General features: G+C 63.8%; 100 protein-coding genes, 2 tRNA genes, 1 pseudogene and 1 riboswitch. Of the genes and pseudogenes, 43 read left to right on the forward strand and 60 right to left on the reverse strand.

The genetic code is table 11. The features are described 5' to 3' along the window. A partial coding sequence (locus RAC97_RS15665) for a hypothetical protein (RefSeq protein ID WP_375100224.1) occupies positions 1-189 on the reverse strand: 189 nt, incomplete at its 3' end. Positions 190-245: 56 nt separating this feature from the next. Here RAC97_RS15665 and RAC97_RS15670 point away from each other — a divergent pair. Then, positions 246-938: a DUF1266 domain-containing protein gene (locus RAC97_RS15670; protein WP_375100225.1), complete on the forward strand. Its 693-nt coding sequence runs from the start codon at positions 246-248 to the stop codon at positions 936-938. Next, positions 935-3,580 (forward strand): molecular chaperone DnaJ, encoded by a 2,646-nt coding sequence (locus RAC97_RS15675; protein WP_375100226.1) that lies wholly within the window; start codon positions 935-937, stop codon positions 3,578-3,580. Before RAC97_RS15670 ends, RAC97_RS15675 begins: the two co-directional genes overlap by 4 nt. Here the strand turns inward: RAC97_RS15675 and RAC97_RS15680 are convergent. The 3 genes from RAC97_RS15680 to RAC97_RS15690 form a co-directional block, all read right to left on the reverse strand. Continuing rightward, on the reverse strand, positions 3,574-5,280 hold the full coding sequence (locus RAC97_RS15680; protein ID WP_375100227.1) for an Hsp70 family protein: 1,707 nt from the start codon (positions 5,278-5,280) through the stop codon (positions 3,574-3,576). The two genes, RAC97_RS15675 and RAC97_RS15680, sit on opposite strands and share 7 nt — an antisense overlap. 265 nt (positions 5,281-5,545) lie before the next feature. Beyond that, positions 5,546-5,622, reverse strand: a tRNA-Asp gene (locus RAC97_RS15685). A 13-nt stretch (positions 5,623-5,635) separates the two neighbouring features. Further along, positions 5,636-5,711: transfer RNA gene (locus RAC97_RS15690), tRNA-Val, on the reverse strand. Between the two features lie 206 nt (positions 5,712-5,917). On the opposite strand from RAC97_RS15690, the gene rdgC reads away from it, so the two are divergent. After that, positions 5,918-6,838 (forward strand): recombination-associated protein RdgC, encoded by a 921-nt coding sequence (gene rdgC / locus RAC97_RS15695; protein ID WP_375100228.1) that lies wholly within the window; start codon positions 5,918-5,920, stop codon positions 6,836-6,838. 279 nt (positions 6,839-7,117) lie between these two features. After that, the gene (gene sugE / locus RAC97_RS15700) at positions 7,118-7,435 is read left to right on the forward strand and encodes a quaternary ammonium compound efflux SMR transporter SugE (protein ID WP_095155435.1); all 318 of its coding nucleotides are present in this window, start codon (positions 7,118-7,120) and stop codon (positions 7,433-7,435) included. A gap of 16 nt (positions 7,436-7,451) precedes the next feature. Here sugE and RAC97_RS15705 read toward each other — a convergent pair whose 3' ends face one another. Then, entirely contained in the window at positions 7,452-9,326 is a 1,875-nt protein-coding gene (locus RAC97_RS15705; RefSeq protein WP_375100229.1) for an MFS transporter, read from the reverse strand. A gap of 242 nt (positions 9,327-9,568) precedes the next feature. On the opposite strand from RAC97_RS15705, the pseudogene RAC97_RS15710 reads away from it, so the two are divergent. Together RAC97_RS15710 and RAC97_RS15715 are read left to right on the forward strand one after the other, a co-directional pair. Further along, positions 9,569-10,633, forward strand: a pseudogene (locus tag RAC97_RS15710) (methyl-accepting chemotaxis protein); the annotation flags it as partial. Continuing rightward, the gene (locus RAC97_RS15715) at positions 10,625-11,488 is read left to right on the forward strand and encodes a methyl-accepting chemotaxis protein (protein WP_375100320.1); all 864 of its coding nucleotides are present in this window, start codon (positions 10,625-10,627) and stop codon (positions 11,486-11,488) included. The pseudogene RAC97_RS15710 and the gene RAC97_RS15715, both read left to right, overlap by 9 nt. Positions 11,489-11,561: 73 nt before the next feature. On the opposite strand, the gene RAC97_RS15720 is transcribed toward RAC97_RS15715, so the two are convergent. The 4 genes from RAC97_RS15720 to RAC97_RS15735 all read right to left on the reverse strand — a co-directional run bounded on the left by RAC97_RS15720 (position 11,562) and on the right by RAC97_RS15735 (position 16,026). Next, on the reverse strand, positions 11,562-12,863 hold the full coding sequence (locus RAC97_RS15720; RefSeq protein WP_375100230.1) for an SLC13 family permease: 1,302 nt from the start codon (positions 12,861-12,863) through the stop codon (positions 11,562-11,564). A gap of 31 nt (positions 12,864-12,894) precedes the next feature. Further along, complete coding sequence (locus tag RAC97_RS15725) at positions 12,895-13,728, reverse strand: amidohydrolase family protein (protein WP_375100231.1); 834 nt, start codon at positions 13,726-13,728, stop codon at positions 12,895-12,897. A 209-nt stretch (positions 13,729-13,937) separates the two neighbouring features. Further along, positions 13,938-14,669 carry a GntR family transcriptional regulator gene (locus RAC97_RS15730; protein WP_375100232.1) on the reverse strand — a complete coding sequence of 244 codons (732 nt, stop codon included), beginning with the start codon at positions 14,667-14,669 and terminating at the stop codon, positions 13,938-13,940. Positions 14,670-14,889: 220 nt separating this feature from the next. Beyond that, positions 14,890-16,026: a TDT family transporter gene (locus RAC97_RS15735; RefSeq protein ID WP_375100233.1), complete on the reverse strand. Its 1,137-nt coding sequence runs from the start codon at positions 16,024-16,026 to the stop codon at positions 14,890-14,892. A 161-nt stretch (positions 16,027-16,187) separates the two neighbouring features. Here RAC97_RS15735 and RAC97_RS15740 point away from each other — a divergent pair, with 161 nt between their 5' ends. After that, entirely contained in the window at positions 16,188-17,375 is a 1,188-nt protein-coding gene (locus RAC97_RS15740) for an MFS transporter (RefSeq protein WP_375100234.1), read from the forward strand. Positions 17,376-17,602: 227 nt separating this feature from the next. Then, entirely contained in the window at positions 17,603-21,079 is a 3,477-nt protein-coding gene (locus tag RAC97_RS15745) for a NahK/ErcS family hybrid sensor histidine kinase/response regulator (protein ID WP_375100235.1), read from the forward strand. On the opposite strand, the gene rmuC is transcribed toward RAC97_RS15745, so the two are convergent. Beyond that, positions 21,051-22,409, reverse strand: a complete 1,359-nt coding sequence (gene rmuC, locus RAC97_RS15750; RefSeq protein WP_375100321.1) for a DNA recombination protein RmuC — start codon at positions 22,407-22,409, stop codon at positions 21,051-21,053. The two genes, RAC97_RS15745 and rmuC, sit on opposite strands and share 29 nt — an antisense overlap. Positions 22,410-22,559: 150 nt before the next feature. Further along, positions 22,560-22,994: a tetratricopeptide repeat protein gene (locus tag RAC97_RS15755; RefSeq protein ID WP_375100236.1), complete on the reverse strand. Its 435-nt coding sequence runs from the start codon at positions 22,992-22,994 to the stop codon at positions 22,560-22,562. Positions 22,995-23,953: 959 nt separating this feature from the next. Between RAC97_RS15755 and RAC97_RS15760 the strand changes: the two genes are divergently transcribed. From RAC97_RS15760 to RAC97_RS15770, 3 genes are all read left to right on the forward strand, one after another. Next, positions 23,954-24,178 carry a hypothetical protein gene (locus RAC97_RS15760; protein ID WP_375100237.1) on the forward strand — a complete coding sequence of 75 codons (225 nt, stop codon included), beginning with the start codon at positions 23,954-23,956 and terminating at the stop codon, positions 24,176-24,178. A gap of 245 nt (positions 24,179-24,423) precedes the next feature. After that, entirely contained in the window at positions 24,424-24,906 is a 483-nt protein-coding gene (locus RAC97_RS15765; RefSeq protein ID WP_375100238.1) for a hypothetical protein, read from the forward strand. A 145-nt stretch (positions 24,907-25,051) separates the two neighbouring features. Next, positions 25,052-26,314 (forward strand): OmpP1/FadL family transporter, encoded by a 1,263-nt coding sequence (locus RAC97_RS15770; protein ID WP_375100239.1) that lies wholly within the window; start codon positions 25,052-25,054, stop codon positions 26,312-26,314. Between the two features lie 43 nt (positions 26,315-26,357). Here the strand turns inward: RAC97_RS15770 and RAC97_RS15775 are convergent, their stop codons facing one another. After that, positions 26,358-27,290, reverse strand: a complete 933-nt coding sequence (locus RAC97_RS15775) for a LysR family transcriptional regulator (RefSeq protein ID WP_375100240.1) — start codon at positions 27,288-27,290, stop codon at positions 26,358-26,360. Positions 27,291-27,405: 115 nt separating this feature from the next. On the opposite strand from RAC97_RS15775, the gene RAC97_RS15780 reads away from it, so the two are divergent. Continuing rightward, positions 27,406-27,669 carry a DUF2798 domain-containing protein gene (locus RAC97_RS15780; RefSeq protein WP_375100241.1) on the forward strand — a complete coding sequence of 88 codons (264 nt, stop codon included), beginning with the start codon at positions 27,406-27,408 and terminating at the stop codon, positions 27,667-27,669. A 2-nt stretch (positions 27,670-27,671) separates the two neighbouring features. Here RAC97_RS15780 and RAC97_RS15785 read toward each other — a convergent pair whose 3' ends face one another. From RAC97_RS15785 to cobO, 14 genes are all read right to left on the reverse strand, one after another. Further along, positions 27,672-28,223 carry a glutathione peroxidase gene (locus tag RAC97_RS15785; RefSeq protein WP_375100242.1) on the reverse strand — a complete coding sequence of 184 codons (552 nt, stop codon included), beginning with the start codon at positions 28,221-28,223 and terminating at the stop codon, positions 27,672-27,674. Positions 28,224-28,270: 47 nt separating this feature from the next. Further along, positions 28,271-28,393 carry a hypothetical protein gene (locus RAC97_RS15790; RefSeq protein ID WP_375100243.1) on the reverse strand — a complete coding sequence of 41 codons (123 nt, stop codon included), beginning with the start codon at positions 28,391-28,393 and terminating at the stop codon, positions 28,271-28,273. Continuing rightward, a complete protein-coding gene (locus RAC97_RS15795; protein ID WP_377748222.1) occupies positions 28,390-29,592 on the reverse strand; it encodes an MFS transporter in 1,203 nt (400 codons plus the stop codon). The genes RAC97_RS15790 and RAC97_RS15795 overlap by 4 nt, the downstream gene beginning before the upstream one ends. 68 nt (positions 29,593-29,660) lie before the next feature. Next, positions 29,661-30,065, reverse strand: a complete 405-nt coding sequence (locus RAC97_RS15800) for a MarR family winged helix-turn-helix transcriptional regulator (protein ID WP_375100244.1) — start codon at positions 30,063-30,065, stop codon at positions 29,661-29,663. Positions 30,066-30,239: 174 nt separating this feature from the next. Continuing rightward, complete coding sequence (locus RAC97_RS15805) at positions 30,240-30,965, reverse strand: adenosylcobinamide-GDP ribazoletransferase (RefSeq protein WP_375100245.1); 726 nt, start codon at positions 30,963-30,965, stop codon at positions 30,240-30,242. Next, positions 30,965-31,534: an alpha-ribazole phosphatase family protein gene (gene cobC, locus RAC97_RS15810; RefSeq protein ID WP_375100246.1), complete on the reverse strand. Its 570-nt coding sequence runs from the start codon at positions 31,532-31,534 to the stop codon at positions 30,965-30,967. Before cobC ends, RAC97_RS15805 begins: the two co-directional genes overlap by 1 nt. Then, positions 31,531-32,586 carry a nicotinate-nucleotide--dimethylbenzimidazole phosphoribosyltransferase gene (gene cobT, locus RAC97_RS15815; RefSeq protein ID WP_375100247.1) on the reverse strand — a complete coding sequence of 352 codons (1,056 nt, stop codon included), beginning with the start codon at positions 32,584-32,586 and terminating at the stop codon, positions 31,531-31,533. Before cobT ends, cobC begins: the two co-directional genes overlap by 4 nt. Then, positions 32,583-33,104: a bifunctional adenosylcobinamide kinase/adenosylcobinamide-phosphate guanylyltransferase gene (gene cobU, locus RAC97_RS15820; RefSeq protein ID WP_375100248.1), complete on the reverse strand. Its 522-nt coding sequence runs from the start codon at positions 33,102-33,104 to the stop codon at positions 32,583-32,585. The genes cobT and cobU overlap by 4 nt, the downstream gene beginning before the upstream one ends. Beyond that, the gene (locus tag RAC97_RS15825; RefSeq protein ID WP_375100249.1) at positions 33,097-34,560 is read right to left on the reverse strand and encodes a cobyric acid synthase; all 1,464 of its coding nucleotides are present in this window, start codon (positions 34,558-34,560) and stop codon (positions 33,097-33,099) included. Before RAC97_RS15825 ends, cobU begins: the two co-directional genes overlap by 8 nt. Beyond that, complete coding sequence (gene cobD, locus RAC97_RS15830) at positions 34,557-35,549, reverse strand: threonine-phosphate decarboxylase CobD (RefSeq protein WP_375100250.1); 993 nt, start codon at positions 35,547-35,549, stop codon at positions 34,557-34,559. The genes RAC97_RS15825 and cobD overlap by 4 nt, the downstream gene beginning before the upstream one ends. Beyond that, positions 35,542-36,450 (reverse strand): adenosylcobinamide-phosphate synthase CbiB, encoded by a 909-nt coding sequence (gene cbiB, locus RAC97_RS15835; RefSeq protein WP_375100251.1) that lies wholly within the window; start codon positions 36,448-36,450, stop codon positions 35,542-35,544. The genes cobD and cbiB overlap by 8 nt, the downstream gene beginning before the upstream one ends. Continuing rightward, positions 36,447-37,097 (reverse strand): 5,6-dimethylbenzimidazole synthase, encoded by a 651-nt coding sequence (gene bluB, locus RAC97_RS15840; RefSeq protein ID WP_375100252.1) that lies wholly within the window; start codon positions 37,095-37,097, stop codon positions 36,447-36,449. The genes cbiB and bluB overlap by 4 nt, the downstream gene beginning before the upstream one ends. Further along, the gene (locus RAC97_RS15845) at positions 37,094-38,389 is read right to left on the reverse strand and encodes a cobyrinate a,c-diamide synthase (protein WP_375100253.1); all 1,296 of its coding nucleotides are present in this window, start codon (positions 38,387-38,389) and stop codon (positions 37,094-37,096) included. Before RAC97_RS15845 ends, bluB begins: the two co-directional genes overlap by 4 nt. Continuing rightward, positions 38,386-38,997 carry a cob(I)yrinic acid a,c-diamide adenosyltransferase gene (gene cobO / locus RAC97_RS15850; RefSeq protein ID WP_375100254.1) on the reverse strand — a complete coding sequence of 204 codons (612 nt, stop codon included), beginning with the start codon at positions 38,995-38,997 and terminating at the stop codon, positions 38,386-38,388. The genes RAC97_RS15845 and cobO overlap by 4 nt, the downstream gene beginning before the upstream one ends. A gap of 144 nt (positions 38,998-39,141) precedes the next feature. Next, positions 39,142-39,361: riboswitch (cobalamin riboswitch) on the reverse strand. 152 nt (positions 39,362-39,513) lie between these two features. Here cobO and RAC97_RS15855 point away from each other — a divergent pair. Continuing rightward, positions 39,514-40,092, forward strand: coding sequence for a hypothetical protein (locus RAC97_RS15855; RefSeq protein WP_375100255.1), 579 nt, complete (start codon positions 39,514-39,516; stop codon positions 40,090-40,092). Here the strand turns inward: RAC97_RS15855 and RAC97_RS15860 are convergent. The 6 genes from RAC97_RS15860 to RAC97_RS15885 all read right to left on the reverse strand — a co-directional run bounded on the left by RAC97_RS15860 (position 40,072) and on the right by RAC97_RS15885 (position 47,189). Next, entirely contained in the window at positions 40,072-42,651 is a 2,580-nt protein-coding gene (locus RAC97_RS15860; protein WP_375100256.1) for a dermonecrotic toxin domain-containing protein, read from the reverse strand. The two genes, RAC97_RS15855 and RAC97_RS15860, sit on opposite strands and share 21 nt — an antisense overlap. A 98-nt stretch (positions 42,652-42,749) precedes the next feature. Next, the gene (locus RAC97_RS15865) at positions 42,750-43,286 is read right to left on the reverse strand and encodes a C40 family peptidase (protein WP_375100257.1); all 537 of its coding nucleotides are present in this window, start codon (positions 43,284-43,286) and stop codon (positions 42,750-42,752) included. Between the two features lie 141 nt (positions 43,287-43,427). After that, on the reverse strand, positions 43,428-44,063 hold the full coding sequence (locus tag RAC97_RS15870) for a C40 family peptidase (RefSeq protein ID WP_375100258.1): 636 nt from the start codon (positions 44,061-44,063) through the stop codon (positions 43,428-43,430). A 127-nt stretch (positions 44,064-44,190) separates the two neighbouring features. Then, positions 44,191-44,895, reverse strand: coding sequence for a DnaA regulatory inactivator Hda (gene hda, locus RAC97_RS15875; protein WP_375100259.1), 705 nt, complete (start codon positions 44,893-44,895; stop codon positions 44,191-44,193). A 155-nt stretch (positions 44,896-45,050) separates the two neighbouring features. Next, positions 45,051-46,124: an AI-2E family transporter gene (locus tag RAC97_RS15880; protein WP_375100260.1), complete on the reverse strand. Its 1,074-nt coding sequence runs from the start codon at positions 46,122-46,124 to the stop codon at positions 45,051-45,053. A 12-nt stretch (positions 46,125-46,136) separates the two neighbouring features. Then, positions 46,137-47,189 carry a DUF2066 domain-containing protein gene (locus tag RAC97_RS15885; protein ID WP_375100261.1) on the reverse strand — a complete coding sequence of 351 codons (1,053 nt, stop codon included), beginning with the start codon at positions 47,187-47,189 and terminating at the stop codon, positions 46,137-46,139. A 268-nt stretch (positions 47,190-47,457) separates the two neighbouring features. Between RAC97_RS15885 and purM the strand changes: the two genes are divergently transcribed. The 4 genes from purM to RAC97_RS15905 all read left to right on the forward strand — a co-directional run bounded on the left by purM (position 47,458) and on the right by RAC97_RS15905 (position 50,376). Continuing rightward, a complete protein-coding gene (gene purM / locus RAC97_RS15890) occupies positions 47,458-48,516 on the forward strand; it encodes a phosphoribosylformylglycinamidine cyclo-ligase (protein ID WP_375100262.1) in 1,059 nt (352 codons plus the stop codon). Then, on the forward strand, positions 48,516-49,169 hold the full coding sequence (gene purN, locus RAC97_RS15895) for a phosphoribosylglycinamide formyltransferase (protein ID WP_375100263.1): 654 nt from the start codon (positions 48,516-48,518) through the stop codon (positions 49,167-49,169). The genes purM and purN overlap by 1 nt, the downstream gene beginning before the upstream one ends. A gap of 8 nt (positions 49,170-49,177) precedes the next feature. Further along, positions 49,178-49,888, forward strand: a complete 711-nt coding sequence (locus RAC97_RS15900; protein ID WP_375100264.1) for a DUF3108 domain-containing protein — start codon at positions 49,178-49,180, stop codon at positions 49,886-49,888. Between the two features lie 305 nt (positions 49,889-50,193). Further along, on the forward strand, positions 50,194-50,376 hold the full coding sequence (locus tag RAC97_RS15905) for a hypothetical protein (RefSeq protein ID WP_375100265.1): 183 nt from the start codon (positions 50,194-50,196) through the stop codon (positions 50,374-50,376). A gap of 45 nt (positions 50,377-50,421) precedes the next feature. Here RAC97_RS15905 and RAC97_RS15910 read toward each other — a convergent pair whose 3' ends face one another. The 5 genes from RAC97_RS15910 to cysM all read right to left on the reverse strand — a co-directional run bounded on the left by RAC97_RS15910 (position 50,422) and on the right by cysM (position 56,516). Further along, complete coding sequence (locus RAC97_RS15910) at positions 50,422-50,961, reverse strand: DUF2058 domain-containing protein (protein WP_375100266.1); 540 nt, start codon at positions 50,959-50,961, stop codon at positions 50,422-50,424. Between the two features lie 27 nt (positions 50,962-50,988). Continuing rightward, positions 50,989-51,822: a nucleoside triphosphate pyrophosphohydrolase gene (mazG, locus tag RAC97_RS15915; protein WP_375100267.1), complete on the reverse strand. Its 834-nt coding sequence runs from the start codon at positions 51,820-51,822 to the stop codon at positions 50,989-50,991. A 102-nt stretch (positions 51,823-51,924) separates the two neighbouring features. Further along, a complete protein-coding gene (relA, locus tag RAC97_RS15920) occupies positions 51,925-54,162 on the reverse strand; it encodes a GTP diphosphokinase (RefSeq protein ID WP_375100268.1) in 2,238 nt (745 codons plus the stop codon). 96 nt (positions 54,163-54,258) lie between these two features. Beyond that, the gene (rlmD, locus tag RAC97_RS15925) at positions 54,259-55,617 is read right to left on the reverse strand and encodes a 23S rRNA (uracil(1939)-C(5))-methyltransferase RlmD (RefSeq protein WP_375100269.1); all 1,359 of its coding nucleotides are present in this window, start codon (positions 55,615-55,617) and stop codon (positions 54,259-54,261) included. Continuing rightward, positions 55,617-56,516 (reverse strand): cysteine synthase CysM, encoded by a 900-nt coding sequence (cysM, locus tag RAC97_RS15930; RefSeq protein ID WP_375100270.1) that lies wholly within the window; start codon positions 56,514-56,516, stop codon positions 55,617-55,619. The genes rlmD and cysM overlap by 1 nt, the downstream gene beginning before the upstream one ends. A 215-nt stretch (positions 56,517-56,731) precedes the next feature. Here cysM and RAC97_RS15935 point away from each other — a divergent pair, with 215 nt between their 5' ends. From RAC97_RS15935 to RAC97_RS15950, 4 genes are all read left to right on the forward strand, one after another. Further along, positions 56,732-59,488, forward strand: coding sequence for a response regulator (locus RAC97_RS15935; protein WP_375100271.1), 2,757 nt, complete (start codon positions 56,732-56,734; stop codon positions 59,486-59,488). A gap of 151 nt (positions 59,489-59,639) precedes the next feature. Then, positions 59,640-60,629, forward strand: coding sequence for a 2-hydroxyacid dehydrogenase (locus RAC97_RS15940; protein ID WP_375100272.1), 990 nt, complete (start codon positions 59,640-59,642; stop codon positions 60,627-60,629). Between the two features lie 25 nt (positions 60,630-60,654). Then, the gene (locus RAC97_RS15945; protein WP_375100273.1) at positions 60,655-61,092 is read left to right on the forward strand and encodes a hypothetical protein; all 438 of its coding nucleotides are present in this window, start codon (positions 60,655-60,657) and stop codon (positions 61,090-61,092) included. Beyond that, the gene (locus RAC97_RS15950) at positions 61,089-61,493 is read left to right on the forward strand and encodes an META domain-containing protein (protein ID WP_375100274.1); all 405 of its coding nucleotides are present in this window, start codon (positions 61,089-61,091) and stop codon (positions 61,491-61,493) included. The genes RAC97_RS15945 and RAC97_RS15950 overlap by 4 nt, the downstream gene beginning before the upstream one ends. Before the next feature lie 38 nt (positions 61,494-61,531). Here the strand turns inward: RAC97_RS15950 and RAC97_RS15955 are convergent, their stop codons facing one another. After that, positions 61,532-61,999 carry a TlpA disulfide reductase family protein gene (locus RAC97_RS15955; RefSeq protein WP_375100275.1) on the reverse strand — a complete coding sequence of 156 codons (468 nt, stop codon included), beginning with the start codon at positions 61,997-61,999 and terminating at the stop codon, positions 61,532-61,534. 85 nt (positions 62,000-62,084) lie between these two features. Between RAC97_RS15955 and arsC the strand changes: the two genes are divergently transcribed. The 3 genes from arsC to RAC97_RS15970 are packed head-to-tail and all read left to right on the forward strand — an operon-like array spanning position 62,085 to position 63,440. Then, a complete protein-coding gene (gene arsC / locus RAC97_RS15960; protein WP_375100276.1) occupies positions 62,085-62,438 on the forward strand; it encodes an arsenate reductase (glutaredoxin) in 354 nt (117 codons plus the stop codon). Further along, positions 62,435-63,040: an NAD(P)H:quinone oxidoreductase gene (gene wrbA / locus RAC97_RS15965; RefSeq protein WP_375100277.1), complete on the forward strand. Its 606-nt coding sequence runs from the start codon at positions 62,435-62,437 to the stop codon at positions 63,038-63,040. Before arsC ends, wrbA begins: the two co-directional genes overlap by 4 nt. After that, complete coding sequence (locus RAC97_RS15970; protein ID WP_375100278.1) at positions 63,033-63,440, forward strand: DUF2069 domain-containing protein; 408 nt, start codon at positions 63,033-63,035, stop codon at positions 63,438-63,440. Before wrbA ends, RAC97_RS15970 begins: the two co-directional genes overlap by 8 nt. A gap of 120 nt (positions 63,441-63,560) precedes the next feature. Here RAC97_RS15970 and RAC97_RS15975 read toward each other — a convergent pair whose 3' ends face one another. Together RAC97_RS15975 and ttcA are read right to left on the reverse strand one after the other, a co-directional pair. Continuing rightward, positions 63,561-64,232: a DNA-3-methyladenine glycosylase I gene (locus RAC97_RS15975; RefSeq protein ID WP_375100279.1), complete on the reverse strand. Its 672-nt coding sequence runs from the start codon at positions 64,230-64,232 to the stop codon at positions 63,561-63,563. 3 nt (positions 64,233-64,235) lie between these two features. After that, positions 64,236-65,060, reverse strand: a complete 825-nt coding sequence (ttcA, locus tag RAC97_RS15980; protein WP_375100280.1) for a tRNA 2-thiocytidine(32) synthetase TtcA — start codon at positions 65,058-65,060, stop codon at positions 64,236-64,238. Positions 65,061-65,312: 252 nt separating this feature from the next. Between ttcA and RAC97_RS15985 the strand changes: the two genes are divergently transcribed. Together RAC97_RS15985 and RAC97_RS15990 are read left to right on the forward strand one after the other, a co-directional pair. Beyond that, positions 65,313-65,912, forward strand: coding sequence for a Yip1 family protein (locus RAC97_RS15985; RefSeq protein WP_375100281.1), 600 nt, complete (start codon positions 65,313-65,315; stop codon positions 65,910-65,912). A 143-nt stretch (positions 65,913-66,055) separates the two neighbouring features. Further along, complete coding sequence (locus RAC97_RS15990) at positions 66,056-66,550, forward strand: SprT family zinc-dependent metalloprotease (protein WP_375100282.1); 495 nt, start codon at positions 66,056-66,058, stop codon at positions 66,548-66,550. A 132-nt stretch (positions 66,551-66,682) separates the two neighbouring features. On the opposite strand, the gene RAC97_RS15995 is transcribed toward RAC97_RS15990, so the two are convergent. From RAC97_RS15995 to RAC97_RS16010, 4 genes are all read right to left on the reverse strand, one after another. Next, positions 66,683-68,008 carry a dicarboxylate/amino acid:cation symporter gene (locus RAC97_RS15995; protein WP_375100283.1) on the reverse strand — a complete coding sequence of 442 codons (1,326 nt, stop codon included), beginning with the start codon at positions 68,006-68,008 and terminating at the stop codon, positions 66,683-66,685. Between the two features lie 402 nt (positions 68,009-68,410). After that, positions 68,411-69,757, reverse strand: coding sequence for an ATP-binding protein (locus tag RAC97_RS16000; RefSeq protein WP_375100284.1), 1,347 nt, complete (start codon positions 69,755-69,757; stop codon positions 68,411-68,413). Next, positions 69,754-70,431 (reverse strand): response regulator, encoded by a 678-nt coding sequence (locus tag RAC97_RS16005; protein ID WP_375100285.1) that lies wholly within the window; start codon positions 70,429-70,431, stop codon positions 69,754-69,756. The genes RAC97_RS16000 and RAC97_RS16005 overlap by 4 nt, the downstream gene beginning before the upstream one ends. Positions 70,432-70,516: 85 nt before the next feature. Further along, positions 70,517-71,122 (reverse strand): outer membrane protein, encoded by a 606-nt coding sequence (locus tag RAC97_RS16010; RefSeq protein WP_375100286.1) that lies wholly within the window; start codon positions 71,120-71,122, stop codon positions 70,517-70,519. A 133-nt stretch (positions 71,123-71,255) separates the two neighbouring features. On the opposite strand from RAC97_RS16010, the gene RAC97_RS16015 reads away from it, so the two are divergent. Then, a complete protein-coding gene (locus tag RAC97_RS16015) occupies positions 71,256-72,047 on the forward strand; it encodes a dienelactone hydrolase family protein (protein WP_375100287.1) in 792 nt (263 codons plus the stop codon). A gap of 200 nt (positions 72,048-72,247) precedes the next feature. Further along, the gene (locus RAC97_RS16020; RefSeq protein ID WP_375100288.1) at positions 72,248-72,949 is read left to right on the forward strand and encodes a 4'-phosphopantetheinyl transferase; all 702 of its coding nucleotides are present in this window, start codon (positions 72,248-72,250) and stop codon (positions 72,947-72,949) included. Here the strand turns inward: RAC97_RS16020 and RAC97_RS16025 are convergent, their stop codons facing one another. Both RAC97_RS16025 and RAC97_RS16030 read right to left on the reverse strand, forming a co-directional pair. After that, positions 72,950-74,554: an ATP-binding protein gene (locus RAC97_RS16025; protein ID WP_375100289.1), complete on the reverse strand. Its 1,605-nt coding sequence runs from the start codon at positions 74,552-74,554 to the stop codon at positions 72,950-72,952. Continuing rightward, positions 74,551-75,252: a response regulator gene (locus RAC97_RS16030; RefSeq protein ID WP_375100290.1), complete on the reverse strand. Its 702-nt coding sequence runs from the start codon at positions 75,250-75,252 to the stop codon at positions 74,551-74,553. The genes RAC97_RS16025 and RAC97_RS16030 overlap by 4 nt, the downstream gene beginning before the upstream one ends. Positions 75,253-76,055: 803 nt before the next feature. Here RAC97_RS16030 and RAC97_RS16035 point away from each other — a divergent pair. The 7 genes from RAC97_RS16035 (at position 76,056) to RAC97_RS16065 (ending at position 85,368) form a co-directional block, all read left to right on the forward strand. Beyond that, complete coding sequence (locus RAC97_RS16035; RefSeq protein WP_375100291.1) at positions 76,056-78,935, forward strand: ribonucleoside-diphosphate reductase subunit alpha; 2,880 nt, start codon at positions 76,056-76,058, stop codon at positions 78,933-78,935. Positions 78,936-79,178: 243 nt separating this feature from the next. Then, positions 79,179-80,432 carry a ribonucleotide-diphosphate reductase subunit beta gene (locus RAC97_RS16040; RefSeq protein ID WP_375100292.1) on the forward strand — a complete coding sequence of 418 codons (1,254 nt, stop codon included), beginning with the start codon at positions 79,179-79,181 and terminating at the stop codon, positions 80,430-80,432. 135 nt (positions 80,433-80,567) lie between these two features. Next, on the forward strand, positions 80,568-81,983 hold the full coding sequence (locus tag RAC97_RS16045; RefSeq protein WP_375100293.1) for a hypothetical protein: 1,416 nt from the start codon (positions 80,568-80,570) through the stop codon (positions 81,981-81,983). Between the two features lie 2 nt (positions 81,984-81,985). Further along, a complete protein-coding gene (locus tag RAC97_RS16050; protein WP_375100294.1) occupies positions 81,986-82,840 on the forward strand; it encodes a DNA adenine methylase in 855 nt (284 codons plus the stop codon). Between the two features lie 351 nt (positions 82,841-83,191). Continuing rightward, positions 83,192-83,719 (forward strand): Bro-N domain-containing protein, encoded by a 528-nt coding sequence (locus RAC97_RS16055; protein WP_375100295.1) that lies wholly within the window; start codon positions 83,192-83,194, stop codon positions 83,717-83,719. 165 nt (positions 83,720-83,884) lie between these two features. Beyond that, a complete protein-coding gene (locus tag RAC97_RS16060; protein WP_375100296.1) occupies positions 83,885-84,151 on the forward strand; it encodes a helix-turn-helix domain-containing protein in 267 nt (88 codons plus the stop codon). Beyond that, positions 84,151-85,368 (forward strand): type II toxin-antitoxin system HipA family toxin, encoded by a 1,218-nt coding sequence (locus RAC97_RS16065; protein ID WP_375100297.1) that lies wholly within the window; start codon positions 84,151-84,153, stop codon positions 85,366-85,368. Before RAC97_RS16060 ends, RAC97_RS16065 begins: the two co-directional genes overlap by 1 nt. Before the next feature lie 33 nt (positions 85,369-85,401). Here the strand turns inward: RAC97_RS16065 and RAC97_RS16070 are convergent, their stop codons facing one another. From RAC97_RS16070 to RAC97_RS16115, 10 genes are all read right to left on the reverse strand, one after another. After that, the gene (locus RAC97_RS16070) at positions 85,402-85,635 is read right to left on the reverse strand and encodes a type II toxin-antitoxin system RelB/DinJ family antitoxin (RefSeq protein ID WP_375100298.1); all 234 of its coding nucleotides are present in this window, start codon (positions 85,633-85,635) and stop codon (positions 85,402-85,404) included. Positions 85,636-85,836: 201 nt separating this feature from the next. Continuing rightward, positions 85,837-86,577, reverse strand: a complete 741-nt coding sequence (locus tag RAC97_RS16075; RefSeq protein WP_375100299.1) for a peptidase — start codon at positions 86,575-86,577, stop codon at positions 85,837-85,839. A 169-nt stretch (positions 86,578-86,746) separates the two neighbouring features. Further along, the gene (locus RAC97_RS16080; protein ID WP_375100300.1) at positions 86,747-87,532 is read right to left on the reverse strand and encodes a transglutaminase N-terminal domain-containing protein; all 786 of its coding nucleotides are present in this window, start codon (positions 87,530-87,532) and stop codon (positions 86,747-86,749) included. After that, on the reverse strand, positions 87,529-88,479 hold the full coding sequence (locus RAC97_RS16085) for an alpha-E domain-containing protein (RefSeq protein ID WP_375100301.1): 951 nt from the start codon (positions 88,477-88,479) through the stop codon (positions 87,529-87,531). Before RAC97_RS16085 ends, RAC97_RS16080 begins: the two co-directional genes overlap by 4 nt. Before the next feature lie 3 nt (positions 88,480-88,482). Continuing rightward, the gene (locus RAC97_RS16090; RefSeq protein ID WP_375100302.1) at positions 88,483-89,892 is read right to left on the reverse strand and encodes a circularly permuted type 2 ATP-grasp protein; all 1,410 of its coding nucleotides are present in this window, start codon (positions 89,890-89,892) and stop codon (positions 88,483-88,485) included. Between the two features lie 455 nt (positions 89,893-90,347). Next, entirely contained in the window at positions 90,348-91,142 is a 795-nt protein-coding gene (locus RAC97_RS16095; RefSeq protein ID WP_375100303.1) for an IclR family transcriptional regulator, read from the reverse strand. A gap of 60 nt (positions 91,143-91,202) precedes the next feature. Next, a complete protein-coding gene (locus RAC97_RS16100) occupies positions 91,203-92,513 on the reverse strand; it encodes an MFS transporter (protein ID WP_375100304.1) in 1,311 nt (436 codons plus the stop codon). 59 nt (positions 92,514-92,572) lie between these two features. Beyond that, a complete protein-coding gene (gene dgoD / locus RAC97_RS16105; RefSeq protein ID WP_375100305.1) occupies positions 92,573-93,721 on the reverse strand; it encodes a galactonate dehydratase in 1,149 nt (382 codons plus the stop codon). Between the two features lie 39 nt (positions 93,722-93,760). Then, a complete protein-coding gene (locus RAC97_RS16110) occupies positions 93,761-94,381 on the reverse strand; it encodes a 2-dehydro-3-deoxy-6-phosphogalactonate aldolase (RefSeq protein WP_375100306.1) in 621 nt (206 codons plus the stop codon). 12 nt (positions 94,382-94,393) lie between these two features. Then, a complete protein-coding gene (locus RAC97_RS16115; protein WP_375100307.1) occupies positions 94,394-95,383 on the reverse strand; it encodes a 2-dehydro-3-deoxygalactonokinase in 990 nt (329 codons plus the stop codon). Positions 95,384-95,880: 497 nt separating this feature from the next. Here RAC97_RS16115 and RAC97_RS16120 point away from each other — a divergent pair, with 497 nt between their 5' ends. The 8 genes from RAC97_RS16120 to RAC97_RS16155 all read left to right on the forward strand — a co-directional run bounded on the left by RAC97_RS16120 (position 95,881) and on the right by RAC97_RS16155 (position 103,891). Further along, positions 95,881-97,122 carry an OprD family porin gene (locus RAC97_RS16120; RefSeq protein ID WP_375100308.1) on the forward strand — a complete coding sequence of 414 codons (1,242 nt, stop codon included), beginning with the start codon at positions 95,881-95,883 and terminating at the stop codon, positions 97,120-97,122. Positions 97,123-97,223: 101 nt separating this feature from the next. Next, positions 97,224-98,030 carry an NAD-dependent epimerase/dehydratase family protein gene (locus tag RAC97_RS16125; RefSeq protein WP_375100309.1) on the forward strand — a complete coding sequence of 269 codons (807 nt, stop codon included), beginning with the start codon at positions 97,224-97,226 and terminating at the stop codon, positions 98,028-98,030. Positions 98,031-98,053: 23 nt separating this feature from the next. Continuing rightward, on the forward strand, positions 98,054-98,926 hold the full coding sequence (locus RAC97_RS16130) for an SMP-30/gluconolactonase/LRE family protein (protein WP_375100310.1): 873 nt from the start codon (positions 98,054-98,056) through the stop codon (positions 98,924-98,926). A 73-nt stretch (positions 98,927-98,999) separates the two neighbouring features. Further along, complete coding sequence (locus RAC97_RS16135; protein ID WP_375100311.1) at positions 99,000-99,971, forward strand: TRAP transporter substrate-binding protein; 972 nt, start codon at positions 99,000-99,002, stop codon at positions 99,969-99,971. A gap of 64 nt (positions 99,972-100,035) precedes the next feature. Further along, positions 100,036-100,563, forward strand: a complete 528-nt coding sequence (locus tag RAC97_RS16140) for a TRAP transporter small permease (RefSeq protein WP_375100312.1) — start codon at positions 100,036-100,038, stop codon at positions 100,561-100,563. Beyond that, positions 100,564-101,844, forward strand: a complete 1,281-nt coding sequence (locus RAC97_RS16145; RefSeq protein ID WP_375100313.1) for a TRAP transporter large permease — start codon at positions 100,564-100,566, stop codon at positions 101,842-101,844. It abuts the gene before it with no gap. Positions 101,845-102,077: 233 nt separating this feature from the next. Then, positions 102,078-102,995 carry an EamA family transporter gene (locus tag RAC97_RS16150; protein WP_375100314.1) on the forward strand — a complete coding sequence of 306 codons (918 nt, stop codon included), beginning with the start codon at positions 102,078-102,080 and terminating at the stop codon, positions 102,993-102,995. A 23-nt stretch (positions 102,996-103,018) separates the two neighbouring features. Continuing rightward, positions 103,019-103,891 (forward strand): aldose 1-epimerase, encoded by an 873-nt coding sequence (locus RAC97_RS16155; protein ID WP_375100315.1) that lies wholly within the window; start codon positions 103,019-103,021, stop codon positions 103,889-103,891. A gap of 71 nt (positions 103,892-103,962) precedes the next feature. Here the strand turns inward: RAC97_RS16155 and RAC97_RS16160 are convergent, their stop codons facing one another. The 4 genes from RAC97_RS16160 to RAC97_RS16175 all read right to left on the reverse strand — a co-directional run bounded on the left by RAC97_RS16160 (position 103,963) and on the right by RAC97_RS16175 (position 108,189). After that, positions 103,963-104,862, reverse strand: a complete 900-nt coding sequence (locus RAC97_RS16160; RefSeq protein WP_375100316.1) for a LysR family transcriptional regulator — start codon at positions 104,860-104,862, stop codon at positions 103,963-103,965. A gap of 130 nt (positions 104,863-104,992) precedes the next feature. Then, positions 104,993-105,625 (reverse strand): glutathione S-transferase family protein, encoded by a 633-nt coding sequence (locus tag RAC97_RS16165; protein ID WP_375100317.1) that lies wholly within the window; start codon positions 105,623-105,625, stop codon positions 104,993-104,995. A 277-nt stretch (positions 105,626-105,902) separates the two neighbouring features. After that, entirely contained in the window at positions 105,903-106,457 is a 555-nt protein-coding gene (locus RAC97_RS16170; protein WP_375100318.1) for a UPF0149 family protein, read from the reverse strand. An 88-nt stretch (positions 106,458-106,545) separates the two neighbouring features. After that, on the reverse strand, positions 106,546-108,189 hold the full coding sequence (locus RAC97_RS16175) for an acetolactate synthase large subunit (RefSeq protein WP_375100319.1): 1,644 nt from the start codon (positions 108,187-108,189) through the stop codon (positions 106,546-106,548). Between the last annotated feature and the right edge of the window lie 225 nt (positions 108,190-108,414).

Consider the following 108,414-nt stretch of genomic DNA (forward strand, 5'->3'; position numbering starts at 1 on the left):
TCGTCTGGACTGTTGCGCACCAAGAGCAAGAGCAAAGGCAAAGGCAAAGGCAAAGGCAAAGGCAAAGGCAAAGGCAAAGGCAAAGGCAAAGGCAAAGGCAAAGGCAAAGGCAAGAGCGGGTGCGAGGCGCTGCGCGCTCGCTGGAGCCAGAGCCAACATCAGGTAAAACAGCCAACCGCATTGATCCATCCATCCCCCCCTCTCTACAATCCCTGCCACCTCAACGCTGCCACAGGCCCCCACTCATGGATGAAAACGCGCAGCACTGGCTCCACGCCCTCTCGGCCCCCATGGCCGCCCTAAACGGCGCCAGCTACACCGCCGCCGACTATCACGAAGATGAAGACCGCACCGACCTCGAACGCTGGTGGGGCATCGCCAACCGCCCCCAACTGCTGGATATCCTGGGCATGGCCGACAACGGCCACGCCAGCGAACTGAGCGAAGCCTACTGGCAGTTCCAACGCTGCCTGCCCAGCCAATGGCAGGCCCTACTCGCCCGCCTGCCCTTGCGCGAACGGGTCAAGCATGAATATGCAGCACGCACCTACCCTGATTGCGGCCCCGGCGGCACCCGCGCGTGGGACCTCGGCCGCATGAGTTTCCTGCTGCGCGCCGGGGTGAAGAAAGGCTTCGTCAGCCACGAAGAAAGCCTCTACCTGCATCACCGCCTGGCCCTGCGCGCCCGCCACTACTACAACAATTGGGACAGCTACCTGGCCGGCTACCTGTTCGGCAAGGCGCTGTGGAACGTCACGGACAGCAGCGACGAAACCCTGGCCGCCAACCTCGAACGCCAAGGCAGCGAACACTGGAACCGCTGCATCCTGCTCAACATCCGCCTCGGCGCCGACACCCTGCTCGCCAGCCTGCCCTGGGACATGCCCTTGCCAGAACCACACCGCCCAAGCTCACTGGAAGAGGACTGCTGGTCATGAGTTGCTGGATCCACCTGGGCATCGAACCCACCCAGGACCTGAACATCATTCGCCAGGCCTACCGCAACCGCCTGCCGGCGCACCACCCCGAGACCGACCCGCAAGGCTTCCAGGCCCTGCGCGAAGCCTATGAGCAAGCCCAGCGCCTGGCTCGCGAACACGAAACCCTGGTCGATGCGCCCGAACCCGTGGAGCAGGACGAGCCCCACACAGCCCTACAGGGCTTCCACCAACTGCTGGAAGAACCCGCACTGCGCTTCGACCCGCAAGCCTGGCAGCGCTATATCGCAGAACTCGACGAACTGCCACTGGAGCAACTGGAGGACGTCAGCTCCCAACTGCTGCATGGCCTGCGCCAGTGCGGCCCGATCTCCCACACCTGCGCCAACCTGCTGGCCGAGCGCCTGGGCTGGGCCGACCAGGTGCTGCGCATGAACGATGCCCAGGAGGTGGAGGCATTCCTTGCCCGCCTGGCCGAACCGGACCCGTTCGACACGGTGCTGATGCGCGACTGGCCGCCGACCACGCAGCTGGAAACCCTATGGTATTTCCGTACCCTGGTCTTCTGCTTCCAGCAACGCCCGCTGTTCGAGTTCGAGCACTTCGCACGCCAGCACACCTGTTTGGCGATCCCCGACGACGACGCCCTGGTACAACGCCTGACCGAGCAGTTCAGCCTGGCCGGTATCGCCAGCCCGACCTTCCACGCGCTGCTCCAGGCACGCCACGCCCAGGCTCCCGACGACGCCGATCTGCTCTACCTGCTGGCGCGCCAGGCCGATGCCTTGGGCAACGAACAACAGGCACAGGCATGCTGGCTGCGGTTGTGGCGCGAACACCGCCACCCCCTGGCCGAACGCTGGCTACTCGACCTGTGCGCACGCCTGCAACCCCAACGCCTGCCTTTGCTGATCCAGGCCCTGGACACACAACATGCACCCGCCACCTGGCCCACCGACCTGGCCGACCCGGCCCAGGCCTTCGGCAGCCCGGCGCAGACGCCACAAACCCTGGCGCGCTGGTCCGCAGCCGCGCGCCTGGGGCTCGACGGCATTGCCGCGACCTTCATCGATTGGAGCCTGGATGGCGACGATGAACTGCCACTGCTCGCCTGGCTGCTGCAAGACCAGCCCGACCACGCCCTGCACCGCCTGTACTGGCAAGCCTGGGCCTTGCAGCGCGGCGAGGCCGGTTTGCTGCGCAGCATCCTCGCCGAACGCCCCGGCGATGACCTGTTCGATACGCTGATCCTCGAGGGTTTCCAGCAGCAAGCGCGGCGGCACCTGCATTGGCTGGAGCAGTCGCCGGTGGTGCAGGCCCTGGTGCGCTTCTGTGCAAGCGACGACCCGAACACGCCCCTGTCCGAAGCACTCGACGAGGAACACAACCGCCCGGTCTGCCGCGAATGGCTACGCCGTGTGCGGACGTACTCGGCCCCGGCCGTGCTCGGCCTGAACCAGCACTTCGAGATGCGTCGCCTGTTCACCGCGCCGTTCGCCCTGGTGACCCAGGGCGAACTGGCCGACAACGGTATTCTCCTTCCGCCCATGCCCGAAGGCGAAGCCTTGTGGCACTGGCATCGCCAGCAACTGTTCATGCTGGCCCTGGCCGACCAGCCGGAGCGCTGGATGGCCATGCTTCCCGATGGCCTGGCACAGCAACTGGCCTACCCCATCGACCACCCGTTCGTCGCCACCCACCAGTTGCTGCTCGAACAGCAGGCCGATGGGCATAGCAACGCGCTGCTGGGCTGGCTGGACGACCACGATCCGCTGCAAGCCTTCATCGCCAGCCGCTTGCTGACCCTGGCCTATGTCTTCAACGCCAGCCGCCTGCCCAGTGCCAGGCGCTTGCTGGAGTGCCTGGAGAACGACACCGACACCCTAGACGAGCACCCCCTGGGCTACCTGCTGCTGTGCGCAGTGCTGTACCACGACCCGGCGCTCGACACTGCGCAACGTGCACGCCTGCGCGACCGCCTGGATGCCCTGGGCAACGACAGCCCTTGGTTCGCGCCGCTGCGCGACGGGCTGGTCAAGGGCAAGGTCAAGACCCTGGCACGCAACACGCTGGAACAGGAGGAAGGCGTCGACACGCAAATGTTCAACGACGCCCTGAAAGCCTTCAACCACCTGGTGGACAGCTGCACCACACCGCCCACCCGCCTGCTTCTGCGCTTGCAGAAAGGCAAGGACGACCCCGCCCAGGACACCGGCCTGCGCTGCGCGATCATGGCCTTGCTGGGCTGGTCCGAACGGCTGCTGCTGGAACACGCCGCCAAGCCGGTCGCCCCGCCCTGGGCCGTCTGGCGCCTGGGCAGCCGTATCGGTCGCGGCGACCTGGCGGCGCAGTTGGTGGTGATGATGTTGATCGGTGCGGCCGCACGGGCCTACAGCGTCACCCTGGTGCTGCTGGCACTGCTGGTGCTCAGCGCGCTACTACGGCGCTTGCGGGACCTGGGCAGGGGCGTACCCACGCTGGTATTGCTGGTGATGGCCAGTCGCTTGCTGCCGGTGCTGCCGTTCGTGCTGCTGGGGGTAGCTGGCGACAAGCTACCGAACCGCTACGGCCCGTCACCCGGCGCGCCGGACCAACTGCAGGATGGCCTGCAAGTGGCCCTGCGCCGGCTGATTCATCAATAGCGCAGCTCGTCCAGCGCCTGGCTCAACTGCTGGCGCTGGCGGCTGATTTCCCCGGCCTGCTGGCCTGCCAGCACGGCATTGAAAGCATCCAGCCAACTGCCGATCAAATCGCGCTCATCGCCCAAGCTCTGCATCCAGGCCCGCTCCAGGCGGGCCAGCAGGGTACGGTTGGGCAAGGCGTCGCGGGGGTGGATCTTCAGGCGCGCCAGGCGCTCGTGGCTGGCCTGGCGGGCGACCGCGTCCAGACCGGTGGGGCTGCGGTCGATGCTGTGGCTGTGCTTCTGCCCGGTTTCGAGGAAGGTCACATCTACCTCCAGCAGGCCGTTGATGTCGTAGCTGAAGCGAACGTCCAGCGATTGCACCTGCCCGGTCTGCTGCAACGGAATCTCGAAGCTGTCCACCAGGATGTTGTCGCGCACCCACGGGCGCTCGCCCTGGTACACCGCAATGCGCACGAATTTCTGCTCGGGGTGGCTGCTGAAGAAGCGCTGCACGCGGGACGTAGGTATGACGGTGTTGCGCTCGATGATCGGCGAGAACGCCCCGGTCACCTCCTCGCCGCGTGACGAGGCCACGCCCAGGGTGTAAGGGCACACATCGGTGAGGATCAGCTCGTCGATGGCTGCGTCGCGGGCCTTGCAGGCCGCCTGGCTGGCCGCGCCGAGGGCAACGATGGTGTCCGGGTCCAGGTGCCGGTAGGGCAAGCGACCGAACAGCTTGGCCACCAGCTGCTGGATCTGCGGCATGCGCGTGGCGCCGCCCACCAGCACCAGGCTGTCCAGCTCGCGCGGGCTAAGGCGTGCATCGCGCAGTGCCTGCTCGATCGGCGTACGCACCCGCGCCAGCAGGGGCGCCCAGATCGCTTGCAGCTTGAGCTCGTCGAGCTGCCATTCACGGGCCTGGCCGTCGCCGTTCCAGGCGAGCGTGCGCGCGCCCTCGCCCAAGCCGCGCTTGAGCTGCTCGACCGCATCGTGAAGGCTGGCCAGGGCCTGGGGTTCGAGCTGCTCGGCCTTGAGCTGCCAGTCACGCAGGCAAGCGGCCAGCAGGGCGTCGGTAAAATCTTCACCGCCGAGGTAGTTGTCACCCGTCGAGGCATGCACCTCGATCAGCGGCAGCGCGTACTCCAGCACGGTGACATCGAACGTGCCGCCGCCCAGGTCGAACACCAGGGTGCGTTCGAACTTCTGTTCGTGCAGGCCGTAGGCCATGGCGGCGGCAGTGGGTTCGTTGATCAAACGCTGCACCTTCAGGCCCGCGAGCTCGGCGGCGAACACCGTGCGCTTGCGCTGCTCGTCGCTGAAATAGGCCGGCACCGAGATCACCGCTTCGCTCACCGGGCAGCCCAGCCAGGCCTCGGCATCCTGCTTCAGCGAACCCAGCACCAGGGCGGAGAGCTCTTCGGGGGTGAATGAATGCTCGCCAAGCTCGAAACGCTTGTCGCTGCCCATGAACCGCTTGAAGGCTGCGGCGCTGCGCTGCGGGTGGGTGGTCAGGCGGGCACGTGCGGCACTGCCGACCAGGATACTGCCGTCGTCGTCGACGCTGACCACCGAAGGGGTCAGCACTTCGCCCAGGGCGTTGGCGATAAGCTGCGCCTTGCCGTCCTGCCAGACGGCGATGAGGCTGTTGGTGGTGCCCAGGTCGATGCCCAGCAAAGGGGCGGCCTGCGTGGTGGAGGGAGCGGTACTGGCATCCTGCATGGTCGGTCTCTTGCTCGCGGTATGAGGGCGATTCTGACGCAATGAGGCCTTGAGTTGAAGGCTGCGGGGACTTGCTGAAATGCCATGGCGTAAACCACGAGCACCAATCGTGGCCCTTTCATCACCCTCGAATGCCTGTCCGGCCTGGCCATGGTGGCCATCGCGGCGCCCGGCGCGGTTGCGCAGTTCAGAAACAAAAAAAGCGACCCTAAGGTCGCTTTCTTTGTGGCTTCCGGGTGTTCAGTGGGCCCTGGAAGCTGGAATATGGCGCGGCGGACGGGACTCGAACCCGCGACCCCCGGCGTGACAGGCCGGTATTCTAACCGACTGAACTACCGCCGCGCTATACATCGAGTGGTGGGTGATGACGGGATCGAACCGCCGACCCTCTGCTTGTAAGGCAGATGCTCTCCCGGCTGAGCTAATCACCCTTCGTCTCGGTGTGGCGCGCATTCTACGGATGACGTACTACCCTGGCAAGCACTTTTTTAAAAAAATTTTGCAGTGCTTTCAACGACCTAGCATCACCACCCTTTTCTTCCTTATTTATCCGCTGCTGGCCCTCTGACAGGGTTGGCCGCGAACGCGCTCTCGGAGAATAATGCCCGCCTTATGCATTAAGGAGAGACACCCCCTCATGTGGTTCAAGAACCTGCTGACCTACCGCCTGACCCAGGACATCCCGTTCGAGCCCGAAGCGCTGGAAGCCGCCCTGGCCAGCAAGCCCGCCCGGCCCTGCGCCAGCCAGGAGCTGACCACCTACGGTTTCGTCGCCCCGTTCGGCAAGGGTGCAGACGCCCCCCTGGTGCATGTCAGCGGTGAGTTCCTGCTGATCGCCGCGCGCAAGGAAGAGCGCATCCTGCCCAGCAGCGTGGTCAACGACGCGGTCAAGGAAAAGGTCGAGGAAATCGAGACCGAGCAGATGCGCAAGGTCTACAAGAAAGAGCGCGACCAGATCAAGGACGAGATCATCCAGGCCTTCTTGCCGCGTGCGTTCATCCGCCGCTCGATGATCTTCGCTGCCATCGCCCCGCGCCTGGGCCTGATCCTGGTCAACTCGGCCAGCGCCAAGCGCGCCGAAGACCTGCTGTCGACCCTGCGCGAAGTGATGGGCTCGCTGCCGGTGCGTCCGGTCACGGTAAAGATCGCCCCGACCGCGACCATGACCGACTGGGTCAAATCGCAACAGGCCGCCGAAGGCTTCTATGTACTGGACGAGTGCGAGCTGCGCGACACCGCCGAAGATGGCGGCATCGTGCGCTGCAAGCGCCAGGACCTGACCGGCGAGGAGATCCAGCTGCACCTGAGCACCGGCAAGGTGGTGACCCAGCTGGCCCTGGCCTGGCAGGACAAGCTGTCGTTCGTGCTGGACGACAAGACGGTCATCAAGCGCCTGAAGTTCGAGGAGCTGCTGCAAGAGCAGGCCGAGCAGGATGCAGGCGACGAGGCCGAGCAGCAGTTCGACGCCAGCTTCACCCTGATGATGATGACCTTCAGCGAGTTTCTGCCGGTGCTGTTCGAAGCGCTGGGTGGCGAAGAGATTCCGCAAGGGGTCTGATTACCAATGCCCCCCCTGAGCCTGTAGAAGCGGGCTTGCCGCGAAGACGCCAGCGCGGTGCATGGCCAGGGCTTTGCCCTGGTTCGCGGGCAAGCCCGCTCCAACAGGTCCAGCGCACGTCCGTAAATCGCGAAAGGGCCCGACACAAAGACCACTGGTCCTCCGCGGTTGCCCTCCGCTCGGCAAATGTGCACTATAGTGCGCACTGTGAGGACGGCCTCACGACGCACCGCGTAATCATCCGGGGACGGCCCCATCATTCAACGATGGAGACACACCATGTCCTGGATCATCCTGTTCTTCGCCGGCCTGTTCGAAGTCGGCTGGGCTGTCGGCCTGAAGTACACCGACGGTTTCACCCGCCCCCTCCCCACCGCACTGACCGTCGCTGCCATGGCCGTGAGCCTGGGCCTGCTGGGCCTGGCCATGAAGGAACTGCCACTGGGCACCGCCTACGCGATCTGGACCGGCGTCGGCGCGGTCGGCACCGTCATCGCCGGCATCATCCTGTTCGGCGAGTCGATGGCGCTGGTACGCCTGCTCAGCGTCGCGCTGATCGTCGCCGGGTTGATCGGCCTGAAGGTCAGCGCCAGCTGACCTTCTCCCTTCCTGACTAACGCAAGTCGCCGCGCAGGGTACTGACCTTCTCGCGCAGCGCCTCAGGTTGCGCCGCCTCCACCGGGACGGCGGCGCCAGCCACGATCGTCACCCGCGACCACAGGCGGCGGAACAGGCCCTTGGCCGGGTCACGGCTGAAGAAGCTGCCCCACAGGCCCTGCAACGCCAGCGGAATCACCGGCACCGGGGTTTCCTGGAGGATGCGACTCACCCCACTCTTGAACACATCGATTTCACCGTCGGCCGTCAGCTTGCCCTCGGGGAAGATGCACACCACCTCCCCGTCCGCCAGGTACTGGGCGATCCGCGCGAAGGCCCGCTCGTAGGTCGCCTCGTCCTCGCTGCGTCCTGCGATCGGCACCGCCCCGGCCGTGCGGAACACGAAGTTGAGCAGCGGCAGGTTGTAGATCTTGTAGTACATGACGAAGCGAATCGGCCGGCGAATGGCTCCGGCGATCAGCAGCGCATCGACGAACGACACATGGTTGCACACCAGTAGCGCCGCGCCCTCGTCGGGAATGCGCTGCAACTCGCGGTGCTCCACGCGGTACATGGAATGGCTGAGCAGCCAGATCATGAAGCGCATGGTGAACTCCGGCACGATGCGGAAGATGTAGGCGTTGACCGCGATATTGAGCAGCGACACCACCAGGAACAGCTGTGGGATGCTCAACTCGGCCAGGCTCAGCAACACGATGGTGATGATCGCCGACACCACCATGAACAAGGCGTTGAGGATGTTGTTGGCGGCAATCACCCGTGCCCGTTCGTGCTCGGCCGTACGCGCCTGGATCAAGGCATACAGCGGCACGATGTAGAAGCCGCCAAACACGCCCAGGCCGACGATCGACAGCAGTATCCACCAGGCCTGGCCCATGCCCAGCAGCGCCAGCCAATCGTGCGGAGCAGCGCCTGCTGGCACGTCGCCCGAATGCCACCACCAGAGCAGGCCGAACAGCGTCAGGCCGAACGAGCCGAAGGGCACCAGGCCGATCTCCACCTTGCGACCGCTCAAGCGCTCGCACAGCAGCGAACCTACCGCGATGCCGACCGAAAACAGGGTGAGCACCAAAGTCACCACGGTTTCATCGCCGTGCAGCCAGTCCTTCGAATACGCCGGGATCTGCGTCAGGTAGATCGCCCCGACGAACCAGAACCACGAGTTGCCGACGATCGAGCGCGACACTGCCGGGGTCTGCCCCAGGCCCAGGCGCAGCGTGGCCCAGGACTGGGTGAAGATGTTCCAGTCCAGCTTCATCTGCGGCGCCACTGCTGCCGCGCGGGGAATCCAGCGGCTGGCGAGGTAGCCCAGCACTGCCGTGCCGACCACCCCGACCGCCACCACGCCGGTGTAGCTGGCAGACGACATCATCACCCCGGCACCGATGGTGCCCGCCAAAATGGCCAGGAAGGTGCCCATTTCCACCAGGCCGTTGCCGCCCACCAGTTCGTCCTCGCCCAGCGCCTGGGGCAGGATCGAATACTTCACCGGGCCGAACAGCGCCGAGTGCGTGCCCATGGCGAACAGCGCCAGCAGCATCAGCGCCAGGTTGTGGGTGACGAAGCCGGTGGCACCGATGGCCATGATGACGATCTCGGCCAGCTTGATCGCGCGGATCAGCGCGTCCTTCGCGAACTTCTCGCCGAACTGTCCGGCCAGGGCCGAGAACAGGAAGAACGGCAGGATGAACAGCAGTGCGCACAGGTTGACCCAGATCGAACGGTCACCCTCCAGGCTCAGCTTGTAGAGGATCGCCAGAATCAACGACTGCTTGAACAGGTTGTCGTTGAAGGCGCCCAGCGACTGGGTGACGAAAAACGGCAGGAAGCGCCGCTTGCCAAGCAAGGTGAATTGCGAGGAGTGACTCATCGTCCATGTTCCTTGGGGGCTTTTGTCATTGGAGGCACGCTGCGCGCGACAAGCCACAAATCTGCATGGGTCGCCTGCCGAAGGCAAGGCACTGCGCTCCCCGGCCACCAGGCGATATCACAATGACATTATCTTCATGACAGCCTGCTTCAGATTCAGCGGTAATGGCCGATAATTCATATAGATGAATGTATCTATCGAGAAGATATCCCGCCCAGAAAGAAAAAGGAGTTCGGCTGTTTATGTTTACCTGGTTCGGCAACCTCAGGATCGCAAGCAAACTGTTCCTCGGCTTCGGCCTTGTACTGACCCTCACCCTGGCCCAGTCGCTGATCAGCTGGAATGGCCTCGGCAGCCTGGTGCGTCGCAGCGAAGTCGTCAGCGATGTATCCCGGGTGAACGACGCCCTTGGCGATCTGCGCGAGGCGCGCTTGCGCCATGCCATGGCCAATGGCGACGAGGCCGAGGGCCAGGTACTCGAACAAACCTTGGCCAGGCTCCAGGCGCCCTTGGAGAAACTGCGAAAAGTGCTGCTCAAGGCCGAAAACGTGGCGCTGATTACCCAGGCCGAGAACGCCTTGCAGCGCTATAGCCAGAATCAGGGCCTGAGCCTGGATGCCTACCAGAACATGCGCGCAGCACAAAAGGACATGGGCACCTTGGCGACCCAATCGTTCGCCAGCATCGAACAGATCCGCCAGCAGCTTCGCCAGTTGCCTGATGCCGAACAGCGCCTGGTGCGCAGCGAAGCGATCAACCAGGTGCGCGAGAACCTGATCCTGTTGCGTTATCACGTGCGCGGCTACACCGGCAACACCAACCCCGACACCGAAAAGCTGATGAACCAGCAGATCGCCACCACCCTCAACGAACTGCCCGGCCTGGTGGCCCGCTTCAACGGTGATTTCGCCGAACAGTTCACCGAGCTCAAGCGACACGTGAAGGCATACGCCGAAGCGGTGGAGACCTTCCGCAGCGGCGTGGCCCAACTGATGGACTACCGCAATGCCATGGCCACGGACCTGGAAACCTTCACCAACCTGATCGGCAAATTGCTCGATGCCCAGGCTGTGTCGGTTGCCGACGACAGCCAGTTCGCCAGGCATCTGCAGCTGTTCACCACCGCGCTGGCATTACTGTTCGGCGCCCTCGCGGCGGTCTTGATCGGCCGACAGATCAGCCAGCCGTTGCAGCGCGCGCTACAAGCGATGGAACAGGTGGCCGCCGGTAACCTCAGCGAGCAGCCGGCCAGCCCACGCCGGGATGAACTGGGCCTGCTGCAAAACAGCCTGCGGACCATGACCGGCAATTTGCGCCAGCTCATCAGCAGCGTGCGCGACGGCGTTGGGCAGATCGCCAGCGCCACCGAAGCGCTGTCGGCGATCACTACCCAGACCAGCGTCGGCGCCAACAACCAGAAGATCGAGACCGACCAGGTGGCCACCGCCATGCAGGAGATGGCCGCCACGGTCCACGAAGTAGCGCGCAATGCCGGCGAAGCCTCGGTGGCCGCCAGCGCCACCGACCAGGAAGCCCGCGAAGGCGACAGCGTAGTCAACCGCGCCGTGGCGCAGATCGACCGCCTGGCCAGCCAGGTGGACGCCACCAACCAGGCGATGGACGCCCTGCGCAGCGAAAGCCAGCGCATCGGCAAGGTGATGGATGTGATCAAGGCGGTGGCCGAGCAGACCAACCTGCTGGCACTCAACGCTGCGATCGAGGCCGCCCGCGCCGGCGAGGCCGGACGGGGCTTTGCCGTGGTCGCCGATGAAGTGCGTGGGCTGGCCCAGCGTACCCAGGCTTCCACCGAGGAGATCGAATCGGCGATCAGCAGCCTGGAGCGTGGCACCCGTTCGGTCAGCGAACTGATGGAGGAAAGCCAGAGCCTCACCGCCAGCAGCGTGGCCTTGGTGCGCGAAGCCGGTATGGCGCTGGAGGGCATTACCCAGCGGGTGTCGGCGATCGAATCGATGAACCAGCAGATCGCCGCTGCCTCGGAACAGCAGAGCGCCGTGGCCGAGCAGATCAGCCGCAGCGTGGTGACGGTGCGGGATATTTCCGAGCAGACCGCCGAAGCCAGCCAACAGACCTCGGTGTCGAGCGTGGAACTGGCGCGCCTGGGAGGTCACTTGCAGGAGATGGTCAGCCGCTTCCGCTTCTAACCCGGCAGCCAAAAAGATCGGGGCCGCTGATGCGGCCCCGATCTTTTTTTGCCTGAAGGATGGCTCTGACGCGTCAGAGCACGAAGGTCAACACCAGGTTGAACAGCAGCGCCGCGATGAAACCGATGGGCGCGGCCTTGAACAGCAACTGCGGGAACAGCGAGCTGCGGCTCTGCTCGTCGCTGCAAGCGCCGAGGATCAGGCTGCCACCGGAGGAGAACGGCGAAATCGAAGTGGCCTGGGCGCCCGCCACGATGGCGATGAACAGGATCATCGGGTCGATGGCCATGCTGCCGGCAATCGGCAACACCATCGGGAACAGCGCCGGGGTGACCACACCCAGGGTGCTGGAGAAGATCGACATGAACGCGGCGACCGCGCCGAACACCACCGGGACCAGAATCGGCGGAATGCTGCTGCCGATCCACGAGGCCAGGATGCCAATGGTGCCAGCCTTGATCGCCACGGAAATCAGCATGCCCACGCCGCAGATCATGATCAGCGTGCCCCAGGGTACGCTGGCCATGGCCTTGCGCTCATCACCCAGCTTTAGCAGCAGGGCAATCACCGAGAACAGGCTGGCGATAAGGCCGATGTCCATCTTCGAGTTGATGAACGCCACGCTGGCGTTGTCCGGGAAGGCGATGCTCGCCACCGGGGCGGCCAGCACGATCAGCATCATCGCCAGGGTCAGCCACAGGGTGGTCTTCTGCTGAGCGTTCAAGGGCGCCGGTTCGGCAGCGCTGAACGCCGTGGCTTTCAAGGCGCGACCGTGACCTGCGAGAAAGACGAACACGCTGATGACCAGCAACGGGATGATCAAGGTGCTGACGAAGATCCCGGTGGCCTGGATGAACGCCTCGTTGTCGCTGAGCCCGGAATTGGTCATCAGCCCACGGAAAATGATGCCGCTCTGGCTGGACATGAAGTTGGCACCGCTCAGCGCACCGTAGTTCACCGCCATGCCGCCGACGATCAGGCTCATGCCGGTGCGCTGGCACAACATCAAGGTGATCGGCGCCATGAACGCCAGCACGGTGTAGTAGCCGGCCCCCATCGCAGCGATGACGGTGGCGGCGAAGAACACCGCGAATGGCAGCAACTGCGGCACCGCACGGCAGCGGTAGATCAAGTGTTCGGCAAGTTTCTCAAGCGTGCCGTTGACCGTGGCGAAGCTGTAGAACAGGCAGACCGAGAAAATCACGAAGAAGATTTTCAGCGGCCACAGGCTGATGACTTCCGACGGGCTCAGGCCCATGCCGAAGCAGCCGATCAAGTAGGCGAAGGCGATGGCGAACAGACCGATGTTGATCTTGGTCTTGTAGCCCAGAGCCACGGCGGCAACGATGGCCGCAACGACGAGCATGCTCATCATGGTGTCGAGTGTCCTTATTGTTGTGAATGTATCAGCGCGTACGGTCGAAGCCGAACAGCTTCGTCGGGTTCACCGCCAGCACCTGGTGGCGCTCGGCGGCATCGGGCAGCAACGCTTCGAACAAAGCGTATTGCGCGGCATAGCTGGTCTGTTGCTCGAACTGGGTGTTGGGCCAGTCGCTGCCCCAGAGGAAACGCTGCAGCCCTCCCGCTGCCTCGCGCACCTGGGCCAGCAGGCCTTGGCTCTTGGCCAGGTCGGACTGGCTGCGATAGCCGGCCGACAACTTCAGCCACAACTTTGGCTCGGCCAACAGATGCAGGAAGGTACGGTGGCTGTCGTTGCTCGGATCGATGCCGGCCTCTGGCAGGGCGAAGTGATCGACCACCACATCCACACCACAAGCCAGGATCGCCGGCACGATCAGCGCCAGGTCGTCGAGACCACGCTGGATCTCTACCTGCCAGCCGCGGCTGGCCAGGCGCTTGAACAGGGCGGTCCACTCAGGCCCGGCATAGTCGGCGAGCGACTTGCCGATCAGGTTCAGGCGAATGCCCACCACCCCAGCCTCGGCCAGTTCATCGAGCTGTTGCTCGCCAATGGTCGCCTCAACCACCGCCACCGCGCGCAGACGCTGCGGATACCGGCGCAGGGCCTGGAGCATGTAGCGGTTATCGGTGCCCAGGAAGCTCGGCTGGATGAGCACGCCATGGGATAGCCCATGGCGGTCCAGGTGGGCCAGGTAGTGCTCGATCAGCGCATCGTAGCCAGGGCTGTAGCGACGGCCGGGCACCATCGGCAGGTCCTGGCGAAAGATGTGGGCATGGGTGTCTATGCCGGTAATGGCAGGTAAGGCGGTGGTGGTCATGAGGCGATAACCCGAGTCGTTTGTTATGGGGTGTCGTCGCAACACATACAGACATATAGTCATATATATGAATTATGCGAACATAAAGCCACCCGCCCCGTTCTGTCAATCGGAGCGGCGAACAGGTCATCGGACGTTAGCGAGCGAGCGCGAATGCAGGGCATCGCGCTGCGACAGACGGTGCATCGAACGGTCAGTTCAGGGCGGGTTCAGCGAATATCGACACGGTAGCGGAAATGCTGGGCGTGGCCATAAGAGCGTCGCCATTCCAGAAGGTTGCCGGCGTAGTCCCTGGCCAGGCGCTCGATCACCACCACCGGGCAGGCATCGGGCAGTTGCAGCAGGCGAGCGTGTACCGCGTCCACTGCTTCGGCGGTCAGGGTTTCTTCGGCAGAGGCCACCACCTGGCCGCACAGTTCTTCGTAGATGGGGTAGAGCAAAGGGCCTTTGCTGGCCAGGTCGACCTCCAGCAACGGTTGGAACGGCAGGCGCGGCAGCCAGATCTCCTCGGCCAGCACGGGCTTTTCGTCCAGCAGACGCAGGCGCACGATGTGGATCACCGCAGCGCCAGGTGCAAGGCCCAGGGCCTGGGCAACCGCCGAGGGTGCGCTCAGGGGCTCGATGGAGAGAATGTGGCTTTGCGGGACGGAGCGCTCGCCATTGGCGGCCTCGAAGCGAAAGAAGCGGAACAGCGAGGACTGGAACTGCGGCCGACGAATGAAGGTACCGCGCCCTTGCTGGCGCTCCAGCACCCCCTCGGCCACCAGCGCATCGACAGCCTTGCGCACGGTGCCGACCGACAGTTCGAACTCACCCGCCAGCGCCGCCTCGGTGGGGATCGCCTCGCCCGGGCGCCAGCGATTGTTGGCGATCTGCTCGACCAGGTGGTCGCGCAGCTGTTGGTAACGGGGCAGGCGCGCGTCGGCTGACAGGGCAGTCATGGGGAGTCTCGTGTTGCTAAGGAAAACAGGTACGTAACCGACAAGGTTAGGGTTATCGTCCAAGCACTGTCAACGTGCGGCGCCAAGCCAGCGGGCAGTCCGCCAGGTCAGGTGTGGGACGCCTTGCCACGCTGGCGAAGCTGCTTGGGAATCAGCAGCTTTTACGAACGTTGCCGCTGCGGGTTTGCCATGACGCCGTCACGCTACCGGCACCTGGGGCTCAGCGCGCGATGCACGGCGACACGAACAAGTCGCCGCGCCACGCACCACGCAACGTGCGGCTGGCCACCAACAGCCACAACCCGGCCAGTGCCACCACCAACATCTGGCCAAACACCAGGAAGAACCCCAGCCCGAGCTCCCCCGCCAGCTTCAGCGTGGCCAGGCTGTACACCCCCAACGGGAAGGTGAACCCCCACCAGCCGAGATTGAAGGGCATGCCCTGGCGCAGGTAGCGCACTGTGATTAGCACGGCGCTGAGCAGCCACCACAGGCCCGCCCCCCACAACACCAGGCCCGCCACCAGGCCGAGCCCGTGGGCCACTTCACCCAGCCCGCCCAGGCCATTGGCCGCGAAGATCGCCGGGGCATCACCGCCCAGCAGCAACATGCCCAGCGCACCAGTACCGATCGGCCCCAGGGCCAGCCAGCTGGACGCGGCCATGTTGGCCGGCGGCAGCTTGTGCAAGGCCATGCGCAGCATGAGGATGGTGAGAATGCTGAACGCCACCGGCAGCGATACCGCCCACATCACGTAGCTGGTGACCACCACCAGGAACTGGCGCTGGGCATCCACCAGGTGCGGGGCCAGCAACCCGCCACTGGCGGCTGCAACCTCCGCAGCCACCACCGGCAGCAGCCACACGGCAGTCATCTGGTCGATGCTGTGTTCCTGGCGGGTGAACATCAGGTAGGGAATGGCCACCCCGCACGACAGCGCCAGCACCACGTCCAGCCACCACAGCGCCTCGACCCATGGCACCAGGGCCTGCCCCCAGCGCGCCAGGCCGAATACCAGCGCGCCGTTGAGCAGCGTCGCCAGGCCCATGGGAATGGTGCCGAAGAACATCGACACGGTGGAGTGGGCAAAGATGCGCCGGGCTTCGTCGAAGAACAGCACCCAGCGCGCGCCATACAATGCGCAGAACAGCACGAACAGGCCAATGCCCAGCCACCAGAGCCCCTCGGCCAGGGGCGCCAGTACCTGGCTGCCTAGCTGGTGCAATGCCAACGCCAGCACCCCAGTGCCCATGGTCGCGGCGAACCAGTTGGGGGTGAACTGGCGAATCACCTCGCGGGGGTGCGCCAACTGGTTGAACGGGCGCCAGGAAGCTGAGAGGTTTGGGAGGCATGGCATGGAAAGTTTCCTCGTGTAAGGTGAAACCATCTTATGCCTGCAAGGAATATCCATATAACGGTTATTTTCTCTATAAGTTATCTATTTTGCAGATATACCAAACCTGACAACACCTGGCCTATCCTGGGCATCGGCAAACTTTGAAAAACAAGGACGTGGCAATGCTCGCCGCACTCAAACGCTACCCCACCACCGTAAACCTGCTGCTGCTCACCACCTTTGTGCTGACCTTGGCACGTGCGATCACCCTGCCCTACCTGGTGGTATACCTCTCGGAAAACTTCCAGCTACCGATCAGCCATATCGGTCTGCTGATCGGCGGGGCATTGATCGTCGCCTCGCTGCTCAGCCTCTATGGCGGTCACCTGGTCGACAACCTGCGCAGCTACAGCGTGGTCATCAGCTCCACGCTGGTATTCGCCCTGGCCTTCGTGGCCGCGATCGCCAGCCGCTCGGCCACCCTGTTCTTCCTTTGCCTGGTGCTCATCAACCTGGCCCTGGCGGTAGTGGACATCGCCAGCAAGGCAGGCTTCTGCGCCCTGCTGCCGGTGGAGGAGCGCGCCGAGGTGTTCGCCATCAAGTACACCCTGAGCAACCTTGGCTATGCCATCGGCCCGCTGCTGGGGGTGGCGCTGCTTGAACTCGACGGCCACCTGCCGTTCCTGATGTCGGCGGCGATGGGCCTGGCCATGTGCCTGGCTTATCACCGCCTGGCCGACCGCAGCTTGCAACCCGGCGAGCGGCAACAGCCCGGTGCAGGGTTCGTGCAGGTGTGCCTGGGGCTTGCACGTGACCGCCGACTGGTGTGCTTCACCCTCGGCGGAGCCCTCAGTGCCGTGGTGTTCGGGCAGTTCACCGCCTACCTGTCGCAGTACCTGGTGGTCACCGCCAGCGCCAGCGAGGCAGCGCGGTTGGTGGGGGTGCTGGTGACCACCAACGCCGTGACGGTGATCGCCTTGCAATACCTGATCGGCCGTCGCATCGGCCGCCAACACCTGATGCCCTGGCTGATGGCCGGGATGGCGCTGTTCATCGTCGGCTTGCTGGGCTTTTCCATCGCTGGCTCGGCGCTGGCCTGGTGCCTGGCGATGGTGGTGTTCACCCTGGGCGAGATCATCGTGATCCCGGCCGAATACATGTTCATCGACCTTATCGCGCCGGAGCACCTGCGCGGGGTCTACTATGGCGCGCAGAACCTGTCCAACCTGGGCGCGGCGCTGGGGCCGGTGATGGTCGGACTGGTGCTGGGGCACCTGGTGCCGGTGCTGGTGTTCTACCTGATGGTGGTGGCGGTGTTGCTGGCGGGGTTGTTCTATTACCTGGGGACGCGCAAGGGTCTACGGAACTAGGCTGGCTGTACCGACCTCTTCGCGGGTAAACCCGCTCCCACAGGTACCCCACTGTTCTCAAGGGCAGTGGGGTACCTGTGGGAGCGGGTTTACCCGCGAAGAGGCCAGCGCAGACACCCCACCTGCGACGACCTGCCACTGCGACCTTGGTCGGCGCTGACGAACCGCCAGCTGCGTGCCAGACTGATTGATCGGGACCGCGTTTACCTTCTTGCTCCGGAGTTTGCATGTCGTTGTCCAGCGGGCTGATCGCCGTGGTCGCCCTGGTCTATATGGCCATCATGTTCGCCATCGCCTTCTACGGCGACCGCCGCAGCAAACCGCTACCGCCGCGCCTGCGCGCCTGGGTGTATAGCCTGTCGCTGGCGGTTTACTGCACCAGCTGGACGTTCTTCGGTGCCGTCGGCCAGGCCGCCGAACAGCTGTGGGCATTCCTGCCTATCTACCTGGGGCCGGTGCTGCTGTTGCTGTTCGCGCCCTGGGTACTGCAAAAGATGGTGCTGATCAGCAAGCAGCAGAACATCACTTCGATCGCCGACTTCATCGCCGCACGCTACGGCAAATCGCAGAGCCTCGCGGTGGTGGTGGCGTTGATCTGCCTGGTCGGCGTGCTGCCGTACATCGCCCTGCAGCTCAAGGGCATCGTGCTCGGCGTGAATCTGCTGATCGGCGCCAACGCCGACGCCACCGGTACCCGGGTGCAGGACACTGCCCTGGTGGTGTCGTTGGTGCTGGCGCTGTTCGCCATCGTCTTCGGCACGCGCAACCTGGACGTCACCGAGCACCATCGCGGCATGGTCCTGGCGATCGCCTTCGAATCCTTGATCAAGCTCTTGGCCTTTCTCGCCGTGGGCGTGTTCGTGGTGTTCAACCTGTATGACGGCTTCGACGACCTTCTCGAGCAGGCGCGCCATTCGGTGCGCCTGGAAAGCTATTGGCAGGAGACCATCAACTGGCCGTCGATGGTGGTGCAAACCGCCGTCGCGATGATGGCGATCATCTGCCTGCCGCGGCAATTCCACGTAACCGTAGTGGAAAACACCGACCCCCAGGACATGCGCCTGGCACGCTGGGTATTCCCGCTGTACCTGGTGCTGGCTGCGCTGTTCGTGGTGCCCATCGCACTGGCCGGGCAAATGCTGCTGGCCGACTCGGTGATCTCCGATTCCTTCGTCATCAGCCTGCCGCTGGCCGAAGCGCACCCCAGCCTGGCGCTGCTGGCGTTCATCGGCGGCGCCTCGGCCGCCACCGGCATGGTCATCGTCGAGGCAGTCGCGCTGTCGACCATGGTTTCCAACGACATGCTGCTGCCCTGGCTGCTGCGGCGCACCAATGCCGAACGACCGTTCGAAGCCTTCCGCCACTGGATGCTGTCGGTGCGCCGGGTGACCATCGTGGTGATCCTGCTGCTGGCCTATGTCAGCTACCGCCTGCTGGGTTCCACGGCAAGTCTGGCGACCATCGGCCAGATCGCCTTCGCCGCCGTGACCCAGCTGACCCCGGCGATGTTCGGCGCGCTGTACTGGAAGCAGGCCAATCGCCGTGGCGTGTTCGCAGGCCTGGCGGCGGGTATCTTCCTGTGGTTCTACACCCTGGTGCTGCCGATCGCCGCGCACAGCGTGGGCTGGTCACTGGCGCTGTTCCCGGGGCTGGCGTGGCTGCATGGCAACCCGCTGGATCTGCCGATCACCCCGCTGACCCAAGGGGTGGTGCTGTCGCTGGCCGGCAACTTCATCCTCTTCGCCTGGGTGTCGATCCTGTCGCGCACCCGGGTGTCCGAGCACTGGCAGGCCGGGCGCTTCATCGGCCAACAAACCAGCGCACGCCCCAACAGCCGCTCGCTGCTGGCGGTACAGATCGACGACCTGCTCAACCTCGCTGCACGCTTCGTCGGCGAGGAACGCGCCCGGCAAAGCTTCATTCGTTTCGCCTACCGACAGGGCAAGGGCTTCAACCCCAACCAGAATGCCGATGCCGACTGGATCGAACACACCGAGCGGCTGCTGGCCGGCGTGCTCGGTACCTCCTCGACCCGCGCCGTGGTCAAGGCAGCCATCGAAGGCCGCGACATGCAGCTCGAGGACGTGGTACGCATCGCCGACGAAGCCAGCGAAGTGCTGCAGTTCAACCGCGCCCTGCTGCAAGGCGCCATCGAGAACATCAACCAGGGCATCAGCGTGGTCGACCAGAACCTGCACCTGGTGGCCTGGAACCGTCGCTACCTGGAACTGTTCAACTACCCCGAGGGGCTGATCAGCGTCGGCCGGCCGATCGCCGACATCATCCGCTACAACGCCGACCGCGGCCTGTGCGGTCCCGGCGAGGCCCAGGTACACGTGGCGCGGCGCCTGCACTGGATGCGCCAGGGCCGGGCACATACCTCCGAGCGCCTGTTCCCCAACGGCCGGGTCATCGAGTTGATCGGCAACCCCATGCCCGGCGGCGGCTTCGTCATGAGTTTCACCGACATCACCCCGTTCCGCGAGGCCGAACAAGCACTCAAGGACGCCAACGAAGGCCTGGAGCAGCGCGTCGCCGAACGTACCCAGGAGCTCTCGCAGCTCAACCAGGCGCTGTCCGAAGCCAAGAGCCATGCCGAGGCGGTCAGCCAGTCGAAGACCCGCTTCCTGGCCGCCGTCAGTCATGACCTGATGCAGCCACTCAATGCCGCGCGGCTGTTCTCCGCCGCTCTGTCACAACAGGCCGAGGGCCTGAGCGGCGAGGCCCAGCAACTGGTGCAGCACATGGACAGCTCGCTGCGCTCGGCTGAAGAGCTGATCAGCGACCTGCTGGACATCTCGCGCCTGGAGAACGGCAAGATCACCCCCGACACCAAGCCTTTCCCGCTCAACGAGCTGTTCGACACCCTGGGTGCTGAATTCAAGGTACTGGCCGCCGAGAAGCACCTGGAATTCCGCCTGCGCGGCAGCCGCCTGCAGGTGCACAGCGACATCAAGCTGCTGCGCCGGGTGTTGCAGAACTTCCTCACCAACGCCCTGCGCTACGGCAAAGGCCCGATCCTGCTGGGCGTACGCCGCCAGGGCGAGCAGCTGTGGCTGGAAGTGTGGGACCGCGGCCCGGGCATCGCCGACGACAAGCTGCAAGTGATCTTCCAGGAGTTCAAGCGCCTGGACAGCCACCAGACCCGCGCGGAAAAAGGCCTGGGCCTGGGCCTGGCAATCGCCGATGGTCTGTGCCGGGTGCTCGGGCATGCCCTGGAAGTACGCTCCTGGCCGGGCAAGGGCACGGTGTTCCGGGTGGGCGTGCCGATCGCTCGGCAACCGCTGGCAGTGGCTGCCGCCCCGGTAGAGCAACAGGGCCAGCCGCTGGCGGGTTTGCAGGTGCTGTGCGTGGACAACGAAGACAGCATTCTGATCGGCATGAACAGCTTGCTGGGCCGCTGGGGCTGCCAGGTATGGACCGCGCGCAACCGCGACGAATGCGAGGCGTTGCTGGCCAAGGGCATGCGCCCGCACCTGGCGCTGGTGGACTACCACCTGGACGATGGCGAGACTGGCACCGGCCTGATGGCCTGGCTACGCACCCGCCTGGGCGAGCCGGTGCCGGGGGTGGTGATCAGCGCCGATGGCCGCAACGAAACCATTGCCCAGGTACACGCGGCGGGCCTCGACTACCTGGCCAAGCCGGTCAAGCCAGCGGCCCTGCGCGCCCTGCTCAATCGACATCTGAGTTTGGTTCAGTAAGCGCCTCGTCGCTCAGCGCACGCTCCAGCAAATCGGCCGGAAGGCTCTTGCTGGCGCGCGCGCCGAGCAGCTTGAGCTGCTCGCTGCGGCTGACCAGGTTGCCGCGCCCTTCGCAGAGTTTGTTGCGCGCGGCTGCATAAGCCTTGTCCACCTGCTGCAGGCGTGCGCCCAGCTCGTCCAGGTCCTGGATGAACAGCACGAACTTGTCGTACAGCCAGCCGGCGCGCTCGGCGATTTCCCGGGCATTCTGGCCCTGGCGCTCCTGCTTCCACAGGCTGTCGATCACCCGCAGGGTGGCCAGCAGCGTGGTAGGGCTGACGATCACGATCTGGCGGTCGAACGCCTCCTGGAACAGCGTCGGCTCGGCTTGCAAAGCCGCCGAGAAGGCTGCCTCGATGGGCACGAACAGCAGTACGAAATCCAGGCTGTGCAGGCCTTCGAGGCGGCTGTAGTCCTTGCTCGACAAGCCCTTCACGTGGCTGCGCAGCGACTGCACGTGCTGCTTGAGCGCCGCTTCGTCGTTGCCGGCGACGAACTGCTGGTAGGCGGTGAGGCTGACCTTGGCATCGACCACCACTTGCTTGTCGCCCGGCAGCATGATCAATACGTCCGGCTGGAAACGCTCCCCATCGGCGCTCTTGAGGCTGACCTGGGTCTGGTATTCGCGGCCCTTTTCCAGCCCCGCATGTTCCAGCACCCGCTCCAGGATCAGCTCGCCCCAGTTACCTTGGGTTTTCTGGCCCTTGAGCGCCTGGGTGAGGTTGGTGGCTTCGTCGGACAGGCGCAGGTTGAGCTGTTGCAGGCGCTCCAGTTCCTTGCCCAGGGAGAAGCGCTCGCGGGCTTCCTGCTGGTAGCTTTCCTCGACGCGCTTCTCGAAAGCCTGGATGCGCTCCTTGAGCGGGTCGAGCAGTTGGCCCAGGTGCTGCTGGCTGGTCTGGGCGAAGCGCTGTTCGCGCTCATCGAAGATGCGCGTGGCCATTTCGGCGAACTGGGCACGCAAGGTATCGCGGGCGCCCTGGAGGTCTTCCAGGCGCTGCTGGTGGCTTTCCTGCTGCTCGTGCAGTTCGGCCTCCAGGCGCGCGGCCTGGGCCTCGAGGCGGCGCAGTTCGGCTTCACGGCCAGCCCGCTCGAGTTGCCAGGCGTGGGCGGCATCGCGGGCGTTGTCGCGGTCGATCTGCAGCAGTTCGAGCTCGCGCCCCTGGGCAGCCAGGGAGGCCTGCTTGTGTGCGTTGGCTTCGCTGAGGTCGCTGATTTCATCGCGGCAGGCGTCAAGTTGCGCCTGCAACCCTTCCTGGGCCCATTGCGCAGCGGCCAGGCGCTCTTCGCTCAGCGCCAGCTCACCCTGCCGCGCAACCAGGCGGCGCTGTACCTGCAATGCCCACCCCAGGCAAGGTACTGCGGCGGCGATGATGCCCAACAGAATACTGGCGAGATCCACTGCCATGCTTGCTCCGGTGTCGGTTTGAATGCTGGGTGCAGCTTACTCGGTTTTTGCCCGAGCTTGACCGGCCAGACGGCCCTGCACCAGCAACCGCCGCGCTTCCTGTGAGCCCTGTTCGGCGGCCAATTCCAGCCAGTGGCGTGCCTGCTCGGGCGCCTGTGCCTGGCACAGGCGGCCATATTCGAGCTGCGCGCGCCTGTCGCCAGCGCGGGCGGCCTGACGCAGCAGTTCATGGCCGATGCGACGGTCGCGCGCGTTTCCACATTCGCGGCAGAGCATCTGCCCCAGCCGGCTCTGGGCCACCACCACGCCCTGGCGCGCCGGATGCTTGAGCAAGCGTCCGGCAAGGTGCTTGACGCTGGGCTTGCTACCCAGGCGCGGGCTGTCCAGCAGCCACAGCGCCACTTTCAGGGAAAACTGGGTGGACGACGGGTGTGTCGGGGATTGGGCGAAAGATTTACCGCGAAACTTCATGACCAACAGCAATGCAGACTCGAAAGGCGCGCCACTCTACGCGTTTTTTCTGACAAACGCGCGGATGAAATACGACCGTTCGGGAAATTTTTCATGGCGCTTTTCTTGACGCTTTTCAGACAAGCCAGTGCCGCATGCCAGCTGAAGGGGTACTCGTCGGATAATTCCCAAGTCGGCTGCCAGACCCGTCCTAGAGCAAGCGCGAAGGACAATCCACAGAACCTGTGGATAACTCGGTGGACAACCCCCCTGCAGGGACCGCAAACCCCTGTGGGGTGGGGCTTGCAGTTAAACTGACGATTTTTTCACCAGTCAAAATAAGTGTTTTTTTTCATTGACTTAAGGATTCAGTCAAGGCATTGGCGGATCGCTCGTTGAGCATGACAAAACGCTTACAAGTCACCCTGCAGGTGTGTACAACCGCACCATTGGCGTGCACCAGCGCGGAAAAACATGCCCTTCTGTAGGGATTGACCTGCGCAACGGCCCTCTTCCCAACGGGCCAAGCAAGAGAGATAATGCTCGGCTTCGTCTAGACAAAACCCAAAAAATGCTTGCCATGCCTTCGAACGTGAGGTAGTGTGGCCGCCGTTAGTACCCAGCTGAAAGTCAATTCTGGCCAATGATGTCCTTGCGCAGGCAGCCCTCCCCGGGCCAACCTCGCTGAAACCAGGACGCCGGCCCCCTCGATGATTCACTTGGCGACATCCATCGCCCAAGCACGAATCACCTAGCAGATTAGATTGATCGGGATCTTCACCAGGCGCCATGGACCTTGGCCCTGGCACGTTGCCCGTCTTCTGAAGTACCTACCAGTCAGCCCAGCGCCCACCTATTGCTTGCGCCACACTGGCTGCCTTGTTCCAGGCAGGTTTTGCGTCTCCTTAATAAAGACGTCACTGGAACGTTTCTATTGTGCACGGATCGAACCCGTGTCTATTGCAGGAACCTCCAACAACATGACTACTCATCATCAGATCCAGCGCGCCGTCGGCACGCTTTCCCAGGCCTTCGCACCTTTGCAGTGCCTGATCGTTGCACCCCGCAAGGGCAGCTTCAGCTTCACCCTGGTGGACGAGCATGGCGTCGCGCGCCACACCGAACGCCTGTACGCCGACCAGTACAACGGCGCCGAACCGCTCCAGGCTGTCATCGAGCGCACCCGTCAGTCGCTGACCGCATGAACGAATGGGCAGCGATTCAGCCGATGAATACCCGCCTCTGAAAGCTGCCTGAATGCTCTTGGTGTAATTGCCACAAGGCATATGGCCAGGACCAGAAGGCAGCAATTGATTTAAAAACAGTCCTTTACACAATGGTTATCACACTACACTTCAACTCGAGCGGTGCGAGCCGCTTCCGGCGGGCCTGAACATCCAATAGCTGCCAAGCTCCAGCGCCCGTCGGCCCCTGACAGTTCGAGGGCACCATGGGTATCGCTGCGAACGAATTGAGCCAGTATGTGATCCGACCAACCCTGCTTTACCTGGGTCGTCATTGCGCCAGCGCCGAAGCCTTGCTGCTGGGCGTCGCCGCCAGCCAGTCGGCAATGGGCGCGGCCCTGCACGACCGGCGCGGACACGGCCTGTACCGCATCGCAGAGAGCCGTCACCAATTGCTGTGGGACGACTATCTCGCCCGTGACCCTGAGCTGGCCAGCCTGGTACGCGGCCTGGCCAGCCAGCATGCCTTCCTCGGCGGTCCGCACCTGGAACTGACCGTCAACCTGCGCTATGCCACCGCCATTGCCTGGATGCTCATCGAGGAGCAAGCCACGGCATTGCCGGCAGCGGACGACCTGATGGGCCTCGCACGCATCTGGAGACAAACTTTTCACCCGCAAGGGCGTCTACGTGACTTCACCCAAGCGTGGCAAGCCTGCATTGCTCAGAAAGTACCTGTGGCATCTTGAGACGGGTCCTACAAAGAACCCGAAAAAAGGGAATTTTGGTCAGATTGTCCTACAAAACCGCTCTATCTCCATGGTTTCAGCCTATGGCGTAGTGCGTGAATTGTTGGTAGCTTCTCGCCCCGGAGATCCCAAGGAGTTTCTAATAATGAAAAAAGCAATGCTCAAAACCTCCCTCGGCGTAGCCATCGCGCTCGCGTCCAGCCACGTGTTCGCCAGCGGTTTCGCCCTCAACGAACAAAGCGTCAGTGGCATGGGGACAGGTTTTGCGGGTCGTTCTTCCGCTGCCGATGATGCCTCGACCGTTCACGGCAACCCTGCCGGCATGTCGCGCCTCAAGCGCGAACAAATCACCGTAGGTGGCGCTGCCATCATCGCCAAGACCGACATCTCGGGCCCAGGCAGCAACCTGGGTGGAGAAACCGACGGTGACATGGTGCCTGTCGTGGGCGTGCCCATGGGTTACTACGTCAAGCCACTGGACGACAACTGGACCGTAGGCTTCGGCGTCTACGTGCCGTTCGGCCTGGTCACCGACTACGGCAGCGACGATGCCGCCCGCTACTGGGGCAAGAAGAGCCACGTTGAAGTGGTCACCTTCCAACCCACCATCAGCTACGCCTTCAACGACAAGGTCTCGATCGGCTTCGGCCCGACCTTCAACCGCATCAAGGGCGAGCTGGGTTCGAGCCTGATTACCCCGACCACCCCTGGTCGCAACGATGGCGAAGTGAAGATCAAAGGCGACGACACTGCCGTCGGCTATAACATTGGTATCCTGGTGCAGGCCACCGATCGCACCCGCCTGGGCCTGACCTACCACTCGATGGTCGACTACAAGCTCGAAGGCAAGACCAAGATCCAAACCCCGCTGATCGGCCCGTTCAGCGGCAGCAAGTTCGATGCCGAGCTGAAGATCAAGACTCCGGAATCGGTGGACGTCTCGGTCACCCACGAGCTGGATGACAACTGGACCCTGTACGCAGGCAGCACCTGGACCCGCTGGAGCCGCCTGAAGGACATCACCGTCACCAACGAAGTGCCTGCCCCGCTGAACCCGAGCTTCGGCACCATCAGCGAAGAGCAGAACTGGCACGACACCTGGGCCCACGCCGTCGGCGCGTCCTACAAGGTGAACAAGCAGTGGACCCTGCGTACCGGCTTTACCGTCGACCAGTCGCCCACCAACAACCAGGACCGCTCCCCGCGCATCCCAACTGGCGATCGCAAGATCTTCAGCCTCGGTGCCGGCTACAGCCCAACCGACGACATGACCATCGACGTGGCTTATTCCTACCTGTGGGAAGAAGACACCAAGGTCAACCATGTCAGCGCGACCAAGGGTAGCTACCAGGCCAAGTACGAAAACAGCGCCCACGGTATAGGCGCCTCGCTCACTTACCGCTTCTAAGCGGTTCGTAGCGTATTAAGAAACCGCCCTCGTGGCGGTTTTTTCATGCCTGTCGTACCAGCCAAGCGTCGCCCAGGGCGTTCTGCAGGAAATCCATGAAGGCGCGGACCTTGGCCGTCATGGCGAAACGGTCGGACAGGCACAGGTAGACGTCCATCGGTTCGGCCTGGGCATAGGCCTGGCTGTCATCGCGCTGCTCGAACAGCGGCACCAGTTGGCCGCTGTCCAGGTAAGGACGGGCAATGAACTCCGCCATGCGCGCGATGCCGCCGTGGTTGACGGCCATCTGCGCCAGGGCGTCGATGTCGTCGCTGATCAGCACGGCACCGAACTCGACCTCGAAGCGCAGCCCATCGCGCACGAACCCCCAACGCAGGAAACGCCCGTCAACCGGGTAGCGAAACACCAGGCAACGGTGCTCGCGCAAAGCCTCCGGCGTGCCTGGCCAGCCGGCCGTGGCCAGGTAGCCGGGCGAAGCGCAGTAGATGAAGGGAATGCGCGCGACGTGTCGCGCGACCAGGTTGTCTTCCAGTTGCGGGGTAATGCGTATGCTCACATCGATGCCTTCGCGGGCATGATTGACCTTGCGATCAGTCGTCACCAACTCTATCGAAAGCAAGGGGTAGCGGGCGCTGAATTCAGGAATCAGCGGCGCCAGTACATGCCGCCCGAATGCCGAGGTGGAAGCGATGCACAAACGCCCCTGGGGTTCGCTGTCGGGGGTGGTCACCGCCTGCTCGGCCAGGGCCAGGTCGCGCTCAACATGCTTGACCCGTTCGTAGTAGAGGCCTCCCGCTGGGGTCAGCGCCATGCTGCGGGTACTGCGTGACAGCAGGCGTACCTGCAGGTGGCTTTCCAGGCGTGACAGGTTCTGGCTGACCGCAGCAGGTGTCAGGCCCAGGTTGCGGGCGGCGCCAGCAATGCTGCCCGCCTCCACCACCTTGATGAAACTGCGCATGGCGTTGAGCAAGTCCATGCCGACTCCCGATGATTCGTAAGAATCTCTTTATAAAGAACTCACTGCCGAGGGTCTACAGCAACAGGCCGGCTGCTTGCTACGCTGTGCCTGGATATTCACAAAGGAGCCGACGATGAACAAAGCGTCCACCCTGCGCAGCCGCGCCAAACTGCACCCCGCCGCTACCCCCTACGTGTTCGCCTTCTACATGTCAGGAATCATGGCAATGTTGATGTGTTTCGTGATCACCGCTGCCAACGGCGGAGTGCACGGCGACTACCTGGGCAAGGTGCTCAAGGCCTATCAGCTGGCGATGCCGGTAGCGTTCGTCTGCGTGCTGATCGTGCGCCCGATCGTGCTGCGCCTGGTTGCACTGACCGTGCGCACCCACCAATAACATCAAGGCTGCGATGCGATCGCCTTCTCGATCGCCGCGCGGAATTCCGGGTCATCCGGCTTGGTCAGGCTTGAGAAATTGCCGATGACCTTGCCCTTGCGGTCGACCACGTACTTGTAGAAATTCCACTTCGGTGCGCTGCTCTGGCGCGCCAGCTCGACGAACAAGGGCACTGCGTCCTTGCCGCGCACGGCCTGGGTCTTGGTCATGGTGAAGGTCACGCCGTAGTTGGCGTAGCAGACCTTGGCGGTCTTCTCTTCGTCGGTGTCTTCCTGCTTGAAGTCATTGGACGGCACGCCGAGCATTTCCAGGCCTTGGTCGTGGTAGGTCTTGTAGGTAGCTTCCAACCCTTCGAACTGCGGCGCGAAGCCGCAGTAACTGGCGGTATTGATGACCACCAGCGGCTTCCCCGCGAAGCGCTGGCACAGGTCGACCTGGCCCTTGCCACGCAGCTCCGGCAGGCTGCCCTGCAACACGGCGGGGCAGTCCGCCGCCCAACTGGAACTGGTGGCGGCCAGCGCCAGCAAGGGAATGGTGAGCCAGCGCGTAAGCATGATCTGCATCTCCTGCAAGAAAGGTCCTAGACCTTGCAGGGTAGCGCCTAACAGACACTCATGCCCAGCTGCATCAACGGCAAACCACCCTTCTGCCAGCCCCACCAGGCCAGCGCCAGCAACAGCAGGGCGCCGGCAGCCAGCAGGCCACGGGCCAGGTAGCGGTTCATGCGGCCGATGCCTGCAAGCGGGCGACCGGCCGCTCGCGCACCGGCCAGTTCAGCGCGGCAGCCAGCAGGCTCAGCAGGATCGAGATCTGCCACACCAGTTCGTAGCTACCGGTGCTGTCGTACACCACCCCGCCCAGCCAGCCGCCGAGGAAGGCCCCCAGTTGGTGGAACAGGAACACGATACCGCCGAGCATCGACAGGTTGCGCACGCCGAACAGCGTGGCCACGGTGCCGTTGGTCAGCGGCACCGTCGACAGCCACAGCAGGCCCATGGCGATACCGAACAGATAAGCGCTGAACTCGGTCACCGGCGCCCACAGGAACAACACGATGACTACCGCGCGCAGCAGGTACAGCGCCGTCAGCAGCCGCGGCTTGGACATGCGCCCCCCCAGCCAACCCGCAGTGTAGGTGCCGACGATGTTGAACAGCCCGACCAACGCCAGCACCGTGGTGCCGATGGTCGCCGGCAAGTGCTGGTCGACCAGGTAGGCCGGCAGGTGCACACCGATGAACACCACCTGGAAACCACAGACGAAGAAGCCCAAGGCCAGCAGCCAGAAGCCCGAGTGCGAGCAGGCCTCGCGCAGCGCTTGGCCGAGGGTCTGCTCATTGCCTTTGCTCGGCAGCGGGCGGTCGCGCAGCAGCCCCACGAAAGGCACGATCAACGCGACCATCATGCCCAGCACCAGCAGCGCCGCCGACCAGCCCAGCCACTGGATCAAGCCCAAGGTGCCCGGCAGCATGGCGAACTGGCCGAAGGAGCCGGCGGCACTGGCGATACCCATGGCCATGCTGCGTTTTTCCGCCGGCACCGCACGCCCGACCACGCCGAGGATCACCGAGAACGAGGTCCCGGAAAGGCCGATGCCGATCAGCAGCCCGGCGCTCAGCGACAGCGACCAGGCCGAGTCGGCCATGCCCATCAGCACCAGGCCGACGGTGTAGAGAATGCCACCGACTATCACTACCTTCGCCGCGCCCAGGCGGTCGGCCAGCGCACCAGCGAAGGGTTGGGCCAGGCCCCAGATCAGGTTCTGCAGGGCGATGGCGAAGGCGAACACTTCCCGGCCCCAGCCGAATTCCGCACTCATCGGTGCCAGGAACAGGCCGAAGCCGTGCCGCACGCCCAGCGACAGGGCGAGGATCAACGCCGCCCCAAGAAGCACCCAGCCGCTGGTTCGCCAAACAGAAGTCATCGAAGTTATCTCCAAGCCATCGCAAGGTTTGCGCGGGTATCTCCCCGCTTTTGTGGGTGACGCGTCAGTCAGGCCAGTTGCTCCAGTAGACGCACCAGTTCGTCACGCTGCTCATGCCCCAGCCGCTCCAGCAACTGCTGCTGGGCTCGCCGCCAGGCAGGCAGGGCGGCCTCGACGCAGCGGCTACCCGCTTCGCTCAGGCGCACCAGGCGGTTGCGCTGGTCGCGACCTTCGCCCAACGACACCAGGCCATCGGCCTCCAGTACTCGCAGGTTGCGGCCCAAGGTGCTGCGGTCCAGGCCCATGGCCTCGGCCAGGCCGGTGATCGTCGGGTCGTCCAGGCGTTGCACATGGCGCAGCAGGGAAAACTGGGCGACGTTGATCCCGACATCGGCAAGCGCTTCGTCGTAATGTCGGCTCACCCCGCGGGCGGCACGACGCAGATGGGTACAAAGGCATTCACTGGTCAGCATGGGATACGTGTATATACCCGCATCAGGGATGTTGCAAGACGTTTCTAAGGTGTCAGACGCTTGCGAATTGGCTCGAGCTCGAAGCGCTGAAGGATACGGGGCTGCGGCAGAGGATATGCAGGCGAAGCAGGTAGGAAATAGTTGTACCTCAGACCGACACTGACCACGGGCCCATCAAAGTCCCAGCGCCAAGCCCACCAACACGGCCATTTCCAGCAATTCCAACAACGCCCCGGCGGTATCGCCGGTAGTCCCGCCCAACCGTCGGCACATCGCCCGTCGCAATCCAAGGAACACCGCCACCGCCAGTAGCATTGGCCAGACGCCTGCAAGCAGCAGGCATCCGCCAAGGGTAATCGCCAACACCCACGCCGCCGCGCGTCGCGGCAGGTGCTCGGCCAAGGCCGCGCCAAGCCCACCTGCTCGCACATAAGGCGTACTCAGGAACAAGGCCAGCAAGGCTGCCCGCCCCAGCAACGGCGCCAGTAGCAGTTCGGCACCGACCCCGCGCTCGACCAGCACCCACAAGGCACAGAATTTCAGCAGCAGCACCAGCACCAGGATCACCACGGCAATGGGGCCGCTGCGTGGGTCCTTCATGATCTGCAAGGTGCGCTCGCGGTCGCCGAACCCACCCAGCCAGGCATCGGCACTGTCGGCCAGACCGTCGAGGTGCAAGGCGCCACTGAGCAGCCCCCAGAGCGCCAACAACAAGGCCGCATGCAACGGCGCGGCAGTGTCGCTCAACAGGTAGCTGGCCAACCACAGCAACAGGCCGAACAGAACACCCACCACCGGGTAGAACAGCAGCGAACGCCCCATCTGCCTGGGCTCGGGCATGCCCGGAAGGCTTACCGGCAGGCTGCTGAGAAATTGCAGGGCAATCCAGAATGGCAACATCAGGCGTCCTCGCGCAGTTGTCCGTCAGCCCCGACGACCAAGCGCACCAGCGCACCATGCCCCACTTCGACCTGCAGCAACTGCTCGCGTGGCAAACCCCGGGCTCGCGCCAGCAGCAAACGCATGACGCCACCATGGGTCACCAGCAGCACCCGCTTACCCGTATGTACCCGGTGCAACCCGTCGACAGCGGCCAGCACCCGCTCGGCAAAGTTGCTGACCGGCTCGCCAGCAGGCGGCGTGAAGCCATAGGGGTCGGCCCAGAATCGGCCCAGTTCGTCGGCTTGCTGTTCCATGATCTGCGCCGCACTGCGCCCCTCCCAATCGCCGAAATGCAGCTCACGTACCCCGTCTTCGAGCTGCACAGGCAAGCCAAGCCGCACACCCAGTTGATCGGCAAAGCGCGCGCACCGCTGCAGCGGCGAGCTGACCAGCGCATCCCATGGCCCGGCCACGACAACCGCCTCGTGCATCTGCGCCCAACCGCGCTTGGTCAGGGCATCGTCCAGGCTGCCGCGCAAGCCGCCGCCCTGCTCGGTCTCGCCGTGGCGCAGCAGGTCGAGAATCATGCCGGGCGGTCCGCGACGGCGGCCTCGGCGAAGGTTGCCATCTGCCCATGCAGGGCGCAGGCCAGGCGCAGCAACGGCACCGCCAGCGCCGCACCGCTGCCCTCGCCCAGGCGCAACCCCAGGGCCAGCAATGGCTCGGCTGCCAGGGCAGCCAGCACGGCCTGATGCCCTGGCTCGGCGCCCTGGTGGGCGAACAGCAACCACGGGCGGCATTGCGGGTTCAGGCGCACGGCCACCAGCGCGGCAACGCTACAGATGAAACCATCCACCAGAACGACGGTGCCTTGCTGCGCACAGGCCAGGTAGGCGCCGGCCAGCGCCGCGATCTCGAAACCGCCGACCCGGGCCAGCACCTGCAACGGCTGCTCGGCACGCACGCCGTGCAGCACCAGCGCCTGCTCGATTACCTCGGCCTTGTGCCGTACCCCAGCGCTGTCCAGGCCAGTGCCTGGGCCGCTCAGGCTGTGCGCCGGGCAGCTGAGCAAGGCGCTGGCCACGGCTGCCGCCGCCGTGGTGTTGCCAATGCCCATCTCGCCGCCGATGAACAGCTGTGCGCCTTGAGCGGCCGCACGCAGGGCGCTGGCACGCCCTGCTGCAAGGGCTGCATCCAACTGTGGCTCGGTCATCGCGGCAGTGCGCGCGAAGTTCGCGGTGCCGGCACCCAGGCGCAGGTGATGCACACCCGGCAAGTCCAGGTCGGGGTCGATGGTGCCGAGGTCGACCACCTCCAGCGTCGCACCCAGCTCGCGGGCCAGCACACTGATTGCTGCGCCGCCGCTGACGAAATTGCGCAGCATCTGCCCGGTCACCGCCTGCGGGTAGGCGGAGATGCCCTCCTCCACCACCCCGTGGTCGCCCGCGAAGATCGCGATGGCGACCTGCGCAAGGCTCGGTCGCTCACGACCCTGCAAGGCCGCCAAGGTAATCGCCAGGTCTTCCAGCTGGCCCAGCGAGCCAGCCGGCTTGGTCAGTTGCTGCTGACGGGCGCGGGCCTGTTCCATGGCATCAAGGTCGAGGGCTTGGCAGGCGTCACGCCACCAGGAAGTATTCATAAAGCGGGTCCTTTGAGCATGAGGGGGAGGCCTGCGACGGTCAGCACCACGCGTTGGCAGCGTTCGGCGACGGCCTGGTGCAGCCAGCCGGCCTGGTCGACGTAGCGCCGGGTCAGCTCGCCCATGGGCACAACGCCCAGGCCGGTTTCGTTGCTGACCAGGATGATCGTGCCAGGCAGGCCTTGCAGGGCATCGAGCAAGGCATCGCGCTCTGCGGCCAGGCGTCGGTCGTCATCGAGCATCAGCAGGTTGGTCAGCCACAGGGTCAAGCAGTCCACCAGCAGGCAGCGGCCCTCGGCGGCTTCGGCGCGCAACACGGCGGCCAGCGCCAGGGGTTCTTCGATCAGCCCCCATGCTGCCGGGCGACGTTCACGGTGCAGGCGTACACGTTCATTCATTTCGCCATCCAGCGGCTCGCTGGTGGCGATGTAGGTGACCGCCAGGCCACTGGCCACGGCCAGTTGCTCGGCCAGGCGACTCTTGCCGGAGCGGGCACCGCCAAGGATCAGGTTATGCATCTCGGACGACTCCACACAGTTGGCGCAGGCGAGTGGTGTCCAGGTGCTGCTCCACCAGGTCGGCCAAACGCTCGATATCGCGTTCGCGCAGGGCCTCGTAGTCGATGGCCTGCGCATCAGCGAGCCCTGCCCAGCGCAGCAGCGTGGCGCAGGACTGGCTACCTTCGAACAACCCGTGCAGGTAGGTGGCGAGCACCTGCCCATCATCGCTGATGGCGCCGTCGGCGCGGCCATCGTCGAGCAGCACTGCGGGCCGCTCCAGGGCCGGCCCCTGGGTAACGCCTGCGTGGATCTCATAGCCGCCCACCGGCGCCTGCCCAAGCGTCAAAGTACCCGCGACATTGCGCAGTTGCTTGTCGGCTTCCAGCACGGTGGCGTAGTCCAGCAGGTCCAGCCCCGGGCTGGAGCCGGCCGGCCCTTCCAGGCCGAGCGGGTCGTGCAGCTCGCGGCCGAGCATCTGCAACCCACCACAAATGCCGATGAGCTTGCCGCCATAGCGCAGGTGCCGGTCGATGGCGGTGTGCCAACCACCTGTGCGCAAATGCGCGAGGTCGGCGCGCACGCTCTTGGAGCCGGGCAGGATGATCAGGTCCGCTGGCGGGATCGGCTGGCCGGGGCCGATGAATTGCAGGTCCACCTGCGGATGCAGGCGCAGGGGGTCGAAATCGGTGTGGTTGCTAATACGGGGCAGCACCGGGACGATCACCTTGAGCAGCTTCTCGCCTTTATCGGGCTGGCGCGCATCGATGGCGTCCTCGGCTTCCAGGTGCAGGTCGGTGACATAGGGCAACACCCCCAGGACCGGCTTGCCAGTACGCTGCTCCAGCCAGTCCAGGCCCGGTTGCAACAAGGCGATGTCGCCGCGGAAGCGGTTGATGACGAATCCCTTGACCCGCGCCTGTTCGCTGGGCGAAAGCAGCTCGAGGGTGCCGACCAGGTGGGCGAATACGCCGCCACGGTTGATGTCGGCCACCAGGATTACCGGGCAGTCGACCGCCTCGGCAAAGCCCATGTTGGCGATATCGCCCGCACGCAGGTTGATCTCCGCGGGCGAGCCCGCGCCCTCCACCATGACCACCGGATAGGCAGCGCTCAGGCGCTGGTGGGACGCCAGCACCGCCTGCATGGCGATGGCCTTGTAGTCGTGGTAGGCCACCGCATTCATGCTGGTCACTGCACGACCGTGCACGATCACCTGGGCACCGGTGTCGCTGTTGGGCTTGAGCAGCACCGGGTTCATGTCGGTGTGTGGCGCCAGCCGGCAGGCCTGGGCCTGCACCGCCTGGGCCCGGCCGATTTCGCCACCGTCGGCGGTGACCGCGCTGTTGAGCGCCATGTTCTGGGGTTTGAACGGTACCACCGCGATGCCCTGGCGCAGCACCCAGCGGCACAGCGCGGTCACCAGCGTGCTCTTGCCGGCATCGGAGGTGGTGCCTTGCACCATGAGGGTGGTCATGCCGTTTCCTTCTGGTAATCGGCCAGGGCCTGGCGTAGACGCTGCTCTTGCGCTTCGCTGGCCGGCAGCCCCAGGCGCACGGCCAGAGGGGTTTCGAACAGACGCACGAGAATGCCGCGACGGGCGAGAACGTCATGCAGGTGCTCGGCCCGTTCGCTGCGCACGTACTGGAACAGGTCGCAGCCGCCGCTGGCGGGCAGGCCAGCCTGCGCCAACAGAGCAGCCAGGCGTTGGCTGGCCTGGGCACAACGCACTCGCTGCAGGTGTTGCGCCGCCTCATCGCGCAGGCAGGCTTGGCCAATCATCCGGGTAGGGCCGCTGACGCACCATGGCCCCAGTATCTCGCCCAGCGCGTGTAGCAGACCCGGCTCGGCCATCACGAAGCCCAGGCGCACGCCGGCCAGGCCAAAGAATTTGCCGAACGAGCGCAGCACGATCAGCCCAGGCTGCCCCGAGCACTCGACGATGCTCTGGTCGGGCGTGTTGTCCATGAACGCTTCATCGACCACCAGCCAACCGCCACGCTGCGCCAGACGGGCGTACCAGCCCAGCAGGCGCTCGCGCGGTACACGCAGGCCGGTGGGGTTGTTGGGGTTGACCAGCAGCAGTACATCGAGGCTATCGAGGGCATCGTCTACCTGCGCTTCGCCGAGTTCGACCAAGGTATGCCCAGCCTTGCCCCAAGCATGTGGATGCTCGGCATAACACGGCGACAGCACCCCGACCCGACTCTGCGCACGCAGCTGCGGCAAGGCCTGTATCGCCGCCTGGGAACCCGCCACCGCCAGCAGGCTATCCACTCCGTAGTAACGGCGTGCGGCCTGCTCCAGGCCATCCTCGTTTTCCGGCAGGCGCGCCCAGGCATCGAGTGGTATCGACGGCACCGCAAACGACCAAGGCGCAATGCCGGTCGACAGGTCCAGCCATTGTTCGCGGGCGATACCGTACTGGCGCACGGCGCGCAGCAGGCGCCCTCCATGCTCAAGCATCGATGTACCCCCCCAGGCAGATCAGCAGCAGCCATAACCACACGCCACGTTGCACCAGGCTCCAGCCCCGCTCGATGGCCTCGGCGTCGGCCGCCGGGCCTTCACCCAGGGTGGCGCGCTCGTGCAGTTCGCCGTGGTACACCGCAGGTCCACCCAGTTCGACCCCCAGGGCACCCGCCCCGGCAGCCATCACAGGCCCGGCGTTGGGGCTGTCCCAGAGCGGCGCCTGCTTGCGCCAGCAGGCCAGGGCCAGGCGGGTCTTGCCCAGCACGGCGTAGGTCAAGGCCACCAGTCTTGCGGGAATATAGTTGAGCACGTCGTCGATACGCGCCGCAGCCCAGCCGAAACGCTCGAAACGCTCGTTGCGGTAGCCCCACATGGCGTCCAGGGTATTGCTCAGCCGGTACAGCACCACACCTGGTGCACCGGCCACGATGAACCAGAACAGCGCTGCGAACACCGCGTCGCTGCCATTCTCCAGCACTGACTCGGTGGCCGCGCGGGCCACGGCAGGTTCGTCCAGTTCGCGGGTTTCGCGGCTGACCAGGTAGCCGACGCGGCGCCGCGCCTCGTCCAGATCACCTCGGCGCAACGCGTCGGCCACCGGCAGCACATGCTCGCCGAGGCTGCGCAGGCCAAGGGCGCAATACAGCGCCAGCATGTCCACGATCCACCCCACCCTAGGCAGCCAGGACAGGATCAACGCCAGCAAGGTCAAGGGCAGCACCGCCAGGCACCAAGCCGTGACGCCATGGCTGCGCCAGCCCCGTCCAGCGCTGTTGAAGCGCTGCTCCAGGCGCTTGGCGAAATTGCCGAACGCCACCAGCGGGTGGCGCCGCTGCGGTTCGCCGAACAGGGCATCCAAGGCCACACCGGCCAAGGTCAGCAGGGCGATGCTCATGGGCGTTCTCCCCACTGGTTTTCAAAGAGCATCTCGCTCAGCGGACGTTCTTGCGCCCATTGTTCCAGCACCAGCATCGGCGCCGGATAAAACGCCTCGACCGGCCCCAGGCACAGCACTGCCACAGGCTTGGCACCCGTGGGCATGCCCAGCAGTTCGGCCAGGGCCTGGGGGTCGAACAGCGACACCCAGCCCATCCCGAGCCCTTCGGCGCGGGCGGCCAGCCACAGGTTCTGGATGGCGCAGGCCAGCGAGGCCAGGTCCATTTCCGGCAAGGTGCGGCGACCGAACAGGTGCGGCTCGCGATTGTCCATCAACGCCGCCACCAGCACCTCGGCGCAGCTGTCGATGCCTTCGACCTTGAGCTTCATGAATTCGTCCGAGCGCTCGCCGAGTGCCTCGGCGGTACGCACCCGTTCCTCCTCCACCAGCGCCTGGATGCGCCCGCGCAGTGGGCGCTGGCTGATACGGATGAAGCGCCACGGCTGCATCAGGCCGACGCTGGGCGCCTGGTGCGCAGCGGCGAGCAGCCGCGCGAGCAGCTCGGGGGCTACCTCCCCGCCGCTGAAATGGCGCATGTCGCGGCGCTCGCCAATGGCGCGGTATACCGCTGCACGTTCAGCGGCACTGAAAGCCTGGTCGTTCATGGTCGCAACAGCGCCGCCGCCGCCTCGGGGTGGGATGGGAAATAGAAGTGCACGTAGGAGGCCGTCAGCCTTCCAACGCGATACACCGCCTCGTTACCGCGCCCGCCGTTGGGACTCAGGCCGCGAGCGATGGGTGCGAGTGCGGTGGTGGTCAGGGAATGGTGGTAGGTGTGCCCGCGCAGGGTGCCTTCCGGCAGCTCCACGGCTTGCAGGGCCAGGGCCGCGAGACGTTTCTGCATCACCGCCTCGCCTGGCAGCAGGCCGAGCAGCTCGGCACGCTCGCCGGCTACATCGGTCAGGGCCTCGAGCAGGTAAAGCATGCCGCCACACTCGGCCAGCAAGGGCTTGCCCTGGGCATGGTGGGCGCGGATCGCTTCGATCATCGGTGCATTGGCGGCCAGGGCGTGATGATGCAATTCGGGGTAGCCGCCAGGCAGGTACAGGCTATCGACCCGCGGCAGGTCGCGGTCGTGCAGCGGCGAGAAGAATTCCAGTTGCGCCCCTTGCCGACGCAGCAGGTCGAGGTTGGCGCCATAGAGGAAGGCAAATGCTTCATCACGCGCCACGCCGATACGTACCCCGGCAAGCAAAGGTGCGGGCACCTGCTGCTCCGGTTCGGCAAAACGCACGGCAGGCGGCAGCGCGGCATCGCAACTCGCGCCCAGCGCCTGGGCAGCGGCATCCAGGCGTGCGTCCAGGTCATTCAACTCACTGGCCTGGACCAGCCCCAGGTGGCGGCTGGGCAACTCGATACCGCGCTCGCGGGACAATCCGCCATACCAACGCAGGCCTTCACTGAGGCTGCCTTCGAGCAACTGCGCATGGCGCAGGCTGCCGACCCGGTTGGCCAGCACCCCGGCGAACGGCAGGTCGGACTGGTAGCACGCCAGGCCCAAGGCCAGGGCGCCGAAGGTCTGGGCCATTGCCGTGCCGTCGATCACTGCCAGCACCGGCACGCCGAAATGGCGCGCCAGGTCGGCGCTCGAAGGTGTGCCGTCGAACAACCCCATCACCCCCTCGATCAGGATCAGGTCAGCCTCGGCGGCGGCGTCCCAAAGCAGGCGGCGGCTTTCCTGCTCACCGATCATCCACATGTCCAGCTGGTACACCGGCGCGCCGCTGGCTCGCTCGAGGATCATCGGGTCGAGGAAATCCGGCCCGCACTTGAACACCCGCACCTTGCGCCCAAGGTTGCGGTGCAGCCGCGCCAGGGCGGCTGTTACCGTGGTCTTGCCCTGGCCCGAAGCAGGCGCGGCGATCAGTACCGCCGGGCAGTGACGCGCCTTATTCAAAGTTCCACACCCTTCTGCGCACGAATGCCGGCCTGGAACGCGTGCTTGAGCATGCCCATCTCGGTGACCGTGTCGGCCAGCTCGTTCATCTCGGGCTTGGCCCCACGACCGGTGACGATCACGTGCTGCATCGGCGGACGGGCCTGCAGGTCGGACAGCACCTGGTCGAGGTCGAGATAGCCGTGCTTGAGGGCGATGTTCAGCTCATCGAGCACCACGAACTGTATCGACGGGTCTTGCAGCAGTTGCCGCGACACCGCCCAGGCTGCCTCGGCGGCCGCGATGTCGCGTTGGCGGTCCTGGGTTTCCCAGGTAAAACCTTCGCCCATCACGTGGTAGCGCACCTGCTCGGGGAAGCGCCGGAAGAACAGTTCCTCGCCGGTACTGTTGCGGCCCTTGATGAATTGCACCACGCCGCACTGCATGCCATGGCCCAGGGCGCGAGCGAGCATGCCGAAGGCCGAGCTGCTCTTGCCCTTGCCGTTGCCGGTCAGCACCAGCAGCAGTCCGCATTCGTTGGGGGCGTTGGCGATGCGCTCGTCGATGATCGCCTTCTTGCGCAGCATGCGCGCCAGGTGACGTTCGTCGCGTTCGGTGGGTTCGCTCATCAGGGGGTCTCCGCAGGCTGTCGGTGCACCGCATGGGCACAGGCTGGCGTGGGCCAGGCAGCGACAGGTCGATAGAAGCAGGCGGAGCGCAACGCGCAGCAGCCGTGGCGAGCGCCACGATGCACCGCGCATCACCCTCCGTGATGCCATTGGCAGTATTCAGGCCGGTCTCCGGGCTCGTGAGCGGGCCTTGGCCCTGGCCGTGCGCCTTCCCGGGTGGCGATACCCAGTGGCCATGCACAGCGTTGACTCACCTACCGTTGCGGGGGCAGCGCCGGAATCGCGCCTTGCAAGCGCTCACCGGCTTCCCAGTTTCACCCCACCGAGCCTAGGCCTGCGGGGCACCTGAAACACGCGCGAAGGTTAGAGGGTTGGTTGCGGAGCGTCAATTGAAGCTCATCGGTCAAGACCTTGGCGCCTGGATACCGACGGTTTGACTTGTCTCGACAGCGAAGCAGTGATATCACATAGCCATCACCTGGCTGTTCGCGACTATAACGACAAGGAGAGCGCCACATGCAAGGCTTGATCATCCATAACCCGCACCTGGAATTCCTGCGCCCTGCCCTCGAGCGCTGGATCGACTGCATCGATCGCTTCCAGCAAGTCCATGGCGACAACGAAGCCCCCTACTGGCATGGCGTCGGCGCCAACGCCGGCCTGCTCGCCGCTGCTGCCTGGCAGGCCGAGCTGGTGGCGTTGCAGCAGTACCAGAGCAAGAAACAACGCGATGAGGGTGAGCGCGAGGGGCGTTGCGAGCTGTCCATCGCCGATGCCGAGCAGGTCATTCACCTGCGTGCCAGCCAGCGCTGGCCGCGCATCGCCGGCCTCGACCTGGCCGCAGCCCTGGGCGAAACCACCGCCCTCGCCCGCCAGGCCGCCTACCCCAGCCAGCTCAAGGCCGGCGCGCTGTTCGTCAGCCCCTGGAAGGCTGGCCAGCATGCCAGCCCCGAGGAACTGCAAGACCTGGTCGACGACCTGCAAAAGCACACCGCCTGCGCCCTCGCCTGGTACTTCCCCTACGCCATGCGCAAGCTGCACAACGAGCTGGGGCAATACTTCCCAGGCGTGGCGCTATTGCTCAAGCAGGCTTGAGCCACTGGCACCTGGCGGTGGAAAGAAGCGTTCGACGATGGCGGGCGTCCTGATCCGCGACACGAAGTGTGTACGGTCGAACAGCTCGGCACTGCGCAGGTCGTATACCGGCCCAGTCACTGGGGCGGAGATTTGCCGGAGCACGACGTGGATGAACCGGTAGTGCTCGCCGTGCACCTGCTCCAGCTTGTCGATACGAAAGTACTTGCCCGGCAGGAAGAGGGTTTCGCCTTCGTCCCAATACAGCGAGAACGCGCTGATCGGGGTACCGTCGTGGTAGTACCCGGCCGGCAGCTCGAAAATGATCGAGCTGTCGTCGAATACACCGGACATGCCCGCGGGTGCATGGGCCTTGTCGGTGGAGGCGAATTCGCCCACTTTGTAGGGGTTCTCGGTAAAGGAGGTGATGTCGGTGTTGATCAGTACATCGCCGACCCGCAACGCGCCTGTGCGATAGCGATTGCCACCGGTCCCCCTACCACTGTGCCCGCCGCGGTAGAGCGTGACCTGGTTGCTCTTGGGCAACGCCTCGAGGCTGTTGGCCAGGTCGCTGATGTAGTCGTCCTCGTCGCCATAACGGTAGGTCCCCGAACGGAACACATCGTTCACCTTGGACTCGTCGCTGGTGTAGTACTCGATCAATGAGTTGTAGTAATCCCGACCGTATCGGTACGAGTAATGCTTGGCGCCATCGACATGCACGCAATCCAGGCCATTCTCGTCCACAGCCGGGGCGACACCCTGCTCCAGTTCGTGCACCGGCCAGTCTCGCAGCAGAGACTTCTGCCGCCGCAAGGATGCCGTCGATTGTGCACCACTTTGCGCAGTATCGACCCGCAGGTAGCGGTTCCAGAACTCCGAGGTGACGCTGGGCATGCCCTGGACGACCGGCGGGTTACCACCGACCAGGCGCGGTGGCGCGAGCAGGCGCCAGACCCCGTCATCATCCAGCTGCACCGGGTGCAGCGGCCCGAAGGCGAATGGGGCGTCGGGCGAAACGATCAACCACACCGCCAGCTCATGGCTGTAGCGCACCCGGTAGGACACCCCTTCCAGAAGAATCCAGCAGCCTCCCTGGCTGTCGATGCTCACCTCGCGCAGCCTGCCCCAGCTCCCCAGCTCGCCATCGAGCACTTGGTTGGCCGCCTGCTGCTGCAGGAAAGCAGGAGCTAACGCTTGTGGCTCCCAGCTGGCCAGGGAAATGTTGCGTTCGCTGACCGGGACCTCATAGGACAGCAAAGCGAAGCTCGAGGCAAAACCAAGGTCGACCATGTTCAGGGCCGCAAACAGGCTATCAAGCACGGCCTCGCGCATGGCTTGCTTACGCTCGCTGGTGCTCATTGCCGTCAAGGCCGTTTCCACGTCGAGCGCCACCTTGGCGACGCTGACCCCTAGCAAGGTCAGCGTAATTGGCCAGCCCATCGGCGCGAAGCCGCCAAACACCCTGAGGAAGGCTGACAGGTAGCCACTCCACATGGCCCGGCGCAGATCTGCGTTGCTCAGTATCGTGTCGGCGTTCTGGCGCATCTCCTGGCAAGCCAGATCGGCCAGGTAGACAAACAGGTTCTGCGTTACCGGCCTTCGCAGGAAGGTGAGCACGGCAGCGGCAGCCTGCTCGTCGGCACTGTCGGCGATACCCTTCAAATGTGTTCTGACCGCCACGATGCGATCGGGGTCGCGGGCACTGACGTGGGCGGCTCGCAGGTAGGCTGCCAGGACGGTGGTGTCCTGCAACTCGGTGCGCAACCAACTCGCCATCGCTTGCTCGGAGTCGAAACCCTGCAATGCTTCGCTGGACCAAGGGCGGTACAGCAGCACACGACCATCTTCCGCGGCAAGGCTGTAGAAAACGGCCCGGTCAACCTGGTCGATGGCGTAGCGGCTGACGGTCAAAGGGCCCGAGGTGTGATCCTGCGACAAGATGGCCACGGTCGGCAGCCGGGTCGGCAGTAGCTGGGTGTGGACCATCTGCCGCACACGCTGCAAGTCCGTAGCGGTGATTCGCCCGTCACGCTTGGCGACGGTCGCATGACCCAGCAGGTTGATCCTGGCCAGCACGCGGAAATCCTGGTTATGCGTGTTCCAGAAGCGCTCGATCTCGGCGCGGTAGTAGACCGCAAAGTCCAATGCCCAAAGGTCCTGCTGCACGGCACTGCCAAGCACCGCCACCTCGTTGCGCTCATTGAAGGTGCCGGCCTGCGCGCCTTGGCGGTAGAACCCGCCATACTGGTCAAGCTCATCGGGAGCCTGCTGGAAGTGAGCATCGAAGCGATTGACCACCAGTTCGGTGATATGGCTCGACTTGCGCGGCGTCCCGCTGTGCTGCCAGCCCGTGAAACTCCGGTCACTGCCGCTCCCGCCCTGGAACTGGTGCCACCAGACGAAGCGCGGGTCAAGCGCTTTGCCGCTACGCGCGAGCAGGATACGGCTCGCCTGCTTGTGCGCCAGCATGTAAGGGTCGGGGTAGGACGCAAGGACCTGGTCGATCAGCCGGACCAGCGGACGCCCGGCATCCAGGGCTTCCAGGCTGCGCTGTGCGCGTTCCTTGATGCTGCTCATTGATGCACTCCTAGGTTTTGATCTCGAGGAGCGGCATGCTGGGCAACTGGAACGTCGGCGCAGCGGTAGATAAATGTGATGGCGCAGAAGCTAGCGGGTCAGGGGTTCTGCGCCAGGTGCCCAGCCTGCAGCACCCGCTTGGCCTGCAGGTACGACTTGGCCCAGTAGCTGTTGCTGAGGTAGTCCAGGCGCACGGTACCGCCGGTGGACGGCGCGTGCACGAAGCGCCCTTCGCCGACGTAGATACCGGCGTGGCTCACCTGCCCGCCGCCGTTGGTGGCGAAGAACACCAGGTCACCAGACTGCAAGGCGCTCATGTCGATGCTGGGCGCACGCATCACGATCATCTCGCGGGTAGTGCGCGGCAGGTTGATGCCGGCGGCATCGCGATACACGTAGCCGATCAGGCCACTGCAATCGAAGCCGGAATCCGGCGTGTTGCCGCCCCAGCGATAGGGCGTACCGACCAGCCCGATGGCACGAAACAGGACGTCGTAGGCAGCGGGCGAGGAAGGTGGCTGCTCATTGAAGGTCACCTGCGGCCGCACCACCGGGGCAGGTGCCGGGGCGCGACTCGAACAGGCGGCGAGCAGGGCTACCAAGGAAAGGAGTGCGAAGCGCGTCATCATCGCCATGGCCGAAAACTTCCTGTCTGCGGCCAACGGCCACAGGCGAAAAAGAGTTGAGAAATTAGATTAGACGCTTTTCGTAAATGCGCACGGCGACGCGCTTTTCAGCTACGCCGCCGTGGCAGGTTACAGCATTTTGATATCAAATCAATTGCGCGAGATCGTGGTCGGCGCCAGGGCCAGGGCGCGCTTGGCCTCGATGAAGGTCTTGCTCCAGTAGCGGTCACCGAGGCTATCGATGCGCACGCCACCGCTGCGGCGGCTGCTGGAGTGGATGAACTGGTTGTCACCCAGGTAGATACCGGCGTGGCTCACACGGCCGCGGCCATTGGTGGCGAAGAACACCAGGTCGCCAGGCTTGAGCTTGTTGCGCGCGACCTTGGGGGCGTCGACGTTTATCATCTCGCGGGTCGAGCGCGGCAGGGTCATGCCCGCCTCTTCGCGGAACAAGTAGCCGATAAAGCCGCTGCAATCGAAGCCGGACTGTGCCGAGGTACCGCCAAAGCGATAACGGGTGCCGATCAGTTCCTTGCCGCGCTCCAGAATACTGTCGGCCAAGACCGGCAGCTGGTAAGGCTTGTTGCTGGAGAAGGCTTGCAGGTCATCTTCGTTGGCGAGGTCATCGTCGCTGAATACCGAAGACGCTGCGACATCGGACTTGACCGCCGATTGGGCGGTGACCGAAGGGTGAACCTGGGGCTGGGAAACCGGGCCATGGGCCGCGCAGCCAAAAAGCAGGGTCACGAGTGCGAGTGGCACGAGGGGTGCGAAGCGTTTGAGCATGGGCACGGCCGTGTCTGTAATCCTTTAGAAGGGGGAAACTATGCCCTCTATCATGGCCATTTGCAAATTTTATTAGGGAAAATGTGACTTTTGCGTTTTGCCGCTCTAGGCCAGGTTTTTCAAGGCTTTACCAGCCCAGGGTTTCCTTGAGGAAGGGGATGGTGAGCTTGCGCTGAGCTTGCAGCGAGGCCTGGTCGAGGCGTTCGAGCAAGTCGAACAGTGCGCTCATGCTGCGTGTACCACGGGTGAGGATGAAGTGCCCGACTTCGTCGGTGAGGTGCAGGCCGCGGCGCGAGGCGCGCAGTTGCAGGGCGCGCAGCTTGTCCTCGTCGGACATGCCACGCATCTGGAAGACCAGTGCCAGGGTCAGGCGCGACTTGAGGTCGGGCAGCTTGATCGGCAGCTCGCGTGGCGAACTGGAGGCCGCCAGCAACAAGCGTCGGCCACTGTCGCGCAGGCGGTTGAACAGGTGGAACATCGATTCCTCCCAGTCCGCCTTGCCGGCGATCACATGCAGGTCGTCGATGCACACCAGCTCGTACTGAGCGAGGTAGTCCAGCAGCTCCACGCCACGGTCGAGCAACTGCGCCAGCGGCAGGTAAACCGCTGGCTCGCCGCGCTGCTGGAAACGGTGGGTGGCGGCCTGCAACAGGTGACTGCGGCCCACGCCCTGCTTGCCCCACAGGTAGATGAGGCTCTCGGTCCAGCCGGCGTCGGCTTCGCACAGCCGCTCGACGTAGCCCAATGCAGCGGCATTGGCGCCCGGATAGTAGTTGATGAAGGTGGCGTCATCGCGCAGGCGCACACCCAGGGGCAACTGGATCGGTTTCATGCTGGCTGACGGTCGCGAGGACCACGAGGGTGCCTTTGGAGAACGGTGTGCAAAGTCTATACCCGCAGCGCCAACGGCACAATCGGGGTGGCAAATAGCGCTAGAAAAATCAACAAGTTGCGCGGCTTGGCGGACGCCAGGCCGCGCAACCTGGACTACAACTGCGGGTCGCTGTCGCCGCTGTACATGTCCGACTCCTTATAGAGGTCGTGCACATGCCGCAGCAGCACCATGATCACTGCCGCCACCGGCAATGCCAGCAGCACCCCGGTAAAGCCGAACAGCTCGCCGCCGGCGAGAATCGCGAAGATCACCGCCACCGGGTGCAGACCGATTCGATCGCCCACCAACAACGGCGTCAGCACCATGCCTTCGAGGGTCTGGCCGACCATGAACACTGCGACGATCGCCAGCATCGGGTACAGATCGCCGCCGAACTGGAACAAGCCCGCCAGCAGCGCAGCCCCGATGCCGATGATGAACCCCATGTACGGCACGATCGCCGCAAGCCCTGCCAGCAGGCCGATCAACAGGCCCAGCTCGAGCCCCACCAGCATCAACCCTGCCGCGTAGATCATGCCCAGCGCCAGCATCACCAGCAACTGCCCGCGAACAAAGGCGCCCAGCACCTCATGGCACTCGCCTGCAAGGCCCACCACCTGTTCTTCGCGTTGCCGCGGCAGCAGGCTGCGCAGCTTGGCCATCATCAGGTCCCAGTCGCGCAGCAGGTAGAACCCCACCACCGGGATCAGCACCAGGTTGGCCAGCCAGGCCAGCAGCGCCAAACTCGAGGCAGTGGCCTGGGAAAGCACGACGCCGACGATATCGGTGGTCTGGCCCATGTGCTCGCCAATGGCGGCCTTGATCTTGTCGAACTTCCAGAAGCCATCGGCCAGGCCCAGGCGGCTTTGCACCCAGGGCAGCGCGCTGTGCTGCAACCAGTCGAGCATCTGCGGTGCCAATTCGTACAGGCGCACCAGCTGCTTGGCCAGCATCGGTATCAGCACCAGCAGCAGCGCCAGGAAGATCAAGGTGAACAGGCCGAACACTGCCACCACGCCCCAGGTCCGTGACAGGCCCAGGCGTTCCAGGCGGTCGACCAGCGGGTCGGCCAGGTAGGCGAGCAGGATGCCGACCAAGAACGGCGACAGGATGTTATGCAAAGCGTACAGCAGCAAGGCGCCCAGCAGAGCAACCCCCAACCACAGCCAACGGCGCAGGTCCATCATTACCGACACTCCTTACCAGCCGAACCGCAGGCCATCGAATGGCTTGGGTGCAGCGACATCGGGCACACCGGGTTGCCCCGTAGCGGCTTGTGGCGCAGGGACAGGCGCAGGCTCGGCAGGCAATTCGTGCAGCTTGGCAAGACCCAACTGCGCGCGCAGTTGCTCGCGGTTGCCGGTAACCGCATAGGTCAGGGTCGCACCGTCGGCCATCTGCAAGCGAGGGCCATAGGGCTCCATCACTCGGCTGAGCTCGGCATAGCGTTGCAGGTTCATGCCCTGCACCTGTACTTGCAGCTCGCTGCTGGCACCGGGCCGGGTGACATAGCGCGGCGCCAGGCGGCTGCTGACCGCCAGCATCACCGCATCGGCCAGGGCTGCCGGGTCGGCGCCCTCGGCCGAGCCCTGTTCGCGTTGCTCGCCCTGCCACAGTTGCCACTTGCCCTGCCACTTGCCGTCAGCTTCATGGGCATGAACGGCCAACAGCGCGTCGGCGCCATAGCGCTCGGAGGCTTCGCGCAGCGGCGCCGGGTCCTTGCCTTCGAGCTGCTTGGCATTGGCCACCAGTTGCTCCTGCAGGTCGCCCAGCGGCAGGCGCAGCGGCAAGCCGCGGTGCTGCGCGGCACGGCGCAGGGGTTCGGCGCTGGCTTGGCCGTCGCCGACCAGGTTGCTGCCCTCGACGCTGTCGTTCAGCCACCAGCCAATGATCGAGGGCCGGTTGCTGCCCCACAGCGCAAGGCCCGCCTGGCGCAGCGCACGCTCGGTGCTGCCGGGGTCGAACTCCACCACCAGGCTTTCCGGTGGCCCGGCCTCGGTGCCGACCTGGTTGATGATTTGTTGCGGGTCCTTGCGCAAGGCCACGACGGCAGGGTTCTGCACCGCCTTGGGGTCGCCGGTCAAGCGCAGGACCAGGGTATCGAGGGCCTTGCCGGTGGCCTGGGCACGGGCCTCGCCGCCCTGCCCGTCGAGGGGCTCGCGGACCTGGTAGAGGCCGGAGACGTTTTCGGCCTGGGCCATCGACCCGACCAGGCCCAGGCAGGCGGCTGCCAGGTAGTTGAGAACACGCATTGGGGATTCCTGTCCAGATGAACGACTAGCAGCTTATGACTTGCAGCTTATACAGAAGGTGCCATGGCAACCAGCCACAGCACCTGGAACAGGATTTTTACCGATTTCCCACCCAGCCCGTCGGCCTGAGGATGGCCGCTGCCCGGCAACCCTGATAAAATCGCGCGCCTTCGCAGACCAGTCACGTGCAGGCAGCCGCCGCTTCGCAAGCCGGCCTTGGCCGCGCTGGTCGTTTTCCCGAATCCCTCCCTCCTAAAGGCCTGGATCAATGAGCAAGCAACCCTCCCTGAGCTACAAAGACGCCGGTGTAGACATCGACGCCGGCGAAGCACTGGTCGAACGCATCAAGGGCGTAGCCAAGCGCACCGCACGCCCTGAAGTCATGGGTGGCCTGGGCGGCTTCGGCGCCCTCTGCGAGATCCCGGCCGGCTACAAGCAGCCGGTGCTGGTCTCCGGCACCGACGGCGTCGGCACCAAGCTGCGCCTGGCGCTGAACCTGAACAAGCACGACAGCATCGGCCAGGACCTGGTCGCCATGTGCGTCAACGACCTGGTGGTGTGCGGCGCCGAGCCGCTGTTCTTCCTCGACTACTACGCCACCGGCAAGCTCAACGTCGACGTAGCGGCCACCGTGGTCACCGGCATCGGCGCCGGTTGCGAATTGGCCGGCTGCTCGCTGGTCGGTGGTGAAACCGCCGAAATGCCTGGCATGTACGAAGGCGAAGACTACGACCTGGCCGGCTTCTGCGTCGGCGTGGTGGAAAAAGCCGAGATCATCGACGGCTCCAAGGTGGTCACCGGCGACGCGCTGATCGCCCTGCCGTCCTCCGGCCCGCACTCCAACGGCTACTCGCTGATCCGCAAGATCCTCGAAGTGTCCGGCACCGACATCGAGAACACCCAGCTCGACGGCAAGCCGCTGGCCGACCTGCTGATGGCGCCGACCCGCATCTATGTAAAGCCCCTGCTGCAACTGATCAAGCAGACCGGCGCAGTCAAGGCCATGGCCCACATCACCGGTGGCGGCCTGCTGGACAACATCCCGCGCGTGCTGCCAAAAGGCGCCCAGGCGGTGGTCGACGTGGCCAGCTGGCAGCGCCCGGCGGTGTTCGACTTCCTGCAGGAAAAAGGCAACGTCGACGAGCACGAGATGCACCGTGTGCTGAACTGCGGCGTGGGCATGGTCATCTGCGTGGCCCAGGACCAGGTCGACGCGGCCCTGAACGTACTGCGCGCCGAAGGTGAGCAGCCATGGGTCATCGGCCGCATCGCCGAAGCTGCCGAAGGCGCTGCCCAGGTCGAGCTGCAGAACCTCAAGGCACACTGATGCCGGGAAAGACCTGTAACGTGGTGGTATTGCTGTCGGGCTCCGGCAGCAACCTGCAGGCGTTGATCGACAGCCTCGCCGCCCAGCAAGGCCCCGCGCGAATCCGCGCGGTGATTTCCAACCGCGCCGACGCCTACGGCCTGGAACGGGCCAAGGCGGCCGGTATCGACACCGCCGTGCTCGAGCACGGTGGCTTCGAGGGCCGCGAAGCCTTCGATGCGGCGCTGGTGGCGCTGGTCGACAGCTTCCAACCCGACCTCGTGGTGCTGGCCGGTTTCATGCGTATTCTCAGTGGCACCTTCGTGCGCCACTACCATGGCCGCCTGCTGAACATACATCCGTCACTGTTGCCGAAGTACAAAGGCCTGCACACCCATCAACGGGCGTTGGACGCCGGCGATGCGGAGCATGGCTGCAGCGTGCACTTCGTCACCGAGGAACTCGATGGCGGGCCTCTGGTCGTACAGGCTGTGGTTCCAGTTGCTACGAAGGACACCGTGCAGACCCTCGCCCAGCGGGTGCACCAGCAGGAACACCAGATCTACCCGCTGGCCGTGCGCTGGTTCGCCGAAGGACGCTTGCGTCTGGGCGAACAGGGTGCGTTACTGGATGGCCAGCCGCTGGCGGCCAGCGGTCACTTGATTCGACCCTAGGAGAAATTATGCGTCGCGCCCTGCTCTTGGCTCTCGCCGTGCTCGCCCTGCCCCTCCAGGCAGCTGACCTGAAACCCTTCTCGGCCAGCTATACCGCGGACTGGAAACAGCTGCCCATGAGCGGCACCGCCGAGCGCAGCCTGGAAAAGAACGCCAACGGTACCTGGAGCCTGAACTTCAAGGCCTCCATGATGATCGCCAGCCTGACCGAGCAAAGCACCCTGCGCATGGACAAGGACACCTTGCAACCACAGAGCTACCACTTCGAGCGTGGCGGCCTGGGCAAGGCAAAGAAGGTCGACCTGAGCTTCGATTGGGCCAGCAAGAAGGTCACCGGCAGCGACCGCGGCGACGCCGTCGACCTGCCGCTGAACCGCGGCGTATTGGACAAGTCGTCCTACCAGCTGGCGTTGCAGCATGACGTGGCTGCCGGCAAGAAGAGCATGACCTACCAGGTGGTCGACGGTGACGAGATCGACACCTATGACTTCCGCGTGCTCGGTACCGAGAAAGTAGCCACCAAGACCGGCCAGGTCGAGGCCATCAAGGTCGAGCGTGTCCGCGACCCGAGCCAGAGCAAGCGCATCACCGAGCTGTGGTTCGCCAAGGACTGGGATTACCTGTTGGTGCAACTGCGCCAGGTCGAGACTGACGGCAAGGAATACGTGATCGTGCTGCAAGAGGGTACGGTCGATGGCAAGGCGGTGAAGGGTAGCTGAACCTCCCTTGCCCAACCTCGAAGCCCCGCCATGTGCGGGGCTTCTTTTTTCCCGGGGTAGTGTCGGCCTGCAACGACCGGCGCAATCTCTGAAGGAGCGTATCCGCCCGCGAATCAGCCCCGCAGTGAATGGCCAGCGCTCTGCCCTGGTTCGCGGGCAAGCCCGCTTCCACAGGGGGAGGCGTTGTGCTCGCCGTTTGATGAACATTGTTTCATGGCGGTTTTACTTACTTAGCCTGCTAACAAACTCTATAAATGAGTTGTGCGACACAGTGTCGCAGCCAACTCAAGCAGTGGAGTTTACCGATGACTGTCCAAGTAACCGAACGCGACGAATCGAAAATGTCCCACGAAGGCCTGGCCGCTGGCGTGCGGATCTGGGACGTTTACCAGCAAGGCCAACTGGTCGGCATGTTCCATGAAGAACACCAGGCCCAGCAGTACCGCCTGGAGTTGGAGCAGCAGGAAAACCAGCGCAGTGCCCAGTAACAACGGCTTGAAGAAAAAACCCCGCCTAGGCGGGGTTTTCGTTTTTCACCACATCAAGTCGTCAGGAATCTTGTAGGCCGCGTACGGATCGTCCTCGTCCGTCTCTTCCACATGGGTATTGAGCAGCAGGATGCGCTTGGGGTCGCGCTCCTGGATCTTCACCGCCGCTTCGCGTGGAATCACTTCGTAGCCACCGCCATGGGCGACGATCGCCAGCGAGCCGCTACTGAGCTTGCTGCGCATCAGGGCGTTGACGGCGATGCGCTTGACCTTCTTGTCGTCGACGAAGTTGTAGTAGTCCTCGGTGGTGAGCTTGGGCAGGCGGGTGGCTTCGATCAGCTGCTTGACCTGCGCGGCGCGCGCCTTCTGCTCGGCTTTTTCCTGGACCTGGCGGTTCAGCTCCTGGTCTTTCCTGGCCTTGTCGGCCATGGCTTCCTTGGCCAGGCGCCGCTGGCTGTCGTCAACCTCGACCTGGCCCTTGTGTTCCAGGCGTTTTTGTTTCTTCTCGGCTTTGTTGGTCTGGGAGACCTGCTTCTGGTTGACCAGACCGGCCTTGAGCAATTGATCGCGAAGGGAAAGGCTCATTAGGTGTTCACTCACTTATGCATCGGCTCAGCCGCAGCTGGGCAGGTTCTTTTCCTGACGCTTGGCTTCGCCCCAAAGGGCATCCAGCTCGTCAAGGTTACAATTCTCGATCGGTCGGCCGCTGTCGCGCAATGCCTGTTCGATAAAGCGGAAACGTCGCTCGAACTTGCGGTTGGCGCGGCGCAGGGCGTTTTCCGGGTCTTGCTTGAGGTGTCGGGCCAGGTTGACGGCGGCGAACAGCAGGTCGCCTACTTCATCCTCCAGCGCGTCAGTATCGCCATCGGCCATGGCTTGCAGCACTTCGTCGAGCTCTTCGCGGACCTTGTCCAGCACCGGCAGCGCCTCGGGCCAGTCGAAACCGACCGTGGCAGCGCGCTTTTGCAGCTTGGCCGCGCGTGACAGTGCAGGCAAGGCGGCGGGCACATCGTCGAGCAACGATAGCTGCTCGGGGGTGCTTTTCTCGGCGCGTTCCTCGGCCTTGATCTCTTCCCAGCGCGACTTTACCTGGGCCTCGCTCAGGCTTGGGGTGTCGAGTGGTGCGTAGAGATCGCCCGTGGGGAACACATGGGGGTGGCGGCGGATCAGCTTGCGGGTGATCGAGTCGACCACGCCGTCGAAGGCGAAGCGCCCTTCTTCACGGGCCAGCTGGCTGTAGTAGACCACTTGGAACAACAAGTCGCCGAGCTCGCCTTGCAGGTGCTCGAAATCGCCGCGTTCGATGGTGTCGGCGACTTCGTAGGCTTCCTCGATGGTGTGCGGGACGATGCTGGCGTAATCCTGCTGCAGGTCCCAGGGGCAGCCGTGCCTGGGGTCGCGCAGACGGGCCATCAGGTGTAGCAGGTCGTCGAGGGTGTAGGTCATGGCAGGTCCTTTGGTGCAGACCCCTTCGCGGGCAAGGCCGCTCCTACAGGCTAGTCGCAGACCTGTAGGAGCGGGCTTGCCCGCGAAGAAGGCGACGCAGTCTCAAGGCGTACGGTTACGCCGCGTCTCGATGATGTTCGGCAACTGCGAGATGCGCCCCAGCAAGCGCCCCAGCGCATCCAGGCCGGGAATCTCGATGGTCAGCGACATCAGCGCGGTGTTGTCTTCCTTGTTCGAACGCGTGTTCACCGCCAGCACGTTGATCTTCTCGTTGAGCAGCACCTGCGATACATCGCGTAGCAGGCCCGGGCGGTCGTAGGCGCGGATGACGATGTCGACCGGATAGGTCTGCACCGGGATCGGCCCCCAGCTCACCTGGATCATCCGCTCAGGCTCCTTGCCCGCCAGTTGCAGCACCGAGGCACAGTCCTGGCGGTGAATGCTCACGCCGCGGCCCTGGGTGATGTAGCCGACGATGGCATCGCCGGGCAGTGGCTGGCAGCAGCCAGCCATCTGGGTCAACAGGTTGCCCACCCCCTGGATCTGGATATCGCCGCGCTTGCCCGCCCGAATGCCACGGGCCTGGCGCGGAACCAGCTCGGGCTCCAGGCGCTCGGGCTCGAGCAGTTGCTGGGCCGCGTTGACCATGTGCGCCAGGCGCAGGTCGCCGGCCCCGAGGGCGGCAAACATGTCTTCGGCGGTCTTCACGTTGGCCTTCTCGGCCAGGCGCTCGAAGTCCACCTGCGGCAGGCCCAGGCGGCTCAGCTCGCGCTCGATCAGGGTCTTGCCGGCGGCGACGTTCTGGTCGCGCGCCTGCAGCTTGAACCAGTGGACGATCTTCGCCCGCGCCCGCGAAGTGGTGACGTAGCCCAGGTTGGAGTTCAGCCAGTCGCGGCTAGGGTTGCCGTGCTTGCTGGTGATGATCTCCACCTGCTCGCCAGTCTGCAGGCTGTAGTTCAGCGGCACGATGCGCCCGTTGATCTTGGCGCCGCGGCAGTTGTGACCGATCTCGGTGTGCACGCGGTAGGCGAAGTCCAGCGGCGTGGCGCCCTTGGGCAGGTCGATGGCGTGGCCGTCGGGGGTGAACACATAGACCCGGTCCGGCTCGATATCGACCCGCAACTGCTCGGCCAGGCCGCCGATGTCGCCCAGCTCCTCGTGCCACTCCAACACCTGGCGCAGCCAGGAGATCTTCTCTTCGTAGTGGTTGGAGCTGGACTTGACGTCGGTGCCTTTGTAGCGCCAGTGGGCGCAAACCCCCAGCTCGGCCTCCTCGTGCATGCCGTGGGTACGGATCTGTACCTCCAGCACCTTGCCCTCCGGGCCGATCACCGCGGTGTGCAGCGAGCGGTAGCCGTTCTCCTTGGGGTTGGCGATGTAGTCGTCGAACTCCTTGGGAATGTGCCGCCACAGGGTATGCACGATGCCGAGCGCGGTATAGCAGTCGCGAATTTCCGGCACCAGCACGCGCACCGCGCGCACGTCATAGATCTGGCTGAACTCCAGGCCCTTGCGCTGCATCTTGCGCCAGATCGAATAGATGTGTTTCGCCCGGCCGCTGATGTCGGCGTTCACGCCGGTGGCCAGCAGCTCGTTCTGCAACTGGTTCATCACGTCGCTGATGAAGCGCTCGCGGTCGAGCCGGCGCTCGTGCAACAGCTTGGCGATCTGCTTGTACTGGTCGGGCTCCAGGTAGCGGAAGGACAGGTCTTCCAGCTCCCACTTGATATGGCCTATCCCCAAGCGGTGGGCCAGCGGCGCATAGATGTCGAACACCTCGCGGGCCACGCGCATGCGTTTTTCGTCATCGGCAGCCTTGACCGCACGGATGGCGCACGTACGTTCGGCCAGCTTGATCAGTGCCACGCGCACGTCATCGACCATGGCCACGAGCATCTTGCGCAGGTTCTCGACCTGCGCCTGGGAGCCGAGTACCAGCGACTGGCGCGGGCTGAGGCTGGCGCTGATGGCAGCCATGCGCAGCACCCCGTCGATCAGCTTGGAGACGACCGGGCCAAAGCGTTGGCCGACCTCGGCCAGGGTGACCTTGCCTTCGCGAACCGAGCGATAGATCACGGCGGCGACCAGCGAGTCCTGGTCGAGCTTGAGGTCAGCGAGGATTTCAGCGATTTCCAGGCCTGCCTGGAAGCTGGACGTACCGTCGGCCCAGGAATGCTTGGCCGGGTTGCCCTTCTTCTCGACTTCCTGGGCGAACTCGCAGGCCTCCTTGAGGGCCGTGCGATCGAGCGCCGAATCGACGCTTACCACATGATCCAGCCATGCATCGAGATTGATACTGCCGTCGGTGTTGACCGGCTGGTGCACTCTCACCTGTACCATGTTTCCTATACCTTTCCATACAGCACGCCACGCGGACGCACTGGCAATCAAACGTGCTGCCCCCTTTCCATGGGAGCCGCACCAAGAGGGCTGCGATCAGCCCACCTCGAATAACGCCATGGCCTCGACATGCGCCGTCTGAGGAAACATGTCGAGAATCCCGGCCCTTTTTAACCGGTAACCCTGCTCGACCAGCACCTGCGCATCTCGCGCCAGCGTGGCCGGGTTGCACGATACATAGACCAACCGCTTCGCCCCGAGTCGGGCGATGCCCTGCACCACTTCGAAGGCGCCATCGCGCGGTGGGTCCAAGAGTACCGCAGAAAAGCCTTCCTCGGCCCACTCGGCAGCCGCCAAAGGCTGCGATAAATCGGCCTGAAAAAACCGAGCGTTATGCACCTCGTTGTCACGGGCATTGGCAGCGGCGCGCTCGACCATCGCCTGCACGCCTTCCACCGCCACCACTTCGCGAGCCTGGCGTGCCAGCGGCAGGGCGAAGTTGCCCAGGCCGCAGAACAGGTCCAGTACCCGCTCATCCGCTTGCGGTGCCAACCAGGCCAACGCCTGTTCGATCATCGCAGTATTCACCTGGGCGTTGACCTGGACGAAGTCGCCCGGTCGCCAGGCAAGTTCCAGCCCCCACGGGGCCAGAGCGAAGCCCAGTTGCGCGCCGGCCTCGAGCGGTGCCGGCTCACCCTCGCCCTGCAGCCACAGCTGGGCACCGGCCTGCTCGCAGAACGCCTGCAAGCGCGCCAGGTCCTCGCTGGGCAGCGGTGCGACATGCCGCAGCAGCACAGCCTCGGCACTGCCACTGAACAACTCCACGTGCCCCAGCGCCTGCGGTTTGTCCAAGCTGCGCAGCACGGTCGGCAAGTGGCGCATGATCGTTTGCAAGGGCTGTACCAGCACCGCGCAATCGTCGATGGCAACGATGTCCTGGCTGGCCTCGGCACGGAAACCGACGTGCAATTGACGCGCCTTGGCATCCCAGCGCACGGCCACCCGCGCCCGGCGCCGGTAGCCGAATTCCGGACCGGCCAAGGGCGCAGCCCATGCCTCAGGTTGGACATTGGCGACGCGCTGCAGTTGCTCGGCGAGGGTGCGTTGCTTGAGCGCCAATTGGCCGTCGTGCGGTAGATGTTGCAGGTTGCAGCCGCCGCATCGGGCATAGTGCCGGCAAGGCGCCTCGCGGCGCTCAGGGCTGGCTTGCAGCACACGCTCCAGACGCGCCTCGACCACCTTGCCACGGGCATTGAGCACCCGCGCCTCGACCGCCTCGCCTGCCAGGGCACCGCTGACGAACCAGGTGCGTCCCTCGAGGAAGGCGATGCCCCGGCCATCCCCGGCCAGGCGCTCGATAGCCAGTTTCTGTTTCTTGCCGACCGGGACCTGGGCCGTGCGCTCGCCGCCTGCAGGCTGGAAGCGCAAGCCGCCGCTGCTTTTCTTCCTGGACATCAGTTTGCGTCGAACAGGCCGGTGGACAGGTAGCGGTCGCCGCGGTCGCAGATGATTGCCACCATCACCGCGTTTTCCACTTCCTGCGACAGGCGCAGCATGGCCGCCACCGCACCGCCAGAGGACACACCACAGAAAATGCCCTCTTCGCGGGCAAGCCGGCGCATGGTTTCCTCGGCTTGCTGCTGGGACATGTCGACCACCCGGTCTACGCGTGTGGCGTCGAAGATTTTCGGCAGGTACTCCTGCGGCCAGCGGCGGATGCCGGGAATGGCCGAGCCTTCCATCGGTTGCAGGCCGACGATCTGCACCGCCGGGTTCTGTTCCTTGAGGTACTGCGAGCAGCCCATGATGGTACCGGTGGTGCCCATGGAACTGACGAAATGGGTGATGCTGCCCTGGGTCTGTTGCCAGATTTCCGGGCCGGTGCTGTTGTAGTGGGCGATAGGGTTGTCGCCATTGGCGAACTGGTCGAGCACCAGGCCACGGCCTTCGGCCTGCAGCTTCTCGGCAAGGTCCCGGGCCCCTTCCATGCCCTCTTCCTTGGTCACCAGGATCAGCTCGGCGCCATAGGCGGTCATGGCGGCCTTGCGCTCGGCGGTGGAGTTGTCCGGCATGATCAGGATCATCTTGTAGCCCTTGATCGCCGCCGCCATCGCCAGGGCGATACCGGTGTTGCCGGAGGTAGCCTCGATCAGCGTGTCGCCGGGCTTGATCTGACCGCGCAGCTCGGCGCGGGTGATCATCGACAAGGCCGGGCGGTCCTTCACCGAACCCGCCGGGTTGTTGCCTTCGAGCTTGAGCAGCAGGGTATTGCTGGTCTGCCCGGCAATGCGTTGCAGGCGAACCAGGGGCGTGTTGCCGACGCAATCGGCGATGGTGGGGTACTGCATGGTCATGGCGTATTTCGCAATCCGGACGGCAGGGGCGCCTATCATACCGGCAAACCTTTCCTGGCCATATCACGCAATCTGTAGTGCCTATAGCTACAAGCTATATAGCGACTTCGGCAAGGCCGTGGCACAAAAAAGTGCATTGAGCCCACGACCGGGGTAACGTTCGCCGAGCGTGACGCCACAGGCGGCCACAACCATGCACATGACAGGAGACCAGTGTGCTCGATCGTTTGGGAATACGCAGCCGGGTGCTGCTGCTGGCCCTTTTGCCCGCTGGCCTGATGGCGCTGGTGCTGGGCAGCTATTTCACCTGGCTGCAACAGAACGAGTTACGCACCCAGTTGCTGCAACGCGGCAAGATGATCGCCGAGCAACTGGCGCCCCTGGCCGCCCCGGCCCTGGCCAAGCTCGCGCCGGAACACCTTGAGCGCATCGCTTCCCAGGCTCTGGAACAGGCCGATGTGCGCGCAGTGGCCTTTCTGGCTCCCGACCGCTCGCGCCTGGCCCACGCCGGCCCAAGCATGCTAAACCCGCCGCCCACCGGCGGCGGCACCACCGAACTGCTGCAACGCACCGGCAATGACGCCACCCGCTACCTGATGCCGGTGTTCGGTCACCACCGCGACCTGGCCGGCAACGCCGTGCCGGCCGAAGCCGAGCGCCTGCTGGGTTGGCTGGAAATCGAGCTGTCCCACGACGGCACCTTGCTGCGCGGCTACCGTAACCTGTTCACCAGCCTGGTGCTGATCTTCGTCTGCCTGAGCCTCACTACCCTGCTCGCGTTGCGCATGAGCCGCGCGATCAACGGCCCGATCGGGCGGATCAAGGATGCGGTCAACCAGCTCAAGGACGGCAACCTGGAAGAGCGCCTGCCGACCATGGGCAGCTATGAGCTGGACGAACTGGCCGGCGGCATCAACCGCATGGCCGAAACCCTGCACAATGCCCACGAAGAACTGCAACACAGTATCGACCAGGCCACCGAAGACGTGCGCCAGAACCTGGAAACCATCGAAATCCAGAATATCGAGCTGGACATGGCGCGCAAGGAGGCCCTGGAGGCCAGCCGGATCAAGTCCGAGTTCCTGGCCAACATGAGCCACGAGATCCGCACGCCGCTCAATGGCATCCTCGGCTTCACCCACCTGCTGCAAAAGAGCGAGCTCACCCCGCGCCAGCTCGACTACTTGGGCACCATCGAGAAGTCCGCCGACAACCTACTGGGGATCATCAACGAGATCCTCGATTTCTCCAAGATCGAGGCCGGCAAGCTGGTGCTCGACAGCATCCCGTTCAACCTGCGCGACTTGATCCAGGACACCCTGACCATCCTCGCCCCGGCCGCCCACGCCAAGCAGCTCGAGCTGGTCAGCCTGGTGTACCGCGACACCCCGCTGTCGCTGGTGGGCGACCCGCTGCGGCTCAAGCAGATCCTCACCAACCTGGTGAGCAACGCGATCAAGTTCACCCGCGAAGGCACCATCGTCGTGCGCGCCATGGTCGAGGACGAGCACGACGACACCGCGCAACTGCGCATCAGCGTGCAGGACACCGGCATCGGCCTGTCGCAGCAGGACGTGCGCACGCTGTTCCAGGCCTTCAGCCAGGCCGACAACTCGCTGTCGCGCCAACCCGGCGGCACCGGCCTGGGCCTGGTGATTTCCAAGCGCCTGATCGAGCAGATGGGCGGCGAGATAGGCGTGGACAGCACACCGGGCGAGGGCTCGCAGTTCTGGATCAACCTCAGCCTGCCCAAGGCCCACGACGACGGCGAGGAGCTGCCGCTGCAACCTCTGCTGGGGCGCCGCGCGGCGGTCGTCGATGGCCATGAACTGGCGCGCCAGGCCCTCGAGCACCAGCTGGAGGACTGCGGTCTGAGCGTCAGCCTGTTCGCCTCGTTCGAGCAACTGGTGCAGGGCGTGCAGGCTGCCAGCCAGGCTGGCCAGCCGTTCGAGTTCGCCTTGCTCTGCGCCAACCTGGGCAACCTTGCACCCGAGCAGTTGGCGCATTACCACCAGCAGCTCGAACACCTCGGCTGCCAATGCGTGGTGCTGTGCCCGACTACCGAACAGGCGCTGTACCACCCGTACCTGCCCAACGCCCATGGCCACTTGATGTCCAAGCCGACCTGCACGCGCAAGCTGCGCCGCCTGCTGGTGGAGCTGGTGCAACCCAGCCGCCACGGCAGCGAGCCCCGGGCGGGCAACCGCCACGCGGTGCCCAAAGTGCTGTGCGTGGATGACAACCCCGCCAACCTGCTGCTGGTCAAGACCCTGCTCGAGGACATGGGTGCCGAGGTGCGGGCGGTGGACAACGGTTATGCCGCCGTACAAGCGGTGCAGGACGAGGCCTACGACCTGGTGCTGATGGACGTGCAGATGCCGGGCATGGATGGCCGCGCCTGTACCGAGCAGATCCGCCGCTGGGAGAGCAGCCAGAGCGGCCAACCCTTGCCCATCGTGGCCTTGACCGCGCACGCCATGGCCAATGAGAAGCGCGCCTTGCTGCACAGCGGCATGGACGACTACCTGACCAAGCCGATCAGCGAACGCCAGCTGGCCCAGGTCTTGATGAAGTGGACCGGCCTGAGCCTGGGCGCCGAACCCCAGGAGCGCAGCGACGAACGCTTGCCGGACGATCACGAACTGAAGGTGCTCGACCCCGAGGAAGGCCTGCGTCTGGCAGCGGGCAAGGCGGACCTGGCGGCCGACATGCTGGCGATGCTGCTGGCCTCGCTCGAGCGGGACCGCGAGGCCATCCGATCGGCGCGGGATGCGGGCGATCGCGAGGCGATGATCGAGCAGGTGCATCGGCTCAACGGTGCCTCGCGCTACTGCGGCGTGCCGCAATTGCGGGCTGCCTGCCAGCGCAGCGAAACCTTGCTCAAGCAGGACAACCCCCAGGCCCTGCAGGCGCTCGAGGAGCTGGATCGGGCCATCAGCCGGCTGGCGGCGCAGGCGCACCTGAGCGCTTGAACCGCGCGGGTTTCTTCGCCGACAAGCCCGCTCCTGCACGGGCGCCGCAAATCCTGCGGCAGCGGGCTTGCCCGCGAAGAGGCCGACACAGGTCAACACCGGTCTGCCAGGGCTGTCTAAACTGCCCCTTCCCAGCCCGAGGAGCCCGACCATGCGCGTCCTGTTGTTCAGCAGCCAGCACTACGACCAGGAAAGCTTCAGCCAGGCGGCCAACGGCAGCGCCCTGGAGCTGCATTTCCAACCCGCCCGCCTGACCCTCGACACCTCGCCCCTGGCCCAGGGCTTCGAGGTGGTCTGCGCGTTCATCAACGACGAACTCGACGCCCAGGTGCTGCAGCGCCTGGCCAGCGGCGGCACGCGCCTGGTCGCGCTGCGCTCGGCCGGCTACAACCATGTCGACCTGGACGCCGCGACACGCCTGGGGCTGACCGTGGTGCGCGTACCGGCCTATTCGCCGCATGCCGTGGCCGAACACGCCGTGGCGCTGATCCTGGCGCTCAACCGGCGCTTGCACCGGGCCTACAACCGCACCCGCGAAGGCGACTTCACCCTGCACGGCCTGACCGGCTTCGACCTGCACGGCAAGACCGTCGGGGTGGTCGGCACCGGGCAGATCGGCGCCGCCTTCGCCCGTATCATGGCCGGTTTCGGCTGCCAGTTGCTGGCCTACGACCCTGTTCCCAACCCCGAGCTGCTGGCCCTCGGCGCCCTCTACCTGGAACTGCCCGAGCTGTTGCGCCGCTCGCACATCGTCAGCCTGCATTGCCCACTGAACGAGCACACCCGCCACCTTATCAATGCCCAGAGCCTTGCGCAGTTGCAGCACGGCGCGATGCTGATCAACACCGGACGCGGCGCACTGGTCGACACCCCGGCGCTCATCGATGCGCTCAAGAGCGGCCAGCTGGGGTACCTGGGGCTGGATGTCTATGAAGAGGAAGCACAGCTGTTCTTCGAGGACCGCTCCGACCTGCCACTGCAAGACGACGTGCTGGCGCGACTGCTGACCTTCCCCAACGTGATCGTCACCGCGCACCAGGCGTTCCTGACCCACGAGGCCCTGCACGCCATCGCCAGTACCACCCTGGAAAACATCGTCCACTGGGCGGCAGGCAATGCGCAGAACCGGGTAACAGGCTAGGATACGCGGCATTTCTGGAGGACCCATGGTCGAGCACGATTTCCGCTACACCCTATTCAACCCGCAACACACTCTGATCGAATGCCGCGCGCTGGTGCCGGGGCGCTACCAGGTGACCGGTAACGGCGGCTCGATCCAGAAAGGCGATGTCCTGCTGGTGACGCTCAAGGGCAGCAAGGATTTGTCCATGCGCCTGAGCGTCGACACCGTACGCCACCTGATCAACCCGCGCGGCCAGTGGGTCGCGGTGGCCAGCGGGCCGGTGTTCAACGAGCTGGAAATCCTCACCTGGAAGGTCAAGTGCGACGCCTGCGAGGCAGCGCTCGAGTTCGAGTTCGCCGTGGATGCCAAGCTGGGCAAGAAGGGTCATCAACCGGCCGCCAGCGCGCGCATCGTCGAGCTGGGCTGGGTCAACGAAAACGGGCGCCACCTGTGCCCCGCCTGCCAGGGAAGTGCGCAGTGAAAACGCTGTTGACTGTCGCGCTGGCCGCCAGCGCCCTGCTCGGCTGTGCTGCCGAGCCCATGAAACTGCAACAGGAACGCAGCTACGTGCTGGAGTGGATCGGCGAACACCCACTGATCGACTACAGCCACCTGACCCTGACCCTGGCCAACGATGGCCGTGCCTACGGCAATGCAGGCTGCAACCATTGGTTCGCCAGCTACACCCTGGAAGGTGACCGGCTGAGCTTCGGCAAGGTCGGCAAGACCCGCAAGCTGTGCGCGCCGGCGCTGATGGACCAGGAAAAGCGCTTCCTCCAGGCCCTGGAGACCGTGCAGCGCTGGGATGTATCGCCGATCGAGCAGGTACGCTTCTGGCCGGGTGAAGGCAAGCCACTGCGCTTCTGGCCTGAGGAAGGCTGACAAAATCGGGGCCGCTGCTTGGCGGCCCCGGCAGTGAGTCAGGCGCCGCCCTTGAGCGCCTTGATTTTGGCTTGCAGCCCTTCGAGGGTCTGCTCCCCCAGCAACTGCTCACGCACCTTGCCCTTGTCGTCGATGATGTAGGTCACCGGCAGCGCTTCGCTGCGTGGCAGTTCATACCGCTCGGCCGGGTCCTGGGCCAGCACGGTGAAATCGATGCCCAGGGCCTGCACCGCCTGCTTGAGCTCATCGCCCTGCAAGCCATCGAAGTTAACCCCCACCACCTTGATACCCTCGGCGCTCCACAGCTTGGCGGCCTCGTTGAGTTCAGGAATTTCCGTGCGGCACGGGCCACACCATTCTGCCCAGTAGTTGAGCACCAGCCAGTGCCCGTCGAGCTGCTCGGCCTTTACCGTGGTGCCGTGCTGGTCCACACCGTAGTCCGCACCGCAGCCGCCGAGCAACAAGCCTGCGGTGATGGCCAATGCCGCTGCCAAACGCCTTGCCATGGGTCAATCCTTCTAAGTTTTTCAAGCATTGAAGTCGATCGCTGTGGTTAGAATAGCCGCCACACCCAGCTGGATGCGACCCGTCATGACCGACCTGACCCTGTATCATAACCCGCGCTGCTCCAAATCCCGTGGCGCCCTGGAGCTTCTCGAAGCACGTGGCCTGGCGCCCACCGTGGTGCGCTACCTGGAAACCCCGCCGGATGCCGCTGCCCTCGAGGCCCTGCTCGGCAAGCTGGGCATCACGGCACGCCAACTGCTGCGCACCGGCGAAGACGAATACAAGGCACTGGAGCTGGCCAACCCGGCTCTCAGCGACGCACAGTTGATCGACGCCATGACCCGGCACCCCAAGCTCATCGAACGGCCGATCCTGGTCGTGGGTGACCAGGCGGTGATCGGCCGTCCACCGGAAAAAGTCCTGGAGATCCTGCCGTGAGCGATCCCTACATCCTGGTGCTGTACTACAGCCGCCACGGCTCGACCAGCGAGATGGCCCGGCACATTGCCCGCGGCGTCGAGATGGCCGGCCTGGAAGCACGCCTGCGCACCGTGCCGGCCATTTCCACCGAATGCGAAGCCGTGGCGCCGGACATCCCCGCCAGCGGGGCGCTGTACGCCACCCTCGACGACCTGCGCCACTGCGCCGGCATCGCCCTGGGCAGCCCGACCCGCTTCGGCAACATGGCCGCGCCATTGAAGTACTTCCTCGACGGCACCAGCAGCCTGTGGCTGGGCGGCGAGCTGGTGGGCAAGCCGGCGGCGGTGTTCACCTCCACCGCCAGCCTGCATGGCGGCCAGGAAACCACCCTGCTGTCGATGCTGCTGCCGTTGATGCACCACGGCATGCTGGTGCTGGGCCTGCCCTACAGCGAGTCGGCGTTGCTTGAAACCCGTGGCGGCGGCACGCCCTATGGCGCCAGCCACCACGCCGGGGCCGATGGCAAGCGCGAGCTCGACCCGCACGAAATCACCCTGTGCCGAGCACTGGGCCAACGCCTGGCGAACACCGCCAAGGCCTTGGGTGAACCGCGTGGCTAAAAAGCCCAAGGTGCTGCCGTCCCTCGACTGGCTGGCACCGCGCCTGCGAGTGACACGGGCGCTGGCCCTGGCCTGCTTCTTCGGCTTGATCGCCCTGCTGGCGGTGAACACCCTGTGGTTCGCCAACCTGCATGGCGCGCGGGTCGAAGTGATCCTGGCCATCGAACTGACCCCGCTGCTGCTGTTGCTGCCGGGCATGCTCAAAGGCAGCGCCAGGGCACATGCCTGGACCTGCTTCGTGGTGAACATCTATTTCATCAAGGGCGTGCTGGCGGCGTTCGACCCGAGCCGAGCACTGTTCGGCTGGGTCGAGGTGCTGGTGAGCCTGGGGTTGTTCGTCAGCGGGCTGCTGTATGTGCGCTGGAAGTTCCAGCATGAGCGGCGGTTGGCGGGGGAATAGGGCTGACGTTGGCGGTGCGGCCTTCGCGGGTAAACCCGCTCCCACAGGCTCTCCACTGCTCTCAAGATAAGTGGGAATCCTATGGGAGTGGGTTTACCCGCGAAGAGGGCACCGCAGATATCAATGGTTGACGGTATGCGCCAGCATTACCGACAGCTGGCACAGTGGCCTCCCGCTCTCGGCATGCCACTGGTTGAACGCCTGCTGCACCAACGCCAGGTCGCGCTGGCTGGTGGGCTGCTTGTCGATCACTTTCTGCGCGATCAACGCTGCCGCCATGTCGTCGGTAGGAATGAACGTATCCTTGCCGACCATGCGCAGGAAGCGCGGCGCCGACAGCCCGCCCAGCTGGTTGCCGTGTTTGGCCAGGTACTTCCATAGCCCGACGATATCGGTCACCGGCCAGTCGGCAATGAAGGCACCAAAACTGCCCTTCTCCTTCTGCACGTCGAGCACCATCTGTGCGTTGCGCGGCACGCTCTTGAGCTTGCCCAGGTGGCGGATAATGCGCTCGTCCTGCATCAGCCGCTCCAGGTGCTCGGCGCCCATCAGCACCACCTTTTCCGGGTCGAAGCCAAAGAACACCTGCTCGAACGCCGGCCACTTGGCGTCCACCAGGCTGTGCTTGAGGCCTGCGCGGAATACCCGCAGGGCCAGGGTCGACAGGTAGCGGTCGTCGCTGATGGCGCGCAACTGCGCGCACGTGCGCGGCTGCGGCAGGAAGGCTTCCAGCGCCTGAGCCGAGCCGAAGCGGTTCAGGCAGTACTCATGCAGCCACTGGTAGTCGCGCATGGGTCAGAGGTTCAGCACGTCGAGAAAACGCGGGGTGGCGTTCTCGTCGATCTTCAGGCTGGTGAAATCGAACAGGTTGCGGTCGGCCAGCTGCGACGGCGCCACGTTCTGCATGGCGCGGAAGATGCTTTCGGTGCGGCCTGGGTGCTTGCGCTCCCACTCTACCAGCATGTCCTTGACCACCTGGCGCTGCAGGTTTTCCTGCGAGCCGCACAGGTTGCAGGGGATGATCGGGAAGGCTTTCATGTCCGAATAGGCCTGGATGTCCTTCTCGCTGCAGTAGGCCAGCGGGCGGATCACCACGTTGCGGCCATCGTCGGCGCGCAGCTTCGGCGGCATGCCCTTGAGCGCGCCGTTGAAGAACATGTTGAGGAAGAAGGTCTCGACGATGTCGTCACGGTGGTGACCCAAGGCCATCTTGGTCGCACCGATTTCGTCGGCGAAGGTGTACAGGGTGCCACGGCGCAGGCGCGAGCACAGCGAGCAGGTGGTCTTGCCCTCGGGCACCAGTTCCTTGACCACCGAGTAGGTGTCCTTTTCGACGATGTGGTACTCGACGCCCAGTTCCTTCAGGTACGCCGGCAACACGTGCTCGGGGAAGCCGGGCTGCTTCTGGTCCATGTTCACCGCAACGATCTGGAAGCTGATCGGCGCCACCTTCTGCAGGTGCAGCAGAACATCGAGCATGGTGTAGCTGTCCTTGCCACCGGACAGGCAGACCATGATCTTGTCGCCATCCTCGATCATGTTGTAGTCGGCGATGGCTTCGCCGGCGAGGCGGCGCAGGCGTTTTTGCAGTTTGTTCTGGTTGACCGAAAGGGTGCCCATGGCGCTTGAATCCGCGAGGTGTGACAAAAGCCGGCTATTTTACGCACAAACCGAGCGTTGGCGTAGGCCATTCCGATAAAGAATCAAGGCCGCGCCTGACAGCGCGATTTGCTCTAAAAACCGCGTTTTATGCCGTAATCCGCTTTCTATACTGCGACATAAGGCCATATTACCGCTGCTTCGGTGTCCTGGCCTCGGGCCACAGGCGCTCCATTGGGGGGGCGTTTGGCAACGACGATAGGAGTGACCGGCATGATCCATCACGTTCTGGGGCTGTTTACCCATCCGGACCAGGAATGGAAGGAGATACGTGGCGAGGAAGAAAGCATCAGCCATATGTACCTGACCCATACCTTGATCCTGGCGGCGATCCCGGCGGTATCGGCGTTCATCGGCACCACCCAGGTCGGCTGGGTGATCGGCGATAGGCCTGCGGTAATGCTGACCATGGAAAGCGCGCTATGGATGAGCATCATGTCATACCTGGCGATGCTCGCCGGGGTGGCGGTGATGGGCGCCTTCATCCACTGGATGGCGCGCACCTACGACGCCAACCCGAGCATGGCGCAATGCATCGCCTTCGCCACCTACACGGCCACCCCGCTGTTCCTCGGCGGCCTGGCGGCACTTTACCCGCACCTGTGGCTGGGCATGCTGATCGGCACCGCTGCCATCTGCTACACCGTCTACCTGCTGTATGTGGGCCTGCCGACCTTCATGAACATTCCCACCGACGAAGGTTTTCTGTTTTCAAGCTCGGTGCTGGCGGTAGGGCTGGTGGTGCTGGTGGCGATCATGGCCGCCACCGTGATCATCTGGGGCCTGGGCGTGGGGCCTGTGTATACCAGCTGAGACTTCTACAACTAGATCCACCAACACTGGGCATCGAAGCCAGGGGCCGCCGCAAGGCGGCCTTTGACTGCCTGCTGACCAGCGGGCTCGGCAGGTGCCTGGTGCTTGCGGCATAATGCGCCGGCAAGGAGACCCGCCCCGCCATGCCCGAGCTGCTCAAGCAACGCGTCGAAACCTGTTACCAGCAAGCCGAAGACTTCTTCAAACGCCCCTTCGTCCGCCCCGAGGTCAGCTTCAAGCTGCGCGGCCAGAAGGCCGGCGTCGCGCACCTGCACGAGAACCTGCTGCGCTTCAACCTGCAGCTGTACCGCGAAAACCAGGAAGACTTCCTGCGCCAGACCGTGGCCCACGAAGTGGCGCACCTGGTCGCCCACCAATTGTTCGGCGAGCGTATCCAAGCCCATGGCGAGGAATGGCAGTTGATCATGCGCGGGGTGTACGAATTGCCGCCCAACCGCTGCCACAACTATGACGTGCAGCGTCGCGTGGTGACCCGCTACATCTACCGTTGCCCATGCCCGGACAGCGATTTCCCGTTTACCGCCCAGCGGCACAAGCTGGTGCGCCAGGGGCGACGCTACCTGTGCCGGCGCTGCCGGGAAATTCTGGTGTACAGCGGCGAGACCCGCGTCGAGTAACCCGCTCCCCCTGATAGTAGCGGGCTTGCCCGCGAGCCAGGTGCTGCGCTGTGCTTGAGAACGGCGGGATCCAACATAGCCCAAGACACAAAAAAGGCGACCCGAGGGTCGCCTTCTTCATTTACCGCGCTATCAACGAACAGCCGGGCCTTCAGCAACACCCAGGTCGTCGGCCGGGCGGCTCTCGACCAGCGGCGCGCCGCCGGAAGCCAGTTCCGACTGCAGCTTGTCGGTGTCGAGCTCCTTGACCCACTTGGCCACGACCACGGTGGCAACGGCGTTGCCGATCAGGTTGGTCAGGGCGCGGGCTTCGGACATGAAGCGGTCGATACCCAGAATCAGCGCAAGGCCGGCAACCGGCAGGTGGCCGACGGCAGACAGGGTAGCGGCCAGGACGATGAAGCCGGAACCGGTAACGCCCGCAGCGCCTTTGGAGGCAACCAGCAGCACCAGCAGCAGGGTGATCTGGTGGCTCAGGTCCATCGGGGTGTCGGTGGCCTGGGCGATGAACACCGCGGCCATGGTCAGGTAGATCGAAGTACCGTCCAGGTTGAACGAATAGCCAGTCGGGATCACCAGGCCAACCACGGACTTCTTCGCACCCAGGCGCTCCATCTTGGTCAGCATGCGCGGCAGGGCCGATTCCGAGGAGGAAGTACCCAGTACGATCAGCAGCTCTTCACGGATGTAGCGGATCAGCTTCAGCACGCTGAAGCCATGAGCACGGCAGATACCGCCCAGCACGATCAGGATGAACGCCAGGCAGGTGATGTAGAAGCAGGCCATCAGGTAGCCCAGTTGCACCAGCGAGCCAACGCCGTACTGGCCGATGGTGAAGGCCATGGCACCGAAGGCACCGACCGGAGCCAGCTTCATGATCATGTTGATGATGTTGAACATCACGTGGGCGAAGCGATCGATCAGCTCCAGCACCGGCTTGCCGTAGCTGCCCAGGCGGTGCAGGGCGAAGCCGAACAGTACGGAGAACATCAGCACTTGCAGGATGTCGCCGTTGGCGAAGGCGCCGACCACGGTGTTGGGGATGACGTTGAGCAGGAAGCCAATGGTGGTCTGCTGCGCACCGGCAGAGGCGTAGGCGGCTACGCTGCTGGCGTTCAGGGTGCTGACATCGACGTGCATGCCTGCGCCAGGCTGGACCACGTTGACGACGACCAGGCCGATGATCAGCGCGATGGTAGAGACGATTTCGAAGTACAGCAGCGCGTAGCCGCCGGTCTTGCCGACCGATTTCATGCTCTGCATGCCAGCGATGCCGCTGACGACGGTGCAGAAGATGATCGGGGCGATGACCATCTTGATCAGTTTGACGAAGCCGTCACCCAAGGGTTTGAGGGCAACACCGGTTTCAGGGTAGTAGTGGCCGAGCAGAATACCGATGGTGATGGCAACGATCACCTGGACATACAGGGACTTGTACAGCGGCTGACGTGTCGTCATGGCTTGTTTCCTCAAGTGTGCCTTCTACACCCTTCCCAGGGCTGGCACCTAAAGCGCGAACCCTCCTGCACCTGGAGGGATTTGTTGTGTTCGAGCTGCGCAGCGCAGGTCTCTGCCCGTTACATAGCAAGGGCGGTGCCAAAATGCCCACAATGGGTGCAAGCCCCGTATTTACGGGGGATTCGTGCGCAAGGACGGGGCAGGTTCGAGGTAGGACTTGGCGGGTTTCCGCCCGTTGGCGGAAATGGAACAAGGCGTTTGGCGGGAATCCGCCCGGAGGGTGAGTGGCTCGGAGTGCGCAAGGAACTGGCACAGGCTGAGCCAACCTGTAGACGCGGGCTTGCCCGCGAACACGGGCATGGCCCGTGCCACGCCCCGCAATGCAACGACCCAGCGCTTTCTTCAGTCGAGGCGGAACACGATGCGAAACGCCGCGCCGCCCAACGGTGAATCGCCCAGGCTCAACTGCGCATCGAAGCTGTCGATGATGTCCTTGACCACCGCGAGCCCGATGCCTTGCCCCGGATGCTGGCGGTCCAGCCGCTCACCCCTTTGCAGGATGCGCTCGCGCAGGCTCACCGGTATGCCGGGGCCATCGTCCTCTACGCACAGCACGCGCGCGCCGGGTTCATCCACCAGGCTCACACGCACCTGGCCCAGGCACAGGCGGTAGGCGTTTTCCAGCAGGTTGCCGAGCAGTTCGAGCAAGGCGCCTTCCTCGATCGGTAGTTGGGCGTGTTCGGGAATCTCCAGGCTGATGTCGACGCGCTTGTCGCGGTAGACCTTGTCCAATGTGCTGCAAAGGCTGACAAGCAGCGGCCGCACCGCGACCCGGTGCCGCACCAGGCCACTCTTGCGCAGGCTGGCCCGCTGCAACTGGTAGTCGATCTGCTGGCTCATGCGCTCGATCTGGCTTTGCAGTACCCGCGCCTGCTCACGCTCGCCATTGCCCTGGCCGAGGTTCTCGCCAACACCTTGCAACACCGCCAGCGGGGTTTTCAGGCTATGCGCCAGGTCGTCGAGGGAGTCGCGGTAGCGCTGGCGCTGTTCGCGCTCGCTGTGCAGCAGGCGGTTCAGCGAGCCGGTCAGGCGCAGCAGCTCGCGCGGGTGTTCGCGGCTCAGCCCGTCGCGTGCGCCAGACTCCACCTCGTCCAGCTCCACGCTCAAGCGACGCAGCGAGCGCAGGCCCCAGGTCAGGCCGGCCCACAGCAGCACCATCAACGCCAGCAAAGCCGCGCCAAACCCCAGGTAGAGGTTCTCACGCAGCCCATCGAGGGTTTGCTGGTATTCGCGCACCGGTTGCAGGGCGACGATGCTGTAGGCCGCGCTCTTGCCACCGAGCAGCTTCACCTCCACGTCGTAGACGAAGAACTCCTCACCGCCGTCCTGGCGAATGCGCGCGAACTCGTTGCCGGTGCCGTCGTACCGGGGAAAGTAGTTGATGTTCTGGGTGGTCGTGGCGCGTGAGCGCCAGACCAGGTGGCCCTGGCGGTCGAAGATATAGCCGAGCAGGCCGGTGTTGGCCAGGTTGAAGCGCTCGTCCGGCAACTGCGCTGGCATCTGTAACTGGCCATGCTCGACCCGCGCCGCCGAGATCAGCGTCGTCACATCCGAGGCCAGACGCTGCTCGATGGACTCCTGCAAGGCCAGGCTGAAGGCCTTCTGCAAAGCCGGCAGCAGGCCCAGCATGAACAGCAGCGCCAACGACGCCGCCGCAAGCATCAGACGCAGGCGCAGCGAGCGGATCATCGGCAACGCTCGGTGAACAGGTAGCCCAGGCCACGCACCGTATCGATCGGCTTGAAGCCGTTCTCGCCCTCGAGCTTGCGTCGCAGGCGGCCGACCAGCACTTCGATGACGTTGGGGTCGCGCTCGTCGTCATCCGGGTACAGTTGCTCCATCAGGCGGTCCTTGGCCACCACCTGCTGGTGATGACGCATGAGGTACTCGAGGATGCGGTACTCAAAGGCGGTCAGCGCCAGGGGCTGGTCGTCCAGCGTGGCTTGCTTGCGATTGAGGTCGAGCAACAGGGGGCCTGCGGCGATGGTCGACTGGGTGAAGCCGCTGGAGCGGCGCAGCAAGGCGTTCAGGCGGGCTTCGAGTTCCTCGAACTGGAAGGGTTTGACCACGTAGTCGTCGGCCCCGGCGGCCAGGCCCTCGACCTTGTCCTGCCAGTTGCCACGGGCGGTGAGGATAAGGATCGGAAAGGTCTTGCCGCGGCTGCGCAACTGGCCGATCAGTTCCAGCCCGCTCATGCCCGGTAGGCCCAGGTCGATCACCGCCAGGTCGTGGTTGTACTGCTCGGCCTGGTACAGCGCCTCTTCGGCATTGGCCACCGCCTCGACCACATGCCCGTTTTCGCCCAGGCGTGTGTACAGGTGATGACGCAGCAGCGCTTCGTCCTCGACCACCAGCAATTTCATGCGGTTCTCCTTATATATGCGTTGCCTGTACCGGCCCCTGCGCGGCGGTTCGGCGCGCAGGGGCCGGTACAGGATACCCTCAAGCTCAGAACTTGTAGCTGGCTGCCAGGTAGGTCTGGGCGCTACTGGTCAGGCGCAGGGTGCCGGCCTTGGGGCCGTCGTGGCTGCTGATCTCGGTGGCGGCATTGCTGCGCAGGTAACGGTAGCCCAGCTCGACCGAGGTGTTGTCGGTCACCTGTTGCAAGACGCCGGCCTGCAGGCCGACGGCATAGCCATAGTCGGTGTCGCGGCTGGCGCCTTTGGATTCCTGGCTCAGCTTGACCATGCCCAGGCTGCCACCGCCGAATAGCTTGGTGGTGTCGGTGATCGGCAGAAAGGCGTCGTAGCTGCCGAGCAGGTTTTCCTGGCGCAGCTTGACCCCGTTGTGATCGCCGGACACGTTGTCGTAGGTGACGTAGTAGCGGCCCTGGTCGTTGATCTGCCCCAGGCGTACGCCGTAGGTGCTGTCCTGGCCAATGATGCCGTCGGCGTTGAAGTGATCGGTGTTGCGTTGCAGCAGGCCGGACTTGCGGATCTTGTCGCTGGTCTGGCCGTAGGTCAGGCTGGCGAAGGTGTCGTCAGCCTGGGCGGTAGTGGTGAGGCCCGCGGCGCAAACGGCCATGGCGGCGATCAGGGTATTGAGCGTTTTCATGGGTCAGGTACTCCAGTTGGATGCGTTGTGGCTGTGTGGGGGCTAGAGTAGGGAGCAAGCCCTGAACCACTGCTGAACCCGGCCTGAACCCGACCTGAACGAACCTTTGTCTGCGAAAAATGGAGTACCGACCATGCGTAGCTTGCTTGCCCTGGCCCTGATGTGCAGCGCCGCCCTTGCCCAGGCGGCGGTACAGACCCGCGAGATCCGCTACCAGGATGCCGACGGCACCGCGCTGATCGGCTACTACGCCTACGACGACGCAGTGCAGGGCAAGCGCCCTGGCGTGGTCGTGGTACATGAATGGTGGGGCCTGAACGACTACGCCAAGCGCCGCGCCCGCGACCTCGCGGCGCTGGGCTACAACGCCCTGGCCATCGACATGTACGGCGATGGCAAGAACACCGAGCACCCGCAGGACGCCCAGGCGTTCATGGCCGCAGCGCTGAAAGACCCCGCCGCCGCGGCACGGCGCTTCGACGCCGGCCTCGAGCTGCTGAAGCTGCAACCGAACACCAACAAGCATCAGCTCGGCGCCGTGGGCTACTGCTTTGGCGGCAAGGTGGTGCTGGATGCCGCGCGGCGCGGGGTGAAGATGGACGGCGTGGTGAGCTTCCATGGCGCCTTGGTCACCCAGGCGCCGGCCAAGCCGGGCGTGGTCCGGGCCAAGATCCTGGTGGAGCATGGCGCGGCCGACAGCATGGTCACGCCGCAGCAGGTCGAGGCGTTCAAGAAGGAAATGGATGCGGCGGGCGCCGACTACCAGTTCGTCAGCATCGAAGGCGCCAAGCATGGCTTCACCAACCCCGATGCCGACCGCCTGAGCCATGGTGGACATGGCGGGCCGGATATCGGTTACAGCAAGGCGGCGGATGAACGCGCGTGGGCGGATATGCAGGCGTTCTTCAAGAAAGCGTTTGATTGAGGGTGGCTGGGCGCAGGCCTGCGCCGTTTTCAACAACGACGCCTCACCTGTGGGAGCGGGTTTACCCGCGAAAAAAACACCGCAGTGTATGGCCAGGGCGTTGCCCTGGTTCGCGGGTAAACCCGCTCCCACAGGCGTTGTGTGAGCATCGACGGCGGTGCCAATACCGCTCGGCCACCGCCACTGGCACAATAGCCGCCATGAACAGACTCCCCGCCTGCTGCTCCCCCCTCCAGCACCACTGGCCACTGCCCAACCCGCTACCGGGCGCGCAGCTGGTCAGCTGCACTTTCGACCCGGCCCGCCTGGCCGACGACGACTTCCAGCGCGCCGGCATCGCCCAGAGCCCCAGCCTGCAACGCTCGGTAGCCAAGCGCCAGGCCGAGTACCTGGCCGGTCGTGTGTGCGCCCGCGCCGCCTTGCAGCACCTGGATGGCCGCGACTATGTCCCCGCCACCCATGAAGACCGCTCGCCGATCTGGCCGGCCGGTATCCGTGGTTCGATCACCCATGGCCAGGGCTGGGCCGCTGCGGTTGTGGCCAGTACGGATAGATGCGGCGGCCTGGGGCTGGACCAGGAAACCCTGCTCGACGCCGAGCGCGCCGAACGCCTGGCCGGGGAAATCCTCACCCCCGCCGAGCTGCAACGCCTTGACCCGGCCCAAGTCGGCCTGGCCGTGACCCTGACGTTCTCGCTCAAGGAAAGCCTGTTCAAGGCTCTCTATCCGATCACCCTCAAGCGCTTCTATTTCGAGCACGCCGAGGTGCTGGAGTGGTCAGCCGATGGCCAGGCACGCCTGCGCCTGCTCACCGACCTGTCGGCGCAATGGCACAACGGTCGCGAGCTGCAAGGCCAGTTCTGCGTCAACGACGGCCATCTGCTGAGCCTGGTCAGCGTTTGATCACCCGCGCGCCTGCTCCCGTGGCCAGTTCAAGCTGAAACAGGCGCCGCCCAGCGTCTCGCTGCGCCCGACCACTGCCCGCCCACCGTGCCAGTAGATGATCCGCCGCACGATCGACAGGCCCAGGCCATGCCCGCCCGAAGCCCGGGTGCGACTGTCGTCCAGGCGTGTGAAGGGCGTGAAGATGCGGTCCCAGACGCCCTCCGGAATGCCCGGCCCGTCATCCTCCACCTCGATGCGACAGCGCTGCTGGCCCAGCTGGTAGCTCAGGCGTACCTGCGACTCGGCATGGCGCATGGCATTGCTCACCAGGTTCTGCAACGCCCGATGCAGGTAGCGTGGCTCGGCCTCGACCCAGGCCAGGGCATCTTCGCCAGGCTGGCACACGCCGCGCAGCACCTGCACGCCGGGGCGCAGCGGCGACAGCTCGGCGATCACCCGTTCGAGCAACGCGTCGAGGTCGACCCGCTGGAACTTCAAGGCTGGCGCACCTTGCTCCAGGCGCGCGTAGGTGAGCATCTCGTCGACCAGCTTGTCGAGGTCCTGGATATCGCTGTCCATGCCCGCCAGGTGCTTGGCACGCGTCTGTTCGGTGCTGGCACTCTCGATCATCTCCAGGCCGAAGCGCAGGCGCGCCACGGGCGTGCGCAGTTCATGGGAGACGGCCCGTACCAGTTCGCGCTGCATGCTCAGCGAGCGTTGCAAGTGCTCGGCCATGCCATTGAACGCCGCTGCCAGGCGCCCCACCGAGTCGGCGCCGCCGGCCGGCACGCGGGTGTCGAGGCTGCCTTGGGCGATGCGCGTGGCAGCGATTTCCAGCCCTGTGACACGACGCTCCAGTTGGCGCACCAGCAGGTACACCACCAGGCCGATCAAGCACAGGCCGAGAAAGGCGATAAGAATCAACAGTTGCGGCGGGTAGGGGTTGAGCTGGTACAGCGGGCCGATCTCCAGCACCAGTGGCGAGCCTGCAAGCCCGGAAAACACGCGGATCGAGTCGCCATCGCGGCCCAGCGCCATCACCGTGTCGCCCTCCTCCACCCGGCGCCGCTGGTCGTCGTCCAGCCCTACCCGCTCCAGGCGCTGCAAGGCGATATCGAAGCCAAAGCCCTTGCTTTGCTTGATTTGCGCAAGGCGCTTCTGCTGCTCGGTCACCGGGTAGCGCACCAGTTCGTCGGCCAGCAAATACAACGTGGCGCGGGCCAACTGCTCGCTGACCTGCTTGACCTCGGCCAGCAGCACCTGGTTTTCACCGAGTACCTGGCGCAGTACCCGAACCGCATGCGGGCCGGTCTTCTCCACCACCACCAGGCCACGCTGCAGGCGGCTGCGCTGGGCGCTGTCGAGGGTCTGCGCCGACAGCGGAACGAGTTCCAGCTGCACGCCAAGCAGGCGCTCCCACATCAGCAGCGAGCGCTTGCGCTCCACCTCGTTCTGCGTGGCCAGGTTGTCGGCCATCAGGCTGAAGGTGCCCTGGGCCAGGCGTTCGCGGTGCTGGCCGGCGCGCACCTCGTTGACCAAGTGCAGGCTGAGCACGCCAAGCACGGCCACCAGCACCAGCACCGCAAGCATGCCGCCATACACACGCAGGAAGATCGAATTCATGGGGTGGTGTCGCCAACGAACAGGTAGCCCTTGCTACGCAAGGTCTTGATCAGCCGTGGATGGATCGGGTCGTCGCCGATCTTGGGGCGGATCTTGGAGATGCGCACATCGATCGAACGGTCTTGCCCGTCATAGCCCACCCCGCGCAGCGAGGTGAACAGCTGTTCGCGCGAAAGCACCTTGCCGGCGTTGCTCGCCAGCAGCCAGAGCAGGTCGAACTCGGCGCCGGTGAGGTCGATCTGCTGCTCGCCGAGCCATGCCTCGCGCAGGCGGTTGTCGATGCGCAAGGGGCCGAAACGCAGGTCATGGCGTTTGCTCTCGGGTGCATCGACGCGCCGCAGCAGCGCGTTGATGCGCGCCAGCAGCAGGCGCGGGCGCACCGGTTTGCACATATAGTCGTCGGCGCCCAGGTCCAGGCCCTGCACTTGGTCGAGCTCATCGCTGCGCGCGGTGAGCATGAGGATCGCGCCGGGGTACTGGCCGCGCACACGGCGGCAGATGCTCAGGCCGTCCTCGCCGGGCAGCATCAGGTCGAGGATCACCAGGTCCGGCTGGCTGTCGATGATGCGCCGCACCGCGCGGGCGCCATCGCCCTCGACCGCTACCTCGAAGCCATTGCCCTGGAGGAATTCGGCGGTGAGTTCGGCCAGGCGCTGGTCGTCCTCGACGATCAGGATGCGCGGGTTGAATGGGTCCATGGGCTTCCTCTGCTTCTTATAGTTATCTGCTAGACCTCATGGGCCCTTCGCGGGCAAGCGCCTACAAGGTTGTGCAAACCCTGCAGGAGCGGGCTTATCCGCCAAGGGCCAGTGCGAGCGACCAGGCTTCACCGAAAGGCAACATATCCCCCGGATACTACGTCCCGCACCCCGCACTGCCAACCTCATCGGGCGCACCTTCGTGAAGCGTTTTCTGTGATACGGTTCGCGCCCGCAAGATTCTGCAACGGGCTTTCGAGAAGCTGAAAAATAGTGAAATCCTCGTGCGACAAGGCCTACAGCCAATGCTCGCCTTTCACTCACAAAGTACGCACAACTTATCCACAGCAGCCAACCTTGCAAAGCCCCCAATACCGCATTATCTTGTATCCCCATTGCAGCGAACCACTACATGTTGGGGTTCGACCAAAATCACAAACACAAGCCCGCGCAGAAATTCAAGCGTTTTTTCTGGCGGAACTTTAAGTGATTTCAGCAGCCGAAGCGCTCCTGCGCAGGCGACCGAGGCAAGCCCGCCAGGGCCTTGTTCGGGTATGGGTGTTGCAGGCATTGCCTGGCGCCCGACAGCAACAGTTTTTGGGCAAGACCCAGAACCTTTGACTTCGGCCAGGGAGCGGCATTCGATTGCCCCTTTTTCCTGAGTCTGTCCCGAAGTCGGTGTAGCCCGAGCGGGCGGATGCACGTGCGCGTGGCATCCCCGCCTGGGCCGTCGAACTGATGGATGGAACGGTGGGCGCCTTCAAGGCGCCTGAACAATATAGAAACTGTGGAGACACCCACCCATGCAAACCGACACAACTCGCGAGAACCCGCAGGCTTTGGCGCCGCAGGCCGCAGATTCCACCCAGGATCTGGCTGCCACCGCACCCGGCCAACTGCGTGTGATCAAGCGCAACGGCACCGTCGTCGCCTACACCGACGACAAGATCACCGTTGCCATCACCAAGGCGTTCCTCGCAGTTGAAGGTGGCACCGCCGCTGCCTCGTCGCGCATCCACGACACCGTCGCGCGCCTGACCGAGCAGGTCACCGCCACGTTCAAGCGTCGCATGCCATCGGGTGGCACCATCCACATCGAGGAAATCCAGGACCAGGTCGAACTGGCCCTGATGCGCGCCGGCGAGCAGAAGGTTGCCCGCGACTACGTGATCTACCGCGACCAGCGCGCGAAAGAGCGCGCCACCCGCGCCAACACCGATACCGTGGTAGAGCCGCACCCAAGCATCCGCATCACCCTGGCCGACGGCAGCCTGGCGCCGCTGGACATGGCGCGCCTGAACACCATCATCAGCGAAGCCTGCGAAGGCCTGGCCGAAGTCGATGGCCAACTGATCCAGCGCGACACCCTGAAGAACCTGTACGACGGCGTGGCCATCAAGGACGTCAACACCGCCCTGGTGATGACCGCCCGTACCCTGGTCGAGCGCGAGCCGAACTACTCGTTCGTCACCGCCCGCCTGCTGATGGACACCCTGCGTGCCGAAGCCCTGGGCTTCCTGGGCGTGGCCGACAGCGCCACCCACCACGAAATGGCCGAGCTGTACGCCAAGGCCCTGCCGGCCTACGTCGAGAAAGGCGTCGAGTTCGAACTGCTCGACCCCGCGCTGAAAGGCTACGACCTGGAGCGCCTGGGCAAAGCCATCGACCACGAGCGTGACCAGCAATTCACCTACCTGGGCCTGCAGACCCTGTACGACCGCTACTTCATCCACAAGGATGGCGTGCGCTTCGAGCTGCCGCAGGTGTTCTTCATGCGCGTGGCCATGGGCCTGGCGCTGCAGGAGAAAGACCGCGAAGCCCGAGCCATCGAGTTCTACAACCTGCTGTCGTCGTTCGACTACATGGCGTCCACCCCGACCCTGTTCAACGCCGGTACCCTGCGCCCGCAGCTGTCGAGCTGCTACCTGACCACCGTGCCGGACGACCTGTCGGGCATCTACAAAGCCATTCACGACAACGCCATGCTGTCGAAATTCGCCGGCGGCCTGGGCAACGACTGGACCCCTGTGCGCGCCCTGGGCTCGTACATCAAGGGCACCAACGGCAAGTCGCAAGGCGTCGTGCCGTTCCTGAAGGTGGTCAACGACACCGCCGTTGCCGTCAACCAGGGTGGCAAGCGCAAGGGCGCGGTCTGCGCCTACCTGGAAACCTGGCACCTGGACATCGAGGAATTCCTCGAGCTGCGCAAGAACACCGGTGACGACCGTCGCCGTACCCACGACATGAACACCGCCAACTGGATCCCGGACCTGTTCATGAAGCGCGTCTTCGACGACGGCAAGTGGACCCTGTTCTCGCCAAGCGAAGTACCAGACCTGCACGACCTGACCGGCAAGGCCTTCGAAGAGCGCTACGAGTACTACGAAGCCCTGACCGAGTACAACAAGATCAAGGTGTTCAAGACCATCCAGGCCAAGGACCTGTGGCGCAAGATGCTCTCGATGCTGTTCGAGACCGGCCACCCATGGCTGACCTTCAAGGACCCGTGCAACCTGCGTTCGCCGCAGCAGCACGTGGGCGTGGTACACAGCTCGAACCTGTGCACCGAGATCACCCTGAACACCAACGCCGACGAAATCGCTGTGTGCAACCTGGGCTCGATCAACCTGCCGAACCACATCGTCGATGGCAAGCTCGATACCGCCAAGCTGGCGCGTACCGTCAAGACCGCCGTGCGCATGCTCGACAACGTGATCGACATCAACTACTACTCGGTGCCGCAAGCGCAGAACTCGAACTTCAAGCACCGTCCGGTCGGCCTGGGCATCATGGGCTTCCAGGATGCGCTGTACCTGCAGCACATTCCTTACGGCTCCGACGCGGCCATCGACTTCGCCGACAAGTCCATGGAAGCGGTCAGCTACTACGCGATCCAGGCTTCGTGCGACCTGGCCGATGAGCGCGGTGCCTACGAGACCTTCCAGGGCTCGCTGTGGTCCAAGGGCATCCTGCCGCTGGACTCGCAACAGATCCTGATCGAGGCCCGTGGCGCCAAGTACATCGACGTCAACCTGGAAGAGTCGCTGGACTGGGCCCCGGTGCGTGAGCGTGTGCAGAAAGGCATCCGCAACTCGAACATCATGGCCATCGCCCCGACCGCGACCATCGCCAACATCACCGGCGTTTCGCAGTCGATCGAGCCGACCTACCAGAACCTGTACGTGAAATCGAACCTCTCGGGCGAGTTCACCGTGATCAACCCGTACCTGGTCCGCGACCTGAAAGCCCGCGGCCTGTGGGACTCGGTGATGATCAACGACCTGAAGTACTACGACGGTTCGGTACAGCAGATCGAGCGCATCCCGCAGGAGCTGAAAGACCTGTACGCCACCGCGTTCGAAGTGGACACCAAGTGGATCGTCGACGCCGCCTCCCGTCGCCAGAAGTGGATCGACCAGGCCCAGTCGCTGAACCTGTACATCGCCGGCGCTTCGGGCAAGAAGCTGGACGTGACCTACCGCATGGCCTGGTACCGTGGTCTGAAGACCACCTACTACCTCCGTGCCCTGGCCGCCACCAGCACCGAGAAGTCGACCATCAACACCGGCAAGCTCAACGCCGTTTCCAGCGGCGGCGACAGCGCCCCGGTCCAGGCAGCGGGCCCAGCGCCAGTGCCGAAGGCCTGCGCCATCGACGAGCCGGACTGCGAAGCCTGCCAGTAAGGCTTGGCTGAGGCTTCCCACGGGAAGCCTCAATTTTCTGCGCCACGGCGCAGACCCTGTAGGAGCGGGCTCGCCCGCGAAGAGGCCGGCACAACCCGGCCTCCCTCCAGCCAAACACAACAAGCCGGTGCCCCGCCGCCCCGGCCAGCCCTCCAAGGGCATTCCCGATTTGCGTGCACCGCACCGCAACCAAGATCCACCGGCCATACTCAATCAGATGGCCCTCAAGCAGGAGCAGATACCATGCTGAGCTGGGACGAATTCGACAAGGAAGACGGCGAAGTCGCCGCCAAAGGCAACACCAACGCCGCTCAGGCCAACGCCTCCGCGACCCTGGATAAACTCGACAGCGCTGGCGGTGCCGCCGCCCTGGAAGCCCGCGCTGCCACCGCCAGCGACTCCGACGCGGTCAAGCGCGCCAAGGCTGCCCTGGACGCCCTGGACATCGCCGAAGGCCTGGCCGAGCTGGAAGGCTCCTCGGCCCGCGTCGCGGTCGATGAAAAGCGCATGATCAACTGCCGCGCCGACCTGAACCAGCTGGTGCCGTTCAAGTACGACTGGGCCTGGCAGAAGTACCTCGACGGCTGCGCCAACCACTGGATGCCGCAAGAGGTCAACATGACCGCCGACATCGCCCTGTGGAAGAGCATGGACGGCCTGACCGAAGACGAGCGCCGCATCGTGATGCGCAACCTCGGCTTCTTCTCCACCGCCGACTCGCTGGTGGCCAACAACCTGGCCTTGGCCGTGTACCGCCTGATCACCAACCCCGAGTGCCGCCAGTACATCCTGCGCCAGGCCTTCGAGGAAGCGATCCACACCCACGCCTACCAGTACTGCATCGAGTCGCTGGGCATGGATGAAGGCGAGATCTTCAACATGTACCACGAGATCCCATCGGTCGCGAAAAAAGCCGCCTGGGGCCTGAAGTACACCCGCGCCATCTCGGACCCGGAGTTCAACACCGGCACCGTCGAAACCGACAAAGAGCTGCTGCGCAACCTGATCGCCTACTACTGCGTCCTGGAAGGCATCTTCTTCTACTGCGGCTTCACCCAGATCCTCTCCATGGGCCGCCGCAACAAGATGACCGGCGTCGCCGAGCAGTTCCAGTACATCCTGCGTGACGAGTCGATGCACCTGAACTTCGGTATCGACGTGATCAACCAGATCAAGATCGAAAACCCGCACCTGTGGGATGCGGCGATGAAGGAAGAAGCGACCCAGATGATCCTGCAAGGGACCCAGCTGGAGATCGAATACGCGCGTGACACCATGCCGCGCGGGGTGTTGGGCATGAACGCGGCGATGATGGAGGATTACCTCAAGTTCATTGCTAACCGTCGCTTGACCCAGATTGGGTTGAAGGAAGAGTATCCGGGGACTACCAACCCGTTCCCTTGGATGAGCGAGATCATGGACTTGAAGAAGGAGAAGAACTTCTTTGAGACTCGGGTGATTGAGTATCAGACGGGTGGGGCGTTGAGCTGGGATTGATACTTTTGATGAGGCTCCATAAGGAGCCTCTTTCACTAGGAATGTTAAAAGACTGGCACCAATAATGTCATTGTGATATCAATAGGAAATTTTGCAGGATTGGGGCCTGCAAACCAGCACGAAAAGGACGACATCGTGGCCGACACACAAGATATAACAATTAATATCACCAAAATTCTTATGGACCGAGAGAATCCACGCCATGAGATTCTTGAGGACCAACGAGAGATCATTAACTGGCATGTTGAACACATGGGCGACAAGCTGATCCAGCTAATGAGAAGCATCTCAAAAGATGGACTTAGTGATATCGAAAAAATACTTGTCCAACCACAAGGAAGTATGTACATAGTAAAAGAGGGCAACCGCAGAGTTGCCGCCTTAAAGCTTTTGAACGACCCATCTCTCTGCGACGATGAATTATTCAAACGTAAAATCGAAAGCGTTTATACATATAACGGCTTCAGTTTTGACATAAAATGTGTTAGCTGCAATGATCGTCACCGAGTTCTATGGATGATGGGGCTTCGCCATTTAGGCCAACAAAATGGGGCAGGAACTTTCAAATGGGGCGCAGCGGAAAAGAGTCGCCATGAGCAGGACTATTCAGGCAAGGCTCGCTACTGGAGATCACTTTTCTTTATAGAGTACGCTATTAATCACAAATTAATTACAGAGCAACAAGCGGTTCGCCTCTACGAAAGAATCTCCAACCTTGACCGGTTAGTTCCCAGCGCCGAATTCAAAAAAGCACTCGGCGTTTCATACAAAAACTCCACAATCCAAGTAACAATTGATCGCGAGACTCACAACAAAGTGCTGTCCGTAGTTCTTGAACGTGTATCTAACCCTAGCTTTAATGTTTCAAAAATCTACAAATCCGATGAAAAATTGGATTTCCTAACAAAAGCACTGGACACCGCACTTCAAGATAAGGACAAGTCGGAAGATAACAGCCCCCTACCAAATATCGTAGAGAAATTCCCACTACCTAACAATACAGCACCGCAAAGCAGCACCCTACAGACCACAACTGTGTCTTCGCTGTATCCTCAACCAAAGCCAAGAAAGCAGCCAAACCCTGCAGACCGAGACAAGCTATTTATCGCCAGCCTCTCGATTCCTCCTGCGAAAACAAAGTGCAGTAAACTCTATAGGCAAATAGACTCATTAAAACTCAGTGAGCATGGTTTAGTCGTAGCCTGTGCAGCACGAGCTTTAGTTGATATTTCGTCTCAGGTTTATATTGATGATTTCCATCTTAGCAATGGCGCGAAGAAAAATTCATTCGGCCAGATAGCGCTGGGTGAAATGGTGAAGGTAGTGGCACAACACCTTCATTCCGAGGGACGAATCTCTCGCGAGTTAAATAATTTAATTTCAAGTGGCGATGCGGCTAACCCTCAAAGTTTTCTCCATCCCCAGGCTTTGCACGCATTCATGCATGGGCGTTACGAAAGCTCCATGACAAACCTTAAAGAAGCTTGGGACCGATGCTATGAAGAATACCTTCGAGAGCTTTGGTCTCACATAAAAGATCTACAAGATTAAAAATGGCAAGCAGGTACTTTACACCTTTACGATATCCCGGCGGGAAGGCAAAGCTTTCCTGGCTCATTAAAGATATCATTAAAGAGAATAACCTTGAAGGTGCTCAATATATCGAACCCTTTGCGGGGGGAGCCGCCGTAGCACTGGAGCTACTCCTAACAAGAGCTGTGTCACATATACACATTAATGATTTAAACATTGGCGTCCATAGCTTTTGGTACTCCGTGCTTCATGACACGGAACGCCTAATGAAAAAAATATACGACACACCAGTAACAATGAAAACATGGTATGAGCAAAGAGATATCATGAGGCAGCCTTCTTGCGCCTCCACGACTGAAATCGGATTTGCTTTTTTCTTCTTAAACAGAACCAACCGATCCGGAATAATAAATGCTGGAGTAATTGGTGGTTACGAGCAGACCGGGAATTACAAAATAGACGCCCGATTTAACAAGGATGATTTAATCGAGCGAATCACTTCTATAGCTAAAGCCAAAGACTCGATCTCACTTTACAACCTAGACGCTGAGAAATTTCTTTCCGAGATAGATAGGCGAAACTTCGATCTAGCTATATCCTACATCGACCCACCATACTTCGTTAAAGGGAAGCGTCTCTACGACAACTTCTATGAGGGTGACGACCACAAAAGGATTGGAAAACTTTTAAAGAAGCTCAAGACACCGTGGGTTCTTTCATATGATGATCATCCCGAAATTAGAAGCATTTATTCAGAACACCGTATTTCTGAAATTGACCTAGCTTACAGTGCTGCGAATAAAACCAAAGGGCAGGAAGCTATTTTTTTTTCGCATGATTTAAACTTACCCAGCACCTTGCTTCATGAGCATTAGCCCTCAAATATTTATTTGCGAAAAATCCTACACCTCAAAATATTGACTCAGCCAGCCAGAGATCATATTTTCCCTAGGCGCCTAAGAAACGCTTTACACAGCGGCCCCCCGCCCCCGACAGATGCGGCATTTTTATGCTTGTGGTTTAATATCGCTCGCATGAAACACTCTGTTACGTCGGGAGTGGGCTAATACAAGACCCGTAAGGGGAATATGTCCGGCCTTCTGTGTAAGGTTTCTTAGCTCCCGACACCCAGCCCTAAGAAAGCTGATCACAGAAAGAGGTAAAGGATATGCCTTTCGCAGTTACGTGCCACCTATTCCAACTCCTAAGGAGTCAGGAGGCCAGCCATGACTGACCTCCAAACCCCAACCCTCTTCACCCGCCACAACCGCCCCCTCCACACCCTCTGGCTCGAATCCCAAGCCTGGTTCTGCGCCCACGAACTCGGCCGGATGACCGGACGCTTCTTCGACGAACACTGCATCCGCAAGCTCGACCCGGACCAGCACCGCACCGTGCAGTTGCTGCGCTACGGCCAGTACAGCAAGACCACCATGGTCAGCGAGTCTGGCGCGTACACCCTGCTCGCTCATCACCACATTCCCGAGAACCGCCACCTGCGGCACTGGCTGACCCATGAGGTGGTTGCAGTGCTGCGCGATGGGCGGGAGCCAGTGCTGGAGGGGCTGCCGAGGCTGGGCAGGATGTGCTGGCCCGGTGGGCATACGGCGAGTTTGTTGTATTGGCAGAGTGAGCCTTGGGTTCGGCTGCGGGATATGCCGGTGGTGATGGCGGCGGAGGGGCCGTCTCGGCGCACGCTTAGCTGGAAGGAGTGTGCGCAGCGGGCGTTGCGGCTGCATGGGGTTGGGGACTGAGGCCGTTTGGCACAATGGGGCCGCTTTGCAGCCGTTCGCGAACAAGCCCGCTCCTACAAAGCACACCATCCATAAGACCTGCTATAGTCGCTCTTATCGCTCATAAGAAAGCCTATAGCAGGTCTTAAGATGACAGTATTTCCTCTCGCTTGCGCCGAAAGGCTAATGAATATAGGCCTCCTGATCAAAACCAGGCGCCTTGAACGGAAAATTCGCCAAAAAGACCTCGCCGAACAGACCGGGCTCTCTACCACGACCCTCGGAAAGATAGAGGCAGGCGCTCCCAATGTTGAGATGCGGGGCTACATGACGGCCTTGTGGCACTTAGGCCTGCTGGACGAGGCATTCCAGAGTCTATCAGTGCCCTCACCCGCTCCTTACGCTACCGAGCACCGCGTTCGGCTCAAGCGGTTCTCGGAGGAGGATTTCTGATGGCCTCTCTCTACCTGTACATGCAACAGCCAGACTCGTTGGAAGTCATTACCCTCGGACGACTTACCGTAATCAAGGGTATCGGTGAGTTCATCTATAGCCCTGCATATGTAAAGTCACGCGGCTGGGTGCCTGACTCCTTGCGTTATCCGCTGCGCACACAGCCCTATTCGAACATCACCACGAACAGAGGCATCCCAGGATTCATCCGAGATGCGGCACCCGATGGATGGGGTGAACGGCTGGTGATTCGCGAGCACGGCGAGGTGGACGCCATAGGCTTTTTGCAGAGGTCCCCCAACCACGACCGTACAGGCAACTTGATGATGGGCACCGGCAGGACCGCCCCTGAAGGCATTGGTCAGGCGGGACTGGGTACGATCACCCAACTCGATGCGTTCATTGATTTTGCCGATGGCGTACAAGTAGGCTTTCCGCGGGGGGCAGACCAGGCCACCAAGGCCACTCTTCAGCAACGCTCTTCGTTGGGCGGGGCCCGCCCCAAATGCACATTGATTCATCAGAACCGGCTCATCCTCGCAAAACCTCGAGATCGGCATGACACCCACGATATTCCCTCGCTCGAATATGCGTGCATGTCGTTCGCTGCCAGCAAAGGCCTGAATGTCGCGCAGGTCGAATTGCTATCCGGCCGGGTGAATACGCTGCTGGTTGATCGCTTCGACCGGACATCGGCAGGTGATGGCCAATTCCAGCGCCTTCCGATGATGAGTGGCCTGACGCTGCTCGACAGCGACTGGAACAACCCCAAAGATTGGGCACGATGGCATTACGGATTTCTAGTGGATGAAATGAGCCGCCGCGGTGTTCCAAAAGCGGACTTGCAGGAGCTGTTCAAACGCATCTGCTTCAACATTCTCGTCGGCAACGACGATGACCACCCAAAGAACGTCGCACTGTTGTTCAAGGAAGGCGCTTGGCGGCTTTCGCCAATGTACGACGTGGTTCCAACTACCGACGGAGCGCCTCCTACCAAACTGGCCATGAAAATAGGTAGGTATGAACACGAGATTTCACGCAGGAACCTGCTGAGCCAGGCCGAGCATTACGACCTTTCCCAGGAACAGGCAAGCGCGGTAATTGATGAGGTCGCTGGGTGGGCAACTGACCTGGAGGCGCATTACGGAAAGTGCTTGAGCGAGCCTGAACTGGGGCTCGCGATTGCGGCGATGGGTACCCACAACCTACAAACGTAACGGGTAATTGTTGGGTGGGGATATGTGGCAAGGCTACAGATCATCCAAATCTACCTTCACGCGTTGCGGGGCGGCCAGCCGCTCTCTGACGGCGGCGTTCAGGTTGTCTTCGAGCATGAGAATTGGCTGAAACGGAAGCTCACCGTGCTCGGCTACATACTGCAGGGTTTGGTGCACCAGTTCGGAGGGTGTGACGCCAAGGCGTTCGAGCTCACGGTAGGCGCGGGCCTTTAGCTCGTCGTCGACGCGGATAGTGATGGATGCCATGGGCGAAGCCTCAAGGTAAAGCCAAAGGTCATTACGGTGACTCGAGCAGTGGAAGAGTTCAAGCGTGGCAGAGGTCTGTAAGAGCGGGCTTTTCGGGGCGCCGAACCGACGCGAAGCATGGCACCGGCTTTGCCGGTGTTCGCGGGCAACAGGGGTAGCGCCGTATTCGATTGCTGCGCCCGATACGGCCCCTGCACAGCTTCAGCTCGCGCCGGTGAGGTACGCCTGAGGCGGCTCGGGCATAGCCGCCAACATCTCGCGCAAGCCCGCCGCCCACTGTTTGCGAATCTCGTTGAAGTACGGGTCGTCCTGAGTCACGCGGTGGCTCTGCACGGCAGCCAGGCTGTCCTTGCGGTACACCAGCAGGTCCAGCGGCATGCTCACCGACAGGTTACTGCGCATGGTTTCGTCGAACGAGATCAGCCCACAGCGCAGGGCCTCTTCCAGCGAGGTACGCCAGGTCAGGTTGCGGTCGAGGATTGGCCGGCCGTACTTGCTCTCCCCCAATTGCAGAAACGGCGTGTCTTCAGTGGCCTGGATGAAGTTGCCTTGCGGGTAGATGCTGTACACGTCCATGGGGCCGTCGGCGATCTGCCCGCCGACCAGGAACGAGCAGGTGAGGTCGGTCTTGCCAGCCAGCTTGGTGCGGTCGCGCGCCACCACTTCGCGCATGGTTTCAGCCACCAGCACGGTGGCGTCGTAGACGGTGCTTACGTTCAGCAGATGGCTGCCCTTGCCGGTGCTGCGCTGCTTGAGCAGGTTGATGACGGACTGAGAGCTGGCCAGGTTGCCGGCGCTTTGTAGCACCAGCAGGCGCTCGCCGGGGGTGCTGAAGATGAACAGTTTGCGGAAGGTGGAGATCTGGTCGATGCCGGCGTTGGTGCGGGAGTCGGAGATGAACACCAGGCCATCGGCCAGGTGCATGGCGACGCAGTAGGTCATTTGCGTTAACTCGGTAATAAAAATGACAGGCTGGAGAATTGGGGCCGCTGTGCGGCCCTTCGCGGCGGTTCGGCGCCCCGATAAACCCGCTCCCACAGGTTCTGCGCAGTTCTTGAGTACGGCGCAGTACTTGTGGGAGCGGGTAAACCCGCGAAGAGACCGCCGCCGATTATTGCGCGTGCGCGGTCACCTGCACATGCGCTAACAACGACTCAGCCCCACCGCCACGCCGCATGCCGCGCACCGGGCAGGCATCGAGGTAATCCAGCCCCACCGCCAGCTTCAGGTGCCGCTCAGGCTTGGCCAGGCGGTTGGTCACGTCAAAGCTGTACCAACCATCGTCCAGCCAGGCCTCGGCCCAGGCGTGGCTGGCCAGGTGGCTGGCGTCCTCGGTGCACAGGTAGCCCGACACATAGCGCGCCGGCACACCGAGGCTGCGGGCACAGGCCAGAAACGCGTGGGTGTGGTCCTGGCACACCCCTGCCCCACCGGCGAACGCCTCCAGCGCGGTGGTCACCACGGTGGTCTCGCCCGGTGCATAGGGCATGCGCTCGGACAGCCCGTTCATCAAGTCGATCAACGCCGCGCGGTCACGCCGCGTGCCGCACTGCTGCGTGGCGAAATCCACCAACTCGTCGCCCGCCTGGGTCAGGTGGCTGCTGCGCAGAAACGGCAAAGGCGACTGGTCGTCGTGCTCGAGCTCAAGGCCAGGATCGATCTCCACCTCGCCATGGGCAGTCAGCACCAGGGCGTCGTGGGGCTCGTCCAGGGTGAGTACGTGGAGGACATTGCCGTACGGGTCGAGCTGGCTGCGCACCTTGCGCGGCAACTCCAGCTTCCAGGCCAGAATGCGCTGGCGCTCGCTGTCCTGCGGGGTCAGACGCAGAAACTGGATGCTGTTGCTGACATGGTTGGCATAACGGTAGGTGGTGTCGTGGCGTATGCAAAGTTTCATACGACCTCCAGGTAGGAGTGGTGCACAGTCTCGCCCAGGTGACGGATGCGCTGGATGAAGTCGGTGAGCCACAGGTGCAGGCCGGCGTCGAGAATTTCTTCGATACCGGTGTAGCGCAGCCGGGCGTTGAGTTCGGCGGCCAGGCGCTGTGAGGTGCGCCCGCTGCCGCTGGGCAGGCCGGCGAGGATCTGGTTCAGTTCCTCGATACAGGCGTGCAGCGAACGCGGCACGTCGGCGCGCAGCAGCAACATTTCCGACACCTGCCGGGCATTGGGGGCGTTGCGGTAGATCTCGTTGAACGCCTCGAACGACGACAGAGCCCGCAGCAGTGCGCTCCACTGGTAGTAGCCGCGCGCGGAGTTGTCGCTGACTTCCTCGGACTCCTCGCCAAACATCTCGTAGCGCACATCCAGCAGGCGCAGGGTGTTGTCGGCGCGCTCCAGGAAGGTGCCCAGGCGAATGAAGCAATAGGCGTCGTTGCGCATGATGGTGCCGGCGGTGGCGCCGCGGAACAGGTGCGAGCGCTGCTTGACCCATTCGCAGAAATGGCTGATGCCATAGTGCGCCAGGCCGTTGCCGGCGATGTTGCGCATCTCCAGCCATGTGGCGTTGATGTTCTCCCACATGTCGCCGGTGATGCGGCCGCGCACGGCGTGGGCGTTGGTGCGCGCTGCCTGCAGGCAGCAGTAGATGCTGCCGGGGTTGGTCTCGTCGAGGGCGAAGAAGTGCAACATGCGCTCAGCGTTCAACTCGCCGTGGCGCTGGTTGTAGTCGTCCAGGGTGCCAGCGGCCAATAGCGACATGGCCAGCTCTTCGCGGCCATCGGTACGCCCCGCCTGGGGCATCAGCGACAGCGAATAGCTCACCTCGAGCATGCGCGCGAGGTTCTCGGCGCGCTCCAGGTAGCGGGACATCCAGTAGAGGTCGGACGCGGTTCTCGAAAGCATGGTTCAGTCCTCCACCACCCAGGTGTCCTTGGTACCGCCGCCCTGTGACGAGTTCACCACCAGCGAGCCGGCACGCAGCGCCACGCGGGTCAGGCCGCCCGGCACCAGGCGGGTTTCACTGCCCGAGAGCACGAACGGGCGCAGGTCGATATGCCGGGGCGCGATGCCGTTCTCGACGAAGGTCGGGCAGGTCGACAGGCACAGCGTGGGCTGGGCGATGTAGGCCTCGGGCCGGGCCTTGAGGCGGGCGCGGAATTCTTCGATCTCGGCCTTGGTGGCCGCAGGGCCTACCAGCATGCCGTAGCCGCCCGAGCCTTGGGTTTCCTTGACCACCAGTTCCGGCAGGTGCGCCAGCACGTGGGACAGCTCCTCGGGCTTGCGGCATTGCCAGGTGGGCACGTTCTTCAGGATCGGCTCTTCGTCGAGGTAGAAGCGGATCATGTCGTCGACATAGGGGTAGATCGACTTGTCGTCGGCTACGCCGGTGCCCACGGCATTGGCCAGCACCACGTTGCCGGTGCGGTAAGCGGCGATCAGGCCGGGCACGCCGAGCATCGAGTCGGGGTTGAACGACAGCGGGTCGAGGTAGGCGTCGTCCAGGCGCCGGTAGATCACATCCACCTGGCGTGGGCCTGCGGTAGTACGCATGTACACATGGTCGTCGCGCACGAACAGGTCGGCGCCTTCGACCAGCTCCACGCCCATTTCACGGGCCAGGAAGGCATGCTCGAAATAGGCGCTGTTGAAGCGGCCCGGCGTGAGCACCACGGCGGTGGGGTTGTCCAGAGGGCTGGCGCTCTTGAGGGTGTCGAGCAGCAGGTTCGGGTAGTGGTCGATCGGCGCCACGCGCTGGGCGGCGAACAGCTCGGGGAACAGGCGCATCATCATCTTGCGGTCTTCGAGCATATAGCTCACGCCACTGGGAGTGCGCAGGTTGTCTTCGAGTACGTAGTAGCTGCCATCGCAGTCACGCACCAGGTCCACCCCGGCGATATGCGCGTAGATGTTGCGGTGCAGGTCCAGGCCACGCATGGCCACTTGGTAGCCTTCGTTGGCCAACACCTGCTCGGCGGGGATGACGCCCTCCTTGATGATGCGCTGGCCGTGGTAGATGTCGCTGAGGAACAGATTCAGCGCATGCACGCGCTGGATGCAGCCGCGCTCGACGATGCGCCATTCGCTGGCTTTGATGCTGCGCGGGATGATGTCGAAGGGGATCAGGCGTTCGGTGCCTTGGGCGTCGCCGTACAGGGTGAAGGTGATGCCAGCGCGGTGGAACAGCAGGTCGGCTTCACGCCGGCGCTGCTCCAGCACCTGCGCAGGGGTGTCGGCCAGCCAGCGCGCGAAGGGTTGATAGTGCGGGCGGCAGCCACCCTGCGCGTCATACATCTCGTTAAAAAATTCTCGTGCCATTAACCACTCCTTGCGGCGATGTACACGGCTTTTCTGACTTCGCCGATTCGGTTCGCCGGGGCCTTGCAACGCTTTATGTGAGTTGCTGCGTTTTTTAACGGTAGGGGTGCGGTGCGGGGGATACCTGTGTGGCCTTGGCGTGCTGAAAGCGGGTGCAAGGGTTGTGCCCAGGTGCTGGAAGTGCTGTGGCAGAGCGTCGGGCGGGTTTTCTGGGGTGGTTTGCGGGGAAAGGCAGTGGGCGAAAACGGTGCAGGCGGGGATTGGAGGTAGGCGGTGGCGGCCTCATCGCGGGGCAAGCCCGCTCCCACAGGTATGGCGGCGCTGGTAGGGGTTGTGGACGTGTGGGAGCGGGTTTATCCGCGAAGCAGACACCGCGCTGTATGGCCGGGGCTGTGCCCCGGTTCGCGGGTGAACCCGCTCCCACAGGGTTCGGGGCTGGCTGTGGGATTTGTGGGTCAGGGCTGGTACTTGAGGCCTAGCTCTGCCGATAGCCGTGCGGTGGCATCTTTGACCACCGGCACCAGCTGGCGCATCTTTTCCTCTGGCATGTAGGGCACGGTACTGGCCACGCTGATGCCGGCCACGATACGGCGGCTGGCATCGCGCACCGGCGCTGCCACGCAGCGAATCGACGGCTCGTTGTCTTCCAGGTCGAAGGCATAGCCCCCGGCCACATACTCGGCCATACGCAGCTCGACCTGCGCCCAGGTCTGCTCGGTATGGTGCGGCCAGAACGCGCTCTTGCCACCTGCTGGCAAGCTGGTTTCGTACAGGCGCTGCCACTCGGCCGGGGTGTCATCCAGCATCAGTGCCTTGCCGATGCCGGTACGCGCCAGCGGCATGCGATGGCCCACCCGCGAACGCATCTCCGGGCCATTGCGCCCGGGGATCTTGTGCAGGTACAGCACCTCGTCGCCCTCGCGAATGGCCAGGTGGATGGTATCGCCGGTCAGCGCCGAAAGCTCGTCCAGGTAGGGTCCGGCCAAGGTCACCAGGGGCAGCTCTTCGCGGGCCTGAAAACCCAGCTCGATCAGTTTGGGGCCGAGCAGGTAACCCACCTGGGGCACCACGCGCAGGTAGCGTTCCTCCACCAGGCAACTGGCCAGGCGGTGGGTGGTGCTGCGGGTGGTACCGATGTGCCGGGCGATGTCCTTGAGGTCACGCGCGCCTGCGGCCACGGCCTGCACCACGGCCAGGCCGCGCAGCAGGGTCTGGGTACCGGTAGGGGCGTTTTTCGGGTCTTCCTGCATGTGCGGCCTTTACCGTTGAGCGAGTGGGCGGGCGACATTATGTTCGCCCGCACCCCGCCCCTACAACTCGATGCGCTCTACCTTGCCCACCAGCAGGATGTAAGACAGCGCGCCAATCAACGCCAGCACCGCGATATAGGTGATGGCCGGGGCGAAGGAATCGCCGCTGACCAGCAAGCCAATCACGATCGGCGTGACGATCGCCGAGAGGTTGCCGATGAAGTTGAAAACCCCGCCGGTCAGCCCAAGCAGGCGTGCCGGGGCCAGGGTGGAAACCAGCGACCACGTGATCGAGGCCAGGCCGTTGCCGAAGAAAGCCAGGGCCAGGAAGGCGATCACCAGCGGTGTAGACTCGACGAAGTTGGCGCCGATCAGCGCAGTGGAAATCAGCAGGCCGCTGATGATCGGCAGCTTGCGGGCCAGGCCGATGCTCGCCCCGCGACGGATCAGCCAGTCGGAGAACAACCCCGAACACAGCACGCCAACGAAGGCGGCAAGAAATGGCAGAGACGCCAGCAGGCCGGACTTGATGAAGTCCATGCCGCGGTATTTGACCAGGTAGGTGGGGAACCAGGTGAGGAAAAACCACAGCGTCGAGTTCAGGCAGAACTGGCCGAGGTAGATGCCCCACAGCTTGCGCTTGCTCAGCACGATACCGAGGTCCGCCCAGCTGAACCTGGCCTTGACCTTGGCCTGGTCGGCCTGGATATCCACCAGCCCACCGCCCTGGCGAATCAGGTCGATCTCGGCCTGGTTCACGCCGTTGAAATCCCGTGGCTCGCGATACACCGCGTACCAGATCACACCCCACAAGATTCCCACCGCACCGGTGATGACGAACACCATGTGCCAGCCGAACGCATGGTGCAGCCATGCCAGCACCGGGGTGAGGAAGGCCAGGCCCACGAACTGCCCCGAGGTGTAGAAGCCGATGGCCGTGGCTCGCTCGCGCTCGGGGAACCAGGTGGTGACCACCCGGCTGTTGATCGGGTAGGCCGGCGCCTCCAGCGCACCGACCGCCATGCGCAGCACGAACAGCGCGATGAAGCTTGCAGCGAAGCCCAGCATCACCGTGGCCAGCGACCACAGCACCAGCGCCACGGTGTAGAGGATGCGCGGCGGTACCCGGTCGACCAGCCAGCCGCCGGGAATCTGCATGGCGGCGTAGGTCCAGCCGAAGGCCGAGAACACCAGGCCGACCTGGACCGGGTCCAGGCCCAGCTCGCGGGTCAGCGCCGGCGCGACAATCGACAGGTTGCTGCGGTCCAGGTAGTTGATCACCACGGTGATGAACAGCAGCACCATGATGAAGAAACGCTTGCGGCTCGGTGCAGCCAGGGCAGCCTGCCCGGCGAGGGTGTGCGGGTGCATGGAAAGTGCCTCTTGTTATGTTTATCGAGGTCGTTGCTATGCGGGTCGGCGAGGCGCCATCACCACTCGGCGAAGCTACCGTCGGCGTGGCGCCACACCGGGTTGCGCCAGCGGTGGCCGACCGCAGCGCGCTCGATCACGTATTCCTCGTTGATCTCGATGCCCAGGCCCGGGCCGTTGGGGATCTTCACCATGCCCTGCTCGTAGTCGAACACCCCAGGGTCGCGCACGTAGTCGAGCAGGTCGTTGCTCTCGTTGTAGTGAATACCCAGGCTCTGCTCCTGGATGAAGGCGTTGTAGCAGGCGGCATCCAGTTGCAGGCAGGCAGCCAAGGCAATCGGGCCCAGAGGGCAGTGCAGCGCCAGTGCAACGTCGTAGGCCTCGGCCATGTTGGCGATCTTGCGGGTTTCGGTAATGCCACCGGCGTGGGAGGCATCGGGCTGGATGATGTCGACATAGCCTTCGCTGAGCACGCGCTTGAAATCCCAGCGCGAGAACAGCCGCTCGCCCAGAGCGATGGGCGTGCTGGTCAACGGGGCCAGCTCCTTGAGCGCCTCGTAGTTTTCGCTGAGCACCGGTTCTTCGATGAACATCAGCTTGAACGGGTCCAGCTCCTTCATCAGGACCTTGGCCATGGGCTTGTGCACCCGGCCATGGAAGTCGACGCCGATGCCGACGTTCGGGCCCACCGCATCACGCACGGCAGCCACGTTGGCCAGGGCTTGGTCGACCTTGTCGAAGGTGTCGAGGAATTGCAGCTCTTCGGTGCCGTTCATCTTCACCGCGGTGAAGCCTCGGCTAACGGCTTCTTTCGCGGCACGTGCAGTGTCGGCCGGGCGGTCGCCGCCAATCCACGAATACACGCGGATCCTGTCGCGCACCTGGCCACCGAGCAAGTCGCTGACCGACACGCCCAGGGCCTTGCCCTTGATGTCCCACAAGGCCTGGTCGATTCCGGCCAGGGCGCTCATGTGGATGGCCCCGCCGCGGTAGAAGCCGCCGCGGTAGAGCACGGTCCAGATGTCTTCGATATTGCGTGGGTCCTTGCCGACCAGGTAGTCGGACAACTCCTCGACGGCTGCGGCAACAGTATGGGCACGCCCTTCTACCACCGGCTCGCCCCAGCCGGTCACGCCCTCGTCGGTCTCGACCTTGAGGAAGCACCAGCGTGGCGGAACGATGAAGGTGGTCAGCTTGGTAATTTTCATCTGCTTGTCTCTCTTGTTGGATGCAGTGCAGGAAAGGGGTCAGCGCAAGGCTTTCCAGGCGGTCACGTATGCCGTGGCATTGGCGGCGACCTGCTCGGGCGTCATGCCCGGTTTGTACAGGCCGGAACCCAGGCCGAAGCCTCGGGCGCCAGCGTCGTGGAACGCTTGCATGTTGTCGGGGGTAATGCCGCCGACCGGCGCCAGCAAGGTCCCGGCTGGCAGCACGGCGAGCCAGGCCTTCACCACCGCCGTGCCCATCTGCTCGGCGGGGAACAGCTTGAGGATGTCGGCCCCCTCGGCCAGGGCCGCAAAGGCCTCGGTCGGCGTGGCCACGCCAGGGGCCAGGAACAGGCCGGCCGCCTTGGCTGCACGCAGTACCTGCGGGTCGCTGTGGGGCATGACGATCACCTGGCCGCCCGCCTCTTTCACCTGCTGCACCTGCGCAGGCTTCAGCACGGTGCCCGCCCCGACCAGGCAATCGGCGGGCAGGCTGCTGCGCAGGACACGGATGCTCTGCAGTGGGTCGGGGGAATTGAGCGGCACTTCGATCACGCGAAAGCCAGCGCCATAGAGCACTTCGCCCATCGCGGCGGCTTCGGATGGCTTCAGCCCGCGCAGAATTGCGATCAGGCCGGTGTGTGCCAGGGCTTGTTCGAGCATGACAGGCCTCCTTCAGGATGAGTGGGCGGCGCTGGCGCGAACCAGGCCGGCCGCGAGCGCCAGCTGCCACAAGCCGCGCTCGGTGGCCTGCTCGACAACGCTCACATGGGTAAAGCCGCAGGCGTGCAACGCACGGCTGTAGCGCATGCACAACTGGCCGTTGCCGATCAGCGCAATGGCTGGCAGGTGCACGCTGTTGCGGCGCTGGCGTTGCAACTTGGCAAGCGCTGCGAGTTCGTGGCCGATCAGCAGGCCGGAAAGATAGTCGGGCTGGGCACTGGCGCTGAGCTCGCCGGTCAGGCCCAGGGTGCGCGCACTGAACAAGGTGGACAGCAAACCGGCCTCACCTTCGCCAGACAGCGCGACCTGCACGCCGTGGTCGAATGCATGGGCATCGAACGCACCACCGCGCTGCTGGGTACGGCCAAGAATGCTGTGTTCGCTGAGCACCGCGAACACTTCGCCAGTCATGAACGTGTCGAACTGCACGATGCAGCCTTCGACTACCTGGACCCATTTCGAATGGCTGCCGGGCAGGCCGATCAGCAGGTCGTCGGCGCGCATGCTGGGTAGCGCACCGAGCACCTGGGTTTCTTCGCCACGCATCACGTTGGGCAGGCGCGAACGCTGGATCACGCCAGGCACGATGTGCACATCGACGCCACGCAGGCTGCGCACGGTGTGCAGGCCAGAACCCAGGGTTGCGACGTTGGCGGGGGTGTCGCGATAGGCCGCTTCGCGCCAGCCCTGAGCGCTGCCGACCATGCCGCAGGCGATTACCGGGAGTTTGGGCTGGGCGTCGAGCCAATCGCCGCAGGCCTCGTCGAAGGCCAGTTCGAAGCCGTCGTTGCAGGGCTGGCCGTTGATCAGGCGCGAGGCTTTAGGCAACTGCATGATCCCGCAGGCCAGCGCGCGGCTGTCCATTACCTGGCCGTCGGCGGCGAGTTTGTAAGCACGAAGTGAGGTGGTCCCCCAATCGAGCGCGATCAATTGCACCGGCATCGCTTCACCTGTTCTGTTCTTGGCAGTGAGTGAGGCGACTATAAACCCGGGTGCGCGGAAATTCCAATATGTAAAATACAATCCCATATATAGGGATCTCTGAAGCTCTGCACGTCGTCTCGACCAAGTCATAGTACGACTACTGTTTTCCAGGTTTCCTTGAGATAGACGTGTCGGCCGCGAATTTCACTTTAAGCCTCGATTTTATTGCGCTCCACAGCGTTGACAGGCCGATTTCCGGTTGATAATAATTCGCCAAGTTGTACGACGACGCATAACAAAAACAATCAGCGGACGAACATCATGTCGACACTCAACACGCCCTACCTGCGCCCATCGCCTTCCCTCTTCGCCCCACCCTCGGCCACCTAGCGCCGCGCACCTTTCTTTACCCTTCAGGGCCTTCGAACGGCCCGCAACCCAGTCGCCCCTGCCTGCCGGACGCTTGCTCGTGCCCGGCAGATGGGCTGCCACACCTTTTGCGGAGCACAACAATAATGATCATCTGCCAAAGAACCTTTCCTTTCGCACTGCTGGGCGCCGGCCTGTTCGGTGGCCTGCCGACTACCAGTCTGGCCGAGGGCTTCGTCGAAGACGCCAAGGCCACCCTGGGCCTGCGCAACTTCTACATCAACCGCAACTTCACCAACCCGGCCAACCCACAGAGCAAGGCCGAGGAATGGACGCAAAGCTTCATCCTCGACGCCCGCTCGGGCTTCACCCAGGGGCCGATAGGCTTCGGCGTGGACGTGCTGGGGCTGTGGTCGGTCAAGCTCGATGGCGGTGGCGGCACCTACGGCACGGCGTTGCTGCCGCGCCACGACGATGGCCGGCCCGCCGATGACTACGGGCGTTTGGCAGTGGCAGGCAAGGCGCGCATTTCGAAGACCGAGCTGAAGATCGGCGAATGGATGCCCGTGCTGCCGATCCTGCGCTCGGACGACGGCCGCTCGCTGCCACAAACCCTGCGCGGCGGCCAGGTGACGTCCAACGAAATCGACGGGCTGACCCTGTACGGTGGGCAGTTCCGCGCCAACAGCCCACGCAACGACGCGAGCATGGACGACATGAGTTATGCAGGCGCGCTGTCGGACCGCTTCAACTTCGTCGGTGGCGAATACAAGTTCAACGACAACCGCACCCTGCTCGGGCTGTGGAACGCCGAGCTGAAGGACGTCTACCAGCAGCAATACCTGCAGTTGAGTCACAGCCAACCCGTGGGCAGCTGGACCCTGGGCGCCAACCTGGGCTATTTCCAGGGCGAGGAAGACGGCGCCGAGCGCGCCGGCAAGCTCGACAACAAGACCTACTCCGGGATGTTCTCTGCGCGCTACCTGGGCCACACCTTCTACGTCGGCCTGCAGAAGGTCAGCGGCGACACCTGGATGCGGGTCAACGGCACCAGCGGCGGCACCCTGGCCAACGACGCCTACAACGCCAGCTTCGACAACGCCAACGAACGCTCCTGGCAACTGCGCCACGACTTCAACTTCGTCGCCCTGGGCATTCCCGGGCTGACCCTGATGAACCGCTATATCAGCGGGCGGGAGATTCACAGCGGCGCGGTCAGCGATGGCAAGGAATGGGTGCGCGAGTCGGAACTGGCGTACGTGATCCAGGGCGGGCCATTCAAGAACCTGGGCATCCGCTGGCGCAATTCGAGCATTCGTCGCGACTTCAGCAACAACGAATTCGACGAGAACCGGCTGATCTTCAACTACCCGTTGTCGATCCTGTAGACCGTGCCGATTCGGCATTGACAAGCGCCGGAACCGCTGTCGATAATCGCGCACGGTCATATGACAACATACAACAACTCCAACAATCAAAGAGCCGGACTATGACTACCACGCCCTACAAGCGCCTGCTGCTCACCGGAGCCGCAGGCGGTCTTGGCAAGGTTCTTCGCGAGCGCCTCCGTGGTTGCGCCGAAGTGCTGCGCCTTTCCGACATCAGCCCCATGGCCCCGGCTGCGGGGCCTCATGAAGAAGTCATCCGGTGCGACCTGGCCGACAAGGCCCAGGTGCACGCCCTGGTCGAGGGTGTGGACGCCATCGTGCACTTTGGCGGGGTATCCACCGAGCACAGCTTCGAAGACATCCTTGGCGCCAACATCTGCGGCGTGTTCCACATCTACGAGGCGGCGCGCAAGCACGGCGTGAAGCGCGTGGTGTTCGCCAGCTCCAACCACGTGATCGGCTTTTACCGCCAGGACGAGCGCATCGACGCCCACGCGCTGCGTCGGCCGGACGGCTATTACGGGTTGTCCAAGTGCTACGGCGAGGATGTCGCCAGCTTCTACTTCGATCGCTACGGCATCGAGACCGTCAGCCTGCGCATCGGCTCGTCGTTCCCCGAGCCGCAGAACCCGCGCATGCTCTGCACCTGGCTGAGCTACGACGACCTCACCCAGCTGGTCGAACGCAGCCTGTTCACACCCGACGTCGGCCACACCGTGGTCTATGGCGCGTCCAACAACCGCACCGTGTGGTGGGACAACCGTCATGCCGCGCACCTGGGCTACGTGCCCAAGGACAGCTCCGAGGTGTTCCGCGCTGCGGTGGAAGCCAAGCCTGCACCCGCTGCCGACGATCCAAGCATGGTCTACCAGGGAGGCGCCTTTGTCGCCGCTGGCCCCTTCGACTGAGCGCATCGCCAAGGAGGCATCGCATGCAGTGTGAACTGATCGTCGACGCACGCAACGGCACGGGCGAAAGCCCGGTGTGGCACCCCGTCGACCAGGCCCTGTACTGGGTCGACATTCCCGCGCGCCAGCTGCATCGCTGGCAGGATGGTACGCACCAGGTGTGGCAAGGCGAGGAAATGCTCGCCTGCATCGCCCGCACCGAGCACGGCTGGGTGGCAGGCATGCAGAGCGGTATTTTCCAACTCGCGACCCAGGCCGACGGCACCCTCGCCAGCCAACTGCTCAGCCCCGTCAGCCATGCCCGCGAGGGCATGCGTTTCAACGACGGGCGCTGCGACCGCCAGGGCCGCTTCTGGGCCGGCAGCATGCTGCTGGACATGGCCCAGGGCGCACCGGTCGGCGCGCTGTACCGGCACAATGGCAAAGGCCAACTGCGCCTGGTGCTGGACGAGTTGATCGTGCCCAACGGCCTGGCCTTCAGCCCGGACGGCACGCGCATGTACCTGTCGGATTCGCACCCAAGCGTGCAAACCATCTGGGTGTACGACTACGACATCGACAGCGGCACCCCGCACAACCGCCGGGTATTCGTCGACATGCACGCCCTGCCCGGCCGCCCCGACGGCGCCGCCATCGACCAGGACGGCTGCTACTGGATCTGCGGCAACGACGCCGGCCTGGTGCACCGCTTCACCCCGGACGGCCGCCTGGACCGCTCGCTGCCGGTACCGGTGAAAAAGCCGGCGATGTGCGCTTTCGGTGGGGCGAACCTCGACACCCTGTTCGTCACCTCGATCCGCCCCGCAGGCGACCTCAGCGACCAGCCCCTGGCCGGTGGCGTGTTCGCCCTGGACCCTGGGGTCAAAGGCCTGGAGGAACCCGCCTACCGGGGCTGACCCCCAAACTGCCAAACACCTCAAACAGCTCGTTGCGACAGAAACCGGATAATAAAAACCACGGAGTTTCATCATGACCTTCAAACGCAAGCTGCTCCTTGCCGTACTCCCGCTCGCCGCCTCTCTCTCCACCAGTGCCTGGGCGCTGGACATCAAGTTCGCCGACATCCACCCCGCCGGCTACCCGACCGTTGTGGCCGAGCAGAACATGGGCAAGAAACTCGAAGCCGCAAGCAACGGCGAAATCACCTTCAAGATGTTCCCCGGCGGTGTGCTGGGTTCCGAGAAGGAAGTGATCGAGCAGGCGCAGATCGGCGCCGTGCAGATGGCCCGCGTGAGCCTGGGGATCGTCGGGCCGGTAGTGCCGGATGTGAACGTGTTCAACATGCCGTTCGTGTTCCGCGACCACGAACACATGCGCAAGGTCATCGACGGCGAGATCGGCCAGGAGATCCTCGACAAGATCACCCATTCCGAATTCAACCTGGTGGCCCTGGCCTGGATGGATGGCGGCTCGCGCAGCATCTACACCAAGAAGCCGGTGCGCAGCCTGGAAGACCTCAAGGGCATGAAGATCCGCGTGCAAGGCAACCCGCTGTTCATCGACATGATGAACGCCATGGGCGGCAACGGCATCGCCATGGACACCGGCGAGATCTTCAGCGCCCTGCAGACCGGGGTGATCGATGGCGCCGAGAACAACCCGCCCACCCTGCTCGAGCACAACCACTTCCAGAACGCCAAGTACTACACCCTCACCGGCCACCTGATCCTGCCGGAACCGGTGGTGATGTCCAAGACCACCTGGAACAAGCTCACCCCCGAGCAGCAGGCGCTGGTGAAGAGAGTCGCCCGCGAGGCGCAGATGGAAGAGCGCCAGCTGTGGGACGCCAAGTCTGCGGCCAGCGAAGAGAAGCTCAAGGCCGCCGGCGTGGAATTCATCGTCGTCGACAAGAAGCCGTTCTACGACGCCACCGCCCCTGTGCGCGAAAAGTACGGTGCGCAGTACGCCGACCTGATGAAGCGCATCGACGCGGTGCAGTGACCCACCCTTTCCAGACGACCTCGGCAGCGCGGTAACCACCGCCCTGCCGACTTGGTGGTGCCCTATGAAAACGTTCTTCCTGCGTGTGAACGACACGCTTTATCGCGCCTGTATCTGGGTCGCCGGCCTGTCGATCCTGACCATGTCGCTGATCATTCCCTGGGGCATCTTCGCCCGCTACATATTGGGTACCGGCTCCAGTTGGCCGGAGCCGGTGGCGATCCTGCTGATGGTGGTGTTCACCTTCATCGGTGCTGCCGCCAGCTACCGCGCCGGGGCGCACATGGCGGTGGCGATGGTCACCGACCGCCTGCCCCCGGCCACCCGCGCCCTGGCGGCAGTGCTGGTACAACTGCTGATGGTCGTGGTGTGCGTGTTCATGACCTGGTACGGCACCAAGCTGTGCATCACCACCTGGAACCAGTATCTCGCCTCGTTGCCGGGCGTGCGCGTGGGCATGAGCTATGCGCCGATCCCCGTGGGCGGTTTGCTGACCTTGGTCTTCGTATTGGAAAAACTCTTCCTGGGCGACCAGAGCAACCGCAAGGTGGTGCGCTTGGACCTGGTGGAAGAAAGCGAGGGGGCCGTCTAAATGGATGCTTTCATTCTTCTTGGCAGTTTCATACTGCTCATCATGCTCGGCATGCCGGTGGCCTACGCCCTGGGCCTGGCCGCGCTGATCGGCGCCTGGTGGATCGACATCCCGTTGCAGGCGATGATGATCCAGGTGGCCAGCGGGGTGAACAAGTTCTCGCTGCTGGCCATTCCGTTCTTCGTGCTGGCTGGCGCGATCATGGCCGAAGGCGGCATGTCACGCCGCTTGGTGGCCTTCGCCGGAGTGCTGGTGGGCTTCGTGCGCGGTGGCTTGTCGCTGGTGAACATCACCGCCTCGACCTTTTTCGGCGCCATCTCCGGCTCGTCGGTGGCCGACACTGCCTCGGTCGGCTCGGTGCTGATTCCGGAGATGGAGCGCAAAGGCTACCCGCGCGATTTCTCCACGGCGGTGACCGTCAGCGGCTCGGTGCAGGCACTGCTCACCCCGCCCAGCCACAACTCGGTGCTGTACTCCCTGGCCGCGGGCGGCACGGTGTCCATCGCCTCGCTGTTCATGGCCGGCGTGATGCCGGGGCTGCTGTTGAGCGCGGTGATGATGGGCCTGTGCCTGATCTTCGCGAAGAAGCGCAACTATCCCAAGGGCGAAGTGATTCCGCTGCGCCAGGCGCTGAAGATCGCCGGTGAAGCGCTGTGGGGCCTGATGGCCATGGTGATCATCCTCGGTGGCATTCTCTCGGGGGTGTTCACCGCCACCGAGTCGGCGGCCGTGGCGGTGGTGTGGTCGTTCTTCGTGACCATGTTCATCTACCGCGACTACAAATGGCGCGACCTGCCCAAGCTGATGCACCGCACGGTGCGGACCATCTCGATCGTGATGATCCTGATCGGCTTCGCGGCCAGCTTCGGCTACGTGATGACCCTGATGCAGATTCCGTCGAAGATCACCACGGCGTTCCTGACCCTGTCGGACAACCGCTATGTGATCCTGATGTGCATCAACTTCATGCTGCTGTTGCTGGGCACGGTGATGGACATGGCGCCGCTGATCCTGATCCTCACGCCTATCCTGCTGCCGGTGATCACCGGCATCGGCGTCGACCCGGTGCACTTCGGCATGATCATGCTGGTGAACCTGGGCATCGGGCTGATAACGCCACCGGTGGGGGCGGTGTTGTTTGTTGGCTCAGCCATCGGCAAGGTGAGCATCGAGGCCACGGTGAAGGCGCTGCTGCCGTTCTACCTGGCGTTGTTCATGGTACTGATGGCCGTGACCTACATCCCGGCCATTTCCCTCTGGCTGCCGGGCATGGTGCTGTAACGTGACGGGCGGGCCCGCTTCACAGGCCTCGGGAACCACGCGGTCGTTGTGGGAGCGGGTTCACCCGCGAAAAGAACAACGTAGTGTATGGCCGGGGCTATGCCCCGGTTCGCGGGTGAACCCGCTCCCACAGCTTCAGCGCTGCCCCCGAGAACCACGCGATATCTGAACGGGCTTGCCGAAGCGGCCCCAATTAGGTCTGGCCCGCCCCTTTTCGCAAATGGACCCTGCTCATGGCTGTTCCCGCAAGCCCTCTCTTTCCTCGCAAGCTGGCCGTGGCGCTATTGGCCCTGCTGGCCTGCGCCTTCGCCGGCAACCATATCGCCGCGCGTATCGCCTTCGACGACGACACCGGCGTGCTGCTGGCCATTCTCTGCCGCTCGGGCATCACTTTCCTGGCCCTGGCCGGGTTGGTCCTGTGGCAGCGCCAGCCACTGGGCCTGCCTGCAGGCAGCCACCGCTGGCAACTGTTGCTGGGCCTGCTGATCGCCACCCAGAGCCTGTGCCTGTACTCGGCGGTGGCGCGCATTCCCGTGGCCCTGGCGTTGCTGGTGGCCAACACCTTCCCGATGCTGCTGGCGCTGCTCAACTGGGCCTTCAATGGCGTGCGGCCCAATGGCCGCAGCGTGCTGTTCATGGCGCTGATTCTCTGCGGCCTGATGCTGGCGCTGGATGTACCGGCCAGGCTGGCCGACGACGGCAACACCAACCCGCATTGGGCATTGGGCGTGAGCCTGGCGTTCGGCGCCGCCTGCGCATTCGCCTGTGCCCTGTGGGTCACCGACAACCGCCTGGCCAGCGTGCGCGGCCCGGTACGCAGCCTGCTGACCTTGCTGATCGTGTTCACCAGCATGCTGCTGGCCGGTTTCAGCGGCTGGGTACCGGCGGGGCTGTCGACGCCCAGCAGCAGCAGTGGCTGGCTGGCGCTTGCCAGCCTGGTGGTGCTGTATGGCGTGGCGTTCACCTTGCTGTTCGTCTGCGTGCCACGCCTGAACATGGCGCAGAATGCCCCGGTGATGAACATCGAGCCGATCGCCACGCTGCTGCTGGGCTGGGCCTTGCTCGACCAGCGCCTGAGCGCCGTGCAACTGATCGGTGGCGCGGTGGTGGTGTGCGGCATCGTGCTGCTGACCTACCGCCGGGCACGTTGACCTTTCGCATACAGGAGCCTTCGATGAACGTCCCGCTGCTGTACCTGCAAGACCACCTGACCGAGCTGAGCCTCGCACCAACCGTGGGCGCCAGCCTGGTGAACTGGCGAGTGAAAGCCACTGGAGAGCCTTTGCTGCGCCCTTCGGACGCGGCTGCACTGGCCAGCGCCAGCCCGCGCAAGCTGGCGTGCCACCCGCTGGCGCCGTGGTCCAACCGCATCGCCGAGGGCGGCTTCGCCCGGCCCGATGGCTGGCAGGCGCTGCACCCTAACACCGAGCAGGACCCCTACCCAATCCACGGCACGGCCTGGCAACAACCCTGGCAGGTGGCCCATCACAGCGACCGGCGGGCGCGCCTGGTGCTCGAGAGTGAAACGCCCTTCGCTTACCAGGCCACGCTGGATGTGCAGCTACAAGACGGCTGCCTGACCCTGGACCTGCACATCACCCACCGCGATGCGAAACCCAGCTGGCATGGTTTGGGGCTGCACCCGTATTTTCCCCGTTACCCCGGCACGCGCTTGCAAGCGTTGGCCGGCCAGGTATGGCTGGGGGAACCGGGGCGACTGCCCACGCGGCAGGCTGAGATTCCTGAAGACTGGCGCTTCGATACGGCGAGTGCATTGCCCGCAAGGCTGGTCGACCACGCCTTCGACGGCTGGACGGGTGGCTGTGTGATCGAGCAACCGGGTTATCGCCTGGAGTGCCAGGCGCAGGACGCCGGGCTGTTCCTGCTGTATTGCCCGCCTGGCCAGGAGTTCTTCTGCTTCGAGCCGGTCAGCCACCCGATCAATGCCCACCACCTGCCGGGGCGGCCGGGGTTGCGCTTGCTGCATGAAGAGGACGAGGTGAGCCTTGGGTGGCAGATGCGTTACCTGCCGACACGACCTCGGTGAATGGCACGGGCTGCCCCCGCGATCACCGGCAACGCCGGTGCCATCCCTGCGCCGCTTGCTGGGCCGGCAAATCAGTTCAAATGCTGGTGCGCGCGCAAGTGCTCCACCAACCGATCGATGAAGGTACGCACCTTGGTCGAGCCATACTTGCTCTCGCGGTGCAGCACATGGATCGGCCATGGCGCTTCCTCGAACTCATCGAGCAGCACCTTCAAGGTGCCATTAGCGACATCCTCGGCCACTTGATAGGACATCTGCCTGACGATACCCAACCCGTCTCGCGCGGCGCTGATCGCGGCATCGTTGCTGGTCACCGAGAGCCTGGGCTTTAGGCGCAGGCTGGTCGGCTCGCCCGAGGTACTGAAGCGCCAGTCGGCCAGCGGCGACAGGTTGTTCGCAGCGATGATCACATGCTCCGACAAGTCGCCCGGGCGCTGCGGCATGCCATGGCGCACCAGGTACTCGGGCGACGCGCAGATCATCCGCCGCACCTTGCCGACACCAATGGCCTTGAGGCCCGAATCCGGCAGGTGGCCGATGCGCACCGCCACGTCCATGCCCTCCTCCACCACATTCACCACGCGGTCGAGGAAGTACGCGGTCACGTCCACGTCCGGGAACGTCTTGAGGTAATCGACGATGCACGGCATCACATAGAACTTGCCGAACAGCACCGGTGCGGTCACCGCGAGGTTGCCCTTGGGCGTGGCGTTGACGCCTGCAACCGCTTCGTTGGCTTCGGTGAGGCTGGCGAGGATATGACGGCTGTCATCCAGATAGCGCCCGCCCGCTTCGGTCAGGCGCACGCTGCGGGTGGTGCGCAGCAACAGCTTGACCCCCAGGCGCTCTTCCAGCGCCGTGACTGCGCGGGTCACCGCCGCAGGCGAGATGCCCAGCCGGCGCGAGGCAGCTGCAAAACTTTCCAGTTCGCCCACGGCGACGAACACCTTCATCAGGTGAATCTGGTCCATGCCCTGCCTCGCTGACGGTGTAGGAGAAGCTGGGATTATTCCAGCAGTCATGGGCAATGAGTAGGCTTTTGCGAAGGGCTCGAGCAAGGCCTGACCCGCACCACGCCGTTGGCGTGGCGCGGGCTATCGATCAGGCAGTGGTTTGCAGGCCGATCACGGTGCGCGGCATGCCAACGAAACCTGGCAGTGCCTCGATACGCGCCAGCCACGCCCGCACGTTCGGGTAGCCTTCCAGCGACACGTTGCCTTCCGGCGCGTGGGCGGTATACGAGTAGTTGGCGACATCGGCGATGGTCGGCTCGTCACCGGCCAGGAACTTGCGCTTGGCCAGTTCGGCATCCATCACCTTGAGCAGGGCGTGGGCACGGGTGATGACTTCGTCGGCGTCGAACGAGTAACCGAACACCGTGACCAGACGTGCGGCGGCCGGCCCAAAGGCCAGCGGGCCTGCGGCGACCGAAAGCCAGCGTTGTACGCGCGCTTCGCCAGCAGGGTCCTTGGGCAGCCACTTGCCGGTGGCGTCGTATTTTTTCGCCAGGTACACCAGGATCGAGTTGGAGTCGGCGATGACGGTACCGTTGTCATCGATCACCGGTACCTGGCCGAAGGGGTTGAGCTTGAGGAATTGCTCGGTCTTGTGCTCGCCCTTGCCCAGGTTGACGAAGATGTTTTCGGTCGGCAGGTTCAGCAGCGACAGCATCAGTTCGGCGCGGTGGGCGTGGCCGGATTTAGGGAAGTCGTAGAACTTGATTGGCTGGGTCATGGTGTTTCTCCGGGTGAGGTTGGGTGTGACTACATGCTGCGCCCATTCACCCGGCAACAGAATCCGTGCGGGCAGCAATCCATAATTTCGCAATGGGAAATAATGCAGCCGGGGCGTTGCTCATTGATCGCCCCAGCCGGCTAGCCCTTTTACCGGGCGTACGCTGCATAGGAATACCGCTACCTGCGGGGCACCCACTTCACCGCCGGCGTCAGTGTCGGCAACTATCCGGGCGAACAATGGCACGGGTGGCGACCTCAGCACCGGGTGCTGAATCTCAGTGACGATGTTGCTTCTGGTAGCGATAGAGGCCACGTGCAGCCTCGACCACCTCCGGTACGCAGGCCTGGAGCTCGTCGAAGCTCATCGAGTCAAGCAGTTCGTAGTTGTCTTCCAGGCCGTGCAGCGAGATGGCCTTGAGCAATTGCTCCTGCTCAGGCGGTAATTCGCCCCACTCGGCGACCTGGGTCGCACGCATGTAGCCGAAACACCACTCCTCGAGGATGATCGCGGTGCCTTGTTCGCCTTCGCTTTCTTCGAACAACGGCTCGAAGGTGTCCAGGTGCTCCTCCAACGTCTCGGCCACCTGGTGCGCGTAACGCAGCATCAGCGCAGTGTAGGCTTCTTCGTGGGCGGGTTTCTTGAACTTGGGCACCTTGCCACCCGCGACGGTGGGCAGCCAGGTTTCAGGTAGTACGGGGGTCGGCGAGCTGGCCAGGGCGGTGAAGAAACCGTTGAGTTCGGCCAGGTTGAGGACGGAATAGTCGTTGCCGTAGGTAATGAGCAGGTCTTCGAGGCGGGTGAGTTCTTTTTCGCTGAGCGAAGGGAGCATGGGGTAGCGTCCTGGTAGGGCGAGTAGGCCTGCACCCTAGCATAGGCGAGGTCATCGCGGGGCGAGCCCGCGATGACCTCGTGATCCCTTACACCGCCAGTGCGCGCTCACGCAGCTCCACGTTGAGGATGCGATCGTTCTCGCTGTAGTCGACCGGGCAGTCGATCACATGCACGCCTGGGGTTTTGATGCAGTGTTCCAGCAGCGGCAACAGGCCGTCGGCACTGTCCACGCGGTGGCCACTGGCACCATAGGCTTCGGCATATTTGACGAAGTCCGGGTTGCCGTAGTCCAGGCCGAAATCGGTGAAGCCCATGTTGGCCTGCTTCCAGCGGATCATGCCGTAGCCGTCGTCACGCAGGATCACCACGGTGACGTGCATCTTCAGGCGCACGGCGGTTTCCAGCTCCTGGCTGTTCATCATGAAACCGCCGTCGCCGCACACCGAGATCACTGGGCGGTCCGGGTACACCAGGTGCGCAGCCATGGCCGATGGCAGGCCGGCGCCCATGGTCGCCAGGGCGTTGTCCAGCAGCACGGTGTTGGGCTTGTGCGCCTTGTAGTTGCGGGCGAACCAGATCTTGTAGATGCCGTTGTCCAGCGCCACGATGCCTTCGGACGGCAAGGCACGACGCACGTCGGCGACCAGGCGCTGCGGGTAGACCGGAAAGCGGCTGTCGTCCTTGCCTTCGGCGATCTGCGCTTCGTTGGCTTCGCGGATCGCCAGCAGGCGGGTGAAGTCCCAGTGCGAGGTATCGCCCAGGCCTTCGGCGATCTGCCACACGGCGTTGGCGATGTCGCCGATCACTTCGATCTGCGGGAAGTAAACGGCATCGACTTCGGCGGAGCGGAAGTTGATGTGGATGACTTCGGTGCCGCCACGCACCATGAAGAACGGGGGCTTCTCGATCACGTCGTGGCCGATGTTGACGATCAGGTCCGCGGCTTCGACGGCGCGGTGCACGAAGTCACCCGACGACAGCGCGGCGTTGCCCAGGAAGCGCGGGTTGCGCTCGTCGACCACGCCCTTGCCGAGCTGGGTGGTGACGAACGGGATGCCAGTCTGGTCGATCAGTTGCTTGAGCACCTTGGCGGTCATCTTGCGGTTGGCGCCGGCACCGATCACCAGGATCGGGCTGCGGGCGTTGCGCAGCTTGCCGATGGCGGCTTCGATGGCCACATGCTCGGCCAGCGGGCGACGATGCAGGCTCGGAGGGATCGGCATGCTGTCGGTCTGCTCGGCGGCGATGTCTTCCGGCAGCTCCAGGTGCACGGCGCCTGGCTTTTCTTCTTCAGCCAGGCGGAACGCTTCGCGCATGCGTGAGGGAATGTTGTCGGCCGAGGCGAACTGGTGGGTGTACTTGGTGATGGGGTCCATCATCCCGCACACATCGATGATCTGGAAACGGCCCTGTTTGGACTTCTTGATCGGCTTCTGGCCGGTGATCATCATCATCGGCATACCACCGAGATACGCGTAGGCACTGGCGGTTACCAGGTTGGTGGCCCCGGGGCCCAGGGTCGACAGGCTGACGCCGGTCTTGCCGGTGAGGCGACCATAGGTGGCGGCCATGAAGCCTGCGGACTGCTCGTGACGGGTGAGCACCAGCTTGATCTTCGACTTGCGCAGGGACTCCAGCAGGTCGAGGTTTTCCTCGCCGGGGATGCCGAACACATACTCGACACCTTCGTTTTCCAGGCATTGCACAACGACATCGGCGGCCTTGGCCATCTTGCTAGTTACCTCACGTGATAGGGCGGAGTTGATGCCCAGGAACGGTCAGTGCGCTGCACTGACATCGGTCTGCCCAGGGAAGCTCTCCCCTGGGACAGAAGCTTGACGCAGGCAGCGCTCGGTTAAGTCACGTACGTATGCGGGCCGTATTGTCGCACCCTTTTGGTGGCGTGCGTGCCCTGGCTTTGCAAAGCCGGAAAAGACAAAACCCCTACCTGCTCA

The organism is Pseudomonas sp. LS_2, assembly GCF_042709235.1.
Taxonomy (GTDB): Bacteria; Pseudomonadota; Gammaproteobacteria; order Pseudomonadales; family Pseudomonadaceae; genus Aquipseudomonas.

Coding starts and splice junctions, on each gene's coding strand:
- RAC97_RS15670 (WP_375100225.1), top strand. CDS start 246: ATGGATGAAAACGCGCAGCACTGGCTCCACGCCCTCTCGGCCCCCATG.
- RAC97_RS15675 (WP_375100226.1), top strand. CDS start 935: ATGAGTTGCTGGATCCACCTGGGCATCGAACCCACCCAGGACCTGAAC.
- RAC97_RS15680 (WP_375100227.1), bottom strand. CDS start 5,280: ATGCAGGATGCCAGTACCGCTCCCTCCACCACGCAGGCCGCCCCTTTG.
- rdgC (WP_375100228.1), top strand. CDS start 5,918: ATGTGGTTCAAGAACCTGCTGACCTACCGCCTGACCCAGGACATCCCG.
- sugE (WP_095155435.1), top strand. CDS start 7,118: ATGTCCTGGATCATCCTGTTCTTCGCCGGCCTGTTCGAAGTCGGCTGG.
- RAC97_RS15705 (WP_375100229.1), bottom strand. CDS start 9,326: ATGAGTCACTCCTCGCAATTCACCTTGCTTGGCAAGCGGCGCTTCCTG.
- RAC97_RS15715 (WP_375100320.1), top strand. CDS start 10,625: ATGACCGGCAATTTGCGCCAGCTCATCAGCAGCGTGCGCGACGGCGTT.
- RAC97_RS15720 (WP_375100230.1), bottom strand. CDS start 12,863: ATGATGAGCATGCTCGTCGTTGCGGCCATCGTTGCCGCCGTGGCTCTG.
- RAC97_RS15725 (WP_375100231.1), bottom strand. CDS start 13,728: ATGACCACCACCGCCTTACCTGCCATTACCGGCATAGACACCCATGCC.
- RAC97_RS15730 (WP_375100232.1), bottom strand. CDS start 14,669: ATGACTGCCCTGTCAGCCGACGCGCGCCTGCCCCGTTACCAACAGCTG.
- RAC97_RS15735 (WP_375100233.1), bottom strand. CDS start 16,026: ATGCCATGCCTCCCAAACCTCTCAGCTTCCTGGCGCCCGTTCAACCAG.
- RAC97_RS15740 (WP_375100234.1), top strand. CDS start 16,188: ATGCTCGCCGCACTCAAACGCTACCCCACCACCGTAAACCTGCTGCTG.
- RAC97_RS15745 (WP_375100235.1), top strand. CDS start 17,603: ATGTCGTTGTCCAGCGGGCTGATCGCCGTGGTCGCCCTGGTCTATATG.
- RAC97_RS15755 (WP_375100236.1), bottom strand. CDS start 22,994: ATGAAGTTTCGCGGTAAATCTTTCGCCCAATCCCCGACACACCCGTCG.
- RAC97_RS15760 (WP_375100237.1), top strand. CDS start 23,954: ATGACTACTCATCATCAGATCCAGCGCGCCGTCGGCACGCTTTCCCAG.
- RAC97_RS15765 (WP_375100238.1), top strand. CDS start 24,424: ATGGGTATCGCTGCGAACGAATTGAGCCAGTATGTGATCCGACCAACC.
- RAC97_RS15770 (WP_375100239.1), top strand. CDS start 25,052: ATGAAAAAAGCAATGCTCAAAACCTCCCTCGGCGTAGCCATCGCGCTC.
- RAC97_RS15775 (WP_375100240.1), bottom strand. CDS start 27,290: ATGGACTTGCTCAACGCCATGCGCAGTTTCATCAAGGTGGTGGAGGCG.
- RAC97_RS15780 (WP_375100241.1), top strand. CDS start 27,406: ATGAACAAAGCGTCCACCCTGCGCAGCCGCGCCAAACTGCACCCCGCC.
- RAC97_RS15785 (WP_375100242.1), bottom strand. CDS start 28,223: ATGCTTACGCGCTGGCTCACCATTCCCTTGCTGGCGCTGGCCGCCACC.
- RAC97_RS15790 (WP_375100243.1), bottom strand. CDS start 28,393: ATGAACCGCTACCTGGCCCGTGGCCTGCTGGCTGCCGGCGCCCTGCTG.
- RAC97_RS15795 (WP_377748222.1), bottom strand. CDS start 29,592: ATGACTTCTGTTTGGCGAACCAGCGGCTGGGTGCTTCTTGGGGCGGCG.
- RAC97_RS15800 (WP_375100244.1), bottom strand. CDS start 30,065: ATGCTGACCAGTGAATGCCTTTGTACCCATCTGCGTCGTGCCGCCCGC.
- RAC97_RS15805 (WP_375100245.1), bottom strand. CDS start 30,965: ATGTTGCCATTCTGGATTGCCCTGCAATTTCTCAGCAGCCTGCCGGTA.
- cobC (WP_375100246.1), bottom strand. CDS start 31,534: ATGATTCTCGACCTGCTGCGCCACGGCGAGACCGAGCAGGGCGGCGGC.
- cobT (WP_375100247.1), bottom strand. CDS start 32,586: ATGAATACTTCCTGGTGGCGTGACGCCTGCCAAGCCCTCGACCTTGAT.
- cobU (WP_375100248.1), bottom strand. CDS start 33,104: ATGCATAACCTGATCCTTGGCGGTGCCCGCTCCGGCAAGAGTCGCCTG.
- RAC97_RS15825 (WP_375100249.1), bottom strand. CDS start 34,560: ATGACCACCCTCATGGTGCAAGGCACCACCTCCGATGCCGGCAAGAGC.
- cobD (WP_375100250.1), bottom strand. CDS start 35,549: ATGCTTGAGCATGGAGGGCGCCTGCTGCGCGCCGTGCGCCAGTACGGT.
- cbiB (WP_375100251.1), bottom strand. CDS start 36,450: ATGAGCATCGCCCTGCTGACCTTGGCCGGTGTGGCCTTGGATGCCCTG.
- bluB (WP_375100252.1), bottom strand. CDS start 37,097: ATGAACGACCAGGCTTTCAGTGCCGCTGAACGTGCAGCGGTATACCGC.
- cobO (WP_375100254.1), bottom strand. CDS start 38,997: ATGAGCGAACCCACCGAACGCGACGAACGTCACCTGGCGCGCATGCTG.
- RAC97_RS15855 (WP_375100255.1), top strand. CDS start 39,514: ATGCAAGGCTTGATCATCCATAACCCGCACCTGGAATTCCTGCGCCCT.
- RAC97_RS15860 (WP_375100256.1), bottom strand. CDS start 42,651: ATGAGCAGCATCAAGGAACGCGCACAGCGCAGCCTGGAAGCCCTGGAT.
- RAC97_RS15865 (WP_375100257.1), bottom strand. CDS start 43,286: ATGGCGATGATGACGCGCTTCGCACTCCTTTCCTTGGTAGCCCTGCTC.
- RAC97_RS15870 (WP_375100258.1), bottom strand. CDS start 44,063: ATGCTCAAACGCTTCGCACCCCTCGTGCCACTCGCACTCGTGACCCTG.
- hda (WP_375100259.1), bottom strand. CDS start 44,895: ATGAAACCGATCCAGTTGCCCCTGGGTGTGCGCCTGCGCGATGACGCC.
- RAC97_RS15880 (WP_375100260.1), bottom strand. CDS start 46,124: ATGATGGACCTGCGCCGTTGGCTGTGGTTGGGGGTTGCTCTGCTGGGC.
- RAC97_RS15885 (WP_375100261.1), bottom strand. CDS start 47,189: ATGCGTGTTCTCAACTACCTGGCAGCCGCCTGCCTGGGCCTGGTCGGG.
- purM (WP_375100262.1), top strand. CDS start 47,458: ATGAGCAAGCAACCCTCCCTGAGCTACAAAGACGCCGGTGTAGACATC.
- purN (WP_375100263.1), top strand. CDS start 48,516: ATGCCGGGAAAGACCTGTAACGTGGTGGTATTGCTGTCGGGCTCCGGC.
- RAC97_RS15900 (WP_375100264.1), top strand. CDS start 49,178: ATGCGTCGCGCCCTGCTCTTGGCTCTCGCCGTGCTCGCCCTGCCCCTC.
- RAC97_RS15905 (WP_375100265.1), top strand. CDS start 50,194: ATGACTGTCCAAGTAACCGAACGCGACGAATCGAAAATGTCCCACGAA.
- RAC97_RS15910 (WP_375100266.1), bottom strand. CDS start 50,961: ATGAGCCTTTCCCTTCGCGATCAATTGCTCAAGGCCGGTCTGGTCAAC.
- mazG (WP_375100267.1), bottom strand. CDS start 51,822: ATGACCTACACCCTCGACGACCTGCTACACCTGATGGCCCGTCTGCGC.
- relA (WP_375100268.1), bottom strand. CDS start 54,162: ATGGTACAGGTGAGAGTGCACCAGCCGGTCAACACCGACGGCAGTATC.
- rlmD (WP_375100269.1), bottom strand. CDS start 55,617: ATGTCCAGGAAGAAAAGCAGCGGCGGCTTGCGCTTCCAGCCTGCAGGC.
- cysM (WP_375100270.1), bottom strand. CDS start 56,516: ATGACCATGCAGTACCCCACCATCGCCGATTGCGTCGGCAACACGCCC.
- RAC97_RS15940 (WP_375100272.1), top strand. CDS start 59,640: ATGCGCGTCCTGTTGTTCAGCAGCCAGCACTACGACCAGGAAAGCTTC.
- RAC97_RS15945 (WP_375100273.1), top strand. CDS start 60,655: ATGGTCGAGCACGATTTCCGCTACACCCTATTCAACCCGCAACACACT.
- RAC97_RS15955 (WP_375100275.1), bottom strand. CDS start 61,999: ATGGCAAGGCGTTTGGCAGCGGCATTGGCCATCACCGCAGGCTTGTTG.
- arsC (WP_375100276.1), top strand. CDS start 62,085: ATGACCGACCTGACCCTGTATCATAACCCGCGCTGCTCCAAATCCCGT.
- RAC97_RS15975 (WP_375100279.1), bottom strand. CDS start 64,232: ATGCGCGACTACCAGTGGCTGCATGAGTACTGCCTGAACCGCTTCGGC.
- ttcA (WP_375100280.1), bottom strand. CDS start 65,060: ATGGGCACCCTTTCGGTCAACCAGAACAAACTGCAAAAACGCCTGCGC.
- RAC97_RS15985 (WP_375100281.1), top strand. CDS start 65,313: ATGATCCATCACGTTCTGGGGCTGTTTACCCATCCGGACCAGGAATGG.
- RAC97_RS15990 (WP_375100282.1), top strand. CDS start 66,056: ATGCCCGAGCTGCTCAAGCAACGCGTCGAAACCTGTTACCAGCAAGCC.
- RAC97_RS15995 (WP_375100283.1), bottom strand. CDS start 68,008: ATGACGACACGTCAGCCGCTGTACAAGTCCCTGTATGTCCAGGTGATC.
- RAC97_RS16000 (WP_375100284.1), bottom strand. CDS start 69,757: ATGATCCGCTCGCTGCGCCTGCGTCTGATGCTTGCGGCGGCGTCGTTG.
- RAC97_RS16005 (WP_375100285.1), bottom strand. CDS start 70,431: ATGAAATTGCTGGTGGTCGAGGACGAAGCGCTGCTGCGTCATCACCTG.
- RAC97_RS16010 (WP_375100286.1), bottom strand. CDS start 71,122: ATGAAAACGCTCAATACCCTGATCGCCGCCATGGCCGTTTGCGCCGCG.
- RAC97_RS16015 (WP_375100287.1), top strand. CDS start 71,256: ATGCGTAGCTTGCTTGCCCTGGCCCTGATGTGCAGCGCCGCCCTTGCC.
- RAC97_RS16020 (WP_375100288.1), top strand. CDS start 72,248: ATGAACAGACTCCCCGCCTGCTGCTCCCCCCTCCAGCACCACTGGCCA.
- RAC97_RS16025 (WP_375100289.1), bottom strand. CDS start 74,554: ATGAATTCGATCTTCCTGCGTGTGTATGGCGGCATGCTTGCGGTGCTG.
- RAC97_RS16030 (WP_375100290.1), bottom strand. CDS start 75,252: ATGGACCCATTCAACCCGCGCATCCTGATCGTCGAGGACGACCAGCGC.
- RAC97_RS16035 (WP_375100291.1), top strand. CDS start 76,056: ATGCAAACCGACACAACTCGCGAGAACCCGCAGGCTTTGGCGCCGCAG.
- RAC97_RS16040 (WP_375100292.1), top strand. CDS start 79,179: ATGCTGAGCTGGGACGAATTCGACAAGGAAGACGGCGAAGTCGCCGCC.
- RAC97_RS16050 (WP_375100294.1), top strand. CDS start 81,986: ATGGCAAGCAGGTACTTTACACCTTTACGATATCCCGGCGGGAAGGCA.
- RAC97_RS16055 (WP_375100295.1), top strand. CDS start 83,192: ATGACTGACCTCCAAACCCCAACCCTCTTCACCCGCCACAACCGCCCC.
- RAC97_RS16060 (WP_375100296.1), top strand. CDS start 83,885: ATGAATATAGGCCTCCTGATCAAAACCAGGCGCCTTGAACGGAAAATT.
- RAC97_RS16065 (WP_375100297.1), top strand. CDS start 84,151: ATGGCCTCTCTCTACCTGTACATGCAACAGCCAGACTCGTTGGAAGTC.
- RAC97_RS16070 (WP_375100298.1), bottom strand. CDS start 85,635: ATGGCATCCATCACTATCCGCGTCGACGACGAGCTAAAGGCCCGCGCC.
- RAC97_RS16075 (WP_375100299.1), bottom strand. CDS start 86,577: ATGACCTACTGCGTCGCCATGCACCTGGCCGATGGCCTGGTGTTCATC.
- RAC97_RS16080 (WP_375100300.1), bottom strand. CDS start 87,532: ATGAAACTTTGCATACGCCACGACACCACCTACCGTTATGCCAACCAT.
- RAC97_RS16085 (WP_375100301.1), bottom strand. CDS start 88,479: ATGCTTTCGAGAACCGCGTCCGACCTCTACTGGATGTCCCGCTACCTG.
- RAC97_RS16090 (WP_375100302.1), bottom strand. CDS start 89,892: ATGGCACGAGAATTTTTTAACGAGATGTATGACGCGCAGGGTGGCTGC.
- RAC97_RS16095 (WP_375100303.1), bottom strand. CDS start 91,142: ATGCAGGAAGACCCGAAAAACGCCCCTACCGGTACCCAGACCCTGCTG.
- RAC97_RS16100 (WP_375100304.1), bottom strand. CDS start 92,513: ATGCACCCGCACACCCTCGCCGGGCAGGCTGCCCTGGCTGCACCGAGC.
- dgoD (WP_375100305.1), bottom strand. CDS start 93,721: ATGAAAATTACCAAGCTGACCACCTTCATCGTTCCGCCACGCTGGTGC.
- RAC97_RS16110 (WP_375100306.1), bottom strand. CDS start 94,381: ATGCTCGAACAAGCCCTGGCACACACCGGCCTGATCGCAATTCTGCGC.
- RAC97_RS16115 (WP_375100307.1), bottom strand. CDS start 95,383: ATGCCGGTGCAATTGATCGCGCTCGATTGGGGGACCACCTCACTTCGT.
- RAC97_RS16120 (WP_375100308.1), top strand. CDS start 95,881: ATGATCATCTGCCAAAGAACCTTTCCTTTCGCACTGCTGGGCGCCGGC.
- RAC97_RS16125 (WP_375100309.1), top strand. CDS start 97,224: ATGACTACCACGCCCTACAAGCGCCTGCTGCTCACCGGAGCCGCAGGC.
- RAC97_RS16130 (WP_375100310.1), top strand. CDS start 98,054: ATGCAGTGTGAACTGATCGTCGACGCACGCAACGGCACGGGCGAAAGC.
- RAC97_RS16135 (WP_375100311.1), top strand. CDS start 99,000: ATGACCTTCAAACGCAAGCTGCTCCTTGCCGTACTCCCGCTCGCCGCC.
- RAC97_RS16140 (WP_375100312.1), top strand. CDS start 100,036: ATGAAAACGTTCTTCCTGCGTGTGAACGACACGCTTTATCGCGCCTGT.
- RAC97_RS16145 (WP_375100313.1), top strand. CDS start 100,564: ATGGATGCTTTCATTCTTCTTGGCAGTTTCATACTGCTCATCATGCTC.
- RAC97_RS16150 (WP_375100314.1), top strand. CDS start 102,078: ATGGCTGTTCCCGCAAGCCCTCTCTTTCCTCGCAAGCTGGCCGTGGCG.
- RAC97_RS16155 (WP_375100315.1), top strand. CDS start 103,019: ATGAACGTCCCGCTGCTGTACCTGCAAGACCACCTGACCGAGCTGAGC.
- RAC97_RS16160 (WP_375100316.1), bottom strand. CDS start 104,862: ATGGACCAGATTCACCTGATGAAGGTGTTCGTCGCCGTGGGCGAACTG.
- RAC97_RS16165 (WP_375100317.1), bottom strand. CDS start 105,625: ATGACCCAGCCAATCAAGTTCTACGACTTCCCTAAATCCGGCCACGCC.
- RAC97_RS16170 (WP_375100318.1), bottom strand. CDS start 106,457: ATGCTCCCTTCGCTCAGCGAAAAAGAACTCACCCGCCTCGAAGACCTG.
- RAC97_RS16175 (WP_375100319.1), bottom strand. CDS start 108,189: ATGGCCAAGGCCGCCGATGTCGTTGTGCAATGCCTGGAAAACGAAGGT.